We start from the raw sequence: 115,343 nt of genomic DNA, 5'->3' as shown, positions 1-115,343 counted from the left end.
ACTCGGTCGTGCTGTGGGTAGAAAATTTATTTTCGAACCTACCTTAGACGCTTGTCGTCGGGAGTATGACGTGAGGATGGGTTAGATGCCCATAATTTATTTTTAACAGAAACTCTACCTATGGAGTTATAAATATGACTCTATAGGTAGGGTTTTTATTATTGTTACATATAAATAATTAAATGCGGAGGGTTACAATTGAAAAAAGTGAGAAAAGCAATTATACCAGCAGCTGGTCTTGGGACGAGATTTTTACCAGCAACGAAAGCGATGCCGAAAGAAATGTTACCTATTGTTGATAAACCAACAATTCAATACATAATAGAAGAAGCGATAGAATCAGGAATTGAAGATATTATTATTGTGACTGGAAAAGGGAAACGTGCGATTGAAGATCATTTTGATCATTCTTTCGAATTAGAACAAACCCTTTTAGAAAAAGGAAAGTACGAAATGCTTGAAAAAGTACAAGCTTCTTCAAGAATTAACATTCATTACATAAGACAAAAAGAACCAAAGGGCCTAGGCCATGCAGTATGGTGTGCTCGCAAATTTATTGGAAATGAGCCATTTGCAGTATTACTTGGTGACGATATTGTACAAGCTGAAACACCATGCTTACGTCAATTAATGGATCAATACGAAGGAACACAATCATCTGTTATAGGTGTACAAACGGTGCCTGAAAATGAAACACATCGTTACGGTATTATCGATCCAGTTGAACAAAACGATCGTCGTTATCAAGTACGTCAATTTGTTGAAAAGCCAGCAGAAGGTACAGCACCATCGAATTTAGCAATTATGGGGCGCTACGTATTAACACCAGAAATCTTTATGTTTCTTGAAGACCAACAAACAGGTGCTGGTGGAGAAATTCAGTTAACAGATGCGATTCAACGTTTAAATGAAATTCAACGTGTATTTGCTTATGATTTTGAAGGTACTCGTTATGATGTTGGGGAGAAGTTTGGCTTTATTAAGACGACGATTGAAATGGCACTTCAAGATTCAAAATTGAAAGAAGATGTTATAAGATACATGCGAAAGCTATTGTCAGAATGAATTAGAGTTATTTAATTAAGATATTATTATATATAGGAAAGGAACATGTGCTTTGAGTTATCCAAGAAGGCTCGCGTTTTTAGTATTATTAGATTCTATTATTGTATTGACTTCGGTCTACTTAAGTTATTGGTTTATTCATCCCAATTCTCTAGATAATATTCCCACTACACTTATGATTAGTTCAATTGCCTTGCTCTGCAGTCATCATATTTTTGCAGCAATTTATAATTTATACAAAAAGGTTTGGGAGTATGCTAGTATAGGGGAATTGAAAAATATTTTTAAAGCAGTTACGTTATCAATTCTTGTTACTGGTATCGTTCAAGAAATTATTAATCAAGATATTTATGTTCGCATTTTGGCAATTACATGGATGCTACATATGTTATTCATTGGAGGCTCGCGTTTTGTGTGGCGAATCTACCAAGACATGTATATATCACCGAAAAACAGTAAAGTTCGTACGCTAGTAATTGGTGCAGGATCGGCAGGAACAATGGTTGTTCGTCAACTTCAAATAAATCATGATGCACATTTAGAGATAGTGGCCTTTGCAGATGATGATCCGAAAAAACAAAAATTAGAAATGTATGGTGTTCCAATTGTTGGAACATCTAAAGAGATAAAACAAATAGTAGATCAGTACAAAATTGAGCATATTATTATTGCTATACCTTCCCTTAGTCGTAAAGAAATAAATGCAATTTTTGAAAAGTGTAAGGAAACAAAAATGAAAACACAAATCGTACCAATGTTAGAAGATATTCTTGATGGGAAGGTTTCTATTAACGAGTTTCGTGATGTGCAGGTGGAAGACTTATTAGGAAGAGAACCTGTGAAGTTAGATGATGCAGGAATAGGTGGAGAAATTACAGGTAAAAAGATTTTAGTCACTGGAGCAGGAGGATCAATTGGATCGGAAATTTGTCGTCAAGTGATGAAATTTAAACCACGAGAAATTGTGTTATTGGGTCATGGAGAAAACAGTATTTATGCGATTGAAATGGAATTAAGGTCTCTATACAGGGATTCTATTGAAATAGTGACTGAAATTGCAGATGTACAAGATAGAAACAAAATTTTTGAGGTGATCCAACAACATAAGCCATATGTTATTTATCATGCAGCAGCACATAAACATGTACCTCTTATGGAGAGGAATCCAGAAGAGGCTGTGAAAAATAATATTATGGGTACAAAAAATGTGGCTGAAGCAGCAGCTACATTTGGTATTAATACATTTGTTATGGTATCGACGGATAAAGCTGTTAATCCAACAAGTGTAATGGGGGCAACAAAGCGTGTTGCGGAAATGCTTGTTCAGCAAATGGCTACTGAAAGTGATACTCGATTTGTTGCAGTGAGATTTGGAAACGTGCTGGGAAGTAGAGGGAGTGTAATTCCTCTATTTAAAAAACAAATTCAAAAGGGTGGACCAGTCACAGTAACGCATCCTGAGATGGTTCGTTATTTTATGACAATCCCTGAAGCTTCACGATTGGTGATTCAAGCAGGAGCTTTAGCAAAAGGTGGAGAAATCTTTGTTCTAGATATGGGAGAGCCTGTTAAAATCGTTGATTTGGCTAGAAATCTTATTCAACTTTCAGGCTATAGTGTTGAAGAAATCGGAATTGAATTTACTGGAATGAGACCAGGCGAAAAATTATTTGAAGAGCTCTTAAATGAAAACGAGGTTCATAGAGAACAAGTTTTCCCAAAAATTCATGTAGGTAAAGCTGTGAGAATAAATCAAAATAATTTACAGGAATTTTTAGATGAATTTCCAAGTATGGATCAACATAAAATTAGAGAGAAGTTATTGTCAATAGTTAACAATAATAGTGATAAGATATTTGTAAAATAATTGATAAAATTAAATATGTTTTTATTTGAAAATGACTTTAATAGGGGATAGAGATGAAAAAAAAAGTATTATTTTGCGCGACGGTAGATTCTCATTTTAAAGCATTCCACTTGCCATATATGAAATGGTTTCAAGATCAACAATGGGAGGTCCATGTAGCAGCGGGTGGGAACATAGAATTAGCTTATACTGATAAAAAATATGACATCCAGATAAAACGATCACCTTTTGATTTTAAGAATATATCTGCGTATAAAAAACTTAAGAAGATTATAGAAGAAAATAATTATGATATTATTCATTGTCATACTCCTGTAGGTGGAGTAATGGCACGTTTGGCTGCAAAGGATGCAAGAAAAGTAGGCACCAAAGTAATTTACACTGCTCATGGATTTCATTTTTATAAGGGAGCCCCAATATTAAATTGGTGTTTATATTATCCTCTTGAGAAAATACTTTCTAATAGCACGGATTGTTTAATAACAATTAATGAGGAAGATTATGAACTTGCAATTAAATGTAAGTTTGGAGCAAAGAGAATTGAACATGTTCATGGTGTAGGTGTAAACATGGACCGTTTTAAGCCTATAGATGAAATAAAGAAGAATGCTATAAGAGAAAAATTTGGCTACAGTGAAAGTGATTTTTTAATGTTTTATGCAGCGGAGATTAATAAAAATAAAAATCAGAAAATCCTAATCCAGGCTTTAGCTGAAATTAAGCATATAGCCCCTAATGCTAGGTTATTATTGGCGGGCAGAGGACCGCTCATGGAAGAATATAAATCCTTAGCAAAAGAAATAGGAGTAATGGAACAAGTGAAATTCCTTGGATATAGAGAAGATATCGCTGATCTTTTACCTATTTGTGATGTGGCCGTTGCCTCTAGTTTAAGAGAAGGGTTACCAGTAAATATTATGGAGAGCATGGCGTGTGCGTTACCTGTTATAGCCATTGATAATAGAGGACATAGAGAACTTGTCGAGGATGGAATTAATGGTTTTTTGATACAACCTAACTCAGTTAATAGTGTATCAAGTGCTATGCTTCATTTGATTTCTTCACCAAAGGATAGAGACGAAATGGGGCATGCTAGTTTTGAAAAAGTTAAAAACTATAGTATTCCAGTAATCGAAAAAGAACTAAGTAAAATTTATAATAGTTACTTATAAAATTAACTATGAGAGGTAAAATAATGCCAAAAGTATCTATAATTATGGGAGTATATAATACCCCTGATGAAGAAATGTTATCATTAGCAGTAAATTCAATCATAAATCAAACATATTCTAATTGGGAGTTTATTATTTGTGACGATGGTTCTACAGATAATACGTGGGACATTCTTTGTAAGTTAGCTACTCAAGATTCAAGAATTGTGCTTATAAAAAATGAAAAAAATATGGGACTGGCTGCAACGTTGAATAATTGTATCAATGTCTCTAATGGAGAGTATATAGCTAGGCAGGATGCTGATGATTATTCTGAAGTTAATCGTTTTGAAAAACAAGTGGAATTCCTTGAGAGTAATCTAGAGTACAGTATAGTCGGGAGTAGGGCAAACGTATTTGATGATAAAAAAATATGGAGTGTTAGAGGTAAGGAAGGCAGAGTGGAAAATAGAGATTTTCTATTTGGTACCCCTTTTTTACACCCTACAGTAATGATGAGGAAGGCAGATTTAGTGAAGTGCGAAGGCTATAAGGTTTCTAGGGAAACCCTTCGAACAGAGGATTATGATTTGTTTATGCGAATGTATGCAGCTGGGATGAGAGGATATAATTTATCAGAGTGCTTATTTTACTATCGTGAGGATAGAGAAGCATACAACAAGCGTAAATACCGTTATAGGATCGATGAAGCAATTGTTCGATACAAAGGTTTTAAAACTTTAAAGTTGATGCCTATAGGGTTACTTTATGTACTAAAGCCTTTAATAATAGGTTTAATTCCAGCCACTTGTATGCATTATTTAAAAAATAAATGGAATTCGCAGCACTAAATCATTATATGCAGTTGAACACTAAATATAAAAACACAAGCAAATTATCAGTTTATCAATTTGCTTGTGTTTTATTTTAATTAGATGAGGTGAAAGGCAGTTTGAAACCTATAAGAGTATTACAGGTAGCGGGAAAAATGCGTAGTGGTGGTGCAGAAGCGATGATAATGAATATTTATCGGAATATTGATGATAAATATGTACAATTTGATTTCGTTTCCTTCGATGAGGAAGAGGGATATTATGACAAAGAAATAAAAAAATTAGGAGGAAGGATATTTTATATACCTTCTCCAGAAAAAATAGGTGTACTTCAATTCATAAGTAATTTAGTAAGGTTACTAAAAAAAGAAGGACCGTTTGATATAGTACATGCACATACTTTATATAATATTGGGTTAGTTTTATTAGCTGCCAGATTAGCTGGTATAAAAAAAAGGATTGCTCATTCTCATAGTACAAAGGCCTCGGTGAAGCAGAATCTTTTACATAAAATATATCAAGTCATAATGGGAAAATTAATTAATTTGAATGCTACTGAATTTATAGCTTGTGGTACAGAAGCTGGTGAATTCTTATATGGTAAATCAAAATTTAAAAAAAGAGGTAAGGTATTACCTAATGCAATAGATGTATTTCCTTATTTAAATAAGGAAAATTTAGAGAGTGAAAATTTATATAGGGAACATAAGATTAGAGAAAATACTTTTATAATGGGGCAAGTTGGTACATTAAATGAAATCAAAAATCATGATTTTACCATTTCAATATGTAAAAGAATGAAAGAAAAAGGTATAGAGTTTAGAATGCTATTTGTGGGGGATGGAGAACTTAATAATGTATTAAGGAAAAGGGTAGACCAAGAAGGATTACAAAATCAAATTATTTTCTTAGGATTAAGAGCAGATATTCCTAATTTAATGAATTTATTTGATGTACTTATCATGCCATCTATTTTTGAAGGGTTACCAGTGACTCTTATCGAGGCACAAGCAGCGGGGACACCATGCGTGGTTTCTAATGTAATTACAATAGAAGCAGATTTGGGATTAGGACTTATCAAGTATATGGATTTAAATGTTGGAGTGGACAGATGGATCGATGAACTACAAAAAATGAGAAATAACAAACTTAAAAATAGTGATGAAATCATGTTGGCATTTGAGCAAAAAGAATACGATATCAAGAGCAATATTGAAAATTTAATGAGAGTATATCACATTTAGGGAAGATGATAGTGATGTTTAAATTAAGTTCAATTCTTAAGCAAAAAGGGAATTCATTGGCGTTGCACATCTTAATTGTTTGTTGCATCAGTATAGTTGGTATGGTGATGTTAATGTCCCAAGTTAATACAGTTTTAGAGTCGGATATGAAGTTATTTGGATGGATTGGGAATTTATTAATTCTATGGTGTCTTATTTCATGGAAATATCTTTGTGGGAGAATATTTACTCCATATGTAATGTTTTTACTATCCTTTTATGTATATTTATATGGACAGGCTTTTTTAAAGTCTATTGGAGTACCATTTAAGGGATTCAACTTATATTTGGAATTCAATAATAATCAAATGTTGGAAGCTCAAATTTACACATGTATTTGTTTAGGTTTTTTACATTTAGGAGCATTATTATCGTATAAAGAACCTAAAAAAATTACAGGTTTTGTAGAAAATAAACATAATGACGATATGTTGATGAGAATAGTTAAAAGGACATCAATTGTATTAATCTTAATTTCTTTTTATCCGTATTTAAGTAATTTAATAGCTTCGGTGAAAAATTCTTTGCAAAATGGTTATAGCTCCTTATATGAAATTGGAAATAGTAGTGGAGGGGTTTCCAATATCCTTCAGTCAATGTCTATGTTCTTTATTCCAGGTGTATTTTTATTGCTAATTTGCTATCGGGAAAAGAGGATTATTCGTATCTTAATAGGTGTAATTATAATTTTTATTGTCTTAACTGGATTTATAAGTGGGGGACGTGGAGCGGCAATCTCATTACTTGTTGCATTTACATGGTTATGGCACACACAAATAAAACCTTTTAAAGGGTGGAAATTTAATAGTTTGATAGTAATAGGGTTAGTGATTTTCAGTTTCTTCCCTGTTATGTCAGAATTTAGATTGTATGCAGATAGAAGTTTCTCCTCATTTTTTGATCTTTATATAAAAAGTATAATAGAAGGAAACCTTATAGCATCAGGAATTGGTGAGTTAGGCGGTTCTATGTTTCCGCTTGTAAAGGTGATGGATTTGATGCCTGAAGTATATTCCTTTAGATTAGGCGAATCTTATTTCGCTGCAATTATGGCGATAATACCAAGTACATTGTTGGGAGGGTATAGTTTCGCTGATTTAGCGGATTTATCAAATTGGTTAATGAATGCATTGCAGATGGATTATGGTCCTGGCTTTTCTTTAGTGGCAGAATCTTATTATAATTTAGGGTGGTTTGGTCTACTATTCATGCTTATATTAGGATATTTATTTGGTAAACTATTAACACCAAACTCCATAAATACCGCAAAGTTTATAGTTGGAAATACTTTTGTTGCAATAACATTATATATACTAATTAATAATGTTAGGGGATCATTATCGCTTGCTGTAAGGTCAGAGTTTTATATGGTCATAATACCTTACTGCGTAATAATGTTAATTTATAATTCAAATAAAAATAAAAAGAAATTTTTAGGGAATGAATGATAAATAGATTTGAGGGTAAAGAATGAAAAAAAATATATTATTTGTGACAAATGATCTTCAGTGTGATGGGGCCTCTAAAAGTCTTTTAAGTTTGCTTGAGCATATTGATTACGAAAAATATGAGGTTGATTTATTTTTGTTTGCTCATAAAGGAATGTTTATGGAGATGATCCCTGAACAGGTAAATGTACTACCTTTATCGAGCCCATTAAAAGAGTTAACTATGCCAGTTAAAAATTCAGTTAAAAATTTAATTTATAAAGGCTATTGGAAGTTGAGCTATAGAAGGATTAAATATTTAATAAATTATAAATTAGGTATGACTTTAGCAAGTGCAATGCAAAGTGTGTGGCCCTATTATGTAAATCAAATAGACGAACTAGAAAAAGATTATGATGTTGCTATCAGTTATCAGGACCTTTGGGCCAAATATTTTATTGTTGAAAAGACAAAAGCTAATATTAAGATAGCATGGAATCATTGTAATTTATCTAAATTAGGAATGGATGTTAGTTTTGAGAAAAAGTATAACAAGGATATTGATTATTGGATAACAATCTCCGAGGAATGTAAAAAGGTGTTAGATAATATGTTCGCAGAGATGTCCGATAAAACAGTCGTTATAGAAAACATAATATCGCCTTCTATTATTCGTGAAATGAGTACGGGAAAAGCAATGCTTGATAATGAAACTGGACAAAGCTGCATCGTTACAGTCGGCAGACTCTCTTATGAAAAAGGGATAGATTTGGCGCTAGAATCTTGCGGAAAACTTGTGGAAGAAGGCTATAATATTCGTTGGTATGTTGTAGGTGAGGGACAGGAGAGAGGGAATTTAGAAAAGATAATAAAGGATAAAAATCTTCAAGAAAACTTTATGCTAATAGGATTAAGTCCTAATCCATATCCTTTTATAAAGGCTGCAGATATATATGTTCAACCCTCTAGAACAGAGGGGAAATCTATTGCAATTGAAGAAGCGAAAGCGTTAGGGAAACCGTTGGTAGTAACTAATTATGAAACAGTGGCTTCGCAAGTAATAGAAAATAAAACAGGTTTAATTGCTTCGATAGATAGTGATGGATTAGTAACCAGGATTAAAGAATTATTGGGAAATCCGCTTTTAGCCAAGGAGCTTTCTGATAACCTAAAAAATTATAAAGGAAATGAGAAAGAAATAAATAAACTATACAATTTGATGGAGGAAAAATGATTGAGGCCGATAGTAAGTGTAGTTGTACCAATATATAACGTTGAGAAATATTTAGGAAAATGTATAGAATCTTTATTAAATCAAACACTGTGTGAGATAGAGATTATACTTGTGAACGATGGATCAACTGATCAGTGTGGTGCAATTTGTCATGGATATGCAGAAATGGATAAGAGAATACAGGTAATTGATAAAAATAATGGTGGGATTTCTTCCGCTAGGAATGTAGGTCTAGCTGCTGCGAAAGGTGAATATGTATCATTTGTTGATTCTGATGATTGGATTGATAGTGAAATGCTAGAGACTTTAGTTAATAGTGCTAAAGCGAAACAAGCTGATATAACAATTTGTGGATATAAAAATGTTTTTGAAGACGGTAGTGTAATAAGTAAGGTACAAATGAATGAAACAGTATTTAATTTAAGTCAATCAGGTGTGCAAAACTACATTTTGGGTCCCTATCTTACATTTCAGCATGCCTACTCAACTTGGAATAAGCTATATAAAAGGGAATTAATAGAAAATAATAAACTAAAATTCTTCGAAGGTCAAAATTATGCGGAAGATATGTTTTTTAATTTGTATGCTATTTGTCATGCGGAAAAAATTTATGTAATTCCGCATGAATTTTATAATTATATGTACAGAGATAAATCGCTAAGCCGTTCTTTCCCAGAAGATATTTTAGTGAGATTGGTAGATATGACAGAGAGATTCGAAAAGTATTTAGCTAAAATAAATAAAAATTTAGGGAATGTATGCTCTGTAATCTGTTGGATTGAAATTATTGCTGTAATAAGTGAACTGGTAAAATATGAGGAGCATAGATCAATAAATAAGAAATTAATATTAGTTGAGCAAAATAGCTCTTATAGGAATTACTTGAGAAATTGTATAAAGAGTAAGGAATATAATTTATATTTAAGAAATGCTGGTTTTACAAAAAAAGGTGAGCTTTATATGAAATGCATGATGTTATTATGCATACTTGGGAGAAGTTCGTTAGTTACAAAAATTGTATCTAAAAGGGCAAAATGAATATTTAAAGATTAAAATTTTTAATGGAGATAAATCTTATGCGGACACAAAAAGCATTTTATAATTTTTTAGGGGCTATTTTATTACAAGTTATTACGATAGTATTGGGATTTATGTTAGTTCCTATAAGAATTAAAACCTATGGTTCTGAAATGAATGGATTAATTGCTTCGTTAGGACAATTTTTAGCATACTTTAAGCTTGTGGAGGCTGGAATCGGTGTTGCTACAATGCAAGCATTATATAAGCCTTTAGCAAATAAAGATCAATTGAAGATAAATGGAATTTTATCTGCTACAAGGAGCTTTTACCATCGATCTGGTCTGGTTTTCATGGCCATTATTGTAATATTTGCTATGCTATATCCGTTTGTAACAGAGAGTGAAATTCCGAGTTTCACAATTTTTATATTAATTATAGTATTGGCCGGAAGCGGTGTTTTAGAATTTTTAGTTTATAATAAATATGCAGTATTATTAGCGGCAGATCAAAAAGAATACATTGTCAATATTACTCAAGTGATAATCTCTATTTTGAATGCGGTTATTGCAATAGCATTAATGTATTGGAAACAAGATATTATAATTGTTACGATTTGGTCCACTAGTGCTTCCTTTTTAAGGATGTTTATAATAATACGATATTTCAAAAGGAAATATCCAGCAGTTAAATTTAACACTGAGGCAGATTATAAAGCTATAGATAAAAGATGGGATGCCTTTATTCATCAAATTGCATCCTTAATCGTTTTTAATAGTCCAATTGTCATAATTACCATTTTTTTAGGATTAAAAATGGTTAGTGTTTATTCTGTTTATGGTCTGATATTTACAGCTATTGGAAGCATGATAGGTGTATTTTCTACAGGACTGTTGGCTGGTTTTGGCGAAGCGATTGCAATGAATAATAAAGATAATGTAAGGCGAGCGTACAGTAGCTTCGAATGCTTATACTATATGGTTTTAACTTGGGCATATACATGTTGTTTGATTTTGGTTATCCCGTTTATGAAAATGTATACAGAGGGTATTAACGATGCAAATTATATTAATCCAATCTTAGCAATATTATTTGTAGGTGTAGGATTGGCCAATCAGATTCGAATTCCGCAAAATATTATTGTATCCGCCGCAGGACATTTTAAGGAAACTAGAAAAAGGGCAATTATTGAAGCTATTATTAATGTAATAGCATCGTTAGTATTTGTTCAATATTATGGGATTTATGGGGTTTTATTGGGATCAATTTGTTCGTTTTTATATCGCACTATAGATTTTATTATTTACTCAAATGTAAAAATATTAGAACAATCTTCATGGAAATCTATAAGAAGGATATCTGTGAATTTAATAATGGGAAGTATAGTATTTTTAGTATTCAACTTTTTATTCCCAATAAATGTTTCTAGCTGGAAAGCATGGATACTACAAGCAATAGTTGTATCTATATGGACGTTAGTAATTATTTTAAGTGGGAATTTTATATTTGAAAGGGTAATAATATTAGATATTTTTAGTAGGATACGTACGGTTTTAAAAAATATAAAGAACCGTAAAATAATTAATAAAATATAATAGTTATTAAATAAAGAACTGTATAGTGGACAGTTTTTATTTAATTTTAAGTGGAACAATTATATATGTAAGGAGTATGATGATGAGTGAAAAGGTTATTTGATATAGTGATTTCTATAACTTTATTATTGTTATTGTGTATGGTTATGATAATAGTAGCCATTTTAATAAGAATAAAGCTAGGATCTCCTATTCTTTTTAAACAAAGACGTCCAGGTTTATATGGAAGACCTTTTTATGTGTATAAATTTCGGACAATGCTTGATGCAAGGGATAGGGAGGGGAATCTTTTATCAGATGAAATGAGATTAACTAGTTTTGGTAAGATACTTAGAAAATTAAGTCTAGATGAACTTCCACAGCTTATAAATGTATTAAAAGGCGATATAAGTTTAGTAGGACCACGTCCGTTATTAATGGAATATTTACCTCTATATACGAAGGAACAAGCAAGAAGACATGAGGTACAACCTGGAATAACTGGTTGGGCCCAAGTAAATGGTAGGAATGCAATTTCTTGGGAAGAAAAATTTGAGTTAGATGTATGGTATGTAGATAATTATTCTTTTTTATTAGACCTTAAAATTTTATTTTTAACTGTTTTAAAGGTGTTTAAATCAGAAGGTATTAGTCAGCAGGGGCATGCAACAATGCCAAAATTTGAAGGAATTAAAAATGTAAAGGAATGAGAAATAAATGGATGCATTAAATATTTTATTTACTAGCGTAGGAAGAAGAGTTTCATTAGTAAAGCATTTTAAAGATACATTAAAGAGTTTGCATGTAAATGGGAAAATTATAACAACAGATTTACAGAGGAATGCTCCGGCATCCTTTGTCTCGGATATACACGAATTAGTACCACGTGTTACAGATGCTACATATATTGATGAGTTAATTAGTATTTGCGACAAACATAATATTAAGTTATTAGTACCTTTAATAGATACAGAATTAATTTTGTTAGCAGAAAATAGAAAGAGATTTGAGGAAGTGGGAGTTGAATTATTAGTTTCTTCTGTTGAAACTAATAAAATTTGTTTTGATAAAGAAAATACAACAAAATTCTTTTTAGAGAAGGGAATTTCAACTCCTAAAGCATTTGATATAGAAAAAGTATTAATGAATAAGGATACACAATATCCTTTATTGTTAAAGCCTGTGTCTGGAAGTTCTAGTAAAGGTGTAACAATTATAAAAAATTCTCGAGAACTAGAATTTTTCAAGAATTATATTAAAGATCCTATGTTACAAGAATATGTTACAGGTGAAGAGTATACAGTAGATGTTTTAGTAGGATTTGATGGAGAAATTTATTGTACAGTTCCAAGGTTAAGAATTGAAACACGTGCTGGTGAAGTCAGTAAAGGAATGACAGAAAAAAATCAAAGAATCATTGAAGCTTCGAATAATGTTGTAAGTAAACTGCCAGGGGCTGTAGGGTGTATCACTGTACAATGTTTTTTAACTCAGGATAATGAAGTGAAGTTTATTGAAATTAATCCTCGATTTGGTGGAGGACATCCTTTAACAATTGCATCTGGTGCAGATTTCCCTAAGTTCATTCTTAATATGTTATTAGGTGAATCACTTGAAAAGCCATTTATAGGATGGAAAGATCAATTTTTAATGTTGCGATATGATGATGCAATTTATTTAGAAGGTGCTAGAGTAAATGATTAAAGCCGTAGTCTTTGATATGGATGATACTTTATATGCAGAATATGACTTTGTAAAGAGTGGGTTTAAGGCTGTTGATCAATATTTAAATCAAAATTACAGTGTAAGCAATTTTTATAATAAGGCAATGGAGTTATTTGATTCAGGTAGAAGAGGTAAAATTTTTAATGAAGTTTTAGAAGAATTAAACGCCGAATGTAATAATGACATTGTAAAATGTTTACTTGATGTATATAGGAATCATAAGCCGACTATTGAACTCTTTGAAGATGCAAAATGGGCTATTAATTATTATAATGCAAAGTGTGAAACGGGTTTAATTACTGATGGCTATTACAATGTGCAGAAAAATAAAGTAGCTGCACTAGGATTAGAGTCATATCTTAAAACCATTGTATATTCAGATGAATATGGTAGGGAAAATTGGAAACCTAGTATGGTTCCATACAATAAAATTGAAGAGCGTTTTGGATTTGAATCAAACCAGTATGTGTATGTTGCAGATAATTTATCAAAGGATTTTATAACACCAAAAAAATTAGGTTGGTTAACAGTCCACATTGATAGAGATGGGGGGCAGTATTCTAAAGTTTCTGTTTCAGATGAATATTTAGCTCATGTTAGAATTAGCTCTTTGTATGAACTAAAAGATATTTTAAAAGTTCAAGAAATTATTGCAAAATAAGTAACTATTCTCAGGAGGAGAACGAAAATTATGACTTCTAATAAACGAATTTATCTATCACCACCACATATGAGCGGAAATGAACAAAAGTATATTCGTGAAGCTTTTGAGCAGAATTGGATAGCTCCATTAGGACCTAATGTGGATAGATTTGAGCAACAAATTTCTGAATATATTGGAGTAAGTAGCGCTGCGGCTGTGAGTGCTGGTACAGCTGCAATTCATTTGGCGCTGCAATTATTAGGTGTTGGTCAAGGGGACAGTGTCTTTTGTTCTTCTTTTACGTTTGCAGCTAGTGCAAATCCAATTGTATATCAGGGGGCTGAACCAATATTTATAGATTCAGAGCCAGATACATGGAATATATCTCCTATTGCCTTAGAGAAGGCGTTTAAGGAAGAAGAATTGAATGGTAAACTCCCTAAAGCTGTTATTATTGTTCATTTATTTGGACAAAGTGCTAAAATGGATGAAATTATGGCGATTTGTAATAAGTATAATGTTCCAGTTATTGAAGACGCTGCAGAATCTTTGGGTACAACATATAAGGGAAAACAAACAGGATCGTTTGGAAAGTTTGGCATCTTCTCTTTTAATGGTAATAAAATCATAACAACCTCTGGTGGAGGAATGTTGGTTTCAAATGATGAGGCTGCAATTCAAAAAGCAAGGTTTTTATCAACGCAAGCACGAGATCCAGCAGTACATTATGAACATAGTCAAATCGGCTATAATTATCGTATGAGTAATATTGTTGCAGGGGTTGGTCGAGCTCAATTAGAGGTATTAAATGAGCGTATAAAATCTCGACGTGAAATTTTTGGACGATATAAAAAGGCTCTAGGGCATATCGCAGGAATCACATTTATGCCAGAATTTAAAGATGCTGTACCTAACCGTTGGTTATCAACACTACTTATAGATGAAAAGTTAACTGGTATAACCTATTTAGATATTATTGAAGCATTGGCAAGTGAAAATATTGAGGCACGACCACTTTGGAAGCCACTGCATAAACAGCCAGTATTCGAAGGGGCGAAATATTACCGACATAGCGAAGTGGAAAATATTTCGGAAGAGCTATTTAGTCAGGGATTATGTTTACCATCAGGATCAAGTATGACCATCGAAGAACAAAATAGGGTCATTCAAGTAATTAAAACAGTATTAGAAAAGGGTGTTAAAAAATAGGGTAGTTATTTCTGACGAAACGAATGCTTTATTTCATTTCTTTAGAAAAAATATATAATGCTATTATATATTTTTATTTATAATGGTAGGGTCTTGGGGTAATGATGTATAAATAAAGAGCGTTTATAGATAGAGAGTAGGAGATAGAATGCGAAAGAAAATCCTGTTTTGGACATTAGGTATTATTGGAGTACTAATAATAGGCGGAGGTGTATACGTATATAATATATATTCTTCAGTTTCAAAAACACTAGATGAAGTTCATAAACCACTAAAGCGGGATCAAGAATCTAGCAATCAGGAAATGATGAAAGTTAGTAAATCTAAACCTGTTTCTATATTACTATTAGGAGCGGACCAGCAAGGAAATGATAAAGGGCGTTCAGATTCCTTAATGGTTATTACATTAAACCCTAAAAATAATTCCATAAAGACAGTAAGTATCCCTCGTGACACGTATACAGAAATTGTTGGAAAAGGTAAAAGTGATAAGATTAACCATGCATATGCGTATGGTGGGGTTGATATGGCTACTGCAACTGTTGAAAAATTTTTAGATGTTCCTATCGATTTTTATATCGAAGTTAATATGGATGGTTTTAAGGATATTGTTGATGCTGTTGGTGGTGTGGATGTAAATAATGATTTAGAATTCTCTTGGGATGGAATACACTTTCAAAAAGGGAGTATTCATTTAACGGGAGAAGAAGCTTTGACGTATACTCGTATGCGTAAGGAAGATCCACGCGGTGACTTCGGACGTCAAATGCGTCAACGTCAAGTGATGCAAGCTGTTATTAAGAAAGGCGCAAGCTTCTCTTCTTTATCAAGTTATGGTGATGTGTTAACAGCAATTCAAAAGAATGTGAAGACAAACTTAACGCAAGATCAAATGTTTGATATGCAAAAGAATTATAAAGATTGCTTGAAAAATAGTGAGGATATTCAAATCCCAGGTGACGGTCACAAAGCCGCTGATGGTATTTGGTATTACTACGTCCCAGATGCAGCGAAACAAGATATTACGAATAAGTTAAGAGCGCATCTTGAAGTGACTAAGTAATATGTAATAACCCAACTCCTTTGGTAGGAGTTGGGTTTATTTTTGCGTGAATTTATATTAGTATTATATGTTGTGAGAATAATAGATGAGGTGAATCGATGAATAAGAAAGCAGTACTTGTCCTAGTTATTTTTGTATTGTTTGTCGCTTCGGTTGTGAGCGGTAAATTATATTGGAATAAGAAGATTGCGAATGCGACGGGACAGACGAGTGAAGTAACGAAAACGAAGTCTGAAGTGAAAGATAGTGGAACGAAGAAATCAGAGAAGAAACAAGGTGCGAAGTCACCTTTTAATGAAGCATATGCGAAGAATTTACCAGATGAAGTGAAAGAGAAGTTAAAGAAAGCTGCTGAGGATAAAAAGGCAGTAAACCTTGTTATTGTTGGTGATGAAGCTTCTTCATCTGAAAAAGATGCTTGGGCAGCCAAGCTGACAGCTAATTTAGAAAGTGCTTATGGTAAAGGTTTATGGAATGTGACGGTAAAAGAATATAAGGATGAAAGCACAGAAGAGTTAATTGCGAATAAACGTGATAAAGAGATTGCGAAAGAAAAGCCAGATGTGATTTTATTCGAACCACCGTTTATTACTGACAATGGTAAAACTGGTAATGGCAACTCTGTAGCAAGCACGCAAAAATTTGTACAAGCACTTTCTACTAGTGCGAAGGGTGCTACAATTATGATTCAACCATCAAACCCAGTGTATGGTGCGAAGAATTATCCGAAGGCAATTGAGGCGTTAAAGCAATTTGCGACGCAAAATGGTTATACATATGTGGATCATTGGGGAGCATGGCCTGATGCATCAACGAAGGAAATTTTACCTTACTTACAAGAAGAGTTCGGTTTCCCAAATACAAAAGGGCACGAAATTTGGGCTCAATATGTGACGGATTATTTTATAGCTAAATAAAATTTGTGAGAAGGAAATCATTTGTTTTATAAAAGATAAATGATTTTCTTTTTTCTTAATATTTAATAAAACTGGAGGTATATTTATGGTAATACTTGTAACAGGTGGAGCAGGATATATTGGTAGTCATACATGCGTAGAATTATTGAATAATGATTATGAAATTATTGTAGTAGATAATTTGTCAAATAGCTCAATAGAGTCTATCAATCGAGTGAAAGAGTTAACAGGAAAACAATTTAAGTTTTATAAAGAAGATGTTTTAAATCAAGAAGCACTTGACGCGATTTTTGAAGAAAATGCAATCGAAGCAGTTATTCACTTTGCAGGATTTAAAGCTGTAGGGGAATCAGTAGCAATTCCATTAACATATTATCATAACAACATTACGAGCACTTTAGTGCTATGTGAAGTAATGCAGAAACATAATGTAAAGAAGATGATTTTTAGTTCATCCGCAACTGTATATGGTATCCCGGAAACGTCACCGATTACAGAGGAGTTTCCATTAAGTGCAACAAATCCATATGGTCAAACGAAATTAATGATTGAGCAAATTATGCGTGATGTAGCATTTGCAGATAGAGAATGGAGTATCGCATTACTTCGTTATTTCAATCCATTTGGTGCACATGAGAGTGGAAGAATTGGAGAAGATCCAAATGGAATTCCAAATAACTTAATGCCATATGTCACACAAGTGGCAGTAGGTAAGCTAAAGGAATTAAGTGTATTTGGAAATGACTATCCAACGAAAGATGGCACGGGAGTCCGTGATTACATCCATGTTGTAGACTTAGCAAATGGTCATGTAAAGGCACTTGCAAAAGTAATGAATACAACGGGAGTAGATGCTTATAACCTTGGTACAGGCACAGGTTATAGTGTGCTTGAGATGGTTGAAGCATTTGAAAAGGTTTCAGGCAAGAAAGTTCCTTATAAAATTACGGAGCGTCGTCCTGGTGATGTGGCGGTATGTTTTGCAGATGCATCAAAAGCAAAACGTGAATTAGGATGGGAAGCAAAACATGGATTAGAAGAAATGTGTGCAGATTCTTGGAGATGGCAATCAAATAATAAAAATGGTTATATCACAAAATAGCATTAAGGTTTTAGTGTACACACTATAGGTAATTGGGATAGATGTCTATGGTATAATATATTATAAATTAAATAGTTCTAAGCCTGAAAATTTAGCTATGTGGAAAGTGGGTATACAATGAGTTCAATCCTAATCTGCGGCGGAGCCGGCTACATCGGTTCTCACGCTGTGAAAAAATTAGTAGACGAAGGTTTATCTGTAGTAGTAGTAGATAACTTACAAACGGGTCATGAGGATGCAATTACGGAAGGTGCGAAGTTTTATAATGGCGACCTTCGTGATAAAGCATTTTTAAGAGATGTGTTTACACAAGAAAATATTGAGGCGGTTATGCATTTCGCAGCTGATTCTTTAGTTGGAGTTAGTATGGAGAAGCCTCTTCAATATTATAATAATAACGTGTATGGTGCACTTTGTTTATTAGAGGTAATGGATGAGTTTAAGGTAAATAAGTTTATTTTCTCTTCTACTGCGGCGACGTATGGTGAGGTAGATGTAGACCTTATTACTGAGGAAACGATGACAAATCCAACGAATACGTATGGAGAGACGAAGTTAGCAATCGAGAAGATGCTTCATTGGTATAGCCAAGCTTCTAATTTACGTTATAAGATTTTCAGGTACTTTAATGTGGCTGGTGCAACTCCAAATGGTATTATTGGAGAAGATCATCGTCCAGAGACGCATTTAATTCCTCTTGTATTGCAAGTGGCGTTAGGTCAACGTGAGAAGATTATGATGTTTGGTGATGACTATAATACACCAGACGGTACTTGTATCCGTGATTATATTCATGTTGAAGATTTAGTAGCAGCTCACTTCTTAGGTCTTAAAGACTTGCAGAACGGCGGAGAGAGTGATTTCTATAACTTAGGAAATGGTAATGGTTTCAGCGTAAAAGAAATCGTTGATGCAGTTCGTGAGGTTACAAATCATGAAATTCCTGCTGAGGTAGCACCGCGTCGTGCGGGGGATCCAGCGCGTTTAGTTGCTTCTTCTCAGAAAGCGAAAGAGAAGTTAGGATGGGATCCTCAGTATGTAAATGTGAAGACAATCATTGAGCATGCTTGGAATTGGCATCAGAAGAAACCTAATGGGTATGACAAATAGATATAATAAGTGAAAGAGGGGGTATTGTCGTTCAATATATGTTCGACAATACCCCCTCTTTTTTTGTATGATTTTTGCTATACTAAACTGTACTATAATACAGGATGGAAGGAGGAGAATGATGAAAATACTTGTAGTGGATGATGAGTCGAGTATTCGTAATTTGATTCGGATGCAGCTTGAGATGGAAGGGTATGAAGTGTTGACGGCGGCTGACGGAAGAGAAGCTTTAGAGAAATGGAATGAAGGGCCGGATGTATTGATTTTAGATGTTATGCTTCCAGATACAGATGGGTATGAATTACTTCGTCTGTTTCGTGAGAAGGATAGGGATATTCCAGTACTCATGTTAACTGCGAAGAGTCAGATGAATGATAAATTACTTGGCTTGCAGCTTGGTGCAGATGATTATGTGACGAAACCATTTAATTATGCGGAGCTTATTCTTCGGGTTAAGAATATGACGCGCCGCGTGAAGAAGAAAGAGGTAACGGTAAGCCATGAAGTAATTGGGGCGGGAGAGATAACGATTTGTCCTAAGGAAAGAAAAGTGCATGTGAGTGGACAAGAGATTCAGTTAACGTACCGAGAGTTTAATTTATGTCAGTTGTTTGTTTCCAATCCGCAGCGTGTATTTATGAGAGATGAGTTACTTGAGAAAGTATGGGGATTTGAGTATATCGGAAATACGAGAGCGGTTGATATTATGGTGCAAAGATTGCGGAAGAAGCTAGGGAAGAGCGGGGAATATATTAAGACGATTTATGGCGTTGGCTATAAACTGGATTGTTAAGTGGTGATGGTATGTCTTTAAAAAGAAATATGGTGTTTGGAATCGTTGGACTGTTAATCCCGATATTCGTTCTTTTGTACGCAGTTGTTTATATTACGTTAGAAAAGAATATGTATCATAACGCAGCAAATTCTTTGGAAAAGTTAAGTGTAGAAGCACAAATTTATACGATGAATTATTTAGAGAAGGAAGCAGAGGTAGAGACGCTCGGTTCGAATTCACTTTTAATTGCTTCGTATTTAGCGAAGCGCATGGATGTCCGTGTACAGATGATTGGGAAGAATGGAGATGTTGTGGCGGATACGCAAAAGGGAGCGCTTCTTCATCGGAATATTGATATTGAGAGTTCCTTGAAGGGAAAGAAATCGTATGTGTTTGAAGAGGGAGACCCAGCTCCAATTCTTTTGTTTTCAAGCCCGGTTTATTATGGAAACGATGTCATTGGTAGTGTTCGTTTTATAAATGAGTTAACGGGTGAGAAGGAAGTTTTAACAAATGTTGGTTGGACGTTTTTAATGACGTCTCTTTGTCTCGTAGCTGCAGGTATTTTCTTTGCAATTCGTTTGGCAAAGTCTCTTCATAAGCCGATTGATCAGTTAAGACAAATGGCGCACCGGCTTGCGAATGGTGATTATAAAAGTAAGATTGAGTTAAATGAATATGTGGAAATTGCGCAGCTTTCAGCGTCTTTTAATGCGATGGCTGATGGGATTGAACTACATATTAAGCAATTGAAGGAAGAGAAAGAGAAGCAGAAAGATTTCTTAGACCGTATTACGCATGAGCTAAAAACACCGCTAACGGCGATTATTGGCTATGTGGATTTAATTCCGAAGTTAAAGGCGAAGGAAGATGTACAGGAGAGCTTGCGTTATGTAGCTGTAGAAAGTGAGCGTTTATTATCACTTGTAGAGGAATTACTTAAGTCTTCAAAGTACGGGACGAGTACGTTTGAAATATCACCTACAGTTGTGAATATAAAGGAGTTAGCCGAAGAAGCAGTTTCAATCGTGAAACCTCGTCTGCAGAAGTTTGAGATTGAAGTTATCAATGAGTTAACAGATGTATATGTTGTTGCCGATTTCGATAAGACGAAACAGATTTTCTTAAATGTGCTTGATAATGCGATAAAATATAGCGATGCTACGCAAATTCGTATGAATGTCATTGTAAATGAGCGTGAGGCGAAGGTGTTTGTTCATGATGATGGCATTGGTATCGATGAAGGGGTGCTGGCAGAGTGGAATGAATCGCCAGAAGGGAAGGTACTTTCTTCTAGTTACGGGAATGGGTATGGTTTGTATATTTGTCAGGAGATTATGAATAAGCAGGGCGGAAGTATGCGGATTGAGAGTAGTGAAGAGGTTGGTACTACCATATTTATTACATTCTTACTTCCGAGACGGATGGAAGACATAAAAAACTTGAAAGCGGTTAAATGATACATTTATGAAACAATTATGCGGTATTTTCGAAACAACGTTTTTTTATCTTGGAGGTAGGCAGAAATGAAAAGGCTATCATTTCAAATTCTTATGTTTGTCTTTTGTATCATTGTTTCTCTTATTTTGTTTTATGTGATGGAGAAGCAAATATATAATCGGATCACAATTGTGAATGACAAACAAGCTGTTTTACAAAGAGTGAATGAATCCCTGCCTACTGAAATGAAGGTTAGGCATGAAAAGTGGGGAGAAATTGTTATAACGGATGAAGTTCGTTTGCATACGATTGTTTCATTCTTTGACCGAATTCAAATCAATCCGAGTGAAGCTAAGAATCAAGAACAAGTATTTACTGGAGAAGTAACGTACTTGAATGGTCAGAAACGTACTTTTGCAGTAGGTGACTTGTTCCAGTACGGGGCTGATATGTACGGAAAGAATGGTACGGATCCAATGATTTCAGCATTGCAAACGTATTTGTTAAGCCTGTATTACACACCGGAACGTATTCATGATTTTTTTGCGTCAGCACAGGATGTCATAGTACGCCAAGGTGATGTAGAACGTGCGGTGAATGTTACGCACATACTTGATTCGATTCGGTATGCAAAGCAAATTACAGATTACGGAGAAATTCAGAAGTTATTACAATCACAGAATGAACCGATCGCTTATATTACCGCTTATAAAACTGGTAAGCGTATAAAGAATGAGCGTGAAGACATTCTTACTATTTCTGTGTATCCATCGTATTTTGTTGTGCAATATCTCGGTGATAATAATGGGAATGTCATGTATATGAAAAGCTCCCTCGCAAATGTATTTGTAAAGGAGAATGTGTCATGAGAAAGATAGCCTTTTTCTTCTTTTTGCTAGTAATTGGAGGAGCGATGTCTAGTTGCTCTCGAGATACAACCTCTATTAAATATAATAAAAGTGGTCTTCCTATTTTGAATGATCGTCATCTTGTTGCATATGTAGCGGCTCGCGAGGAAGTTGGGGAAGCGTTGCTTTCATCATTTTGTAAACCACGCGGCTGTACGTATGAATTTATTCGTCTTTCGACAGAAGAGCTTCTTCGGAGGGTAGAAGAGGAAGCTGGAAATCCGAAAGCGGATATTATTATTGGCGGTACGGTAGACGCGCATCAAATGATGAAGCAAAAAAACCTATCTATTCCTGTTACGAGCCAGCATGCGAACCGTATTTCAAAAACTGTTAAAGATAAAGACGGCTATTGGTACGGTTATGAAGTAGAGAAGCTGGCAATTGCGATTAATAAAGAGCGGTGGAACGAAGAATTAGCCCCGCTCGGACTTCCTTATCCATCAAGGTGGCAAGATTTATTAAATCCAGTATATAAGGAAAAGATTGTTATGCCAGATCCAAATGTTTCAGGAACAGCTTATACGTTTTTTCAATCACTTATTGATACTGTAGGTGAAGAGAAAGCGAAAGAATATGTTAAGAACTTTGCAGGGCAAGTTGGTGAAGTAACGGTAAATGGTTACATGCCAGTAGAGCTTGTTGCGAGTGGTGAATATATGATAGGCATCAATTTCATGGGAGATCAAAGAATGCTTCAAAAACAAGGCTTTCCAGTTGTAAGTATCGTACCTGAGCAAACGGGGCTATCTGTTAATGCGATTTCGAAACTAAAGCGTGCACCGAATGGTATTATTGCGGATTTATTTATTGATTATTGTTTATCAGAAGAAGCTGGTCACATTTTAGAAAAGGTTTCGTTTGGCGTGCCAACGATGTTTGCGAAGAACGAGAAAGAAATAGAAGGACAGCCGGTTAGAAGAACGAACCAACATATATCAAATAGTGGAATAATCGAGATATGGAACAGACAACGTCTCTCTCAGAAGTGAGAAAAGGAGACGAAAGAATATGTTTAAATGGCTCAAGCCAGCACCTGCAATTGAAAGATTGCCTGCGGATATGATCGACCGTGTATATCGATTACTACGTATTCGTGTGTTAATCGGAATTTCAGTTGGATATGCTGCTTATTATTTAGTTCGTAGTAACTTTACGTTATCAAGTACTTATTTAGTACAAGAATATGGTTTTAGTACAGCTCAAATTGGTCTACTAGGTTCAGTAATGGCAATTGTTTATGGATTTAGTAAGTTCTTTATGGGGAATTTATCAGATAAAGCTTTCGCCCAACGCTTTATCGCAGTCGGTTTATTCTTATCAGGGCTTGTAAATATTTGCTTCGGTTTTGCATCTTCATTTGGGATGATCGTTACATTACTTGTTGTGAATGGTATTGTACAAGGTATGGGTGCACCTCCTTGTAGTATCGTTATGACGAAATGGTTCTCGAAGAAAGAGCGTGGTACGAAAACAGGTCTTTGGAATATTTCACATAACGTTGGTGGAATGCTTGTGCCACCACTTGTCGGAATTGGTGTAGGTATTTTTGGTGAAAACCATTGGCAAGGCGGCGTGTTTATTTTCCCAGCGATTATCGCAATGGTAATTGCAGTTCTTGTTTGGATTAATGCGAAGGATACACCGGAATCAGAAGGTCTTCCTCCAATTGATGAGTATCGTAATGACTATGAAAATCTTGAAAAAGCAGATCATGCTAACAAGATGTCACCAAAAGAAATTTTAATGAAGTATGTAGTGAAAAATAAATTTGTATGGTTCTTATGTATTGCAAATGCATTCGTTTATTTAATTCGTTTCGGCGTTATTAACTGGGTTCCACTTTATTTAACGACAGTTAAAGGTTTCTCAAAAAATGAAGCACATGCGGCGTATGCAATCTTTGAAGGTATGGCAATTCCAAGTTCATTAATCGTTGGTCTTTTAAGTGATAAATTATTTAAAGGAAAACGTATGCCATTATGTATCATTAGTATGGTCGGAGTTGTTATTGGTACGTTTGTATATTGGCAAGCAACTAGCATACTTGTTGTAAGTATTGCAGTTTCTATTATCGGTTGTTTAATTTATGTACCACAATTCTTAATTGGTTTAAGTGCGATGGAATTAGTACCGAAATTTGCAGTAGGTACGACAGTTGGTATGTGTGGTCTGTTCGGTTACGTAGGCGGAAGTCTTGTAGCAAACGCAGCAATTGGTGTTATTGTTGATCGTTCTGGCTGGGATGGTTGCTTCATCTTACTATTAACAGGTGCTATTTTATCAACAATCTTCTTGTTCATTGTTCAACGTGGACATGAAAGCAAAGCGCCTAAAGCAGCGTAATATTTTGTTTGAAAAGCTATCCAATTATTATTTTGGATAGCTTTTCTTATATTAAGATAATCTTTCCTTAAATCTATCTTAAAAGACATAATGTCATATTTCTAATCATTGGAATTTTTGTTACAATATAAATGGATGTGTAAAACTTTGTAAAAAGAATGTAATAATATGTAATTCATTTTCAGAAAGTTTTATACAATTTTATATTAAACTATTAAGTTATAAAAAGGAGAGAGAATATGGTACCAAATACGGTTCGTACTCCAAACAAGAAGAAGAAATGGATTATTATCGGGGTTATTGCACTAATTGTTATTGTAGCAGCAATTAATATTTTTGTAATGCAAGGGAAGAAGAAGGGGGCATCAACATCGGCTGATGCTGTAAGTTTCGAGAAGGTAACAGAGCGAAAGCTGAATAATACGAAGTTAATTTCTGGTCAGGTGAAGCCTGGGAATATTGAAAGTTTTTATGCGGATCCAGCCAAAGGAAAAGTGAAAGATATTGAGGTAAAAGAAGGACAAGAGGTAGAGAAAGGTGCGAAGTTATTCTCTTATGATAATGAAGAGATTAATCTTCAAATGAAGCAAGCTGAGCTTGATCAGAAGATGGCAGATATGCGTTATGATCAAGGGAAGAAGAAAATTGATTCGCTGAAGAAAGAAATTAAGAAAGCGAAAGATAGCGGAGCTGGGAAAGAAGTAACAGATCCGATGGAAGAGCAAGTAAGTGAGTTAGAGATAGCACAAAAGACAACTGATCTTGAGAAAGAAAAAGGGAAGTTGCAGAAAGAAGAATTAAGTAAAAAGCAAAAAGAGCTTACGATTTATAGTAATTTTGCTGGTGTCGTTCAAAAGTTAGATAAGGATGCGGCGCAAAGTTCATCTCAAGCGTTAGGTGGTCAAGGGAAAGCCTTCTTACAAGTGGCTTCTAAAGATCCATTCCAAATTCAAGGTACGTTAACGGAGCTTCAAAAATCACAAATTCAAAAGGATCAAACATTTACTGTAACTGCGAAAGCAAATAATAAGAAGAAGTGGACAGGTAAGATTACAGAAGTAAGTGAATTCCCAACGAGTGCAGAGATGGCGCAAGCTGGCGGTATGGGTGAAGCGACTCAAAATATGTCTCAATATACATATAAAGCAAGTCTTGATAGTCAAGATGGTTTATCTCCAGGTTATCACGTTTCTCTGCAAGTAAATTTAGAGAATAAGAAAATGGTTGCTGTTCCGACTAAGAGTATCGTAGAAAAAGACGATGATGCATTTGTTTATGTTGAGGATAAAGGGAAGCTTCGCAAACAGAATGTGAAAAAAGGTTCTACTGATGGAGACTGGACAGAGATTACTGAAGGCGTAACAGTGGGGCAAAAGGTGGTTAAAAATCCTTCCGACGATGTGTATGACGGAATGGAAGTGAAAGAGAAATGATTACGTTAAATAATATTGCTAAAACGTATTATCAAGGAAAATTGGCAGTGCCGATTTTGCATGGTATTAGTTTAACAATTCAAGGCGGGGAGTTCGTTTCAATTATGGGACCGTCTGGTTCTGGTAAGTCAACGCTTATGAATATTATCGGCTGTTTAGATCGTCCAACAGAAGGCGAATATATGCTCAATGATGTGAATATCTTAACAGCAGACGAGTCAAAGCTTGCTTTAATTCGTAATGAATATATCGGTTTTGTGTTTCAGCACTTTAATTTGCTGCCGCGTCTTTCAGCAGTCGAAAATGTTGAGCTTCCGCTCGTATATGGTGGCATAAAGAAAGCAGAACGTCGCCAGCGTGCTTTAGAGGCGCTTGGTAAAGTTGGATTAGCGGACCGCGTGCATCATTTACCGAACGAATTGTCAGGTGGACAGAAGCAGCGTGTCGCAATTGCAAGAGCGATCGCGAATAATCCAACGTTCATTATGGCCGATGAGCCGACTGGTGCACTTGATACGAAGTCTGGTGAGCAAGTTATGGATATTTTCACGAAGCTTAATGCGGAAGGTACAACAATTGTTATGGTTACGCATGAAGAGGAAGTAGCAGCGTATTCTTCCCGACGCATTGTACTGCGAGATGGGAAAATTACAGAAGATAGAAGGTGTGCGGTATGAGTTTACTAGATAGTATAAAAATTGCCCTCTCTTCTATTTTAGCTCATAAACTGCGTTCAGCCCTTACGATGCTAGGTATTATTATCGGCGTTGGTTCTATTATTACTGTCGTTGCAATTGGGCAAGGCGGGGAAGCAATGCTGAAGTCGAAATTCGCAGGTTCTGGTGGTAATAATCTTATGCCAATTCAATTTCAACCAGATATTAATGATGAGTTTGCTATGGGTGGATTTGAAATGCCAAAGTTAACGGAAGAGGATATTTTGGAAGTAAAACAAGTGAAAGATGTTTCACACGTTATTACGACAAACCGGAATTCAGAGGTGCTTGATGTAAATGATAAAAAGGCAAATCTGAATGTTATTGGTCTTGATAATGAATATTTTGCAGTTAATAAAGTAAAGGTCGTAAAGGGACGTACTTTAAGTGAATCAGATATTACTCATGCAAATAACGTTGTGATGATTAGCACAAAAACAGAAGAAACGTTATTTAAGGACGTAAACCCAGTTGGACAAATTATTGAGATGAAGGGGCAGCCAATGCAAATTGTTGGTGTGTATACATCTGATAATGAGTTTATGGGATTTGAAATGGAAGAAGCGCTAATCCCTCTTACGTTATGGCCTGTTTTATACGGAACAGATGAGATTCAAAACATCGCAATTCAAGCTAAAAATGTAGACGATTTAGAAGCAGCTGGGAAACAGGCTGTTGATGTATTAAATAGTCGTAAGCCAAGTGAAATTCCAGGTAAATATGAACTGGTAAACTTAAAAGAATTCCAAGAAAATGTTTCTAAGGTAACTAATATTATGACGATGATTATCGGTGGTATCGCGGGTATTTCATTAGTCGTTGGTGGTATTGGCGTTATGAACATTATGCTCGTATCTGTAACGGAGCGTACGCGCGAAATTGGGATACGTAAAGCACTTGGGGCAACGCGTAGTAAAATTTTATTACAGTTTTTAATTGAAGCAGTTATGTTAACACTTCTAGGTGGTTTGATCGGAATTGGTCTTGGATATGGCGGAGCATATATCGTTTCCACGTTCGCAAAATGGCCACCACTCGTTTCATGGGAAGTTGTCGTTGGAGGCGTACTGTTCTCTATGACACTTGGTATTATCTTTGGATTAATTCCAGCAAACAAAGCTGCGAAATTAGATCCAATTGAAGCATTACGTTATGAGTAATTACTAGTGTAGTAGAACTATACACTACCGTTCTAGTGGGCGGTTCGTAGCCTCTATATGAGGAAGTGAACCGCCCGTTAGAACGGGTTATATAAAAGAAGGAGGCGTTATAATGGAAACAAATATTAATACGCAAGATGTTGGTTCGAAAAAGCCATCATTATTAGGGATGATTACTTCTCCAGGTGAGCAGTTTGAGAGAATGAAGACGAAAAGTCCGGTTTGGGGGGCATTTTTCCTTTTCATTATATTAACAGCTGTAATTGCAGGGATTGGCATGTATCAAGTAGTAAACCATCCTGGTGTAATGGGTGAGGTACCTGATGCCGAAGCGGCTAAAGTTGTTGGTTACTTCGGCATAGGAGCAGGTATTGTTGGTGGTCTATTCGGTACTGCGATTTGGTTCTTCATTGCGGCAGCTATTTATAAAGTGATTATGATGTTTATGAGTAATGATACTTCATACATGAAATTATTATCTATTTATGTCTACACATATACGATTTCAATTTTAGGTGCAATTGTGAACTTTATCATTAGAATGATTCTTGGTGGAGATATTGAAACTTCTTATACAAGTTTAGCAACTTTATTCGAGCCAGGTACAGTTGCTCATGGGGCTGCTTCATCATTCGAAGTTTTTAATATTTGGGGATTAGTTGTAATGGGATTGGGGTTACATATTACGGCTGGATTAAGTAAAAAACAAGCAACCATTTTAATTGTTATTTTCTTCATCCTTTCAGCTGGATTTAGTAGTTTAAGTGGTCTCGCTCCAAAATTTGATGCATAATTTGTTCTTTTAGAAAAGGTGGCTCTTCCAAGAGTCACCTTTTTTATTTGTACCCATACTTCAAATACCGCCGTTGAAATTTCAAATACAACCTAGTGTAATTTTAAATTTCAGCGATAGTATTTAAAATTACTCACAGTGAATTCTCCTCTTTATTTTTATATTGTGAAGGTACCGCGGAATACGAGAAAGGTATACCTTTTAGAAACGGGTACTGTGTGAAACCAGCGACTTTTAAAGAGGCAGTTGTGTTGTATGAAGGTATGATTGTGAATCAAATAAAGAAGTTAGGGATTTATCAAGATTATGAAGAGTATTATCAATGTGGGTTAATCGGTCTTTGGCATGCGTATGAAAAGTTTGATGCGGAGAAAGGGAGTTTTCCTGCATATGCAGTTGTAACGGTACGTGGTTATATATTAGAGAGGTTGAAAAAAGAATTCACAGTGCAAGAAAAGTGTGTATGTGTAGGAGAGTATGAGGATATCTTTCGTTTTGAAAATATTGAAATGAAAGTGAAGGATTTTATGAGTGTATTAGATGAGAAGGAGAAGTATATTATTTTTGAACGTTTTTTTGTAGGAAAGACGATGGGGGAAATCGCTTTAGAGACGGAGATGACCTATTATCAAGTGAGATGGGTGTATAGGCAAGCGCTTGAGAAAATGCGAAATAGCTTAAGAGGATAAATAGTATCATAAGAATGGAAGGCAAGGGATATTGCTTTCCATTCTACTTATTTTGTTAAGGTAGTAAATGTAATAAGAGGTTTTTAAATTTTAGTGAATCTTGCATGTTCATACGTGATAATACATATCCAGCTTTTAATAATTGTTGTTTTAACTTATGGGGACTGATATGTATAGTTGTAGTTGTGCCATTTGAAAAATGAATGGTAGCTTTTTTACTTTTTTTGAAAAACTCTATGTCATCTATATGGTTATAAAACAGCCATATACAGTTTGGAGAAGAAGGAGACTCTGTTGGGAAAGCACAAATATATTCTCGATGATTAATTGGAATCGGGACATTTTGTTTGAAATGAAAGTTTGTTTGAACTGCTTTCCGTCTGCCTTGATAAGTAGAGTGAACATTGGTTAAACAAGATTTTTTTATGAGCTGGAGAGCGGTTTGACAGGAGTAAAGATGGTTCCCACTACTGTCGATCACTTTTGTGTAATAAGAAGGGTGCTTGCAAGGTTCTAACATCATTGTTGAATTAGAAATAATAATAGCATTTTCGTCATTCATAAATTTGACTCCCCCTTTATAAATAGTGATAATTCTAGATATAATTATATACTAATTAAGTAAATTGATTGTTAATATTCTGTTTCGTATTGTAAACTTTGGTTATTCGTTTACAATCAATAGATGATAGTCTTTCTAATTTGCATCGCTTGTACATATATATGAAAATAGAAAAGAGTAGGCGGTGAGATAGTATGAAGAAAAGGTATATTATTATGGCTCTAGTTGTTGTTCTTCTAGTATATTTAGCAAATAGTAATCCGAGTAAAGGTGAATATACAGATTGGGCAGCAAAGCAGTTTATGAAACGTAATGATGTAAGTAAGAAGCTAGATGAAGTTCAAAAGGAAAATGAAGAGGGTCTCCTTGGCGATTTAGCATCGGCTGGTAAGAAGTTGGCGAAAAAATATGTTGAGCCACAAGTTGGATTATTAATCGATCATTATACGAAGCGAGATGATTATATATTCTTCTCAACATATAAGACGGAATTTGATATCGGCGGAGAACATTATAAATATGTATGCGTCGGTTTTTCAAAAATCTTTATTCCAATTGAAATGCCGAAGAAAAAAGACGAATCTGCAAAATGATGCAGATTCGTCTTTTTGTCTATAAGGTAATAGGAACTTCAGATACAGTCCTTTCTACGAGACGAGCTCCTTTTTTTCGGGTATTTTCATTAATTGATGAAAATACAGATGAGGCAAGGATCGTATCCATTACTTGATTTACGACTTGTGCATCAATAGGTGTGATCGGCTTCTCGATAGAAAAGACAACTGTTTTTCCATCTTCTTTCGCGAAAATTAATTCTAGTACTTGCATACGTTGTTTCCTCCTTTTTATTTATCTTGTAATCAGTGGGGACATCCCCACTGATTACATTGCCACCTTAAAGGTTAGAAAGATCTGATGTGCTAACAAGTTGTACAGCGTGAAGGGGTGATGCTTGTAGAGAAGCTAGAGCACGAGCTACGGTTTGTACTTTCTCTAAGTTTGCGTTTGCTTTTACGCGCTTAAATTGTTTGTTCTTAAAAACTGTTTTTCCATTCTTATCTAATCCATTGTTTAAGACGAGACGTAAAGTTAAATCCATTACGATTGTTTCGACTGCCATGTTTATCACCCCCTTTCACTATATAAATAGGATGCAAATGTCATGTTTTGGCGTGAAATTTATTCTTTTTTTTGGTACTCTTAAAAGAATAAGAGAGGGGTTTCGGAAGAATGAATCGTAAATGGTTATTTTGGATTCCTGTTTTACTATGGATGGGGCTGATTTTCTATTCCTCGGCACAACCGTATAAAAAGCAGGATATGCGTTCGGATATTGAACAATATGTAAATGTGGAGTTTGTGAAAGAGCATTTTTCATGGGTATCTATCGATTACGGCGGTGGTACACCTGTTAGTATTGCAAATAAAGGTGTAGGTGGATTTATTGAGTTTTTCCTTCGTAAAGGTGCTCATTTTATGGTGTTCTTTATGCTCGGTTCATTGACGTATTACGCTTTTCATCGATCAGGTTGTTCGAGAAAAAGGTGTTTTATATACGCTCTCCTTTTCGTTGCGGGATATGCAACATTTGATGAAATTCATCAATGGTTTACGGGCGATCGTACACCGATGTGGCAAGATTCATTACTGGATACGTGCGGCGGATTAACAGGTATTATAATAAGTAATTGGTTTTGGAATAGAAAAAGGAGCTAATCTCGAAAAGATTAGCTCCTTTTGTTTATACACCAAGTAATTCTTTTAGCTCATCTGTAGATAGTTCTGTCATCCAACTATCGCTTGTAATGACGGCGTTGTTTAATGACTGTTTTCTTTCTAACATTTCATCGATTTTCTCTTCAAGTGTCCCCGTTGTAATCAGTTTATGAACGTGAACGAAACGCTTTTGACCAATACGATATGCACGATCTGTTGCTTGGTTTTCTACCGCTGGATTCCACCAACGATCGTAGTGAATGACATGGTTGGCAGCTGTTAAGTTTAACCCTGTACCACCTGCTTTTAACGATAAAATGAAGATGTCATACGTTCCGTTTTGGAACTGTTCGATCATTTTGTCACGTTCTTTCTTCGGTACACTACCGTTTAAGAAGAGGACGCGCTGACCGAAATGTTTTTCTAACACATCTTTTAGCATGTTCCCCATACCGATGTATTGCGTGAAGATTAAACAACTTTCATTTTGATCTTTTATATTTTCAATAAGTTCCATGAGCGTGCTCGTTTTCATGGAACGTTCGATGATGTCTTTCGGTTCTGTTTCTTTTAAATAAAGAGCTGGGTGATTACAAATTTGTTTAAGTTTGTTCAGCATGAGTAATATAAATCCACGTCGTTCAATTCCGCTTAATCCTTCTACATTTTGCAATGTATCTTGAACAAGTTGTTCATATAAGGAAGCTTGTTCACCAGTTAGTGGACAGTAAGCTTTCTGTTCTTGTTTATCTGGTAAGTTTAATGCGACTGTTTGATCTTTCTTCGTACGACGCAGTAAAAACGGCGAGATAAAACGTTGAACTTGTTGGATTTTTCCTTCGTCACGGTCCTTTTCAATCGGTGAGACGAAGCGGCGCTGGAATTGTCCTAAGCTGCCAAGATATCCATGATTAATGAAGTCGAAAATAGACCAAAGCTCGGCAAGGCGGTTTTCCATCGGTGTTCCAGTTAATGCGATTTTGTGATTTGCTTGTAAGTTTCGCACTGCTTTAGACTGTTTCGTGTGTGGGTTTTTAATATTTTGTGCTTCATCCAAAATAACAGCATCCCAGCATAACATACTAAGTTCTTCCTCATCAAGCTGAGCTAATGCATAAGACGTTAATACAACATCTGCTGATTGAAGGAAATCTTTAAAGGATTCCCCTTTAGCTCGGTTACTTCCATAATGTAACTGAACACGTAAATTCGGTGCGAAACGTTCAAATTCTTTTTGCCAATTTCCAAGAACAGATGTCGGTGCCACGATTAAGGCAGGACCTGTTTGGAGATTGTTTTCTTTTATATATAGTAAGTAAGTGATCGTTTGAATACTTTTTCCAAGTCCCATGTCGTCAGCTAATAATGCACCGAATCCAAGCTTTCTTAAATATAATAACCACTCAATGCCATGTTGTTGATACGGACGGAGTGTTGCGTTTAGTGAAGAAGGGACATCTACTTTCGGAATATCTCCAATGTGCAATAGTTTTTGGAATAGCTCTTCATAATATCCATCTAGTTCAATTTCAATATCGTTAAATGGACTATCTTCTTCTACAATTTCTGTTTCAGCAGTGTTTGATAAATGTTGCTGAAGGACATCTTTCATTTCAAGTCCATACTTATCAGCACGATTCATGAGCTTTCGTACTTCTTCAATAAAGGCTGGATCTAGTCGCATCCATTGACCATTTATATTGAATAACCGTTTGTTTTGTTCAACGAGTTCAAAAAATTCGCTTTCTGATAAATCAATGCCGTTCGTTGAAATGCGCCAGTCAAAATTAACGAGTGTATTCATGCCGAAGAAAGATTGCGTTTGCGTAGCATTTTGCTTCAGTTGCACACGTAATTTTGGTTTTGTCGCTTTTAAATTTTGCCACCACGATGGTAATAAGATTGTAATACCTGCGGCGAGTAATTCGTTACTTGCTTCTGTTAAGAAGTTCCACGCTTCTGTTTCAAAGAGTTCACTTCGGAATGTATCCCCTTCTTTTAACCACGGTACGAGCTTACTGAAGCTTTCTTGTGTTTCAAGAATACGTTCTTCATAATCGTGCCATCGTTTTGGTAAAGAATCGATACTTTCATATACATATATGCGATGTGCCCCGCGCTTTGGTGTAACAATTGTTTCAAGCTTCCACATTTCAAATTCTTCTTGCGGCTCTTGTAGTCGTAGTCCGATTGTAAAGGGAAGGTCATCTTCAATGTAACCAATTTTTCGAAGCCAATCTTCTTCATGTAGTGCTGCGTCTAATTGTCTTTTCGTAAAGTCGTAATGTTCATAAAGTCTCTTTGCATCTTCCCATCCGTCATTTGAACGGTTATCTTGTAATATGCTTTCATTTACTGCAGCCGAGAAAAGAGATGCCAATGTTTCATCTTCGATTGGAGTATGTTGAACTTTCCAAGATGGTTGTTTAGGCCAAAGCTCCATATCAGGTACGAAGCTACCGCTTGTGAAGGCATCCCACAATTCGTTCGCATCTTCCGTAAGTGCTGTAATAGGGCCGTTCATTTGAATACGGGCAAAGGAGTTCATCGGTTTATTCGCGATGTATTCAAATGCTTGTGCGTTTGTTAGCATAACACCTTGTCTTCCTTCAAAGCTTGCTTCTTTTAGAAACGTGCCGTAGAAGGAAGTGGAGTGCCATGTAAATGCATTTCGTTTCCAACTTGTTACGGATAATGGAGTACCGCTATCATCTTCTCCCCAAAGGAACCAACCGTGACTAACGTGCTGGAGCCTAATTGTTACTTCAGTTTGATTGATCATCGATTAATTTTCCTTTCCGTAATTCCTCTTGTAGTGCACGCAGACGTGAATGTAAGTTTGCGATGTGAATAATGAAAGCATCCCATTCATCGGTACGCTTTAATCGTTTATATAATGTACGTAATTTCTTTAAGTAACGAACTGCACGTCTATATGATTTGCGATTTCGCTCTTCAATAGCTTCGGTAGCAGCAAGGTGATAAAGAGGAAGGGCTGCTTCTGGTGCTTCCTTCTCAATATCTTTCAGCGGTTCTTTCAAAAGTTCAATTGCTTCAAAACCGTGTAAGAGCTGAAGTTCTGCCCATGTGCGATACTGCTTTTTCGCCAGTACGTATTGTTCATAGTTTGCGAAACTATATGGTAATAGCTCTTGCAAAATCATTTCGAGTCCTGCTTGTTCATTTGTATGGGTTGCATATGTTTCATACATGATGACGAATAAGCGAACGATATCTTTTATGAAAATTGTATTTTCGTGCTCATGTATCGTTTTCTTCACTTGTTTATACGTAAAGGAAAGCCAGTTTTTCGCACGATCCCATTTCATTGCATTTAATAATTCCTCTAACCAATAGAAGTACAGACTTACAACAGAAGCAGGTTGTTTCTTTAGTAAGTCCATCGCTAATCGATCTTCGTCATTTAAAAAGAGTAGATGAGAAGATGCTAATGCTTTGGAAAGTGGATTCATTTTCGTATCGATTCGTTTTTCTTCTTCTTGTAGTTGCTCGTTATTGTGTAACAGTTCACTCCATATGTGACGATAAATAAAGAACCTCTCTTGCGTATAGGCATCGGTGGAGAAAAATACTTCGTGAACGAGACGAGCTGTTTCTTGCAGAATTGATTTAGACTCTGAAGGAATCGATTCTGATTGTAAGTCCCGAACGATGGATTCCACTTTATCTACAAATAGGCGAACGACGTTAACAGGCTGATGATAAGAATACGTTTTATTTGCTTCAAAGTCCTGAATTTCTTCTAATAATTTTTGAAAGCAATAAAGCGCTGCATGTAGCCTGAACAATTCATGTATTACAACGATACGCGGGGCTTTCCGCTCGAGTTTCGTATAGAAGTCCGTAAAAATACTCATAAGAAAATACATTTGTTTATAAGTAAGCCGAGCTTGTTCTTTTTTAAATGATTCATATTCGTTATCAAAATAGGATTGCCAACTTTTATAATCCGTTTCTTCAAAAGCTGATGATTGCAATACTTGTCTTGCAGTTCGAATAGGAGGAAGGGAAGGTTTCGTATTATTTTTGAATAAAGTTAATACATCTCCTACTTGCCCGAAACTAGATGCTGCCGATAGTAACACAGCGAGCATATGCTCACATTGCGTTGGTGCGAAGCAATCGCAATAGCTTTCAGCTACGTTACGAATCGGGATATGGACGCTATATACGCTGCCTTCAGCATCTACAGTTCCTGATAGCGTATAGCCATCAAAGTCAACGTTGTAGACAACACCACTACGATATAGGTGCCGAGCTGTAGCGACATGTTCCTGATCAGCTGTTTGCTGTGGATCTAGTCCTTGAACGAACTCATTCGCAATCATCATAATTTCATCTTTCGTAATTGAGTGTTGCAGCATAATATTCCTCCGTACACATATTTCTTTCCTTTACCATTATAAACAAAAAATGCTCAAAACAGAAAAAATGAAATTTAGATTACATTACTTGAAAATCATGGTAATATATAAAATGTTAATTTTGTATATTACTATATATTTATGGAGGGATTAGGTTTTGTCAGATTTACAATCGAAGTTTGGTAGCGGTATGAACAAATTGCAAGAGGGAATCGAGCAAGGGAAGATGAAATTACAAGTAGCTCAAGAGGTTGCGCAATTAAAGAAAATTACGCAAGAGAAACTACAGGCGAAAACGGAAATTTTGCTGGAACTTGGTCAAATGGCCTATATGCAACTCCGCAATGATGAAGTTCGAGTAGATGTGTTAAAAAATATTATAGAACCAGTACAAGAGCTGGATGTAGCTATTTATAATACGCGTAAGCAAATAGCTAATTTACAGAATCAAGGACAGAAAGGGCAATGTAGCTGTGGCGGTCCCTTATCAGTAAATGATAAGTTTTGTGGACAGTGTGGGAAAGAAAATGAGTTACTCCTTCAATCAAAAAATGATGAAAATGAATCATGTACTTCATGTGGTGAACAAATTGCAACAGAGGCTACATTCTGTCCAGTTTGTGGTATGAAGCAAAGTAAGGAGTGAGGAACATGTATTGTAAAACTTGTGGTTTAGAACAATCGGATGTAGCGAATTATTGTACACATGATGGATCAAGTACAGGTAGTGTAGAAAGTGAAGTTATGTTAGCACCGAAAGACTCAAAGTATTGCCGAACTTGTGGAGTGGAAAGTAAAGGGACCGCTACATATTGTGAGAAATGCGGGGATTCCTTATTAGGTATTATAAAAAAAGAAATGAAAACGAGATTACCAGACGAAGGTTTACAATTGCATGTAAGTCCATCTGGAAGCACTTTGAAAAAGGGTTTACTTGGTGGTGGGCTTGCAATTGCATGTATGTTTATAGCCGGTTGGATTGGTAGCTTAGTTGTCGATGCGGCGATTAACGATCTAGTGAGAACGATGCTCACAAAGATGGACGGTATGCTGAATGAGACTACTGTTAATCAATCTTTCATTGGCATAGCACCATTAATTTTAATGTATCATTTAATAGGCCTTGAAGTTAGTGGGAGCGGAGCGTATACGATGTCATTTATCCTTCATTTCCCATTGTTCATCTTGTTAGCAATTCCGGCACTTATATTAGGTGGAATTGGATTCTTTGTAGAGAAAAGCAACCCTTCTGCTATTTGGCGTGAGAAGTTACTAACATCGAGTGTCATCGGTATCGTATATGGAATTTTCTTGTGTATTGTTAGCTTTATTGCAGGTTCTTCTACGACAATTTCTCAATTCTATAAAACGATGACAATCAGTATTGGTTATTCACATGTTAGTAGTTTATTGTATGGCATTATATTTGGTTTATTATTTACCTTTATTGGTATGTGTATTCAAGCCGGGCCACACCGTCTATTATCTTCTATAAGTCGAAGTATTCCATATGCAACATCTATTTATTATAGTGTGGTAACTGTATTAAAAGGATTGCTTATTACATTTGGTATTATACTTATTACAATTTTATTTAGCAGTTCAAAGTCAGTGGGACCAATTGATTTTCCAGAGAAAACATATAAAACATTCATTTCATTAGAAGCAACACCATACATGTGGAATATGGCTCACTTTGCTCCAACAGCAATTGAATGGGGAGATATGGATAGAGAAATGAGAAGATACGCAATGGAAAAAGGGCCATTGCATTTATCTTATACGTCAGGAATATCAATAAATGGTACGTCATTAAAAGATTTGGAAATTGCTAACGGAGCTAATCTTCAACGAGTAAAAGAAATTGATGACTTTAATTCCTATATGCACTGGTGGGGGTTATTAATTTTATTACCATGTATTTTACTATTTAGAGCTGGAATGAAATTGGCTCAATATCCGATGAAAAATATGTACGTAACTATCGCTGTGTTTAGTGTGGTGTATACTGTGATGATGCTTTGTGTAAATGGATTGGCCAAAATTCATGTTGAGGCCTCAGGGAGTAAAGAAGTGATGAAAGAATTTGCTGGGATTTCCGGTCCATTGTTTTCTATTCAAAGTAGCGCGCTGTATTTAATTGTAGGTAGTTTTCTTCTTTCTTACGCATTAACATTCGCCGGTATGAAGTTAGGGAAAAAATAAGGGGGAGAGCCATTTGAAGTTTTGTGGGAAATGTAATAAACAAGTTGCAGATCATTTGAACTTTTGTTCCGAGTGTGGAAGTAAGGTAGATGTAATTGCTGATCAGGCAACTTCTTCTCGTTCAGAAGTACAACGAGAAATAAAGCCAGTGAAAAGTAAGAAAAATATAATGTTACTTATAGGCTTTGTTGTTATCTTTGCTATATTGTTTGGTGCGTATAAATTTGGAGCAAGCAAGTTTTCGAAAGAAAAGCAGGTCAATGCTATGATTGAAGCATTCCAAAAGAAAGATGCGAATGCAATTGATGAGTTTGTAAAAGTAGATGATCCGAGTTTGAAAGTGAAAGTTGACGATATTAAAGGATATATCCGTTATTTAAAAGAAAATCCTTCTTATAATAAAGAACTGCTATCTTATTTACAAAGAGAGACAGTAGATCAAAAACTAGCAAGTGATAAAGCATCATTTAAAGATGGTCAAATTATAGAAGACGGTAAAGAATGGTTCTTATATCCGAAATATAAATTTAATATGAAATCTTATTATATGAATGTAAGCACAACTGCGAAAAGCGCTGAAATATATGTGAATGATAAGAAAGAGACAGAGTTATCGAGTGATAAAACTTCAAAAGAAGTTGGTCCATATTTCCCTGGTTCTTACGTTGTAAAGGCAAAAGCGAAGACGGAACTAACTGAGTTAGAAACAGAAAAAGAAGTGGACTTGGCAGATGAAAAAGAGGCGAAAGTGGATGTGACATTATCATTAGAAGGAAATTATGTAACCATTTCTTCTGATGAAAATGATGCAACTGTATTTGTGAATGGAAAAAAACGTGGAAAATTAAGCTATGGAAGTTATAAGCTTGGTCCTGTATCCACAGATGAAACAGTAGAAGTACATTTAGAGAAAACTACTGATTTTGGTGTGATGAAATCTGAAAGTGTTAAAATCGGAGACCAGAGCACGTATTACTTAAAATTCCCGAAAGAAACATCAAGTTCGGCTGTCGGCGACTTTGTACGAAATCATCTTTATGATAATGTGCGTGCGATTTCATTAAATGATTTTAGCCTAATTGAAAATAATTATGATAAGAGCGGGAAATCGTACAAGGAAGACCGTGATTATATACAGTATTTACACAAAAAAGGAATTACAGAAGATTTATTAACAATGGAAATTCGTAATGTAGAGCGTCAAAGTGCTACGAAATATAAAGTAACGACATATGAAGAGTATCATATTCGTTACGGTGATGGCTCTGTGAAGTTCAAAAGCTTTAATAATGATCATATCGTTACTGTGAATGGAAATGGAAAGATATTGTACCATTCTCTTGGAGCGAATACTACGTTGAAATCAGAGGAAGTATCTGGTCCAACTCATTAATGCAAAAGACTATCTCATGATTGAGATAGTCTTTTTTCGATTAGAAGCGGGTTTCTTTTAATATCGCTTGTACATACGGATCATGTAATATTTGCTCTATGATTGGTAACATGTTTTGTTCGAATGGAATGTCGATAGGGAATGGCTTTTGTGAGCCGGGTTTGATTCCATATTGGACAAATTTGTAATGTGTATTTTCTTCAGACTTGAGCACAATTAATTTATAGCGATTGTCGTCGCCAGCGAGTGAAAAATCAATAGAAGTAGCGTCATATGTTACTTCATCTTTATATATATACGGTTTTGGTGTACCGATCCAGTCTACTTTCGCTTGTACATTCATGGGTATAACCTCCTTATATGTATTATATAAAAAATAAAAGCCAGCTCTCAACAAAGAGAACTGGCTTTAGCAGTCATTGGTTATTTTAAAATTTTCACTTTAACAGTTTTGCGGCCCCATTTTTGAGCAGCGCTATCTGATCCAAGTAGGATGTCGATACGGTTACCTTTAATTGCACCGCCAGTATCTCCAGCGATAGCTTCTCCGTAACCTTCTACCCATACTTTAGATCCTAATGGGATTACTTTCGGATCAACAGCGATCATTTTCATGTTTGGGTTCGCTGTTAAGTCATGACCCATTGCAGTTAATACACGGCCGCCATATGTGCCACCGTTTTCGCTCGGATGAGCTGTATATGCTGTAGCTACAACTGTTAACTCACGACCACCAGAAGGTGTGCTAGTTTCAGCAGCTTTTACAGCAGGCTTAGCAGCTTGTTTTGCTTGTGCTGCAGGTGCTTTAGCTGGTGCTACAGCTTTAGCAGGAGCAGGTTGTTCTTGTTTCTCAATAACAGGTGCTGTACCTGTTAAGAAAGGAACGTGAACATAAGCTGTTTTTCCGTTATATTCGAATTGTAACCACTCATTTTGTACTTGGTTCGTTGTTTCAATCATATCATCTTTCTTAAGCGTCCCAAGAATTTCTGAGTTTGTGTTCGCTTCAGCACGTACGTTTAATACGTTAGCTGTTACGTAGTAGATGCTTTTAGTGAACTCTGCACTTACGAATGCGTCTTTACCATCTAAAGTGATTTTTGACCATCCGTTCTCTGTATTTTGAACATCTATTTTATTACCGTTTAGTAATTTACCGACAACTTTTGATTCAGTAGTAGGGTTTTCGCGTACATTTAGTACGTCTGTTGTTACAACAGTTTCTGCATTAGCAGATGATGTGAAAATCCCAAGACCAAAAACTGCTGCTGTTGCTATACCAATTAATTTTTTCATGATAGCCTCCATTGCGTTTGTTTTCGTGTCCTCATTATAGCAACAGATTTTTTCGGATTTGGGGAAAACACACAATTACAAACCATTCGTAATAAGTCGTTAACATGCTGTAATATAACAAAAAATATAGGAAAGCGTTTTTCATTCTATATGATTAGTAGGTTTCTACTTATATTCAAAATATTTAATACAACATATTGTTTTCGACGTAAATAAAAATATTACAGGAGTGTTACATGATGTTTACTAAACGATTACATTCCTTGAGTATTTTACCGTTTTATGGGTAATATAGTTATATAAACATAAACATTTCATTTGTGAAATTATAAACACGTGCTATATACTAGCAAAAAAACCGCATAATTGTTACAAAAAGAAAGGGTTGCAAGGAAGAAAAATGCCCTTTTTTACATCTGTAACACACCTTTTTTTGGGGAAATATATTCCCATCCGCATTTTTCTCGCACAATTTGACAGCAGTATTTCGATCTTATAGCTCTTGCAGAGTGAAAAAGGTTATACGGAAGGTAAGGCTGTCCATAAGAATTCGAATTGGTGAAGGTGAAAGTAAGAAAAACACCACAAAAATCATAGTTTTCTATCCGATTTTACATATCGGAATTTATGTTATTTACAAAAGTGAAACCTACGAAGGGGGATTTGATGAGGAAACTGACAAAAACATTCATCGTTTCATTAACATTATGTATTGCATTTACACTTTGGGGGATTATTCCCGAATCTATTATGGGAAAAGGTAGCCTAGGAAATGTAACAACCGCAATTCAAACTGCATTAGTTAGTAAGTTTGGATGGTTCTATATTATTTCTGTTTCTATTATTTTAGGTGTGTCTATCTTTTTAATTGTTTCGAAATACGGTTCTATTCGTTTAGGTAAAGATGATGACGAGCCTGATTATAGTTATATGACATGGTTTGCTATGTTATTTAGTGCTGGTATGGGTATCGGCTTAGTCTTCTGGGGCGTTGCGGAACCATTAAACCATTTGTATGCACCTCCGTTTGGAGAGAGTGCAACTGAGGAAAGTGCACGTCTTGCACTGCGTTTTTCATTTTTCCATTGGGGATTACATCCTTGGGGACTATATGCATTTGTAGCGCTTTGTATTGCTTACTTTACTTTTAGAAAAGGAAAAGCAAGTACAATTAGTGCGACAGTAGGACCGTTATTTAAAGGCGGGGACCATGGACGTATTGCTCATTTATTTGATGTGTTAGCTGTTTTCGCGACTGTGTTTGGTGTGGCAACATCATTAGGTCTTGGTGCAAAACAAATTGCCGGTGGTGTTAGTTATTTAACATCCATCCCGAATTCATTAACGACTCAGTTAGTTATTATCGCAATCGTAACAGTGTTATTTATGTTATCTGCGCAAACAGGTCTTGATAAAGGAATTAAATATTTAAGTAATACGAATATTATTTTGGCATTTGCACTTATGATTATTGTATTATTTGTGGGTCCAACAAACTTTATTATGAATTACTTCACCTCAACAATTGGTGCTTACATTCAGGAATTACCAAGCATGAGTTTCCGATTAAGTCCATTAGATGAAGGTGGAAACCAATGGATTCAATCGTGGACAATTTTCTATTGGGCATGGTGGATTGCATGGTCACCATTCGTAGGTACATTTATTGCTCGTGTTTCACGAGGACGTACCATTCGTGAGTTTGTTATCGGTGTGTTACTCGTACCGACCGTAATTGGTGCCCTTTGGTTCTCTGTTTTCGGCGGAACTGGTATTCATATGGAGCTGTTCGGTGATGCACATATTTTTGAAAAAGTGAAAGAGATGGGAACAGAAGTAGGGTTATTCGCTATGTTTGACCAGATGGGAAGCTTTGGATCGGCTTTATCTGTTCTAGCTATTCTTCTTATTTCTACATTCTTTATTACATCTGCAGATTCAGCGACATTCGTTTTAGGAATGTTAACAACACATGGTAGTTTAAATCCGCCAAACCGCATTAAAATGATCTGGGGTATCGTTTTAGCAGCCTTAGCTTCTATTTTATTATATGTAGGTGGCTTAGAGGCCTTACAAACGGCAGCTATCATTGCAGCATTCCCATTCGTCTTCGTTATTTTCTTTATGATGGCAGCATTATTTAAAGAGTTACAAAAAGAAGGGCGTATGAAGCGTCATAAATAATAGAAGGAAAAAGAGCTGATTATGTATCAGCTCTTTTTTATATAGAAGGAACTTGAACTGCAAGTAAGGGAAATAAAATACTTTACTATATTAGTAGTATGCCTTTTATACGAATGAAAATCGATATATTTCGACAATGTTCGATGTTTTGCAAATTCTATTCGTATTTTTGACAAAAAATTGTCGGAAATGTGTTGTCACGTTTATATATATGTGCTATATTATTTCCTGTAAGCGATTTCAAATAGTTTTAAAGCGTATTCAAGGGGGACATCTAGAATAATGAAACGTTACGAAAGAAAGTGGAAGCATATTTGTTTGAAACGTGTGGCACATCGTAGTGTCCAAGAAAGCACGGAACCTAAGACTGAAACGCGTAAAGAGCAACAAGAGAAGCAATTGGTTCTACAAAAATAGCAATCACTTTTTCGTATATAAATGAAGGTCGATCGTTCGTTGGGGGATGGACGTGAAATTACTTTCAGCTAAGGGGTATTGTCTGATATATATTTTATACGGCAATAAATAAGCACAGAGCATACGGCGCTCTGTGCTTATTTTTATTATTTATCCTTTTTGAATCGAACAGTTTTATCCCAGCCAATGACTTGTTTCTTGCTCTTTGCACGTAAGTATAAAATTAAGCTACGAATGAATAAGTACGTAAAGAGCTGTGCGTACGTAAAGTACATAATCACACTAATAAAAATATTAGTTGGTGTAAAGGTTCGTTCCACACTCTGGGCACTAAATAATTGAGAAACATATGTAATGTATGCGACATACCACATGAATAGTAGCGGAATGCTATATTGAATTTGGAATATCCCGAGTAACCCAATTACAAACCAAACGTTCGAAATGATTAAGAATAACCAAAATACAACATACACTAAAACTTGTTGTAAAGAATGGACGAGCAGTTTTCCTTTAAAGAAACTGAATGAAGAAAACATTTTTTCTAAAATGTACAAGTTCCCTTGAAGCCAACGTGTACGCTGCTTAATAAGGATTTTTAAATGCTCAGGTTCTTGTTCCCATGTAATTGACTCTGGAACGATTGGCAGGAGATAACCTTTTTGTGTAATTCGTAATGTTAATTCAGCATCTTCAGCAATTGCATAAGGGTCATAGCCGCCAAGCTCTTCTAATGCAGCGCGACGAAGAAGCATGTTTGTTCCTGTTAGTGAACCTGTTTGGAATAGTAACCAGCGTCCGGATTGCATAAGGAGCTGGAAGATTTGAAATTCTAACGAAATCATTCGTGTTAGCCAGTTTCTTTTTTCATTTACAGTACGAACATGCCCAACAGCTCCAACAGCATCCTCGGTTGTTTCAGCGTGTTCTACAAGCATTCGCAATGCATGTGGTTCAGGCTGGTTATCTGCATCATAAACACAGAAGTATTCACCATCTGAAATACTAAGGCCATAGTTTAATACACGTGATTTTCCTTTTGGTTCACCAGGGGGAACGCGAATGTGACGAATATGAGCATAAGCTTTGTCAAAATCGTCACCAATTTCAGGTGTCTCATCTTGCGAGTTATCGTTTAATAAATAAACAGTTAGTTTGCCTGGATATTCAATCTTTGCCATCGCCTCTAAAGTATCTTTAATAACGACGCCTTCATTGTGAGCTGGTATTAAAATATCGACGCTTGGGTAATGTTCTAGCGTACGATCTTTTCGTTTCCTACTTCGGTGAACTAAACCTGCGAGTGTTAAGAAAGAATAGTAAACGAGTAAGCCAGAGAATAGAAAGGCTGTAAAAATAAGTACATACTTAATTGAAAATGTGATGCTGATCCAAAAAACGAGTACGCAAAATAGAAGGAATAAAAGAAGTATAACGAGTGTCATCATAATAACTTCGGTCCTTTTGTAGCGATTTGTTTTCGTTTAATCTTGATGTCTTGAATAGCCTCATCTGCAAGCCATTTTTCCATTTTAGGCTGTAGACGGTTCATTACAATATCGGCACCCGCTTCATTTGTATTTTGTAATAAAGTGACTAATGTGTTGTTATCATACTCAGCAACAAGGTCGAAGTCAGCTCTTACCGTTTCAACTAATAAGGAAGCTACACGGTCCATAACACTTTCCTTCGTATATTTACTAAAGGAAGTGAAATCAAAATAAATCATAACGCCTGTTTCATTACGACGATTCATTGCATTGATTAATAATGCTTGTCGTCTCTCAAATTCTTGTCTTGTTAATAATTTCGATTCTCCGATGTATTGTTCTAACGTTCTCACACGTTCGGTTAATTCTTTATTTTCATGAATAACCTTCTTTAATAGATGAGTGGAGATATATACAATGAAGAAATTTGCTGCCATTAGGAAGTGAGTAATAATGTATTCCCATTGTTCTGATGTACTCCATAAGTAAAGCCATGCTTGGTAGAACAGGTAGAATACCGAAATAATGGTTCCTAATATGAAGAAAACAAATGCAGTTTTATCAGGCAAAAATAGAAATAGTACATTAACAATTACATATATAATTGTAAAAATGAGAGCATGCTCATATTGCGTTACATGTACAGTTGTAAAATAAAATAAAATTTGTAAAATCCACATAGAGAGGACTTTATAGAAGTTATCTTTCACAAAACTTTCCTCCTTAAAGATAATTCATACAAGGATACTTGTAGTATGCGCAATTATTAAGAAATAGACCGGATGACTATATTCTTTTTGAGAGGCAACAATAAGTAGTATCCCTCTTTTGTAAGAAAAAATAAACAGACTTGATAATTATTGTATCATAATGTTTTTATATTTCAGCATAAAGTATTTAATATATACTGAGAAAATAAAGCAAGTCCCCTCTTTAGAAAGAGGGGACTTGTTTTATTTTATAGGAACATCATACCTGCAACTGCTGCGTTTAAGAAGTTAGCTAGTGTACCAGCGATAACTGCTTTAATCCCTAATTGTGCAATTTGTTTACGGCGAGTAGGAGCTAATGTTCCTGTTACACCTAATTGAATTGCGATAGAAGAGAAGTTTGCGAATCCACAGATTGCGAATGTTAAAATTAGATTTGTTTTTGCAGAGAACTCTGCCATATGTGGTCCTAAGTTTGCGTATGCAACGAATTCGTTGATTGCAAGTTTTTGACCGATAAAGCTTGCTGCTTGTACGGCTTCACCAGGAGAAACCCCGATTAAAATTGCAAATGGTGATAGTAAGTAACCGAAGATTAAATCAAGGCTAAGTTTAATATCGAACCAAGAGCCAATCCATCCTAATAGGCCATTTAATAAAGCGATTAATGCGATGAAAGCCATTAACATTGCTGCTACGTTAATAACAAGTTGCATACCTTCTGATGCACCACGTGCTGCTGCATCAATAACGTTTGCATCTTCACGCTCTGTAGAAAGTTCAACGTTATTATCTACTTTTTCTGTTTCTGGCATAATTAGTTTTGCAATTAATAGACTTGATGGAGCTGCCATAATTGCTGCTGCTAATAAGTGTTCTAACGGAATACCCATTGCTGCATAGCCGACAAGAACTGATCCAGCAACAGCTGTCATACCGCTTACCATAATAGCGAAGAATTCACTATTTGTTAAACGTGCTAAGTAAGGTTTGATTAAGATTGGAGCTTCAGTTTGTCCTAAAAATACAGTTGTTACTGAGTTTAAACTTTCTGCTTTAGAAGTTCCAAGAAGTTTACTTAACCCGCCACCAACGATACTAACAAATTTCTGCATAATACCGAAATGATATAAGATTGCTACTAATGAACTAATAAATACGATTGGAAGTAGTGCTTGAATAACGAATACAAATCCCCAAGGTCCTTTTGCGTTGACTAAATCCCCAGCAACGAACTTAATTCCCTCGTAAGAAAAATTAATTAATCCTTGAACGCCATCTGCAGCGTGTTTTAAACCTGCTTTTCCGGCATCCCATCGTAATACGATAAATGAAAATGACATTTGTAATGCTAGCGCGATTAAAATCGTGCGCCAATTAATAGCTTTGCGGTTGGAAGATAGTAAGAAAGCGATTGCTAATACTCCAATCACGCCGCCAATTCCCCATAAAAGATTCATGCAGTGTATGCTCCTTCCTCATAGTAAAAAAATGTATAAAACAGTTGTCTATACTTCTGCAAATATAACATCTTAAGTAACTTATCATAATGGACATCAGAGGTCAAACGTCTAACGAAAAGTTTAAATAAAAAGAAAATTCTTCAAAAAAACACATATAAAATGATTAGACATGAAATAGGTTATGTTTTTTATGTGAAAATATACATTATGATAACGTTATGGATCATTATTGTAGAATATAGTGTATGAAATAGGAAAATAGATACATTATTTTTTTAGGGAAATAGGTTATACACATTAAAAAGAGCCTTCTAGTAATCTAGAAGGCTCTAAAAATATAACTTAAGGTGCTTTCGTATAACCTAAGAAGTGCTTACTCCAATAAGAATTGCTTAATGAAGCGATTGCTACACCTTTATCTCCAGCTTGGATAAATGATCCGCCCCCAAGGTAAATACCCATGTGAGAAGGACCCGATTTATAAGTGTTTTGGAAATAAATTAAGTCGCCTGGTTGTGGATTTGAAGTTTGTGGTAGGCTACCCCAATATCCCGCAACACTTTGACGGCTAATGTTATGACCAAATTTCTTAAATACGTGGTAGATGTAGCCACTGCAGTCCACACCGTTAGCAGAAGTTCCGCCCCAAACGTATGGTACGCCTTGCATTCCTTTTGCATATGCAAGTATAGAAGAACTGTTGCCGCTATTATTACCTGTATTGTTGTTATTGTTTTGATTGTTATTTTGATTGTTGTTAGGCTTATTATCTACTGCGCCGCCAACTGGTGTTTTAGAAAGGTAACGTGTTCCGATATAACCAGTTTGACCGTTGTAGTTAATTTTGCTCCATCCAGAGTTTTCAGAGATTACTTGAACCTTCTGTCCTTGTGGAAGTGCGCCTATGATTCTATAATTTGTACCTTCACCACTACGTACATTTAAGGCAGAAGCATTAATGTAGTAGTCACCAATTGCACCTTGATTAGGTTGTTCAGGTTGTTTTGGTTGCTCAGGAGTAGTAGTGCCACCTTTAACGAATTTCATGAATTCGCTACTAACGTAGCCTGTTTTTCCTTGATAGTTAACTTTAAACCAGCTACCTTCAGAGCCAATTACGTTTAATGTCGTACCATTTAATACGCCACCAATTACGCTATGGTAAGTAGCAGGGCCTGTGCGAACGCGTAGAGATGTTGCGTTAACAACGTAAGTACCACCAGTTTGAACAGTTACATTATTGTTTTGGTTATTATTTTGGTTGTTTCCTTGTGTAGCGTTATCGCTAGAACCGCCTTTTGTTACGTAGTCTTTGCTTACGTAAGCTGTTTGGCCTGCATAATTGATTTTGAACCAATCTTGAACTTCGCCAACAACTTGTACGACTTGTCCTTTTGTAACAGAACCTACAGTTGTGTGAGAAGTGCTAGGACCTGTACGAACACGAAGGGAAGATACATTTACTGTATAGTTTCCGCTTGCTGGTTTTACAGATTCTTGGTTGTTATTATTCGTATTGTTGTTTGAAGAACCTGCATTAGAAGAAACACCAGATACGAATTCGCCACTTACATAGCCAACTTGTCCATTATGATTGATTTTTACCCAACCATTTTCTTGACCAATTACGTTTAATGTTTGTCCTTCATATACACGTCCTGAAACAGAACTAGAAGTGTTAGGAGCGGTACGTACACGTAATACATCAGCAGTAACTTTATTCTTTCCACCTGTTGTACTTACATTGGAATTGCTTGCACCATTTTTTGATACAAATTCACCACTAACAAAGCCTGTTTTTCCATTCATGTTAATTTTGTACCAACCATTTTCTTCGCCAATCACGTTTAGTGATTGACCGTTATAAACGCGCGAGATGATGTCGTGAGAAGTACTTGATCCTGCACGAACATGTAATACGTCAGCGTTAACCTTATAAGATGAGCTGTTTGATGCAGAAGCTTGGACAGTTGTAGCAGCTTTTTGTGTATTTTGTTCAGGGGCAGCTTGAACACTATCAAGTGTAGGTGCTGCTCCTCCTGCTACAGACACTGCCGCAAGACCGGCAAGGTATTTTTTCATAATTTGTCGATTCCTTTCTGTCTGTAATGTAGTGAAGAAATATTTACCAACTGTTAAAAATTCTAAAGAGCATGTCGATTACTGTCAAGACTTATGCGGGAATCTGAATATGACAAAAAGATTACAAGAAAAAATCAAGGCATAAATCTATACCTTGATTTCCATTTAAATACATATATTGAATGTAGAAAGGATAGAAATTATTCGTGTTTAAGAAGATGACATATTGGATTGTAACAAACTCTGAGAAAATGATCGTTGCAGCATTTTCGTGATAGGGCCAACTTGACCATCTCGGATTGCGGTTCCATCAAGATGAGTCATCGGCAAAATTTCAATCGTCGTTCCTGTAAAAAAGCATTCATCCGCTTGATAAACATCACGAACGCTGAAAAGCTCTTCTTGTACTGGAATACGAAGGGTTTTCGCTAAAGAAAGAACATATTGACGAATAATGCCATTTAAAATAAGGTGATTAGCTGGATGTGTGTAAAGAGTTCCGTTTTTAATGAGAAAGAAGTTAGAGTGGCTGCCCTCAGTTACAGTACCATTTCGTACGAAAAGGGCCTCTTTACAACCTTTTCGTTCCGCTTTCGTAGTAGCTAATATATTCGGTAATAAGTTTAATGATTTAATATCACAGCGTAGCCAGCGCGTATCCGGTTCTGATATGGCACGTACACCATATTCAATCCATAACGCTGGTCTTTCTTTCTTTGTAATATAGGCATAGATTGTTGGAGGGACGTCATATGAGAACGTATGGGTACGAGCTTGTACACCACGAGATACTTGCAAATAAATCGTTCCATCTTCGTGGAAATTATTATTTTCGATTAGTTTATAAAGTAGGGTAATCAGTTCCGCTTTTGAGAAAGGGAGTGTTAATTCTATTTCTTCCATGGAGCGATATAATCTTGTGATATGCGGATCTAATAAGTGAAAGTTCCCTTTATATAGACGAATAACCTCGTAGACACCATCCCCAAACTGCAAGCCTCTTTCCTCAAGGTCTATGTACGTTTTTTGTTTCGTTGTATCAATAACTGCATCATTCCAAAGTACAAATCTTTCATATGCCAATTTTCGTCCCATCCTTTCGTAAGTGCATAAGTAAAGTGAAGTTTTCATTCATTTGGAATAAAAATCACTACAGTAATTTTTATGTGAGTAATTCTTTACATATGACGTATATGTATTTGTAAATGGTAGAGAAGTGGTAGTGATTTACAGCATTTCGTATATACAAATTCGAAAATAAGAAATAAGAATCCTGCTTTTAAATAAAAAAAAGCAACATTCTTATGGAATGCTGCACAAGGAGGGTAGCTATCTTTCATAGGGACATCGTCTTATTGAATGTTTTGTGTATGGAAACAAAACATATTGAAAGACAATTATAAGAAAGTAGAAATAAACGATTCACATATTTCTTTAAGGGATCTTATTACAGATGAGAGATAAGAAATATATAGAACCTCGTTTACATATTTTATTATAGAGATACTTCATTAATTTTATATGAATATTTGGTAAAGGTTATGTAATGTTAAAGTTAATGAATATAAGTAATTGTATGGAGGAATATAAAAAAAGAGGCTGAGATTACTCAGCGCTCTTCTTTTCTTCTTTAATAGCTGTCTTTACTTCACCAGTTTTGATCTTGTTGCTTTCAGAGAAGCGAAGTAAGTCACCCTCAATGATTTTGTCAGACATGCTCAATTCATTTTGGGCACGATCAATAAGTGGTTGAGATTCTTCTTTTGGTAGTTGTACAACTTCGCCAGTAGCACGGTCGTAGAATGTACTGTTCGTGTACATGTACTTATCTGTAACGAAGCTACCATCACGAAGAACAACGAATCCTTTATTGTCAGGTGAGAATACGTCATGACCGAATCGAACGTCATTCGTAGAATCTACACCAAGTAAGTTTAGAATAGTTGGTTTAATGTCAATTTCACCAGTTGGTTTTGAAATTGTTTTACCTTCTTTTTGACCTGGAACGTGAATAAACATTGGTGTTTTTTGTAAGTTCATATGGTCAAACGCAGTAATTTCTTCTTTTCCTAAGAACTGTGCCATTGCACGGTTATGGTTTTCAGAAATACCGTAGTGGTCACCGTAGAATACGATAACTGAGTTGTCGTAAATACCTTCTGCTTTTAGACGTTCAATAAAGTGTTTCATTGCTTCATCTAAGTAGCGAGCTGTTACCATGTAACGGTCAAATACGCCATCACCAGAATTGTATTCATCAATTAATTTTGTATTGTCATCATAAGTGAATGGGTAATGGTTTGTTAAAGTAAGGAAGCGAGTATAGAACGGTTGCTTCACTTGTTTTAACATATCGATAGATTGATCAAAGTACTCGATATCTTTTAATCCCCAGTTTAATTTCGTTTCTGGCGTAATCTTATAGTCAAGCTCGTTGTAGTAACGATCATAACCAAGTGCCGGATACATAATGTTACGGTTCCAGAATGTTGCGTTGTTTGCGTGGAATACTGCAGTGTAGTATCCTTGCTGACGTAAAATTTCTGGAGTTGCTGTGTATTCGTTGTTACCGTGTGTGAAGAATACAGCACCACGGTCTAGTGGATACATTGAAGTATCTACTAAGAATTCAGCATCAGATGTTTTTCCTTGCCCAGTTTGATGGAAGAAGTTATCAAAGTAATAACTTTCTTTCGTAAATTGGTTTAAGAATGGTGTAACTTCTTGTCCGTTAACTGTTGCACCGATTAAGAATGTTTGTAATGACTCAAGAGAGACAACGATTACGTTCTTCCCTTTTGCAGTACCAAACATATTTGGATCTGGTTTGCTTTGCGTTGTTTTTACGTAGTTCTCTGTTTCCTGTAACTTACTACCGTCAGCAAATGCTTTTTGTGAACTTGATTTTGCTTGTAAGCCAAGATCATATACTTGGTGTACATATAAACCTAAGTTTTTAACAAGCATAACGCGGTCGAATGAACGTGTTAATAGTTCTGGACGCTCAGCTTCTGCCAATCCTAAGTTTGCGAAGAAAATAGCAATTGTTGACACGAAGTATAGGGAACGCATTGGGCGTGCTACACGTTCTGTCGGTGCAAAATTCTTCATCTTCTTCAATAAAATGAAGAATACGATAATATCAGCAAATGCGAGGATAATTTTGTAGTTAAACAATTCTTTTACACTAGAACCTAAACTTCCGAAGTTAGATGTTTGTCCTAGTACTGGTAAAGTAACGAAGTCATTGTAGAATCCGTAGAACATTACGTTACCAACAAGAACGATTGTTAAGACAAAATTAATTCCAAGTGCTATATAGTTACGTTTTTTCCCTTTTGCAAATAATGCAAGACCAACAAGCAGTAATGATGCTGCTAATGGGCTAAGGAATAAAATGAATTCTTGCATGAAAGATTCAAGTTTTAAATCAAAGCTTGTGCGTGTAATAAGATATGTCTTCAACCATAAGGCTAAAGCTACGAATGCAGTGAAACGCACATTTTGAAATTGTGATTTCAAGGTTTCTTTCATTCATTTCCACCCTTTCTCTATCAGGCTTGGTCGATTTTGGAGCGAAAAATGCTAAAATAAAAAATACATAGTTTTCTTGGCCATAATTAGAGGTTCTATATTCACCCATATACGACTATAACTATGCATACCCTTTTAGTTTCTTGTGTTACTCATAAGCATAACGTCATTTCTGTATTATACAACAAAATTCATTTCTGAGAAACACTATAACATTTTACATTTTTTGTATGAGATTTGTCACTACCAGAGAAAACTTTAACATTCGTTTATATGTCCGTCAACTAGAAAATATAACAAAGGTAGAGCAGAATGTTAAGTGAAAGTGAAAATTTTCTTTGTTGAGAAATAAGAAATGACAATGGGTAAGTGGTTATCTAGAAACCTATTATATGAAGGGAAGTATGTAAAAATTAACGAACACTTGTTCTTTTTCGGTTTGTTTGTTACAATGAAAGTTCATTGATAGATTATGTGTAATTTTGATGAACTTTTACTGAAAACATATTGTAGCTTATTTCTTTTAAAAAAATAGGGAGGCTTTTACATGAAACAAAAATTTTCAGTTGAAGCATTTTGGAAGAAAGTAAAACATGTCGCAAAGCAAGCAGGGCAGTCGGTCATTTATGCAAGTTTATTATTGTTTTACGTTTTGCAGAAACCAGATGTTCCAAAGCGAGTGAAAATTATTGTAATTGGAGCACTTGCTTATTTTATTGCACCGATTGATGCGATTCCAGATTTCGTTGCTGGAATTGGTTATACGGATGATTTAGGGGCGTTAATGGCTGCGCTATTACAAGCGTCGTTATACGTTAATGATGATGTGAAAGATAAGGCACGAGTGAAGTTGACAGAATGGTTTGGTTCGGATATAGACACATCCTTTATCGATCAAAAATTAGATCAATAGGTGAGAACTGTCACATGGTGACAGGGCGAACGTAAGCGAGGAAGTGCATTATGCCGTCAGGAAGAACGCATACGAAAATAAACTTAATATCCCTTCCGGTTGTTTTGTTTATGCTCTTTTCGTATGGACTAACAAATTTTGATTTTTTATTAACTTTTGCAATTGGCTTTTTAGTAGGTACTACATTTTTAACACCGGATTTAGATACGTATAGTAATGCGTATAATAAATGGGGATTCCTGCGTATATTTTGGTATCCGTATAAGAAGGTGATGCCGCATCGCTCCTTCTTTACACACACAATTATACTTGGTGATGTGATTCGTATTGCATACATGTTAATTGTGTTTTCTCCGTTTTTATTCCTATTAAATGTAATCGCGCTTGACGGGAATTTAATAGAAATGGCGAAGGAACATGAGGTTGAAATTGTAACGTTCGTAATGGGAATTGTTGTGGCAAGCACGCTTCACATTATAGCGGATAAAGTGAATACGCGCCGTAAGAAAATGATGAGAAAAAAGAAGAAACGCAGAAGATAAAAAAACCGTCCCAAAAAGTATTTTGGGACGGTTTTTTCTTATTAATCAAACGTTTGTTTAAAATTAAGCTTTCAGTACTTTAATACCTTTCACGATGTTCCAAATGAAGTAGTATAAGCTAATGATTCCGCAAATACATAAGACAATCATTGTACCGATGCCCAGTGTTACATCCGGTTGATCAGATCCAAGACCCATAACTCCTAAAACAATCATGCCAATGAATGTAGCAATACTTGGGATAATGTGTGTCCATAGAGCACGTTTTGCATGTGGTTTCGTTTCCGCGTCTCCCACAATCCACACAATAATCGGGAATAAGATAGGGGCAAATAATACACTAAAGTATGATAAAGCTGCTAATATTTTGTTTCCGTTCATATATATCACCTCATAAATAATATCCGTTGTTATACCTTTATTATGCAGGAAAGGTAGCGAGCTTTCTATCGATGAACATGACAAGAACGTGACGATTTTGTAAGATTTTTTCGTTAAATAATAAAATTTTCAAAAAAATCTTTTTAAATGGAAATTGTTATGGTACAGTATAAATGAAAGTTATTGAAAACGTTTTCTTAAACGTTTTTTTATTTTTAGACTTAAAGGTATGATGACCTGATAGTCTATTGATGAGGTTATTCTACTTAAAAGGGGATTCTTTAGGGGGAGAGAACAATGAACACATGGACACAAGTTTATGATCCGTTCGGAAACATTTGGATTTCGGCGGCGGTCGCACTTATTCCGATTATCTTTTTTTTCTTAGCTTTAGCAGTTTTCCGCATGAAGGGGTATGTGGCAGGATTTATTACAGTTGTACTTACAATTTTAGTGGCATTATTCGCTTATAAGATGCCGTTCACGATGGCAATGGCAGCGACTGGATATGGTTTTTTATACGGACTATGGCCAATTGCTTGGATTATCATTATGTCGGTATTTTTATATAAAATATCTGTGAAAACAGGTCAATTCGATGTGATTCGTGCATCTGTATTATCCATTACGAATGACCATCGTTTACTCGTTATTTTAATCGGTTTTTCATTCGGAGCATTTTTAGAAGGGGCAGCGGGATTCGGTGCACCAGTAGCGATTACGGCAGCGCTTCTTGCAGGCCTTGGGCTAAATCCTTTATATGCGGCAGGTCTTTGTTTAATTGCAAACACAGCACCAGTAGCGTTCGGAGCGATGGGTATTCCGATTACAGTTGCTGGACAAGTAACAGGTATTGATCCACATAAAATTGGACAAATGGCTGGACATCAATTACCGTTCTTATCATTATTTGTTCCATTCTTTATCGTATTTTTAATGGACGGGTTGAAAGGAGTAAGACAAACGTGGCCTGCTTTACTTGTAGCAGGTAGCTCATTTGCAATTACGCAGTTCATAACAGCGACATTCTTAGGACCAGAACTTCCGGATATTACGTCGGCACTTGTAAGTTTAGTTAGTTTAGCGCTGTTCTTAAAAGTATGGCAACCAAAAGAAATTTATCAATCAGGGCAAGCAAATAGAGAAGTAGCTGCAACAACAGCGGCATCGATGCCGAAATTAACGTTAGGAAAAGTAGTAAAGGCATGGTCTCCATTTATCGTATTAACGGTTATGGTAGTCATTTGGAGTCAAAGTTTCTTTAAAGCATTATTTGCTCCAGGAGGCGCGTTAGAAAGCCTTGTATTTAAGTTTGAAATTCCAGGCTTGCACAATTTAGTAATGAAAGCAGAGCCTATTGTAAATAAAGCGACGCCTTACGAGGCAATTTTGAAGTTTGATGTATTATCAGCAACGGGAACAGCAATTTTAATTGCTTGTCTCATTTCCATGTTTATTTTGAAAATGAGTGTAAAAGATGCAGTGGTAACATTTAAAGAAACTTTAAGTGAACTTAAAATGCCAATTCTATCTATTGGATTCGTATTAGGATTTGCATTTATCGCAAACTATTCTGGGCTATCTTCTACACTAGCGTTAGCACTAGCAGGAACTGGCGGACTATTCCCGTTCTTCTCACCATTCTTAGGATGGATTGGTGTATTCTTAACAGGGTCTGATACTTCAGCGAATGCATTATTTTCAAATTTACAAGCAATTACAGCGCAGCAAGTCGGTGTATCTGAAGTACTTCTCGTTGCAGCGAATACAACGGGCGGTGTAACCGGAAAAATGATTTCTCCGCAATCGATTGCCATTGCTTGTGCAGCAGTTGGACTTGCTGGAAAAGAATCAGATTTATTCCGGTTTACAGTGAAGCATAGTTTATTCTTCGTAATTATTGTTGGTATTATGACGTATGTACAGGCATATTATTTAACGTGGATGATTCCATAAACAACAAAAGAAATAAACTTTGCATTTTTCAGATTATCGTGTATGATGAGAAAGTATTGAAAATTAAATCAGTGATAAACTAGGGGTGCCTAACGTATGCGTAGGCTGAGAGAGAAGCGCGTGAACTTCTTAACCCTTTGGACCTGATCTGGCTCGTACCAGCGTAGGGAAGTTAACGGCTTTACATAATGATGTCTTTATGAGCCAGGTCCTTATTTTTTTATGGACCTGGCTCTTTTTATTTTGGCATACGCTGGCCATATCTCGTCCTTGTCACGTACAGGGGGGCAACAAAGGTTATGAAACAGTCTGTTTCAGCTGAGCAAATTGAATTGAAATCGAGTTTACCAGGAAGTAAGAAAGTGTATGTGGATGGACCACGAGAAGGTATGAAGGTGCCGATGCGTGAGATTGAACAAAGTGATACAAACGGCGTTCCGAATCCGCCAATTCGCGTATATGATACGAGCGGTCCTTATACGGATCCCGCGTATAAAGTGGAGCTGGAAAAGGGGATTCCAACGCCACGCCACTCTTGGATACTGGAGCGTAATGATGTAGAAGCATACGAAGGGCGCGAAGTGAAACCAGAGGATGACGGTGTGAAGGTGGCTTCGAAACATACACCTGTTTTCCCGCAAATGGATCGTAAACCACTTAGAGCGAAGCAAGGTGCAAATGTTACGCAAATGCATTATGCACGTAATGGCATCATTACGTCTGAGATGGAATATGTTGCGATTCGTGAAGGGGTAGAACCTGAGTTTGTTCGTAAGGAAATTGCGGAAGGTCGCGCTATTTTACCAGCGAATATTAACCATCCCGAAGCAGAGCCGATGATTATTGGACGTAATTTCCACGTGAAGGTGAATGCAAATATCGGAAACTCTGCTGTATCTTCTTCTATTGCAGAAGAAGTAGAGAAGATGACGTGGGCTACTCGCTGGGGTGCAGATACGATTATGGATTTATCTACAGGTAAAAACATTCATACGACGCGTGAGTGGATTATTCGTAATGCGCCTGTACCAGTTGGAACTGTACCGATCTATCAAGCGCTTGAAAAAGTAAACGGAATTGCAGAAGATTTAACGTGGGAAGTGTATCGTGATACGTTAATTGAGCAAGCGGAGCAAGGCGTAGATTACTTTACGATTCACGCTGGCGTATTACTTCGTTACATTCCGATTACTGCAAAGCGTACGACAGGTATCGTTTCGCGCGGTGGTTCAATTATGGCGCAGTGGTGTTTATACCATCATAAAGAAAACTTCCTATACACTCATTTTGAAGAGATTTGTGAAATTATGAAGCAGTATGATGTTTCGTTCTCTCTTGGAGATGGATTACGTCCAGGTTCGATTGCAGATGCAAATGACGAAGCGCAGTTCTCTGAGCTTGAAACACTTGGTGAATTAACGAAGATTGCTTGGAAACATGATGTGCAAGTTATGATTGAAGGGCCTGGGCATGTACCGATGCATTTAATTAAAGAAAATATGGAGAAAGAGCTTGATATTTGCCAGGGCGCACCATTCTATACACTTGGACCGTTAACGACAGATATTGCACCAGGTTATGACCATATTACATCCGCAATTGGAGCTGCGATGATTGGCTGGTTTGGAACAGCGATGCTTTGTTATGTAACGCCGAAAGAACATTTAGGTTTACCGAATAAAGATGATGTACGCGAAGGTGTTATTACGTACAAAATCGCTGCGCATGCAGCTGATCTGGCGAAAGGGCACAAAACGGCTCATCAGCGTGATGATGCACTTTCAAAAGCTCGTTTTGAATTCCGTTGGCGCGATCAATTTAATTTATCTTTAGATCCTGAACGCGCGATGGAGTATCACGATGAAACGTTGCCAGCAGAAGGTGCGAAAACGGCTCATTTCTGTTCCATGTGTGGACCGAAGTTTTGTAGTATGAGAATTTCACATGATATTCGGGAATATGCAAAAGAAAATGATTTAGAAACGACAGAAGCAATTGAAAAAGGAATGAAAGAGAAAGCGAAAGAATTTAAAGAAACAGGTAGTCATTTATACCAATAACACGTTACACCTCTTTACTTGATTGATCACACTGTAGTACCTAACTTAAATATAGAAGAAGCCCGCTTTGCTAAGACGGTAGCAAAGCGGGCTTCTGTTGTTTATTCCGCTATTTGTGGGCAGTAAGACCCCCGCCTCAAAATTCAGCGGAAGCAAAGAAGTTAGGTGGGGGGCAACTGCCCGTAAAAGCCCGATTAGTTAGGGCTGATTAAAGTTTCACTTTATAAGGCGAAGAAGAGATGTACCCAGTAGAATAAGAGGAATAATGTAACGACTGTTGTGAGTGGAATAACGATAAGGGATACACTTAAATAGTCTTTCCATTTTACTTTAATTTTGTTTTGTTTCAGGATATACATCCAAATGAGAGAAGCTAGCGTACCGATTGGTAATAATAGTGAACCGATGTCACTACCAATGATATTTGCGAGATAGATAGTTTTTAATGTGACTGGATCTAATCCCATTTCTGTTAACGTAATGGTCCCAATCATAAGTGCAGGGTGATTATTGAAGACATTGGAGAGGAGAGAAACGAGTCCACCCATTGCAAAGCTAGCATAAAGCAGATGTTGACTTACAACTGGTTCAAGCCATTGGACAAGCGCTGCTGTTAATCCTGCGTTGTGGAGCCCGTAAATAATGACATACATAGAGAAAGCAAAAATCAAAATGTGCCAAGGTGTCTTTTTCAAAATGTCGACAGGGTTCGTTCGTAAGTAGTACCATCTCCAAATGAGAAGAATGAGTGAACCGAGTACGGCAACAATCTCGATTGGGATGGATAAGAAGGATGCAACGAATAGAAGACAGCGCATAAGGAAGACGAAGCCTAATACTTTTAGCATGAACCTTGTCCGTTTTTGTTTCGTATCAACCGAATTTTTTCCTTTTAACGGATGAAAGTTTTTCGTGAAGAATATTTCTTCAATATCATATGAAGAAACAGGCAATTTTTTCGGAAGTTTTTTCTTCAAAACCGTATACATAAGCCATGACATAAACAATAGTCCTAATGTTGCAGGTACAAACATCATAGCAGTATGCATATAAAGAGTCATATTCACGATATTTAATGCGATTAAGTTTACGATATTACTTACACCAATTGGTGCACTAGATGCAGTAGCGATTAAAGCACCGCTTAATAAATAAGGGATTTGTTGATGCGGTTTTAATTGAAGATTTTTTAGGAGAAGAATTAAAATTGGCGTTGTAATTAAAATACTACCGTCGTTATTAAATAAAAGAGTCATAAGAAAACATAATAATTGAATATACCAGTATAATCGGCGCCCGGAGCCTTTTGCTAGGTTTGCAAGTTTTGCTGCGGACCAGTGGAAGAATCCGAAGCTTTCTAATATAACCGCCATAACGATGGTCGCTAATATTGTTATGGAGGCACCGCCAATTTTACTAATAATGTCCATGACGTCTGGTTTTGATACAAGTCCAGTAATCAGGATAATGCCAGCGCCAATTGCTGCCGGCCACGCCTCATTTAAACCACGAGGTCGCCAAAAGATAACAATCATTGTTAAGAAGAATACAATAATAGTAATCCATATTTCAATGCTCATATTTTACCTACCTTTCTACTTTTCCTTAAAGTAATGTAGCTTGTCTTAAGGTTTGTATTGGTAGTATATTCAGCAAAAAATAAGAAGAACTAGACGTATAACGGAGTGCAATAAATATGTGTTTTTCAAGTTATGGGACAAGTATCTCTCTTAGTGAAATAACTATTGTGAGAGGAGTCTAGAAATTAATGGGGCAGTAAGATAGTAAATGAAATTTATATGGGCGATTATGGAGATATATCAGCGCAACTCAAAATATATCAGCGATTATTGAAATATATCGGCGCAACTCAAAATATATCAGCGATTTTTAAATTATATCGACTTATCGACAAAACATGACAAAAGGAGCCCACCCCAAAATACCTTTTGGAACAGGCCCTACAATATTATTTTTCCTTCAAAAAAGTTCGATCCTTCAAGAATAAATTCCAGAAGAAAATAAATCCTGGTAATAAAATTGCAATCCCAATTGCATATAGAATAAGCAATGCATAGAATGTTTCGACCGTTGTAAAGCTTGTAAATACAGTTACATCAGGATAAATAATATACGGTAAATGCGCAACGCCGTAAGCATAACTTGCAAATGCATATTGAGCGACGACTGCTAAAACGGCAATGCGAGGGTATCCTAGTGTGTCATACTTCTTGTTTGTCCACCAAAGAGAAGAGTATCCGATAATGAATAAAACGATAGAAACTGTAAACCATGTGAATTGCTTTATTAGCCCTTGCATAAGCCAGTGTGTTCCCGGATCCATTACAACGAGGGCAATAATCGCCGTAACGAGCGTTGCAGGACCAAGGATAATCGCGTTTCTTCTATAAATTCTATATGCATCTTCTGAACCTTGTTCTCTCGCAAAATCAGCAAGAAAGAGAGAGGAAAGAAATAGTTCCGAAGTTAGTCCGAAGAGCATATAACAATAAATAACAGGACTAGAAAGAAGTTTTCCATATAGGAGTACTTCTTTTCCTTCAGACATTGTAATATAGGCACCTTCTGTAACAGGTAAAACGGTAATTAATAGGGCTGGAATTAAGAGTCCTGTAATACCTGAAATAATACGAAGAAGGTGTTGGTACTTCGGCAGGGAATAAGCAAATACCATAAATGTACTGCGAATTGCCACGAGTACTAGAATTAACATAACGGGTACGAACATTACCGTTGCTAGGGTAAAAGCGGCTTTCGGAAAGAAGCCAAGAAAAGCGACAACGACAAAGACGAGAAATGTATTTGTTACTTCCCAAGTCGGTGATAAGTATCGGTTGGCAAGCTTGGCAGCTAGCGTTGGATGTTTTGCGTATACCATCCCCCAAAAACCTGCTCCAAAATCGATGGACCCTAATATACTGTATACGAAAATAAGAGCCCATAAGATGATGATTGCAATACTTTCCTCATGCACGAGAATCGCCTCCTTCGTGATGTAAATCATTTGTAAGCGGATGTTTCTTAAAGAATGTCCGTAGTACAAAAACTGTTAAAATACCGAGTCCAATATATAAAATGATGAATAGAATAAATAAAGGACCGACAAAATCGGCGCGTGTAGAAGCATCGACTGTACGTTGCATACCGTAAATGGTCCATGGCTGACGACCGCTACAGCTGAAAATCCACCCAAATTCAATGCCGAGCATCATAACTGGTCCACATGCGGCAGCTCCCCAAAGAAGCCACTTCGGTAGCTCTGTTTCTTTTTTTCGGTAAACAAAGTACCAATATAAGAGGGCAATTGCTGCAACTGCAAAGGTAAAGGCAGCAGTGCCAACCATTAAATTGAACAGTGTATGCGTGTAAAATGGTGGCCATGTTTCTTGTGGAAATTCCTTTAGTCCTTTTACGACAGTGTTAGGGTCTAGTCCTACTAGTAGGCTAAGCATGTTCGGAATTTCTAGTGCATAGTTTAGTTCAAGTGTGTTAGGATCTACAACGCCGCCAATTGATAACGGTGCATGTGATGTCGTTTCAAATAAAGCTTCAGCAGATGCCAGTTTTTCAGGGGAATGCTTATGTAAAGCAATTGCCGATTCGTGTCCCGAAAGCCACATCGTAGCGCCTGTAATAAATGTCACGACGAGTCCTAACAGTAGTCCTTTTTTATGATATGCCACTTCACGTTCACTTACATTCTTCTTTAATAATTTAAATCCGGCGATAGAGGCAATGACGGCAGCTCCAGTTGCGTAGGCTGTAATCACAACGTGGAATGCGCTCGTACCAAAACTCGGATTAAAGAAAGCTTTCCACGGATCAACGTTAAAAACTGATCCATCTGGTCCCATTGAAAAGCCCGCGGGTGTATTCATCCATGTATTTGCCGATGTAATAAGCACGGCGGATGCCGTGGCACCAATCATGACGAAGAATAGCGAGATTAATCTCATGAATGGAGGTAGTTTGTCAGCTGCATATACATAAATGGACATGAACAAAGCCTCTAAAAAGAAGGCGAAAATCTCAATTTGAAAGGGAACAGAAATAACCTGCCCAACAATTTTGGCAAAACCCGGCCAAAGCAGTGAGATTTGCACACCAACGATTGTTCCAGTTGGAATTGCTACACCGAGAAGGATGGCAAAAGCCTTTGTCCATCTTTTCGCCATAATGGCGTAGTCGGAATCTTTCTTCCAGTGATAGAGTATTTCACTTATAAAAATCATTAATGAAAGTCCGACACCAAGTGTTGCGAAGATAATGTGGAATGCTAGTGAAGAACCGAAAAATGCTCTTGCTAATGTTACCGTATCCATATGTAAACTCCTCTTCTTTTTTGCCATTATTTTCTGATTGAATTGGAAGATTTATTCAAAAAAACTACCAAAAATATATATGTATTTAAAAAGTGGATATGGTAATATAATATTTGAATATTCTAAATAGAAAGAAGTTAATATTTTGTTTGTTTTTTAGTGAGGAATATTTTATAATCTTTTATGCGAACATAAGTTCTGTTTTTGGAGTGAAGAAGTTTATGTGAAATGGAGAGGATGTTTTATGTATCCTGAAGTCATTAAAAAGATGGCATTTTCAAAAGAGCATAGAGATTTATTATTGAAGCTGTATAATAAAGAGATTACGCGTAGTGAGTATGATCGACTCGTAGAATCGCTATATAGACCTTCTAAAGAGGCTTGTGAGGGATGATAAAGGAACGGGAGACAATCTAATAGATTGTCTTTTTTAAATTTGTGTATGTTCTGGTAAAATTAAGGTTAGCCTTAATAGTGAGGTGAAAGGATTGCGGAAACGTTTATATATAGGGGTTGGGGTTGTTCTCTTAATCGCTTTAGGTGGAATTGTATTTTGGTCAGCTTTGCAAGGAAACCGTACGGAACATTTTATTTTAAGACATATGGTGAATGAAAATGGGACGCTTGCTACATATCGTTTAGAGGATACAAAAGCAGGTACTGGTGAAGCGAAAGGCCGTGAAGCTTTATCGGAATCAGCAGGACTATGGCTGCAATATACACTCGATAAAGACGATCAAGCGTTATTCGATGAACAAGTTAAGGTTATTCAAAATAACTTTGTACATAAGAACCAAATTGTTTTATGGAAAATCTCTGAAAAGGGAGAAATGCAGTCAGCTACAAATGCACTTATTGATGATCTTCGTATTATAGAACAGTTATATCGCGCTTATGAAATGTACAAGGAAGAGCGCTATAAAAACTTGGCAGATCAATTGAGTGATGCTGTAATTCGTTATAATAAGAAAGGTAATTATTATGTTGATTATTATGATGCAGATGCAAGGAAACAAAATGATTTTGCAACAACGTCATATGTAAATCCGCATGCATTCTCCTATATGAAAAAGTATGGAAAAGTTTCTGCTCAGCAATATGAGGAAGTCGTTCAATTTTTAGCAGATTATCCAAGGCATGGATGGGCATTCCCGAAAGAGTATAAAGCAGATGGTACATTTACGTACGACAAAGAAGTGAATCTGATTGACCAATCATACGTTGCATATCATCGTAGTTTAGGTGGTCTTTCATCAGATGCTTATTTGGAATTTATAAAAAAGAAATTCCAGGAGGATGGAAAGCTATACGGTCGTTACAATTTAGAAACGGGAAAACAAACTGTGAATTATGAATCGCCAGCCGCTTACGGATTAACGATTTTGTACGTACTACAAACAGGTGATACAAATTTCGCAAAGGAATTATATGATCATATGGCCACATTCCGAAATGACAACGTATTTAGTAGATACTACGGTGGATATGTAACAGGCGAAAATAACAATACGCATATTTTTGATAATGTTTTGCCGCTTTTAGCTGAAATAGAATTAGAGAAGAGTGAAAAATAAAAGGTGCCACCCTATGGGGATGGCATCTTTTATTGTTTAATATCATTTTAAGTCCTAATATTGGAGAAGTAATCAATTACGAATTCACGGAATTTCTGAGCAGTTTTCGATAAGTAACGTTTTTTTGACCAGCTTAACCCAATCGTTCGCTCACAATTTGGTTCAATAATACGTAACTTATTTAATGCTAAAGTAGAGTTTTTTAATAAAGTTAAACTTGGGACAAAGGCGATGCCGAGGCCTTGCTTAATCAGGTCGCTAATCACGGTTGGTTCATCTACTTCAAAAGCAATATGTGGAGTGAAGCCAGCTTCTTTACAAAATTCATCTGTTAAGTGCCGAAATCCGTAACCAGTGTTCATACTAATGAACGGTTCGTCTTTTACTTCATGCAAATATACACTTTCACGTTCTGATAAACGGTGCCCTGAAGGGACGACTAAGAAAATTTCTTCTGTAATAAGTGGTTCCCAAATAATCTCTTCGCCTTCAATTGGCACAGAAGAAATGCAAAAGTCAATTTCTATATTATCTAGTTGTCGTTTCATAGAAGGAGTAGATGCGAGAAATTGTTGGAATCGAACGTTAGGATGTTCTAGTAAAAAAGAACCAATTAGTTCGGGTAATATTCTTGGAATAGAAACAGCCAACGTAATAGAGCTTTGTTGTAAGTCAGCTAAATCTTTAATTTCTCGTTCGCCTTCACTTAATTCATGAAAAATGCGCTCTACTCGTTTTAAAAATACTTTCCCGAAAGAGTTTAATGTAATTTGTCGCCCTTGGCGGTCAAATAACGGAACGCCTAAGTCCTTTTCTAATCTAGCAATTGTTTTGCTGAGCGAAGGCTGTGCGATATGCAATTCTTCAGCGGCTTTTGTCATATGCTCTAATCGTGCAACTGTTTGAAAGTATTTTAGTTGAAGAAGTTCCATTTTGACTCTCCTTTCTATAGACCAAAAGGAATGGATTGATAATTAAAGATGTATTATACAGTATGGAAATGGACGTGTATAGTAAATCTGTTAAACCATTCTAATGGTGTGAAATTCGGAGAAGGAGTATGTTTCATGAAAGGAATTCAACTTGTATTTAAAGATTGGAAAGCGATGTGGCACCATAAACATGGGCGTATCGCTTTAATTTTTTTGTTAATCGTTCCTTTAATTTATTCAGGGTTCTTTTTAGCTGGATATTGGGATCCATACGGAAAATTAGATAAATTACCTGTTGCGATTGTAAATTTAGATAAGGGTGCTGCAATGGATGAGAAAACAATTCATGCAGGAGACGATTTTGTAAAAAATTTAAAAGAGAATAAGGAACTGGCTTTTCATTTCGTATCAGAAAAAAATGCTGAGGAAGGGCTAAAAGAAGATAAGTACTATATGGTTGTTACGATTCCAGCCGATTTCTCTAAAAAGGTAAGTACACTTATGGATGAAAAACCAGAACCAGCACAATTGCAGTACAAAGTAAATCCGGGTAAAAACTTTGTAGCAGCGCAAATTGGAACGACAGCTGTTGAAAATATGAAAACAAAAATTTCAAATAGTATTACGAAATCTTATACAGAAGGCGTCTTTTCAAAGTTTCAAGACTTAGCACAAGGGTTGAGTGATGCAAGTAATGGTGCTGGGAAGTTACATGAAGGAACGACAGATGCAAGAAATGGGGCAAATCAGCTTGCAGATGGTATTCATCGTTTAAGTGACGGGACATCAAAAGTGAAAGAGGGAAGTGAAAAACTTGCTTCTAGTCAATCAGCTTTAACTGATGGAGCGAATGAGCTGAGTGAAGGGGCAAAATCCCTTCATAGTGGTATGGAGTTATTAGTACAAGGTGAAAAAAACTTACAATCAGGGGTTAGTGAATTAAGTGCTGGTACAAATGAATGGGTGAACGGAAGTGAGAAACTTGCTGACGGGCAAGTGAAAGCGGACAATGCAGCAAATAGTGTAAAACAACAATTAGAAGAGTACGTGAAAAGTCATCCAGAGGTGCAGCAAGACCCTGCTTTTCAAAAGATTATCGCTACTTCTAATGGATTAGCTCAAGCAACAAACACTTTAAATAATAGTCAGAAACAATTGACACAAGGCGCACAGAAGCTTGCAGATGGTCAGCATAAGGTTGAAGAAGGTATGAATACATTCGGAGTTAAGTTAAATGAAGCTACTGCTGGAACGAAAAAGATAGCAGATGGTGCTACAAATTTAGCTAGTGGATTTACGAAATGGGGAACTGGATTTACATCATTACAAGAAGGTGTAAATCAACTTGCGAGCGGGGGAACAGAGCTGAATCATGGTGCTGATCAGTTAACGAACGGACTTGTTAAACTTGACGATGGTGCGAAAGAACTTTCTACGAAATTGGGAGAGGGCGCAGAGAAGATAGCGGATGTTCGCAATGATGATGCACGCAATACGATGTTCTCAGAGCCAGTTCAATTAGTAAAGTCAACAGTTTCTGACGTGCCTAATTACGGTTCAGGTATTGCACCATATTTCTTATCACTTGCATTTTATGTTGGCGGAATTATGGCGTCGAATATTTTACCGCTTGGCCGTAGACAAAATATGAAAGTAAGTGGAACAGTACATTTTATTAACAAATTAGGCTTAGTATATGTAATTGGACTTATTCAAGCATTGCTTGTAGATGTAGTTGTGCTAGGAGTTATGAAATTAGAAGTTGCAAGTGTGCCACTCTTTGTTTTATCAAGTATCGTTATTTCCTTTACGTTCATGACGTTTATTCTTATGTTAGTAACGGTATTTGGTCTTGTTGGAAAGTTCTTAGCGGTAACGCTTCTCGTCTTGCAATTAGCGACGAGCGGTGGGACTTTCCCAGGAGAATTAAATATAGCTGTTCTTAGCAAGATTGGACAATTTCTCCCAATGTCCCATTCTCTTAGAGGATTGCAAGATGTGATTTCTTTAGGAGATTGGTCGCAATTACAAATGCAAATTTTAATATTGTTATGCTATCTCGTTGTTGCTGGCGGAATTGCTTGGATCACGAGCCATATACAACATAGGGAAACGAATGCAGAACAAGTTTCTTAAAATGAAAGAAGCTATCCGACTTTTTCGGATAGCTTCTTTTTTATTTGCGTTCCATTACCGCAAAGTAATTGTTTTCATTATCAGCAAAGTTAAAAGCTCTGCCAGTAGGTAAATCTACAACTTGTCCAACAGTAACGTTTTTCTCAGAAAGATCTTTATATAGTTGATCTAAGTTGTTAGAGAAGAACATAAGTGAAGGAGTACCTAAGTTTAATTCAGGTTGCATCTTTGCAATTAACTCTTTATCGTGAAGGACGATGCTTGTTCCTGCTTCTTTTGACGGTGCAATTTCAATCCAGCGAAAACCTTGTCCGTTATTTTCTTCCGCAATAATTTGGAATCCTACTGTCTCAGTCCAAAATTGCATGGCTTCATCTTGATTATTTACATATAGCATAATTTGTCCAATTTGATTAATCATAGGTGTGTCCTACTTTCTTTTCGTGTATGGAATTCTATTATATCAAAGATATGGTTTGAATACCTTTTCGTGATTTTTCCGAAGTACAATCTTCGCCCATCTCATATTTGTCGTAGGAGAAGGTCCTGTAATCCATGTATGAAATGGTAGTGCACTGCATATGACTATTGCTGAAATCGAGATTGTGGCTGTTATTGTAAATAATAATAGGCTATATAATATTGTGTTTTCTTGCAGTGTGAATAGAGAAAGAAACTTTGTACATAGCTGCAAGAAGAAAAAGTGAGCTAAATAAGCACCATATGTGTAATTCCCGATAAATCGTAAAGCTTTATATAAGAAACTGCGTCGTTGTACGATTGTAATAGAAAGCACGTAAAGTATGATAATTTCGCATACGATATATAAAAACATAGACGGTTTTAAATAAGTCGAAACGGTTAAATGAATAGAGTTTGCTCCGTAAAAACTAAATAACTCATAATTGATGAATAAAAATAAGACGAAAAATAATATTGTGATAAGCGGGATATGTTTCATGACAAATGTACGCCACGCTTTTAGTGCGACAGCAGCGATTCCTCCCATGACGAAATAGAATGAGTAGAAGAAGAAGGAACGGTCTGTATAATGTAAAATGGTTGAGCTAGTCAATTTCTCGCCATTAAAAATGTAGTGCGAAGAATACCACATTAAGAGGAAATATAGGCAAGCAAAGACGGTCATATATTTATATATGTCTTTTTTATTTTCTGTTCGTTTTTGAAACCAATAAAATAGTGTGCACAGTAAAGGGAACAGTAGGTGAATTTGAAACATCATAATCACATACCAAAGATGGGGTGCGGCTGTTCCGAGTAATAAACTTTTTATTCCGCCTTGTAATGTGATCATATCGTTTGTTGTTAATAAGTAAAGAATAGACCAGAAGAGATAAGGAATGAGTAAATGTGCGGCTTTTTCAGAAATATATTCTTTGTATACTAATTGCTTTGTATAGTGACGAATTAAGTGGAAGCCGACGATAAATATGAATGCAGGTGCTGAAAATTTTGCAAGGTTAAATAGCATGCCCATAATGAGGGATTGCTCAAGTAAGACATTTCCTTGATTCATTGTATATAATAACGAACTTTGCAAAACGACAGCAAGAAATGCAATGCTTTGCAGAACTTTAAATTCAGGTGCGCTTTGTGTCATTAGGTCCATCTCCTTTTCCATACATGATTATAGTACGGAGAATAGATAAGAGGTGTGGAATATTTGTGAAGTTTTTAACAAATTTGTGGCGGAATAGATTATATCGACGATTTTTCGGATATATCGTTCATAACTTCAAATATATCAACGATTTTTTCAATATATCGACGTTTCGACAAGGGATATCGACTTATCAACAAATAACGACAAAAAGAGGATGCTCAAAACGAGCATCCTCTTTCTATCTATTAAGCAAATTTGTTTTTGATCCAGTTCTTACCTTCTACAAGGCGAGCTGTCATTACGGCACAAGCGTTATCTGCTGTTACGTTTAACATCGTTGCAGGAGGATCAATGATTGTACTGATTGCTGCGATAATTGGCAATGCTTCTGGCGGGAAGCCATATAAAGAAACGATTAACATTTCACCAATCATACCGCCGCCTGGAATAGCGCCCATTACTGTTCCTACTAATAGAGAAACAACAAGTGCGATTGCTAATGTTTTCGGTCCTTCGAATTCCATGTTGAAAATACCGAATAAGAAAGCAATTTTTAATACGCCGCCTAAAACAGAGCCGTCTTTATGAAGTGTAGATCCAAGAAGGACAACTGTTTCACGAACGTCAGAAGAGATACCCATTTTCTTCGTTGCTTCTAAGTTCGCTGGAATACTTGCGGCACTACTACAAGTTGCAAGAGATGTAACTGTAGGAGAGACCATGTTCTTCCAAAATACTTGTACACCTTGCTTGCGACCTGCAAGGTATGCATAGAACGTAAAGAATACAAAGAAGTAAATAAGAGACGCTGGATAGTATACCATTGCTGCTCGGAAGTAAGTTCCAAGAAGCTGTGGTCCGAATTCACCAACTAATGCTGCGAAGTAAGCAGCAAGTCCGATTGGAGCGTAGTACATAATGAAAGATACGACTTTCATTGAAATTTCTGCACCAGCTTGTAAGAATGTAGCGAATGGTTTTCCTTTTTCACCAACTGCTGAAGTTGCAATCCCCATTAAAATAGAGAAGAAAATAAGAGCTAACATATTTTCACGAGATAGTAACTTCGAGAAGTCAGATACTGTTAGAATACCGACGATTTGATCTGCAACACTAACTGCTTTTTCAGCTTTGTCAGGTTGGGTTAGTTCTAATACAACACCTTGTGCTGGCGGGAATACTTTCACGACAATAATCATAAAAATAGCAGCTAAAATACTTGTAAATAAGAAAGTCCCAGCCATACTAGACATAATTTTACCGAAACGTTTTAATCCATCCATATTAGCAATAGATGACGCGATGCTAAAGAACACTAACGGTACAACAATCGTAAACATTAAGTTTAAGAAAATGTCACCAAGCGGCTTTAAAGCAACTGCATCGGCACCCATGAAATAACCAATGAAACCACCAATTAGGATAGAAGATAATAAAATAAGTGGAAAGCGATATGCCTTCATAAATATATCCTCCTATCAATTAAAAAAATCATACTGAATTATTATAGCGAGTTAAAGCCCTCTTTACTAGGAGAATACGGATAGATGGAATAGCGTGAAAACCGAGAAATTTTTGTTTTTAAGCTCGGCATACAGCAGGAAATCTAGACATATATATTTGTAACCTAGTTGTGGTAAGGGATGCGCCATCATTTAGGTTGAGAAGAAGGGGGAGGGAAGCGAGATGAATATTTTGCTTTGCTGTGCAGCGGGAATGTCTTCCAGTTTGATTGTTACTAAAATGGAGAAAGCAGCAGAGGCAAGAGGAATAGAGGTAAAGATTTGGGCTGTATCAGGTTCTGAAGTAAATAGCCATATTGATAAAGCTGATGTACTTTTACTTGGGCCACAAGTACGTTATTTATTACCGAAAATGAAGGAATTATGTAAGGAGAAAGGGGTACCTGTTGATGTCATTCAATCCGTTCATTACGGACTTTGTAATGGGGAAGCTATCTTGCAAGCAGCTTTGTCAATGAAACCATGAGGAGAGTGGGATAGATGATACGGTTTTTAGAGAAATATGTAATGCCGGTAGCAGGAAAGGTTGCAGAGCAGAGGCATTTGCTAGCAATTCGTGATGGACTTGTATTGACGATGCCGTTCTTAATTATAGGATCATTTTTCCTCATCATTAGTGCTTTACCAATACCAGGTTATAATGATTTTATGGCAGGTTTGTTTGGGGAGAATTGGCAGAGGGCTTTGGGGTATCCAGTTAGTGCAACTTTTAATATAATGGCTTTAATAGCTGTTTTTGGAATCGCTTACAGACTTGGAGAATATTATAAAGTGGACGCTTTAGCATCCGGGGCATTGTCGCTTGTGACGTTTTTACTTGCGACACCATTTCAAGTTGCATATATTATACCAAGTACAAAAGAGAGTGTACTTGTAGAAGGTGCTATCCCAGCTGTATTAATGGGAAGCCAAGGGTTATTTGTAGCAATGATTATTGCACTTATATCTACTGAACTTTATCGGTTTATTGTACAAAAAAAGATAATTATAAAGATGCCAGAGACAGTTCCGCCAGCTGTGACACGTTCATTTGCCGCGCTTGTTCCAGGATTTATTGTTGTAACGGTTATTTGGCTTTTACGCTTAATTATAGAAAATACTTCTTTTGGCAGTATCCATAATATTGTAGGGCAAATTTTACAGGAACCACTTAGTGTACTTGGTGCTAGTCTTTGGGGCGCAATAATAGCTGTTATTCTCGTTCATGTTCTTTGGTCATGTGGAATTCATGGAGCTACTATTGTTGGTGGTGTAATGAGTCCCGTTTGGTTGTCGTTAATGGATCAAAACCGAATTGCTTACCAAGCAGGGCAAGATATACCAAATACGATTACTGCACAGTTTTTTGATTTATGGATTTATATGGGCGGATCTGGTGCAACGCTTGCTTTAGTTGTAGGAATGTTATTATTTGCCCGAAGTCAGCAATTAAAAAGTATAGGTAGATTGTCAATTGCGCCTGGTATATTTAATATTAATGAGATGGTAACTTTTGGGATGCCAATTGTCATGAATCCAATTTTATTAATTCCATTTATATTGGTTCCAGTTGTGTTAACAATTGTTTCTTACTTTGCAATGGAATGGGGATTAGTTGCTCGTCCGAGCGGTGCTGCTGTTCCTTGGACGACACCAATTCTATTTAGTGGATATTTAGGATCAGGTGGGAAAATTTCAGGTGTTGTTTTACAACTTGTTAACTTTGCGCTTGCATTCTTCATTTATTTACCGTTCTTAAAAATATGGGATAAACAAAAAGTGGCGGAAGAAAAGGGGGAGTAAAGAACTAAAATGGATACGATAGAAACGAAGGCCTTTCACTTAATCTTGCATGGGGGAAATGCGAGAAGTTGTTCAATGGAAGCAATTGATTGCGCGAAGCGTGGGGAGTTTACAGAAGCAGAAGCGAAATTACAAGAAGCGTTAGAGGAATTAAAAGAGGCACACCGTGTACAAACGGATCTCATACAGAAAGAAGCCGGTGGTGAAAAGACCGAAGTTACCCTTCTGATGGTGCACGCACAAGATCATTTAATGAATGCAATTACGGTGAAGGAATTAGCGAGTGAATTTGTAGAATTATATAAGAAGATGTCGGTAGCTGAATGAACCTTGCGTATGCAAGGTTTTTTATGTATGTGTCTGTACCATCAGTGGAGTGTTTGTTCCACTGATGGTATTTACAATCCTCCTTTTTACAAATGAGTAAGAGTGATATTTAATCGACAGTAACAATTTCTCCTATACCACGAATCAGTTTTTTTATATGCATCTCATTTGGTTTCAATATACTTACGATATAATCAATCGCTATTTGCGGTTCAACGGTTGTACCGCACGTATAACAATCAATGGCGGCAAAGTTTTTTTCTGGATAAGTGTGAATAGAGAGGTGGCTTTCTGATAGTAAAACTAAAACAGTAACACCATGCGGATTAAATTCTTTTGTACTTACGTTTAAAACGTGGGCACCAGATTGATCAGCAGCGTGAACTAAATGATGTTCTAAAAAGTAAATATCATCTAATAGGGAAAAATCCACTCCCCATAAATCTACTATTATATGCTTACCGAAAGTAGAATATTCCATAAGGTAGCGCTCCTTACTATAATGTTGTTAAAATTCCATTTCCTGTTTGTAACATTGATGCAAGATAAGATTCGATTCTGAGTTTAAAAGAGCGAGATTACGTTGTTCTAAATGTTCTTCTCTAAATTGAAATAAAGGAGAAAGAAGGGAAGGTAATGTTCGAGGCGTTGGCACTACATATAATTGCTCAATTTGATCGAGTACATAGGCAGAATTAGCGGCAATATGAAATCCCCAGTCAGTTCCGAAAGAAGGAACGATTGTATGATAACTTTTCACAGTTAATCCCGCATGTTCAATTGTATTACCGATACTCCAATATACTAGAGGTGCATCAGCAGGTGAATTAGATTGGCAGACGAATGCCCCATCTTCTGTTAAGAATGTAGCTATCCGAGCAAAAAGTTCGCTTGTATATAAAGTACTTAAAATTTCTGTTGCTGGATCAGGAAAATCAATAATAATTACATCGTATAAGGATGAAGGAGAATTTAGAAATTCTTTCGCATCACATACGTGCACATTCACGCGACTATCCAAAAATGCATTGTTGTTTAAAGATACTATTTCTGGAACATTACGTGCCATATTAATCATTGCCTCATCTAAATCAACAAGGTCTACATGTAGCACAGTTTCATATTTCAAAACTTCTCGCAGGGCAAGGCCATCGCCACCACCTAATATGAGAACACGTTTTGGATCAATTACTTTTGACATAATTGGATGTACAAGTGCTTCATGATAAATTTGCTCATCGACGGAACTGAATTGTAGTTGCTTGTCCAAATATAAACGGATATCGCTTACTTGTAGCAAATGAATATTTTGATAATTGCTTTTTTCATTCAATAAACTTGTATGTTCACCAGCTTGTATTTCTTTTAAAGAAATTTCATCCCATATATCTAGGTTGTGTGAATCCATGGGTACTATGACTACATTTTCCGTTTGTGCTTGCTTGTCCTGTTTATCCTGTTTATCCTGCTTATCCTGTTTATCCTGTTTATCCTGCTTATCCTGTTTATCCTGTTTGTCCTGTTTGTCCTGTTTGTCCTGTTTATCCTGTTTGTCTTGTTTGTCTTGTTTGTCTTGTTTGTCTTGTTTGCCTTGTTTACCGTGCTTGTCCTGCTTATTTTCTATTTCCTGCTGTTCTAGTTCAAATTTGTTAGAGTCTAATTCAGAACGTTTGTCTTTTTTATAGCTTGTTATTCTATAAATCTTTATTTTGCTTTGTTTTCTATGTTTTGGCATAGGAATCCCCTTTCGAATTGTGTTACTTTACTCTATTCTATGTGATTTAGTAGAGTTTGCTTGGACAATAGATAGAGGAGTTTTTTTAATAGATTTTCACGCTAAAAAAATTTTTTAGTGTTTTTTTTGTTTTAAACACAACTAGACAACTAAACACTAATCTATTTTCATACAGTTATGTGTTAAAAGCGTGTTGTTTTATAACACACTGTGTGTTTTTTAATCGACACACTAATTGAAAGCGTTAACACACAAAGAAAATAGTCGAAAAAGTGCTGATTTTAGTGGTTTTAAAAAGTTGGCACGCTAATTGCATTGATAAATAGCGTAAAGAAAAATAAATAAAATATAAATTTTTTATACTACACAAGGGGGATTTTCAAATGAATATTTTATTATGTTGCTCAGCAGGGATGTCTACAAGTTTACTAGTTACAAAAATGGAAGCGGCTGCAAAAGCTCGCGGTCTAGAAGGAAAGATTTGGGCTGTATCTGGGGATGCAGTAAAAACAAATATCGATCAAGCAGATGTATTATTACTAGGACCACAAGTTCGTTACATGCTGTCTTCAATGAAAACGCTTGCTGATGAGAAAAACGTTGGAATCGACGTTATCAATCCAATGCACTACGGCATGATGAATGGAGAAGCAGTTTTAGATCACGCATTAACACTTAAAAAATAATTAGGGGGGAAGCAAAATGCAAAAGTTTATTGCATTTATGGAGAAATATATTGTTCCTGTCGCTGGTAAAATCGGATCGCAACGTCACTTAGCTGCGATCCGTGATGGATTTATTGCAGTTATGCCACTTATTTTAGTTGGTGCACTGGCATCACTAATTAATGGTTTTCCATCTGAAGCTTTCCAAGATTTCATGAAAGGTTTGTTTGGTGAAACGTGGAAACAAGTTGGCGGTGGAATGTGGACTGGTTCTTTCGCGATTCTAGCACTAATCATAGCATTTACAACAAGTTATAACTTAGCAAAATCTTACGGCGTTGATGGTTTGTCAGCAGGTATTATTTCATTTGGTGCGTTAATTATTCTTACGCCAACAACACCGAAAGAAGGCGGATTGAACTTAGTTTGGACAGGTGCACAAGGGTTATTCGTAGCAATTATTGTGGCACTCCTTGTTACTGAAGTATTCCGTTTCTTCGTACAAAGAAACATTACTTTTAAAATGCCTGATGGAGTACCACCAGCAGTTTTAAGATCTTTTGCAGCTATAGTTCCAGCATTTGTTATTTTAACAGTAGTTGCAGGTATTCAATTAGCAGTGAAATTAGCTGGTACAAGTGTTCATGAATTTATCTTTAATACGATTCAATCACCACTGCAAAGTTTAGCAGGGACATTACCAAGTGCAATTGTCATTGTACTCCTTGTTCATCTTCTTTGGTTCTTCGGTTTACATGGTCCGAATATCGTTGGTGGTATTATTGAGCCATTATACTTACCGGCATTAGAGAAAAACATGAAGTTATTCCAAGGTGGTACATCTGCATTTGATGTTCCAAACATTGTTACAAAACCATTCTTTGATACTTTCGTATATCTTGGTGGTTCTGGTGCAACATTAGCGTTCTTAGTAGTTGTATTACTTGTAGCAAAAAGTGCACAATTACGCGGTGTATCTCGCTTATCAATTGGTCCAGGTGCATTCAACATTAACGAACCAGTAATCTTTGGTACACCAATTATTTTAAATCCAGTTTTATTCTTGCCGTTTATCATAACACCAATCGTATTAGTAATTACTTCTTATACAGCTATATCTATTGGTTGGGTACCAAAGACAGTTGCGATGATTCCATGGGCAACACCACCAATTATTAGTGGTTATCTTGTAACAGGTGGGCATCTTTCAGGCGCAATTCTACAGTTATTCAACTTTGTAATTGCGATGGTAATCTATTATCCATTCGTTGTATTATGCGATCGTTCTGTTGTTCGTACTGAAAAAGCAGCAGCACAAGGAAATAACAACTCTGTACCTATGTAACACAGTAATTGTTCTCACAGATAACACTATCTGTGAGAACAATTACTTTTATATCATGTTCAAAAAGATGAGATCCATCTACAAGAACACCAAACTATCATTCATAAATTAATATTTTAATAGAAATGTTCAAACTGAAGGGGTATGTAAGTCGGTTGAACGATAATAGAGAGGGCGGTAATTATGATGACTACAGCAGAACAAATTCCATTCCAATTGATTTTAAATAGTGGTAATGCACGAAGCTTTGCGATGGAGGCACTTCAATTTGCCAAACAGGGGAAAATGGCAGAGGCTGATGAAGCGATGGTAAAGGCGAAAGAAGCGATTAATGAAGCGCATCATTTCCAAACAGAGCTCATACAATCAGAAGCAAGAGGAGAAAAAACAGAGGTTAGTGTTCTTTTAATTCACGCACAAGATCATTTAATGAATGCGATTACAGTAAAAGAATTAGCAGCAGAGTTTATTGACCTTTATAAAAAGTTAGAAGCGAAAGGGGAATAAAGCATGACTGGAATTAAAATTGCTACAATCGGCGGTGGATCTAGTTATACACCAGAGTTAATTGAAGGATTTATTAAACGTTATGATGAGCTTCCTGTTCGTGAAATTTGGTTAGTAGATATTGAGGCAGGAAAAGAAAAGTTAGAAATCGTTGGTAACTTAGCGAAACGTATGGTAAAAAAATCTGGTTTACCAATTGAGGTACATTTAACGCTTGATCGTCGCGAAGCATTAAAAGATGCTGACTTCGTAACGACGCAGCTTCGCGTAGGTTTATTAGAAGCTCGCGCAAAAGATGAAGCAATCCCGTTAAAATATGATGTAATCGGTCAGGAAACGAATGGTCCTGGTGGTTTATTCAAAGCATTGAGAACGATTCCTGTTATTTTAGATATTTGTAAGGATATGGAGGAGCTTTGTCCGAATGCATGGTTAATTAACTTTGCAAATCCAGCTGGTATGGTAACAGAAGCTGTTCTTCGTTATACAAATATTCAAAGAGTAGTTGGTCTATGTAACGTTCCAATCGGAATCCGCATGGGTCTTGCAAAATTGCTTGAAGTAGATGCAAGTCGTGTTCACGTTGATTTTGCAGGTTTAAATCACATGGTATATGGATTAGACGTATACTTAGATGGCGTAAGTGTAATGGATCGTGTGTTAGAACTTGTAACAGATCCAGAAAAGCAAATTACGATGGAAAATATCGCTGCGCTTAACTGGGAGCCAGACTTTATTCGCGGCCTTCGTGCAATTCCATGTCCATACCATCGTTACTACTACAAAACACGTGAAATGCTAGAAGAAGAGAAAGAAGCTTCTGTTGAAAAAGGTACACGTGCAGAAGTAGTAAAACAATTAGAAGATGATTTATTCGAGTTATATAAAGACCCGAATTTAGATATTAAACCACCACAATTAGAAAAACGTGGAGGCGCTTATTATAGTGACGCAGCATGTAGCTTAATTACGTCTATTTATAATAATAAAGGTGATATCCAGCCTGTTAATACACGAAACAACGGAACAATTGCAAGCTTGCCACATGATTCGGCTGTTGAAGTGAACTGTATTATTACGAAAGAAGGTCCAAAACCAATTGCAGTTGGAGATCTTCCGGTACCAGTTCGCGGTTTAGTACAACAAATTAAATCATTCGAGCGCACAACAATTGAAGCTGCTGTTACAGGGGATTATCATAAAGCGCTGCTTGCTATGACAATTAACCCACTTGTACCATCAGATAAAGTGGCAAAACAAATTTTAGATGAAATGTTGGAAGCGCATAAAGAATATCTTCCGCAGTTCTTCAAAAAGGTAGAGAAATAAAAGCGGCGCTATTTAGCCCGCTTTTTTTATTCTATTAGGAGGTATTATGATGATTAAATTAATTGTAAATGCAGATGATTTCGGTCTTACAGAAGGTACAAATTACGGCATTATTGATGGACATATAAATGGACTTGTAAATTCAACGACGATGATGATGAATATGCCAGGAACAGAGCATGCGGTACGCTTAGCAAAAGAGTATAAAACGTTAGGGGTAGGCGTACATCTCGTATTAACGGCAGGGAAACCGCTTCTTGGAGATGTACCGTCACTTGTAAGTAGCGATGGATTGTTTCATAAACAAAGTGTCGTATGGGAAGGGAAAGTAAATCCAGAGGAAGTTGAGAGAGAGTGGACTGCTCAAATTGAGAAATTCCTATCTTACGGATTAAAACCAACTCATTTAGATAGTCATCATCACGTGCATGGATTGCCAATTTTGCACGATGTTCTTGAAAGGTTAGCTGTTAAATATAATGTTCCAATTCGTCGTTGTGAAGAAGAGCGAGCAGTACGCCCATTTTCTGACGTATTTTACAGTGATTTTTACGCAGATGGTGTGACGGAAGATTACTTCGTGAAGTTAAAAGAAAGAGTACAAGGTGAACAAACGGTAGAAATTATGGTTCATCCAGCTTATATTGACCCAGAGCTTGTGAAGCGTTCTTCTTACGTAATGGATCGCGTGAAAGAATTGCGTATTTTAACAGAGAGTGAGTTGCCTGAAGGAATAGAGCTTATAAAGTTTTAATAGAAAAAAGACGGCTACATTATGCCGTCTTTTTTTATTTACAAAATGGATAGAATATATCCGCCAAAGGCTCCAAGTATAACGATAACCCAAGGTGGTGTTTTCCAAAAAGCGAGCAAGCAAAATAGAAGAGATGCAAAAACAAAATCTACAGCGTTCATAATCGTGCTTGTCCAAATCGGATCATAAAAAGCGGCAATTAAAATACCGACAACGGCCGCATTGACTCCAAGTAGTGCGCCTTGTATGAAAGATATTTTTCTCACACTGTTCCAAAAGGGTAAAACACCAATAACGAGTAAGAAAGCAGGAAGAAAGATCGCAATTGTTGCAAGTATGGCACCAAGCGTCCCGTTTAACACTGCTCCTATATAAGAGGCGAATGTAAATAGTGGTCCTGGCATTGCTTGTGTTAATCCGTATCCAGCTAGGAATTGTTCTTTCGTCATCATTCCGTTTTGTACGAACTCACCTTCAAGAAGGGGGAGGACGACGTGGCCGCCTCCAAATACAAGTGCGCCAGAGCGATAGAAACTATCAAATAAAGCGATGTAATAAGAGAACGGTCTTAATATTGGTAGCAGTAGTAATAGTCCGAAGAATAAGACGAGACAAGAAACTGCTATCTTTTTTGAAATAGGTACTTTTATATGTTGAGATTGACTAATTGGTTCGTTGCGATATAAAAGCCAGCCGATAAAGCCAGATATGATAATGAGAGTGACTTGTGTCCAGCTACTTGGCCATAATAGGGCGATTGAGGCAGTTGCAATTGCAATCGTCGCACGATTTCGGTCTGGCGTTAATTTTTGCGCCATTCCCCATATGGCATGAGCGACAATAGCGACTGCTACAAGTTTTAGTCCATGAATCCAGCCAGTACTTCCAAGGTCGAACTGATTAAGGAATGAGGCGAAGAAAACTAAAACAAGCACAGACGGTAAAGTGAATCCAATCCATGAAATAATAGCTCCTAATAGTCCGCCCCTTAATAATCCAACGCCCATACCGACTTGGCTACTAGCAGGACCAGGGAGGAATTGACATAGTGCTACTAAATCTCCATAGATTCGTTCATCCATCCATTTTCTTTTTTGTACATATTCGTGGTGGAAATACCCAAGATGGGCGACGGGGCCACCAAACGAAGTAAGTCCTAATTTAAATGAGACGAGAAAAATCTCTAATAATGTGTGAAAAGTGTATTTGTTATTTTCCAAAACGACCTCCTAGAATGTTTTTCTAAGTGCATTATACAAGAGGTAGTAAAGCAAAAGGAACGATTCTAATGTAAAGATTATGTGAATCTTTTCTTCGTAATTAACACTTGAAAAAGTCATAAATGATTATGTATAAACCATAAAGTAGTAGAAGTAGTGCTGGGAAATTTATATAAGGAGAATGCCCGTATGACAACACATTTCTTTGCGAGGTTAACAGGTAAGAGGGAAATACCTCCTGTAAATACAGAAGCTTATGGCGTAGCAGAGTTTATATTTAGTGAGGATTTAAAGAAGTTGCAATATCGGGTCATATTGAAAAACATCGAAAAAGTTACATCATGCCAAATTCATTTAGGGAAAGCAAATCAAATTGGTCCAATTGTTTTAAGTTTATTTGGTCCATTAAAGCAAGGTATTAGTGTTAATGAAGGAGTCGTCACTGGTGTAGTTAATGTGGGGGATTTTGAAGGGCCTTTACAGGGGCGAGCGTTTGATAGCTTACTGCAAGAAATCATTCAGGCGAATGTATATGTAAATGTTTATACGAAGTCCCATAAGAAGGGTGAAATAAGGGGGAGAATTAGGAAAGTAAAGAAGTAGCAAAAAGGCTGTTCATATTGAACAGCCTTTTCTGTTATAAGGTGCGAATTTTAGCGATTATTGACGGTAAATCGATATATTAGAAAAATCGCTGATAAAACTCGAGTTGCGCTGATATATTTTGAAAATCGCCGATAAAACCTGAGTTGCGCTGATATATTTTGAAAATCGCCGATAAAATCTGAGTTAAGATGGATATACTAAAAAACTGCCACGATTAATTTTTTAGAGGCTGATTTTTAATGAAGAAGTCCATAACATAAAACACTTCGTCATCAGGTATTTGTATTTCAAATGTATTTTCAATTGGCTGCAATGCTTTTTTTACTTTCATATACATCCAGTATTCATCTTGTCTTCGTTTCTCTTTATCTGGATGAGGGAGAAGGCTTTCTCCCTTTTGAAGACGGTCAACCATACAGCTCATATGCAGAATAACACCCATTAAACTGTCAGGAGTTAGCTGTAAGGAAATTAATTCTTGAATTGTATTTAATGCGTAACGAATTGTTTTGATAAGTAATGCTCCGTCGTTACGCTGCATTTGTTGTTCAAGAATATCAGCCATTTTTGCATATGTTTCTTCGTACGTAATTAATTCTTGAATTGGCTGAATCGCTGTGTAGTTTACAATGTCTTGGAAATGATACGTTAAGCATGGCACTTGCACATCAAAATTCGTAACAATACAAATGATATTCCGCTCTTTTTTTATGTTCTCAATCATTTTCGTTAAATCTTTTTCATGGACGATACTAATCGGAATGATTTCAATTAAGTCTTTGTCAAATCGTAAATAGTTCTCCAACATTTTTTGAATAGCTAAAGCACTGCCTTCCCCAGTTAAACAAGCTGTCAAAATAACAGATTTCATTGGTGATAGTGGTTTTTTCTTTTCTTCTTGTACGTTTAAGTAAAACGGTGTTAAGTTCTTCACCGTTTCATATAATGCATCTAACGAGTAGCCAAGCTGAGCTTTTCGAGCCGCTTCTAGTGCATGTGGAGTGCTTGTCATGGAAAGAACACGCACTGGAATTTTGAACTCAGTTTCTAATATATCACCAATATAAGCGAGAGATCCCATATCAACGAGTAAGAGAAGCCCGTTTACATTTTGGAGTGTTTTCATATACACTTTCACACGCTCTAAGAAATCTTTCGGCGATTCATGTAACGGCATATCGATACCGGTTACTTCGTCAATGCCGAGCAGTTCATTTGCGACGTTTGCCATTTCTGTTGCTATGCCGTTGCCGTGCGCTAATATTAATACTTTTACTTCTGTTTGTGAGGCAGGAATTGGATCAACAACGAAGAACATTGTTAAAAAGCCTGCTTCATCGATAGGCATTGTTATTTGTAATTCGTCTTCCAGTAGTTGAATGCATTGCATAGCTACGGAAAAAGCTTCTTTATATTTCGTACGAATTTGATTTAATTGCGGGTGATGAATTTGTTTTCCGGCCTGTAAACGTTGTAGAGTTGTCTGTACATGTAAACTTAAAGCGAGAAATACTTTTTCATCGAACGTTTTGGATAAATGTTTTTCAGCAAGTTCAGCAATTTTTTCACAAACGGAAACGATATTACGATCTACAATTTTAAAAACATTTTCATGACTTGTCTTTTTTGACATTTGGTTAAAATATTGTACGAAAAAGCTTTGAATATCATTTTCTATTAGTAATTCTAATTCTTCCTCTTCAATACCACGAGCTTGAAGTTCTTCATATTTATAGTCAATATAATCGTAAATAGAAGACTGTTTTTCATTTTCTATTTTATGATTACTCCAACCTTCATCACCTGTAAATATAAATGTTTCATTCGGTATTTGGTATAGATGACGGCTCTTTCTTTCAATGAATAGTCCTTCTTTCATATACCAAGGTAAGTCTGTGCTTGAAACATAGACAGAATCACGTTTCTTTGTCACGAAGTCAGAATAGGCTTTCGCACAGGCAATTTGTACATCCGTTTTTAATTGGCCGATGTTATTGGGACAATTGTAAAAGACGAAAGCACGCATTGCATTTGGGCTAACGTGAATTTCTTTTCGCAAGCGAATTGCTTCATTTGTGAAAAATAGTTGCAGTAAAGCAAAACGTTCTTTATGTGTACGCTCACGAAGTGGTGGCAGCGTGACAGTCATTGGTATACGTCTTGTAAATGTTTTTAATAAAAATGAATTTGGTTCTTCTGTTGTTGCAGTAATGATCAATACTTGTGCTTTACGTTCGTTTTCTGTTTCTCCAAGGCGGCGATATACTCCGCGGTCAATAAAGGTGAAAAGCATTTCTTGTCCCTCTGGAGGAAGGCGATGTACCTCATCTAAGAAAAGGATCCCTTCATGTGCTTTTTCAATTAACCCTTTTTGATCACTTGCCCCTGTATACGCTCCTTTTTTAATTCCAAATAATTGCCCGAGTAGTAGCTGTGGGTTATTTGCATAATCAGCACAGTTAAAGACGATAAATGGTGCATTTTTAGGAAGCTGTTCAACTTCAATTGCATATTCGTGCATTAAAGAAGCAAACATGGATTTTCCGACGCCTGTTTCTCCGAGCAGTAAAGTATGCATACCGTTTGGAGGATAGAGAATAGAAGCTTTCGCTTTTTCGATTGCGATTTTAAGGCTCGTATTTTCAACTGCAAATGTATCTAATGAAGTTGCTTCTTTTGAATGCGTTTCCAACGAAGTGTTCGTTTCTATATAAAAACGAACAGGACGCGTATTTGTTTTTAATAAACGTTTATCTTTTACGAGTTTGTTTAAGTCGCTACTTACATTGGCTCGATCTAGCTGCAACAGGGTAGCGAGTTCTGATGCAGTTACACCTTCTGTATAATTGCTTTTTTGTATTGCGTTAAAAATGAGATCTATTCGTTTCATTTCTATTCACCTCGAAACTTCATCACTATTTAAAATTTTACACAAAAATGGGAAGGGTGGGAAGAGAAAAATAAAACAGCCTTAGCACATAGGCACTAAAGCTGTTACAATCTTGTGTCTTTCCAAAAGTTTACTTCGAGATGAGAAGATGGATTATAGGGAAGAAGCTTGTATCCTTGTGACTGTAAGTAATCAATTACTTGTGGCAGTATTTGTACGGTTACACTCGAATCATGCATTAAAATTACTTCGACTTGTTCATCGCTCTGATTACGTACCCTTTCTAGTATGGCAGAAGGGTTATCATAGCTTTTCCAGTCGTATGTATCGATTGTCCAATCCCACATTTTATACTGGGCTGATACAAGTGCATCACGGTAATTTTTTTTTAAATAAGGCATGCTACCATACGGGACACGAACGAGATGTGAATTTAATTTTGTAACTTGCTGAACGATGCTTTGTGTTTGTTCCATCTCTGTAATTAAGGCAGATGGATCACCGGTGTAAAGGCGTTTTACATCATGTGACATACTGTGAAGCCCGATATAATGTCCGTCTTTAATTAATCGTTGCATTGTCTTTTTATAATGTGGCACTTTTCCACCAATAACAAAGAAAGTTGCTTTTCCGTTCTTTTCTTTTAAGATGTTTAAAATTTGCGTAGTATATTTGTTTGGTCCGTCATCAAATGTTAAGTACGCGATTTTTTTGGTAGAAGAGGTAGTTTCGGTATTTGGATGATGTTCAGCAGGGGGAATGGTAGTCGCTCCTGCATGAGATGACGCGTACATAGTAATCGTTAAAAATAAAATAATGTATTGAAATACTCGCTTGATCATAACATTCACCCTCAGTTTGACAATCAAGATGTAAAAAAGAAAATATAATCCTTTTCTTATTATGTATATCTTTCTCCAATAGTGGAACTCTCAAACAAGCTATATTTTGGAAATGTAAAATAATGAATAAAAAATAGCATCCTCTTATAAGAAAGAGGATGCTATTTGAATATTCCATAATAGTAAAGGCTATACTACAATTAGTCTTCGCGTTTTTTCACTTTTTTATAAAAGGAAATAAGTGGTTTGTAACGTTCATGTACAAGTCCAATTACTTCAGCAATAATTTCTGTAAAGAAGATTAAAACGAAAAGAAGAATAATGGATAACCATAATGTTGCACTAGTAAAAATAATAGCATTTACGCTAAAGAAGATACCAAACGCGTATATAATTAGTACCGTTTTGCGATGTGAGAAGCCCATTGCAAGTAAACGGTGATGTAAATGCGATTTATCTGGTGCTGAAATAGGTTTTTTATTTACGATACGACGGATAATTGCAAATGCCGTATCAAATACAGGTACGCCTAAAATGATAACTGGAACGATAAAGCTGAATAACGTTACACTTTTGTATAATCCAAGTAACGATATAACAGAAATACAGTATCCTAAAAATAGTGCTCCTGTATCTCCCATGAAAATTTTTGCTGGATGGAAATTGTAGAATAAAAATCCAATTGTACTTGCAAGTGCAATTAGTGCTAGCGGTAAAATGATAGCCGTTCCAGTACCCCATGGGCTAGTGAAGGCCATGTATGCTAGCGTTGCCAGTACGATAGATGAAATACCAGCGGATAATCCATCTAAGCCGTCAATTAAGTTGATTGCATTTGTAATACCTACAATCCAAAATACTGTAATTGGGTAAGCAAGCCATCCAAGTTCAGTATCCCCGAGGATTGGAATATATAATACTTGCACTAATAATCCACTTTTTACAATCATAATGGCAACTAATAGTTGTCCACCGAATTTTACCTTCGCAGATAACTCGTACATATCATCTAAAATACCGATGATTACAATGATAATCGCACCTAGCGTTATCGATAACATTCTTTGTTCATATAAGCCACCGACAACAAATCCAACAGCCACACCAATAAATATTGCTAACCCGCCAAGACGAGGCATAATCTTTTGGTGCACTTTACGCGCGTTTGGCTTATCTGTTGCTCCTATTTTAAAAGCTAACTTAATAACTAAAGGAGTAACGACGAGTACAGTGATGAAAGATGCCAAAATGGCATAAATCACTTGTGAGTCCATTAATACCCCACCCTTTTATAGTCTAACGTAATTTTTTTTAATATATTTATCTGAAAATTATGATGTTTATTTACAGGCTCATAACATATGGTATCACAAAAAGATTAGAATTCAATCTTTTTTTCGTTTTATGGTAAATGGAAGCAGATAGAATATATGACAATGGTATACAGAATGTTGAATCGTTTGAGAAGGTTAATCGTATTGGGCTTTGGAATATGACATTTTCTCTTTCTCTTTAATAGCGAATAATTTTATTTCAATATTATAAGTGTTACACGTAGAAATGAGTAAGTTCCGTGTTAAAATGTGGGAATTTTTCAAGCCTGAATGTGCAACTTTAATCTCGGTAAAATTTCTATTTGTTTTATGGACAATATTTAATTTTACAAAAACTTAAAAAAGAATGAAGAAAGCAATTCATATAATAAAGAAGTAAAAAAGTTTTCTCATTTTTAATGTGAGAGGGGGAAGCACAGGGGAAATTCTATGTATTCGTATATTTTCTATTGTATATTCCTGTGCGAAAAGGAAATGAAAATTACGATAATAGGTACCGGATACGTTGGATTGATTACAGGAGTAGGATTGGCAGTATTGGGACATTCGGTTACATGTTTTGATATAAATGATGAGAAAATTGAACGGATAAAACAAGGGGATCTGCCTATTTATGAAGCTGGCTTATATGAATTAATATATGATGCGTGTGAGAATAATCGTTTAACTTTTACAACAAGTAAAGAAGAAGCATTTCATGATGCAGAATTTATATTTATTGCAGTTGGAACGCCATCGTTATTAGATGGGACAGCAGATTTAACATATATTCAAAATGCATGTTTTGATATTGGAGCATATGCGACTAAAGACATTATTGTTGTTACAAAAAGTACTGTTCCTGTAGGGACGAATGGTGCTATGAGGGGATGGATTGAGGAGACATTACAAAATAGGCATGAATTACATATTGTATCGAATCCCGAATTTTTACGGGAGGGTTCAGGGATTTACGATTTTTTTCAGGGAGATCGTATTGTAATTGGAGCTGATAATGAGGAAGCGGCGCGAAAAGTTGAGAATTTATATAGTAAATTACATTTGCAAACGTATGTTACAGATATAAAAAGTGCAGAGATGATTAAATACGCATCGAATGCCTTTTTAGCGACAAAAATTAGTTTTATCAATGAAATTTCAAATATATGTGAGAAGGTAGGAGCTAATGTATTAGATGTTGCAAAAGGAATGGGAATGGATAAGAGAATTGGGTCGTCTTTTTTAAATGCGGGCATTGGTTACGGGGGATCGTGTTTTCCGAAAGATACGAAAGCGCTTGTGCAAATTGCAGGGAATGTGGCACATGATTTTCGTTTGTTAAAAGCCGTCATTGAAGTAAATAATAAACAACAGCTATTATTGATTGAGAAAGCGAAGAAAGTAATAAATATGAACAAGAAGCGAATTGCAGTGCTGGGAGCAGCATTTAAACCGAATACAGATGATATAAGAGACGCACCGTCCCTTATTATGATACAAGAATTAATGAATATAGGTGCAGACATAGTGCTATATGACCCGAAGGCGATTCAAAATATGAAAAATATCTTTGGAGAGGCTATACAATATAGCGAATGTATAGATGAATCGATTAGAGGAGCGAGTGCGGCTTTTATCGTGACAGAATGGGAGGCTATCCGAACGTATCCGTTAGGAAAGTACGTACAACTTATGAGAGAACCTATTTTATTTGATGGAAGAAATTGTTATACTAATGAGGATGTTAAGAAACAAGGAATAGATTATTATTCTGTTGGAAGAGAAAGTATTCATAAGAGGGATTTTTCCGTTATTCGTTAAAAAGGTATGTATTCATGTATATTCTTATATGTCATAATAGGATTTGTAACTAGTGAAAGAAAAGAGGCAATGAAATGACTGAACGTTTAAAAGTAATGACAATTTTCGGGACACGTCCAGAAGCAATTAAAATGGCACCTCTTGTATTAGAGTTGCAAAAGCATCCAGAGAAAATTGAATCGATTGTGACTGTAACAGCACAACATCGTCAAATGTTAGACCAAGTATTAAGTATCTTTGGAATTACACCAGATTTCGATTTGAATATTATGAAGGATCGCCAAACTTTAATCGATATTACAACGCGTGGTTTAGAAGGTTTGGATAAAGTAATGAAAGAAGCAAAGCCGGATATCGTACTTGTACATGGTGATACGACGACAACGTTTATCGCAAGCTTAGCTGCTTTCTATAATCAAATTCCAGTAGGTCATGTCGAGGCAGGACTTCGTACATGGGATAAATATTCTCCATACCCAGAAGAGATGAATCGTCAATTAACAGGTGTAATGGCAGATCTTCATTTCTCACCTACAGCAAAATCAGCAACGAACTTACAGAAAGAAAATAAAGATGAATCACGTATTTTCATAACAGGAAATACAGCGATTGACGCACTAAAAACGACTGTAAAAGAAACATATAGTCATCCTGTACTAGAGAAACTTGGAAGTGATCGTCTTGTACTTATGACAGCTCACCGTCGTGAAAACCTAGGAGAGCCAATGCGTAATATGTTCCGTGCAATTAAGCGTCTTGTTGATAAGCATGAAGACGTACAAGTTGTGTATCCGGTTCATATGAACCCTGTTGTTCGTGAAACTGCAAATGATATTTTAGGCGATCATGGCCGCATTCATTTAATTGAGCCGCTAGATGTAATTGATTTCCACAATGTTGCAGCTCGTTCATACTTAATGCTAACTGATTCTGGTGGTGTACAAGAGGAAGCTCCGTCATTAGGTGTACCGGTTCTTGTTCTTCGTGATACAACAGAGCGTCCAGAAGGTATTGAAGCAGGTACGTTGAAATTAGCGGGAACAGACGAAGAGACAATCTTTAGTCTTGCTGATGAGTTGTTATCAGACAAAGAAGCTCATGATAAGATGTCAAAAGCATCTAATCCGTACGGTGATGGCCGCGCATCAGAGCGTATTGTAGAAGCAATCTTAAAACATTTTAATAAATAAAAAAACAGCCAAATCGCATGCGATTTGGCTGTTTTATTGCTGATTTCTCATAATCCACTCTGCATGAGCATTCGTAGAAGGAGGGGGATCAGTTGGTGTTTTGTTCTGATTATGATTCGTTTCTTTCTTCGCTTTCTCGTTAGAGTTCGAATTTGAAGAAGGAGTGGATTCCGTTTTTGTTGTTGAATTTTCTTGCGTGGTTACCTTTTCTCCTAGTTCTTTTTTAATTTCGTTACGTACTGCCTCAACACCGTTTGGATCTGGAAGGAAGTAATAAATACCACCTATTTTTTTGTCTTCTCCTTCAAGTTTGAGTGTTTGTATTGTGGAAGGATCAAACCCAGAAAGTTTCTTGTAAAGAGCAAGGCCATCTGAAATAGGAATGTCAGTTTTTATATATTTTCCAACGACTGCTGTCAAATCTTTAATTTTAAATACGGTAGAGGTGGAATTTAGTTTTTGAGCAACAGCAGCTAGTAATTGTCTCTGTCTAGCAGCCCGGCCATAGTCACCATTCGGATCTTGCTTTCGCATACGAACGTAAGCGAGTGCTTCTTCACCATTTAATTCTTGTTGTCCTTGCTTAAATTCGATTTTTTTGTAGTAATCCACGTCTGAACGCTCCCAAAAATCGAAGGGGACATCAACAGTAACACCGCCAACAGCATCAACAATACCTTTAAAGCCTTGGAAATCAATTTTAAGATAATGGTCGACAGGCACTTTTAGAAAATCTTCGACAGTTTTGATTGCCATTTCTTCTCCGCCGTAAGCATGCGCAGCGTTAATTTTGTCCTCTTTATTCTTTCCGACAATTGGAACGCGACTATCCCGAGGAATACTCATAAGCGAAATCTTTTGCGTTTTCGGATTGACTGTCGCAAACATTAATGAATCTGTACGACCATTTTGGCCGTCTGTTGCATAATCTTCTATACCCATAATAAGGAGTGTAAAAGGCTCCTTTGTAATTTCTACATCTTCGGTTCTCAAATCCGATTTTTCACGAGTAAAACCACTATACATCCCCATGAGAGAAGAGTAGGAATTTAATATATAAAGTCCTACACTACCAAATAAAAATAAGAAAATAAGGAAGTAGAAAAACTTTCTTCTTCGTTTCTTTTTTATTCTGCTATTTTGGAGATGATAATAACGCTCTTCCATATATAATCTCCTTAGTTCATTTGTAGGAAAGTAATTCACTACATTAATCTTTAAAGGCGATACAGTATTTATTCTTAGATAACATCTTGTTCTAAGTACAACATATCTCCTTCTGTAATTGTACATTTCCCATTTGTTAATTCAATCATCCAATCCGTGAATGGTTGTTTTCCATCTTCTTCTACATACGTATCAAATGTGACATTTTCGAGGTAATGTATATCTTTAATAGCATATTTTGAATTGCGTAATTCATTTTCAATTTTACCAAGTAATGTGTAATCAATTTCGGTCTGCATAACACGCATTAATTTTCGCTCGACAACACCGACATGATTAATGCCTTCGCTTGTACATTTTCCATATGCGCGAATTAATCCACCAGCGCCCAGTTTGATGCCACCAAAATAGCGGGTAACGACAACGACGGTATCTTTTAAACCGCGTTTTTTTAGTACCTCTAACATAGGTACGCCAGCTGTACCGCTAGGTTCACCATCATCATTTGCTTTTTGAATTTGATCTTGTTCGCCAATTAAATAAGCAGAACAATTATGTGTTGCATTCCAGTTTTGTTTTTTGATTTTTTGTATGAATTCTTGAGCCTCTTCTTCGGTTGTAGCACGACTAACATAACAGATGAATCTTGATTTTTGAATAACAATTTCGTGTTCACCGTAGTCTTTTATTGTTAAATATTGTAATAACACTTGTATACGCTCCTATCCATCAAAATGACTAGTACTTTACATTTTAAAAGCGGGCGTTTTTATATTCAAACATTTTTTATAAATAAGCTGAAATTTTTGGTGAGTGTTTTACCTTTTTGTTGTAATTTGTCGAGATGATGAGTATAATTTCAAACCCGCATTTTCATGTATGGATGCACCATTTTTAGTTTTCGTGTAAAATTAGGAAATAAAAACTTTTTTATAAGGCAGGTACGAAAATGAAAACAGCTATTGTTACTGATAGTACAGCATATATACCGAAGCATATTCGTGATGAACTCAATATATATATGATTCCATTAAACGTTGTGTTTGGAACGGAATCTTATCAAGAAGAAGCTGAAATTTCAGCAGATGATTTTTATGTAAAAGTACGTGAGCAAGAAGAACTTCCAAAAACTTCTCAACCAGCAATCGGAAAGTTTGTTGAGCTATATGAAGAATTATCTAAGGATTATGATGCAGTTATTAGCATTCATCTTTCAAGTGGGATTAGTGGTACATATCAAACTTCAACGACAGCTGGTCAAATGGTAGAGGGTATTGATGTATATACGTACGACTCTGAAATTAGTTGTGAAGTACAAGGATTCTACGTGCGTGAAGGTGCAAAGCTAGCAAGCGAAGGGAAGGATCCAAAAGAGATTATCGCCCGTTTTGATGAAATGAAGAAAACGATGGACGCTTATTTTGTAGTAGATGATTTACACCATTTACAACGTGGAGGCCGATTAAATAGTGCGCAAGCTTTCATCGGTAGTCTGTTACAAGTAAAGCCGGTTTTATATTTTAGAGACAAAATCATTATCCCGTTTGAAAAGATTCGTACGCGTAAAAAAGCGTTAAAACGTATCATTGAAATTTTTGATGAGCAAGCAAGTAAAGGTGTACCTATGGAAGCAGTTATCATTCATGCACAACGTGAAGAGGAAGCGAATGAATGGAAGGCAGAATTAGAAGCAAAATATCCTCATGTTACAATCCGCACAGGTTATTTCGGTGCTGTAATTGGAACGCATTTAGGTGAAGGTGCATTAGGTCTTGGATGGTATACGAAGTAATAAAGATATAAAAAGCTCTCTTTCGGAAGAGGGTTTTTTTACGGATATTTTACGTGAAGTTGACAAGTTAATATTTGGAAATGGTAAAATGTACGTAAAATAAAATAATGAGGAAAGTTTTATAACTTACTTTTTACAAGAAACTATATTATAATAGAAGAGAGGTGAAACATATGGAGCATAATTCTTGTTTATGTCCAAAGTTTGAGTCAGCTTTTACTTTGCTTAGTAAGAAATGGACTGGCTTAATTATTAAATCTTTGCTGGAAGAGTCAAAACGTTTTAGAGAAATCGCAGATATTATACCGAATATGAGCGATCGTATGTTATCAGAGCGTTTAAAGGAATTGGAAAGCGAAGGCATTGTAGTTCGTAATGTTTATCCAGAAGTACCAGTTCGAATCGAGTACGGCTTAACGGACAAGGGAAAAGCGTTAGAAAGTGTTATGGATGAAGTCCAAAATTGGGCTGAGAAATGGATGAAATAACGTTTTGATTTCATCCGTATTAGTATATTTAATAAAACGTAAGGGAAACCTTGCGTTTTTTTCTTTGCTTATAAAAACCTTTTAAAACTCTACACATATATACAAAAATATGCATATTTTGCGATGGTGTTACATATAATATTACATTTGTTTTACAAAAGCGTAACATTAGCAAAAAAAATCCCGAATTATGGTATAAATTTTATAGGTTATATACGGAAAAAGAAAAAAGAAAGCGGTGTAAAAAATAAAATGAAAAAGCTAAAAATGGCATCTTGCGCATTAGTGGCAGGGTTAATGTTTTCAGGACTAACACCAAATGTATTTGCTGAAGATAAAATTTCTGACGTGAAATCACAAATTAATACACAAAATGACACTTTACATAAACAACAACAAGAACGTGATGAATTACAAAAACAAATGAATGACTTAAACAAAACAATTCAAGGTTTAGATAAGTCTGTTCAAGAGAATGCTGCAAAGCTTGATGAAACAACGAAAAAAGTTGCGGACACTGAGCAATTAATCGAAAAGAAAAATAAAGATATTGCAGAATTACAAACGAAAATTGCAAAACGTGAGGAGTTATTAAGAAAACGTTTAGTTGCACTTCAAGAGCAACCAAACACAAACGTTGTAACAGAAGTTCTTGTAAACTCTAAAAATCTTGCAGATTTAGTTGATCGTTTAAATTCAGTTTCTAAAATTCTTGAGTCTGACGAAGACATCATGAAAACACAACAAGAAGATCAAGCGAACGTGAAAAAAGATGTTGAAACGGTAAAAACAAAGCAAAAAGAATTAAAAGAAGCACAAGCTCAAATTGAAACTGCTAAAAAAGAACTTGATGTTGAAAAAGCGAAAAAAGCAGCGGCAGTAAACGATTTAAGCGGTAAAATGGATACAGTTGTAACTTCAATGACAAGTACGGAAGAACAATTGAAGGAGCTTGAACAACAGGCATTAAAATTACAGCAAATTGCTGAAAAAGAAGCACAAGAAAAAGCAGCACAAGAAGTTGCTGCTCAAAAACAAGCAGAACAAGCTGCACAACAAGCACAAGCGCAAGCTCCAGCACAACCGTCACAGGCTCCAGCTCAGCCAGCACAAACACAAGCAGAGCCAGCAGCTCCAGCAAACAATGACGGACAAGATAAAAAAGAAGAGCCTAAGAAAAAAGAAGAGAAAAAAGCAACACCAGCCCCAGTAGTACCAGCTGACAATGGTGGCGGAAGACAAGATGTTGTTGAAAAAGCTAAAGGCTTAGTAGGTTTAAAATACGTATGGGGTAGTGCGTCAATTTCAAATGGTGGATTTGACTGCAGTGGTTTAATCTCTTATGTTTACGGTTTAGGTCGTCAAGATACTAGAGGTTTATGGAACTCTGTACAAAAGATTAGCGCATCTGAAGCAAAACCAGGAGATCTTATCTTCTTACAAGGTACTTACAGAACAGGCGTATCTCACGTTGGTATTTATATTGGTGGCGGTCAAATGATTCATGCTGCTGATGAATCAACAGGTGTTACTTACGGTAGCGTAAATAGCTCTTACAACCAAAAACATTTCTTAGGTTACGGTAGATTATAGGATTATAATTGAATAAAAAACGTGTATAAAGTCGATAGCTTACTATTTTATAAGTAGGTTATCGGCTTTTTTGCGTTTTTACGAGATTATAAGAAAGGCTTATAGTAGTGCTGGAGGTGATTGCTAATACTTGCTGGAAAACAGTTGCTATTAGAAGAACTCTCTTCAGATTTACGGAGAGAATTAAGTGATTTGAAAAAGAGGGGAGAGGTTGTATGTGTACAAGGTATAACGAAGAATACTTCTAAATATATATGTCAGCGCTGCGGAAATATAGAGCAGCGGCTATTTGCATCATTTTTATGTAAAAGGTGCGGTAAAGCATGCGCGTATTGCCGGAAGTGTATCACGATGGGGAGAGTTAGTGAATGTGCTGTACTTGTTCGCGGGATTCATGAAAGAAACGGAGACAGGGAGCTAAATCCATTACAGTGGAATGGGGCTTTATCGATTGGTCAGGAGTTGGCGGCGCAAGGAGTTATAGAAGCGATTAAGCAGAAAGAATCTTTTTTTATTTGGGCTGTGTGCGGGGCTGGAAAAACAGAAATGTTATTTTACGGTATAGAAGAGGCGCTCCAAAAAGGAGAAAGAGTTTGTATCGCAACGCCAAGGACTGACGTTGTACTGGAATTAGCGCCGAGATTACAAGAAGTGTTTCCAAGTATAACTGTAGCTGCTTTATACGGAGGGAGTGTAGATCATAAAAAAGATGCAGCGTTAGTCGTTGCAACGACTCACCAACTGTTACGTTACTATAGAGCGTTTCATGTGATGATTGTAGATGAGATTGATGCCTTCCCGTATCATGCAGATCAAATGTTACAGTATGCAGTTAGGCAAGCAATGAAAGAGAAAGCAGCGCGTATTTATTTAACTGCAACCCCTGATGAAAAGTGGAAGCGTAATTTCAGAAGAGGGAAACAAAAAGGTATCATTGTTTCGGGAAGATACCATCGTCACCCGTTACCAGTTCCTCTATTTAGTTGGTGCGGAAATTGGAAGAAAAGCCTCCATCATAAAAAAATTCCTCGTGTGTTACTACAATGGTTAAAAATGAACTTAAACAAAAAGTATCCTATTTTTTTATTTGTTCCTCATGTGCGATATATAGAAGAAATAAGTCAGTTGTTGAAAGGGTTGGATAATAGAATCGATGGCGTGCATGCAGAAGATTCGATGAGAAAAGAAAAAGTAGCATCTTTCAGAAAGGGAGACATTCCGTTATTAGTTACAACGACAATTTTAGAAAGAGGAGTAACTGTGAAGAACTTACAAGTGGCTGTGTTAGGAGCTGAAGAAGAAATTTTTTCAGAGAGTGCGCTCGTACAAATTGCAGGCCGAGCGGGGCGTAGTTTTGAAGAGCCATATGGTGAGGTTATGTATTTTCATTACGGTAAGACAGAGGCAATGGTACGCGCGAAAAAACATATTCAAAGTATGAACAAAAATGCGAAAGAACAAGGATTGATCGGTTAATGCATTGTTTACTTTGTGATGAATATATGGTGGAAACAGTTAGTTGGTACACCTTTTTTGTAAAGTCCCCAAAAAAATATGTATGTGATAGATGTGAGCAAAAACTTTCCTATATTATAGGAGGAATTTGCATGGATTGTGGTCGTCCTTTAGATGACTTACCTACTCGATATAAAGAAAATGACATTTGCATGGACTGTGTAAGATGGAGGAATGAGGAAGGATATCGTCCTTTTAAAAATCGTTCGTTGTACGTGTACAATGATGATATGAAAGGTATACTAGCGCAATTTAAGTTTCGAGGTGATGCGGAGTTAGTTCGTATTTTTTATCAATCTTTTCGGGAGTTATTTCAAAAGTATTTTACGGACGTTTCAACTGTTATTGCTGTTCCGCTTAGTAGGGAACGGGAATATGAACGAGGTTTTAATCAAGCAGAGTTATTAGCAGCTTGTTTGCCTGTCAAAAATTTTTATTCATCATTAAGAAGGAAGGAAACAGAAAAGCAAAGTAAGAAGTCGCGTAAAGAAAGGCTTTCGGGAAGTAATCCTTTTTATTTTCAGAGAGAAGAGATGTTTCATGGTCAACATATTTTACTTGTTGATGATGTATATACGACAGGAATTACAGTGAGACAAATTGGAAGTCTTTTCTATGATAAAGGAGCAAGCGAAGTTTCTAGTTTGACGCTCTGTAGAAGTTGATCTGTAACTGTCGAAAGAGATAATAAAAAGACGATAAGTCTTCTTTGACTTCGTAAGTTGTCATTCGTTATAGTGAAATTATGGGGCAAATGCCCTGATTTTTAGAGTGAAGGGAATGGAATGAACATGCAAGGAAGAGTAAAATGGTTCAATGCAGAAAAGGGATTTGGGTTTATTGAGCGTGAAGACGGTGATGATGTGTTTGTTCATTTTTCTGCTATTCAACAAGATGGATATAAGTCATTGGAAGAAGGGCAACAAGTTGAGTTTGATATTGTAGAGGGAGCACGTGGACCGCAAGCAGCTAATGTTGTAAAACTGTAGGTATATTGTTTTTGGGAAGAGAAAGCTGCGCTTGTGGCAACGTTATATATATGGTAGAACCTCTTGTTTTTTTGCAAGGGGTTTTTGTTATAAAATGAGTTGTCAAAAAGTTGTTTCTTTTCTGTAACGAATTGTCCACAGTTATATTCGTTATTCACGATGTTAATAGGATAAAATAAAGATAGAAACGATGCATCTTTTCATTTCAACAAAAAACGATAAAAAAATCGCAATTCCACTAATTTTTTTAAAAAAGTTAGAAGGAGTTTTTAAGCCGGTGTCGAAATTATAGTACATAGGCTTGAAAGGAGGAATTCATCTATGAAATTCAACATTCGTGGTGAAAATATTGAAGTAACTCCAGCATTAAAGGAATATGTAGAGAAAAAACTAAGTAAGTTAGAGCGTTATTTTGATACATTCCCAGAGATTAAAGTTAATTTAAAAGTATACTCTGACAAGCAACGTGTCGAGGTAACAATTCCATTTACTGATTTATTACTTCGTGCAGAAGAAACTAATAGCGATATGTACGCTGCTATCGATTTAGTAGTTGATAAACTTGAGCGACAAATTCGTAAACATAAAACAAAAGTAAATCGTAAGTTACGTGAGAAAGGTTCTATGAAAACGAACTTTATCCTTCCAGAAGCAGTAGCTGTTCTGGATGAGGTAGAAGAGGATGAACTAGAACTTGTACGTACAAAACGATTCGATTTAAAACCGATGGACGTTGAAGAGGCAATCCTACAAATGGATATGCTAGGACATAATTTCTTCGTCTTCACAAATGCTGATACAAATGAAACTAACGTTGTATATGGCCGTAAAGATGGGAAATATGGTTTAATTGAAACTAAATAATAATTCAAAAGCGCAGCCGAAATGGCTGCGCTTTTTTGCTGAAAATAGATTTTTTAAAAAAGTTTTCTCAATTTAGAACGAGACATTCGGCCGATTGTTGTCATAGTTATAAGACAAGTGTTACAATTATCATTAGGTATATACATTTTAGTTTTTTTAATTAGGAGAAAAATTGGCATAACATACATTTGATTTTTATAACGACTGATTGTAATAGAGAAAAAGAAAAAACAATCGGAAGTTTTATTTTAATAAAAAGAGGAGCGTATTTCCTATGATCGGTATTTTAAAAAAGGTGTTTGATGTAAATCAACGCCAAATTAAACGTATGCAGAAAACAGTTGAGCAAATTGATGCATTAGAGTCATCTATTAAGCCATTAACTGATGAACAATTAAAAGGGAAGACGCTTGAATTTAAAGAACGTCTAACAAAAGGTGAAACAGTAGATGATTTACTACCTGAAGCTTTTGCGGTTGTTCGTGAAGCTGCGACTCGTGTTCTTGGAATGCGTCCGTATGGTGTACAGTTAATGGGTGGTATTGCCTTACATGAAGGGAATATCTCTGAAATGAAAACGGGTGAAGGTAAAACGTTAACATCTACATTACCTGTATATTTAAATGCTTTAACAGGAAAAGGTGTTCACGTTGTTACAGTCAATGAATATTTAGCACAACGTGATGCGAGCGAAATGGGACAACTTCATGAGTTCCTTGGCTTAACGGTAGGAATTAACTTAAATAGTATGTCACGCGAAGAGAAACAAGAGGCTTATGCTGCTGATATTACGTATAGCACAAATAATGAGCTTGGATTCGATTACTTACGTGACAACATGGTTTTATATAAAGAGCAGTGCGTTCAACGCCCACTTCACTTTGCTATTATCGATGAAGTAGATTCTATCTTAGTCGATGAAGCGCGTACGCCACTTATTATTTCTGGACAAGCTCAAAAATCAACAGAGCTGTACATGTTTGCAAATGCATTCGTTCGTACGTTAGAAAATGAAAAAGATTATTCATTTGATGTGAAGACGAAAAATGTAATGTTAACAGAAGATGGTATTACGAAAGCGGAGAAAGCTTTCCATATTGAAAACTTATTTGATTTAAAACATGTAGCGCTTCTTCACCATATTAATCAGGCACTTCGTGCGCACGTTGTTATGCATCGTGATACAGATTATGTTGTACAAGAAGGCGAAATCGTAATTGTAGACCAATTTACTGGTCGTCTTATGAAAGGTCGTCGTTATAGCGAAGGGTTACACCAAGCTATCGAGGCAAAAGAAGGCGTAGAAATTCAAAATGAAAGTATGACGCTTGCGACAATTACATTCCAGAACTACTTCCGTATGTACGAAAAGTTATCTGGTATGACTGGTACAGCGAAAACAGAGGAAGAGGAATTCCGTAACATTTACAATATGAACGTTATCGTAATTCCAACGAACAAACCGATTATTCGTGATGACCGTGCAGATTTAATCTTTAAATCAATGGAAGGTAAATTTAATGCTGTTGTTGAGGATATTGTAAATCGTCATAAACAAGGGCAACCAGTTCTTGTCGGTACAGTTGCGATCGAAACGTCAGAACTTATTTCAAAAATGTTAACGCGTAAAGGTGTACGTCATAACATCTTAAATGCAAAAAACCATGCGCGTGAAGCGGATATCATTGCAGAAGCAGGTATAAAAGGCGCTGTAACGATTGCGACGAACATGGCAGGTCGTGGTACAGATATTAAGCTTGGAGACGATGTGAAAAACGTTGGTTTAGCCGTTATCGGTACAGAGCGTCACGAAAGTCGTCGTATTGATAATCAGTTACGTGGTCGTGCTGGTCGTCAAGGGGACCCAGGTGTTACGCAGTTCTACTTATCAATGGAAGATGAACTAATGCGTCGCTTCGGTTCTGATAATATGAAAGCGATGATGGATCGCCTTGGTATGGATGATTCTCAGCCAATCGAAAGTAAAATGGTTTCTCGTGCAGTAGAATCTGCGCAAAAACGTGTAGAAGGAAATAACTATGATGCACGTAAGCAGTTACTACAATATGATGATGTACTTCGTCAGCAACGTGAAGTTATTTACAAACAGCGTCAAGAGGTAATGGAGTCTGAGAACTTACGCGGTATTATTGAAGGTATGATGAAATCTACAGTAGAGCGTGCGGTTGCACTTCATACACAAGAGGAAATTGAAGAAGATTGGAACATTAAAGGTCTTGTTGACTACTTAAATACAAACCTTCTGCAAGAAGGAGATGTGAAAGAAGAAGAATTACGTCGCCTTGCTCCAGAGGAAATGAGCGAGCCAATTATCGCGAAATTAATAGAGCGTTACAACGAAAAAGAGAAGCTTATGCCAGAAGAGCAAATGCGTGAGTTCGAAAAAGTTGTTGTATTCCGTGTTGTAGATACGAAATGGACAGAGCATATCGATGCGATGGATCACCTTCGTGAAGGTATTCATTTACGTGCTTACGGTCAAATTGATCCACTTCGTGAGTATCAAATGGAAGGGTTCGCAATGTTCGAGTCAATGATTGCTTCTATTGAAGAGGAAATTTCTCGTTACATTATGAAAGCTGAAATTGAACAAAACTTAGAGCGTCAAGAAGTTGTTCAAGGTGAAGCTGTTCACCCATCTAGCGATGGCGAAGAGGCGAAGAAAAAACCAGTTGTAAAAGGTGACCAAGTGGGCCGCAACGATTTATGTAAATGTGGTAGCGGTAAAAAATATAAAAACTGCTGTGGCATTGGGAAGTAATATAGGGCGGTAGCCCAGGCTGCTTTGCAAACTTTTACATCAAAAATGTATAATTAAGAAGGATTAAACTCTCTCCGTCATAAGTGGAGAGAGTTTCCCTTGTTTTCATACGAAAGTAACAGCAATTACATAGAGGTGAAGGAAATGGAATTAGTAGAAATTAGACAGGAATTAGAGAAAATGGCTAAGAGATTAGCGGCTTTTAGGGGGTCTCTTTGACCTCCCTACTAAGGAGAAACAAATTGCAGAATTAGAAGAGAAAATGATGGGCGCAGGATTTTGGGATGACCAACAAGGCGCACAAGCTGTAATTAACGAAGCAAATGCACTGAAAGATATGGTTGGAAAGTTCCGTCAGCTAGATGAGACGTTCGAAAACCTAGAAATTACGCATGAGCTTTTAAAAGAAGAGTATGATGAAGATTTACATGAGGAACTTGAATCAGAAGTAAAAGGCTTAATTCAAGAAATGAATGAGTATGAGCTGCAGTTACTACTTAGCGATCCTTATGATAAAAATAACGCCATTTTAGAATTACACCCAGGTGCTGGTGGAACAGAGTCACAAGATTGGGGCTCTATGTTACTACGTATGTACACACGTTGGGCTGAAAAACGTGGGTTTAAAGTAGAAACTGTTGACTACTTACCAGGTGATGAAGCTGGTATTAAGAGTGTTACTTTATTAATTAAAGGTCATAACGCTTACGGTTACTTAAAAGCTGAGAAAGGTGTACATCGTCTTGTACGTATTTCACCATTCGATTCTTCAGGCCGTCGTCATACATCGTTCGTATCTTGTGAAGTTGTACCTGAGTTCAATGACGAAGTTGAAATTGAAGTGCGTACAGAAGACTTGAAAATTGATACGTATCGTGCAAGTGGAGCGGGTGGACAGCACGTTAATACGACAGATTCAGCAGTTCGTATTACGCATACACCGACAAATACGGTTGTAACGTGTCAGTCAGAGCGTTCTCAAATTAAAAACCGTGAGCATGCGATGAAGATGTTAAAAGCGAAATTATATCAAAAGAAATTAGAAGAGCAACAAGCGGAGTTAGATGAAATTCGCGGAGAACAAAAAGAAATCGGATGGGGTAGCCAAATCCGTTCTTACGTATTCCACCCATATTCTCTTGTGAAAGACCACCGTACAAATACTGAGGTCGGTAATGTGCAAGCAGTTATGGATGGAGAAATTGATCCGTTTATTGATGCTTACTTACGTTCTCGCATCTAATAAGCTAAGTGAAAAAAAGCCAACAAAATTGTTGGCGCACGTTGAGGATATAGAGGACATAAAGAGTGCTATTTTATTTATATGGATGAAGTACAGAGGAAGAGAAGTTGGAAACGACAACTTCTCTTTTTGATGGGATTATATGTAGCATACAATGTTGTATATTGTTTTGTAAAAAGTAGAAAATAGTAAAACAGATTGGCAATAGAGTAAGGCTTTCTACAGAATTTTTCTAAATTCCCGTTCAAAAAGAATCCTTTATAGAAGTTTATAAGTTGTTCACAGAATTGAAACAACTTATAAAAGCTTTATATCATTAGGGTTCTCACTTTATTTTTGAAGAATATGAAATACACCTTAGTTTTTCTATATAAAGATAATGCTTATAATGAAAATGAGTGTGTTAGGAATGAAAAGAATATCAACAATGGGGAGCGATAGAAGTGAAAAAGAAATTATTGGCTATTGCGCTAGGAACATCAGTCGTTTTTGCTTTAGGAGCGTGTGGAAATAAAGAAGAGAGTAAGTCTTCGAACCAGTCTGCAAGTACAGACAGTGCAGAACAAATTTTCCAAAGAAGTTGTGCTGGGTGTCACGCAACAGATTTATCAGGAGCAACTGGACCTGATTTAAGAAAAGTAGGCGGGAAGTACGACGCTGCAGATATCGAAGAAATTATTAAAAAAGGTCGCGGTTCAATGTCGCCAGGACTTATTCAAGGTGAAGATGCGAAAAAAGTAGCTGAGTGGTTAGCTGAACATAAATAAAAAGGGGTAAAATGGACGAGTTGATTCATATAATCAACTCGTTTCCCTTTTTTTGGAATGTAACATAACTGTAACAAAAATGTATCCAAACTGGAAACCGTTTGATGTTACAATGAGGTTTGTAGAATTTTGCTGAAATATATTACATAGAGTAGTATTGCTTAGAAAAAGAGTATAAGTAGACTACCTTCAACAAGAGTGGTTTAAAAGAGAATAAAGGTTTAGCTTTTATTTTCAAATGTACAGAAAAGTATTTCGAAAAAAATCATTAAGTATTGGGTGATAAATAATGATAAAAATGACGAATGTTTATAAGGAGTACCCGAATGGTATGAAAGCCATTGCTGGTCTCACAGTTAACATTAAACAAGGCGAGTTTGTATACGTAGTTGGACCGAGTGGAGCCGGAAAATCTACATTTATTAAAATGATGTATCGTGAAGAGAAGCCATCTACAGGATCAATTAATGTAAATGGTCTTACTATCGAGTCATTAGCAGAAAGAGACGTTCCATATTTCCGTCGTCAATTAGGCGTGATTTTCCAAGACTTTAAATTACTACCTAAATTAACGGTATATGAGAATGTTGCGTTTGCCTTAGAAGTAATTGAAGAAGAGCCAGATGCAATTCGTGAGCGTGTAACAGAAGTGTTAGGTCTTGTAGGTCTTGAAGATCGTGCAGACGCACTTCCAAGCGAACTTTCAGGCGGGGAGCAGCAACGTGTTGCGATTGCGAGAGCAATTGTTAATAGACCAAAAGTTGTAATTGCCGATGAGCCAACAGGTAACTTAGATATTGAAACAGCTCTTGATATTATGAAGATTTTCACGCGCATTAATGAGCGTGGTACAACGATCGTTATGGCGACACATAACGCAGATATCGTAAATACAATCCGTCATCGTGTAATCGCGATTGAAGGCGGAAAAATTGTTCGAGATGAGATGGAGGGAGGATACGGATATGAAGGCTAAGACCCTTAGTCGACATTTGCGAGAAGGTGTAAAGAATCTATCACGTAACGGATGGATGACGTTTGCTTCTGTTAGTGCAGTAACAGTTACATTATTACTTGTAGGTGTCTTTTTAACAGCGATTATGAATATGAACCATTTTGCGACGAAAGTAGAGCAAGATGTAGAAATTCGTGTACACATTGATCCAGCAGCAAAAGAAGCTGATCAAAAGAAATTAGAAGATGATATGAGTAAGATTGCAAAAGTAGACTCTATTAAATATTCTTCTAAAGAAGAAGAGTTAAAACGTTTAATTAAAAGCTTAGGCGATAGCGGAAAGACATTTGAGTTATTTGAACAAGATAACCCACTTAAAAACGTATTCGTTGTAAAAGCAAAAGAACCAACAGATACAGCAACAATTGCGAAAAAGATTGAAAAAATGCAGTTTGTAAGTAATGTTCAGTACGGAAAAGGGCAAGTTGAACGATTATTTGATACTGTAAAAACTGGTCGTAACATCGGGATTGTGTTAATTGCTGGTCTTTTATTCACAGCGATGTTCTTAATCTCTAATACAATTAAAATTACAATTTATGCTCGTAGTACAGAAATCGAAATTATGAAACTTGTAGGTGCAACAAACTGGTTTATTCGTTGGCCGTTCTTATTAGAGGGATTATTCCTAGGAGTATTAGGATCAATTATTCCAATTGGCTTAATTCTAGTTACGTATAATTCGTTGCAAGGTGTGTTTAACGAAAAACTTGGCGGAACAATTTTCGAACTTCTACCATACAGCCCATTCGTATTCCAATTAGCTGGTTTACTAGTGTTAATCGGGGCTTTAATCGGTATGTGGGGAAGTGTAATGTCAATTCGTCGCTTCTTAAAAGTATAAAAAGTTGCAAACATAATTCGTACAAGCTTATCATATAGTAGAAATAGGTAAAGGCATCACACACTGTGTGATGCCTTTTGCTACACCACCTGTGTGTTTTGGAAAGGGGAATTCCGCATTGAAACGTAGAGTTGCAATTATTGGAATGGTTGTTGCATTTTTAATTGGTGCTGGCGGAATGTTTGCGGGTATGTCTTTATTTGGGGTTAACCCAGCAGAAGTAACGCAAACAATTTCGAATGGAAACGCTAGCACTGCGCAAGGGAATTTGGCAAAAATTAATGAGGCGTATGCACTAATTGATTCACGTTATGTGGAAGACGTGAAAGATGAAAAATTAGTCGAAGGTGCAATACAAGGCATGTTGTCTACGCTGAAGGACCCTTATTCCACGTATATGGATAAAGAAACGGCTAAACAGTTTAGTGAATCGCTTGATCCCGAGTTAGAAGGGATTGGGGCTGAGGTGAACAAAACGGACGGTAAGCTTATTATCGTATCTCCAATTAAAGGCTCACCAGCAGAAAAGATTGGAATTAAACCGAATGACCAAATTTTATCTGTAGATGGAAATAGTGTGAAAGATTTATCACGTGAAGAAGCAGTATTAAAGATTCGTGGTAAAAAAGGAACGACTGTTGCGATTGAAATTAAGCGTGCAGGAGTAGCTGATCCGATTGTATTTAAAATTAAGCGTGAAAAAATTCCAATCTTCACAGTGTTTAGCTCTGTGAAACAAGAGAGTGGAAAAGATATCGGTTATATGCAAATCACTTCTTTTGCTGAAAATACAGCGAAAGAATTTAAGGATCAGTTAAAAGAGTTAGAGAAGAAAAACATAAAAGGCTTAGTTATTGACGTACGTGGTAATCCAGGTGGCTACTTAAATAGTGTAGAAGAGATACTAGGAGAAATTATGACGGATAAAAAGCCGATGCTACAAGTAGAGCAAAGAAATGGTGAGAAGAAGAAATTCTCTACGGAACTAAAAGAGAGAAAGCCATATCCGATTTCAGTACTAATTGATAACGGAAGTGCTTCTGCTTCAGAGATTTTAGCGGGTGCGCTAAAAGAGGGAGAAGGATACGATTTAATTGGTGAAAAAACGTTTGGCAAAGGTACTGTTCAGCAAGCTGTTCCATTTAAAGATGGCAGCAACATCAAATTAACGATGTTCAAATGGTTAACACCGGATGGAAACTGGATTCATAAAAAAGGAATCAAGCCAACTGTAGAAGTGAAACAACCAGATTATTATCATGCGACACCAATTCAAATTGAAAAGACACTTTCATACAATGCAAATGATGTACAAGTAAAACATGCCCAAGAAATGCTTAAGAGTTTAGGGTATGTACCAGGACGTGAAGATGGCTACTTTAGTAAAGAGACAGAATCAGCACTGAAAGCATTCCAAAATGCGAATAAGATGGAAGCGACAGGACAGCTCGATAAAAAGACAGCTGAGGCGATTCAAACGAAAATTATTGAAAAAATCCGTTCTGGAGAAAATGATCTACAATTACAGTCAGCATTAAAATTAATGGCGAAATAAAAAGAAATACAGGCAGTTTGCTGCCTGTATTTTTTTGTGTTAAACAAACGTTTGTCCAGTTATGATAATATAAAAAGAAAGAATGATATAAATGGTGGTGAATGGGTTCGTGGAGGCATGGATTTTTGAAATAATGCGGGCAGTTGGACGTTTTTTCTTACACCCTGCTGTCTATGTATTTTTTATAAGTAGTATCTTCGTTGGATACTTACGTATGTTACGAGAACGAAAAGATTTTTCTTTTAAAGTTTATGATATTTGGTTTGAACTGCGAACATCTTTATTGGCGGGAGTTAAATATGGATTAATCGTATCTATCATTACGATTGGGCTCGGACTTGTTGTTTCTAAGGCGAGCTTATGGGCCATTTTACTTTGGACGTTACTATTTGGATTAACTGCTATGTATCGATATTTATCAGCGGCTTATACGTTTAGTATCGCGATTGTATGTGTTCTATTATCTTCTAAGCTACCAGTTTCTTTCTTACAGCTTGGAGAAGGTGAAGAGAATACAATCGTATCCCTTGCTATTTTGCTAGGCATCATGCTCGTTGTAGAGGGCTTGTTGATTTCTAAAAATGCAGTAGGATATTCGACGCCGAAGATTAGGAAGGGTAAGCGCGGATTAAAGATTGGTTTACACGAATCAAAGCGTTTATGGATCATTCCTATTTTTATTCTTGTGCCAGGTGACGCAGTAACGCAGTTTATTTCATGGTGGCCTGTCGTTTCAATCGGTTCACATACATATTCTCTATTCCTCGTTCCATTTTTAATTGGATTTATGAGAAGGATTAGAAGTTATGAGCCGACGGAAGCTTTATTATTTACAGGAAGACGTGTGTACGGATTAGCAGGACTTGTGCTTGTTTTAGGAATCGCAAGTTATTGGTGGCACGTACTTGCCATTATTGCAATGGGCGTTGCAATGCTTGGACGTTTTACAATTTCCATGCAAGAGAAAATTGCGGATGAAACAAGACCAGCGTACTTCGCTGCACGTAATGATGGACTCGTTGTACTAGATACAATTCCAAATACAATTGGAGCAGAGCTGAATTTACTGCCTGGAGAAATGATTACGAAAGTAAATGGAGTCATTCCAAGAAGTGCTGAGGAATTTTATGATGCGCTTCAAACGAAGACGACAGGAGCATTTTGTAAGTTAGAAGTTTTAGATACAAATGGAGAACTTCGCCTTGCTCAAACGGCATTATACGCTGGTGGACATCACGAATTAGGTATTGTGTTTGTTCAGCAGGAGCATGAGTGGGATTCGGAAGCGATGTAATAGAAGAAAAGGTATCACCTTGTGGTGATGCCTTTTTTTGTGTAAGCAGGGCGGTAGTTATAGTACATGAAATTTATATCGGCGATTTTGCAAATATATCAGCGCAACTTGAAATATATCGGCGATTTTGCAAATATATCAGCGCAACTCGAAATATATCGGCGATTATTCGAATATATCGACTTTCCGGCCAAAAACGACAACTATCGCAAAGCTTATTTTCAGTTTCATAGACGGATAACTTGAATAATTATTTGATAATGGTTATCATTTAGGGAGTCTTTTTAATTTTGGAAAATGGAGGGAAGATATGCTACGTAAATTTTTTTCTTACTATAAACCGTATAAAGGTTTATTTATACTCGACTTTTCTTGTGCGGTCGTCGCAGGATTATTAGAACTCGGCTTCCCGCTTATCGTAAATCAATTTATTGATAAGTTATTGCCAGGGCAAAACTGGACGCTTATTTTATGGGCTTGTTTCGGTTTACTCGCAGTTTATATGTTAAATGCAGGCTTACAATATGTCGTTACATATTGGGGACATATGCTTGGTGTTAACATTGAAACAGATATGAGGCAGAAATTATTTGATCATATTCAAAAGCTATCATTTAGATTTTTTGATAATAATAAAACAGGTCATTTAATTTCACGCCTTACAAACGATTTAATGGAAATTGGGGAAATTGCTCATCATGGACCAGAAGATTTATTTATCGCCGTAATGACTTTAGTTGGGGCATTTTCATTTATGATGATGATCAACTGGAAGTTAGCGCTATTAACGTTCTTCGTTATTCCATTCTTATTATGGTTGGCACTTTACTTCAATAAAAAAATGACAGGTACATTTAGACGTTTATTCTCAGATGTTGCTGATTTCAATGCATGTATTGAGAACAACGTTGGTGGTATTCGCGTTGTACAAGCATTCGGAAATGAAAAGTTTGAGAAAGAGCAATTTGCTGTTAACAACGCTCGTTTCCGTACAACGAAATTAATGGCGTATAAAATTATGGCGCTAAATTCGTCAATTAGTTATATGCTTATGCGTCTCGTAACGCTCTTCGTCTTAATATGCGGTACGTGGTTTGTTCTGCAAGGAGAATTAACGTACGGTGGATTTATCGGATTCGTTCTATTAACGAATATTTTCTTCCGTCCAATTGAAAAAATTAATGCGGTAATCGAAAGCTATCCGAAAGGAATCGCCGGTTTTAAAAGGTATGTAGAGCTTCTTGAAACAGAGCCAGATATTGTGGACTCTAAAGATGCAATGGAAGTAAAACATGTACACGGTGATATTCAATATAACAACATTACATTCGGATATGAAAACAAAGAACCGATTTTAAATGACATTAGTTTAAAAATACATGCAGGTGAAACAGTTGCGTTCGTTGGGCCATCTGGAGCTGGGAAAACGACGTTATGTAGCCTATTACCACGCTTTTATGAGCAATCATCTGGATCGATTCAAATTGATGGTATTGATACGAAAGACATGACGTTATCTTCACTCCGTAAGCAAATTGGAATCGTGCAGCAAGATGTGTTCTTATTCTCAGGAACGATTCGTGAAAACATTGCTTACGGAAATTTAAAAGCATCAGAGGCTGAAATTTGGCAGGCAGTAAAACGTGCGCAATTAGAAGACTTAATTTACTCACAACCAGACGGTTTAGATACTGTTATCGGTGAGCGCGGCGTGAAACTTTCAGGCGGACAGAAGCAACGTCTAGCTATTGCTCGTATGTTCTTGAAAAACCCGCCAATTTTAATATTAGATGAAGCGACTTCCGCATTAGATACAGAGACGGAACTTGCGATTCAAAAATCACTTGCTGAACTATCTGTCGGCCGTACGACGTTAGTTATCGCTCATAGACTGGCAACGATTAAAAATGCAGATCGCATCGTCGTTGTAAATAAAGATGGGATTGCAGAACAAGGTTCACATGATGAATTAATTGAGCAAGGCGGAGGATACAGCAGGTTATACGAAGCGCAGTTTAGTTCGTAAATATAATTTTTGCCGAATTAGCGCACCATAAGTAAGTGGAAATCTTATATGGGAGGCTATACTGTATGATTGTAACAACAACTTCTACAATTCAAGGGAAAGAAATTATTGATTATGTCGATATCGTGAATGGAGAAGCGATTATGGGGGCGAATATCGTTCGTGACCTTTTTGCTTCTGTCCGTGACGTTGTCGGTGGTCGCTCAGGCGCTTACGAAAGCAAATTGAAAGAAGCACGTGACATCGCAATGGAAGAGATGAAAACTCTCGCAAGACAAAAAAATGCGAATGCCATCGTTGGTATCGATGTGGATTACGAAGTAGTTCGCGAAGGGATGCTAATGGTTGCTGTGAGCGGGACTGCTGTCCGTATATAAAGTAAAAGGCCGTGCTGATGAACTGCACGGCTTTTTGTATGCTATGTCGAAGATTCAATATTTCTTGGGAAATGCGGCAGGTCCCGTCGATATATAGGGAAGACATTAGAGCGCTTCTTTACATTTCCGGATTTGAACTAATAATGTTTCGTATTCTTGTTCGAGAGATGTGATGTCATCGTGATGATTTTGTATGGAAATTCGGCCGATGATTTCTGTTAATTTTGTTTGTAATCGTAACAATTCTTGTTCAGTAACATTTACAGAATCCTCGGTTGTTCTCTTGGTGTATTGCTCGTAATTGCCGTGGAATACTCTAGGTTCACTCTCGTCTACTTTTAGAATATGGTCTGCCACAGAGCGAATAAAGGCACGGTCATGGCTAATGAAAAGTATAGTGCCAGGATATTCTTGTAACATGCTTTCTAATTCTTCTTGCGTCGCTAAGTCTAAATAGTTTGTCGGTTCATCGAGCAGAAGCATATTATAGTTTCCTAAAAATACTTTTGCGAGTGCAACCTTCATTCGCTCACCCCCGCTTAGAACGTGCACAGGCTTATGAACATCTTCACGGCGGAATAGAAGCCTTGCAAGTATTGTGCGAACGAACGATTCTGTATAATTTGTTTCTTCTAGAACATTTTCTAAAATGGTTTTATCTGTTTTTAAAATGGATAGTGTTTGTTCGAAGTATCCAATTTTACAACTCTTTGAGAGCTGAATGCCACGCTCGTTTGCGAGAAGCATGTTGAACAAAGTCGTTTTTCCACTTCCGTTTGCGCCTAAAATAGCAAGCTTTGCACCTGGAGCAATAGTTCCATTCAGATTTTTAAATAGTGTACGATTACCTATTTTCTTTGTGGCTTTATTGAACTGTACTGCCACTTTACTATGAATAGGTGTATGGTATTGTACGTCAAACTGAGCTTGAGAAAGATCCTTTGGCTTTTCCTTCTTTTCTAGTTTTTCGAGACGTGTTTCTAATGCTTTCGCTACTTTACTAACCTGTTCTTGGCCATGAGCCCCACTTAATTTATAAAGTTTAGATTCAGATGAACTGAACCGTGTTGGGATTTTTGTCATGCTAGAAGCACGTTGCTTTTTTTGTAAAATGGACTGCTCTAAACGATTTTTTTCTTGTACATATTGCTCATATTCTGCTTGTTTTTGTATTCGCTCACGTTCTTTTTGCTTGCGATAGTTTGAATAATTACCTTTATACTCTTGAATCGTACCATCTTCGATTTCGATGATTTTTGTACATATCGCATCTAAAAAGTCACGATCATGTGATATTAAAACAAGTGCCCCTTTATAAGATAAAAGTGCCTCTTCTAATTGTTCTGTACCGGCCATATCTAAGTGGCTTGTTGGTTCATCAGCGAATAAAATGCCTGCATTCTGTTCAAGAGCGTGGGCAATCTTTAGACGCATTCGTTCACCGCCGCTCATTGAATTTGAAACGTTTGAAATGCTCCATTTTCCTTTTGCGAGAGAAGAAGTGGTTTCCGGTACTTCCTCGCTAAGCTGAGGAATGATGCTGATAGAACTATGATGAGTTACTATGCCTTTGTCAGCTTCTATTTCTTTACTTAATATTTGTAATAACGTAGATTTACCAGCACCGTTGACTCCGACAATTCCTATGCGATCCTGTGATTGAATTTCCAGTGATGGTAACGTAAATAGTGTACGATCACCAAAGCTTTTTTCAATATTACGTGCGAATAAAATAGTCATAAAAAAACCTCCCTAGTTTCACTAGAGAGGATAAACGTCGCCCTTGCATGTAAAAATCGTACATAAATAAACGATTTTTCACATGATCGTTTCGAAAGAAAGTATCGACAAATGGACAGACTAATCCTCTGCTAGTTTTCATCATTTTTGTTCACTATTTGTGATGGATGAAATAAATAAGAGAATTAGAACTTCATTGGTCAAAGTACCTTCCTTTCATAATATTACTTTTATTGTATGCGCATACAAATAAGTTTGTCAAACTTATTTCAGCTTGTGATTTTTGAATTCGTTATTATAAACTTGTGCCTTAGCTATAGCCTCAGCATCATTTTGGATTTCATCTAATCCATTCGCATCCCCAATAATATAACCTTCAAATGATGAACCAACAAAATCAAAGATGTGTTGGAACTGGGAGATAAGCGGTAATGCTTTTAGTTTCGGATTATCGCCGCCAACGATAACAACGTACATTTTTTTACCTTTCATTTTTTCTTTGAAATGAAGAGATGTATCACGCAAGCTTTGTGACCAGCGATCGATGAAGTTTTTCATATGACCACTCATCCCGTACCAATATAATGGTGTAGCAAAGATAATTGTGTCGTGCTCTAACATGCGTTTCGTTAACTGCTCGTAGTCATCATCTACAGGTTGGAATCCTTCTGCATCATGACGCTGATCTGTAATAGGATAGACTGTATGATCACGTAAATAAATTTGTTCTGTTTCAATTCCATCAATCATCATATGTGTTAAAGCTTCCGTATTTCCATTTTGTCTTGAACTGCCGTGTATAACAAACATGTAATCATTCCTTTTCTTTTTCTTTTTTTAGGAGTGAAACGTGTTTTTGCAAATTCGTTTGAATATGGGAAAGCAATGAGATTTGCTTTGTTACTTCATTAAGTTTATCTTCATAAAGCGTAAGGATGCTGCTGCACGGATTGTCGTATAAGTGCGGTTCAATTTCAAGGCAGCGCAGCATCCTTGCCGTCTCTTCTAAATTCAAGCCAATTTGTAAGTACATTTGAATAAGCTCCACTTTTTCGATGGCACTTTCGTCAAAATCACGATAGCCATTTGCGAGGCGCTTCGAAGGAAGTAATCCCTTTTCTTCGTAATGTCTTAGTGATCTTTCGCTAACGCCAGTTTCTTTTGATAACTCCCCGATTCGCAATGCGTTTCACTCCTTCTACATGTATTGTAAACCTTCACACTAATGTGAAGGTCAATGCTGTTTTTTCGCAAAAGAATTTACATGATTTAAAAACACTTGAATAGCTTTAGACGGAATAAAATATTTGCCGCGCACGATGGAGAATGGACGGATGAGTTGTTCATCTGGAACTTCGACGTGGAATAGTTCTTTTGCCAGTAGCTCTTTCCGTACAGTCCAATCAGAAAGGATAGCGATGCCAAGCCCAGCACTCACCGCTTCCTTCACGCTTTGAATACTGCTGAATGTAAAGGAACGCTTTAGTTTTAAATGGTGTTGATGAATAAAACGGTCACTATAAGCACGTGTACCAGAACCACTTTCTCTTAATACCCATACTTGATCTTGGAGTGTCCTTTCATTTATTTCATTTGTGTGGAGTAGTGGATGGTTTGGCGGGACGACGAGTTTCATTTCATCTTGCATAAACGTTTCAACGTCAACGTCGGCGTATACAACTTGACCTTCTACTAAGCCGATATCAATTTGATTAGAGCGAAGGCTTTGCAAAACGTCTTCTGTATTTGAAATAAGGGTATGAACTTCGACGCGTGGATTTTCATTGGCATAATTAGCGAGTATTTTTGGAAGTAAGTATTCGCCAATTGTAAAACTAGCACCGATGCGAAGCGTTCCTGTTACAACGTTATGTAGTTCATTAATTTCTTGTTTGGCATCTTCATAAAGAGAGAGCATTTGCTTTGCGTGTATGTATAGAATATTTCCAGCTTCCGTAACTTGGACATGTTTGGGGGATCGCTGAATAAGCGTAGTTCCAAATTCGTTTTCTAAGTTGCGAATGTGCATACTTACGCCAGGCTGTGAAAGGTTTAATAATTCTGCTGCACGAGAGAAGTGTTTCTGTTCAACAACCGTAACAAAAATTTTTAAAATGTCTACGTTCATATCATCTGCTCCTTTCTTTTTCTATCATCTTATCATAAGTATTTCTGATGATAGAGATTTGGTATTGATATTAAACTTATTATAGAAACTCTCTTATAATGTAAGTAGAAAGAACATGCATGTTCCAATATGATTATTGGAGTGGTTCAAAGTGGAACAAACACTTGTTATACAAAAGAAGAAGCGTTTTGGATTTTCGCAAGGGATTGGGATTACATTATTAATCGCAATTGTGGCGAAATATTTAGCGGAGCTTCCATTTTTAAATATTATGGGACAATTAGTAATTGCTATTCTAATTGGGATGGTTTGGCGTGCGGCAATTGGAGTTCCTCATGATGCGATTGCGGGGACGAACTTTGCGAGTAAGAAGTTGCTGCGCTTTGGGATCATCTTACTTGGAATGCGATTAAATCTTGTTGATATTGCGAAGGCGGGACCGAAAGTATTGGTCATCGCAGCGGTTGTTATTACATTTACGATTTTCGTTGTATACGGACTAACGAAAGTATTTAAAGTAGAGAAGAAGCTTGGAATTTTAACAGCATGCGGAACAGCGATTTGTGGCGCGGCAGCGGTCGTGGCAATTGCGCCGCAAGTGAAAGCAAAAGATGATGAAACGGCAGTTGGGGCTGCAATCATTGCTATTTTAGGTACGATATTTACGCTTATTTATACGTTATTATATCCAGTGCTTGGCTTTTCTCCGTACGGCTACGGTGTATTCTCGGGTGCGACGCTGCATGAAATCGCTCATGTCATAGCAGCTGCGGCGCCAGGAGGAAGTACGGCTGTAGACATCGCAGTTATCGTGAAGTTAACGCGCGTTGCAATGCTTGTACCAGTAGCGATTTTAATTGGATTATGGTTTGGTAAGAGTGAGGGAAGCAAGGAAAAAAGATCATGGCGCGACCTTCCAATTCCGTGGTTCATTTTCGGATTTTTAGCGATGAGTGCGGTGCATTCTCTTGGCGTGATTCCAGAAGTTGTTGCGGGATATATTGTAGTCATCGCTTATATGCTTATCGCAATGGCGATGGCGGGGCTTGGCTTAAATGTAGAGTTTAAAACGTTCCGGAAGTTAGGAAGCAAAGCATTCGTGGCAGGGCTAATTGGCTCGGTTTGCTTATCGGTGCTTGGATATGTTCTTGTATATGCGTTAGGATTTATGTAGTAGGAAGAAGCTGTTCCAAAAGATATTTTGGGACAGCTTCTTTCTTATGTTTATAGTGCTACAGATGTCGGTATTTGTCGGTAAGTCGATATATTGAAAAAATCGCCGATATAAATGGAGTTGCGCTGATATATTTGGGGAATCGCCGATATAATTTCAGTTGCGCTGATATATTTAGGAAATCGCTGATATAAATTTAATTCCCTCTGTACTTTGTTAGAAAAGATGTTCAGTGAAATATTTTTCTAAAATTTGTAAAGATACCTTTACTTACAACTGGAAAATATTTATAATTTAAGTAAAGATATCTTTACTTTTGAAGGTGGAGCCTATGGGTGTAAAAAATAAAATTAAAGAATTAAGAAAGCAACATCATATAACACAAGTTGAAATGGCAAAGGCGATGCAGGTGACGCGGCAGACAATCGTGGCGATTGAAAACCATCATTACAATCCGAGTCTAGAGTTATCCTTAAAAATTGCCAAATATTTTGGAGTGAAGGTGGAAGAAATATTTACGCTAGAGTAAGGGGAGAGAAAAATGCAGGATGAGTTTGAGAGATTTCAGTCAGATAAAGCGTTTAAATATTTAGGGTTGTTTTTAGCGATTAGTTTAGCCATATGGAGTTTGTACAATTTAATTGTTTACGGAAGTGCTGGTATGCCATTTGTTTTATTTGTACTAGGACAGTGGGTGTATTTTCTTGTGAACTATTGGCTGAAGTGGAAGTATAGAAATCAAAAAGAGGCGGATCATGTATGA

105 protein-coding genes and 1 riboswitch (1 of these 106 only partly in view) are annotated in these 115,343 nt (G+C 36.5%); of the genes, 72 read left to right on the top strand and 33 right to left on the bottom strand.

The window, feature by feature from the left end:
- Nucleotides 1–198 precede the first annotated feature (198 nt).
- The 27 genes from bpsC (at nt 199) to NST14_RS26680 (ending at nt 29,480) form a co-directional block, all read left to right on the top strand.
- Complete coding sequence (gene bpsC / locus NST14_RS26810; protein ID WP_229143185.1) at nt 199–1,065, top strand: UTP--glucose-1-phosphate uridylyltransferase BpsC; 867 nt, start codon at nt 199–201, stop codon at nt 1,063–1,065.
- Nucleotides 1,066–1,117: 52 nt separating this feature from the next.
- Complete coding sequence (locus NST14_RS26805; protein WP_229143183.1) at nt 1,118–2,932, top strand: polysaccharide biosynthesis protein; 1,815 nt, start codon at nt 1,118–1,120, stop codon at nt 2,930–2,932.
- Nucleotides 2,933–2,985: 53 nt separating this feature from the next.
- On the top strand, nt 2,986–4,104 hold the full coding sequence (locus NST14_RS26800) for a glycosyltransferase family 4 protein (protein ID WP_229143182.1): 1,119 nt from the start codon (nt 2,986–2,988) through the stop codon (nt 4,102–4,104).
- A gap of 23 nt (nt 4,105–4,127) precedes the next feature.
- Nucleotides 4,128–4,934 (top strand): glycosyltransferase family 2 protein, encoded by an 807-nt coding sequence (locus tag NST14_RS26795; RefSeq protein WP_229143180.1) that lies wholly within the window; start codon nt 4,128–4,130, stop codon nt 4,932–4,934.
- Nucleotides 4,935–5,035: 101 nt separating this feature from the next.
- Nucleotides 5,036–6,160, top strand: coding sequence for a glycosyltransferase family 1 protein (locus NST14_RS26790; RefSeq protein ID WP_229143178.1), 1,125 nt, complete (start codon nt 5,036–5,038; stop codon nt 6,158–6,160).
- A gap of 14 nt (nt 6,161–6,174) precedes the next feature.
- A complete protein-coding gene (gene wzy / locus NST14_RS26785) occupies nt 6,175–7,647 on the top strand; it encodes an O-antigen polysaccharide polymerase Wzy (protein ID WP_229143176.1) in 1,473 nt (490 codons plus the stop codon).
- Between the two features lie 22 nt (nt 7,648–7,669).
- The gene (locus NST14_RS26780; protein WP_229143174.1) at nt 7,670–8,860 is read left to right on the top strand and encodes a glycosyltransferase; all 1,191 of its coding nucleotides are present in this window, start codon (nt 7,670–7,672) and stop codon (nt 8,858–8,860) included.
- Nucleotides 8,861–9,898, top strand: coding sequence for a glycosyltransferase family 2 protein (locus tag NST14_RS26775; RefSeq protein WP_229143173.1), 1,038 nt, complete (start codon nt 8,861–8,863; stop codon nt 9,896–9,898).
- Between the two features lie 38 nt (nt 9,899–9,936).
- On the top strand, nt 9,937–11,472 hold the full coding sequence (locus NST14_RS26770; RefSeq protein WP_229143171.1) for a lipopolysaccharide biosynthesis protein: 1,536 nt from the start codon (nt 9,937–9,939) through the stop codon (nt 11,470–11,472).
- Between the two features lie 86 nt (nt 11,473–11,558).
- Nucleotides 11,559–12,161 carry a sugar transferase gene (locus NST14_RS26765; protein WP_270729968.1) on the top strand — a complete coding sequence of 201 codons (603 nt, stop codon included), beginning with the start codon at nt 11,559–11,561 and terminating at the stop codon, nt 12,159–12,161.
- 7 nt (nt 12,162–12,168) lie between these two features.
- The gene (locus NST14_RS26760; protein ID WP_229143170.1) at nt 12,169–13,155 is read left to right on the top strand and encodes an ATP-grasp domain-containing protein; all 987 of its coding nucleotides are present in this window, start codon (nt 12,169–12,171) and stop codon (nt 13,153–13,155) included.
- Nucleotides 13,148–13,837, top strand: coding sequence for an HAD family hydrolase (locus NST14_RS26755; RefSeq protein ID WP_229143169.1), 690 nt, complete (start codon nt 13,148–13,150; stop codon nt 13,835–13,837). Before NST14_RS26760 ends, NST14_RS26755 begins: the two co-directional genes overlap by 8 nt.
- 30 nt (nt 13,838–13,867) lie before the next feature.
- Nucleotides 13,868–15,028 carry an aminotransferase class I/II-fold pyridoxal phosphate-dependent enzyme gene (locus tag NST14_RS26750; protein ID WP_229143168.1) on the top strand — a complete coding sequence of 387 codons (1,161 nt, stop codon included), beginning with the start codon at nt 13,868–13,870 and terminating at the stop codon, nt 15,026–15,028.
- A 148-nt stretch (nt 15,029–15,176) separates the two neighbouring features.
- A complete protein-coding gene (gene tagU / locus NST14_RS26745) occupies nt 15,177–16,091 on the top strand; it encodes a polyisoprenyl-teichoic acid--peptidoglycan teichoic acid transferase TagU (RefSeq protein ID WP_229143167.1) in 915 nt (304 codons plus the stop codon).
- Between the two features lie 98 nt (nt 16,092–16,189).
- Nucleotides 16,190–17,008 carry an SGNH/GDSL hydrolase family protein gene (locus NST14_RS26740; RefSeq protein WP_229143166.1) on the top strand — a complete coding sequence of 273 codons (819 nt, stop codon included), beginning with the start codon at nt 16,190–16,192 and terminating at the stop codon, nt 17,006–17,008.
- Nucleotides 17,009–17,093: 85 nt separating this feature from the next.
- Nucleotides 17,094–18,110: a UDP-glucose 4-epimerase GalE gene (galE, locus tag NST14_RS26735; protein WP_229143165.1), complete on the top strand. Its 1,017-nt coding sequence runs from the start codon at nt 17,094–17,096 to the stop codon at nt 18,108–18,110.
- Between the two features lie 117 nt (nt 18,111–18,227).
- Nucleotides 18,228–19,220, top strand: a complete 993-nt coding sequence (gene galE, locus NST14_RS26730; RefSeq protein WP_229143164.1) for a UDP-glucose 4-epimerase GalE — start codon at nt 18,228–18,230, stop codon at nt 19,218–19,220.
- Nucleotides 19,221–19,341: 121 nt separating this feature from the next.
- Nucleotides 19,342–20,013, top strand: a complete 672-nt coding sequence (locus NST14_RS26725; RefSeq protein ID WP_229143163.1) for a response regulator transcription factor — start codon at nt 19,342–19,344, stop codon at nt 20,011–20,013.
- An 11-nt stretch (nt 20,014–20,024) separates the two neighbouring features.
- A complete protein-coding gene (locus NST14_RS26720; protein WP_000054061.1) occupies nt 20,025–21,455 on the top strand; it encodes a HAMP domain-containing sensor histidine kinase in 1,431 nt (476 codons plus the stop codon).
- Between the two features lie 66 nt (nt 21,456–21,521).
- Nucleotides 21,522–22,304, top strand: a complete 783-nt coding sequence (locus NST14_RS26715) for a DUF3919 family protein (protein ID WP_000826595.1) — start codon at nt 21,522–21,524, stop codon at nt 22,302–22,304.
- Nucleotides 22,301–23,335: an ABC transporter substrate-binding protein gene (locus NST14_RS26710; RefSeq protein WP_193635236.1), complete on the top strand. Its 1,035-nt coding sequence runs from the start codon at nt 22,301–22,303 to the stop codon at nt 23,333–23,335. Before NST14_RS26715 ends, NST14_RS26710 begins: the two co-directional genes overlap by 4 nt.
- A gap of 19 nt (nt 23,336–23,354) precedes the next feature.
- Entirely contained in the window at nt 23,355–24,689 is a 1,335-nt protein-coding gene (locus NST14_RS26705; protein ID WP_000477605.1) for an MFS transporter, read from the top strand.
- 239 nt (nt 24,690–24,928) lie between these two features.
- On the top strand, nt 24,929–26,122 hold the full coding sequence (locus tag NST14_RS26700; protein ID WP_000249028.1) for an efflux RND transporter periplasmic adaptor subunit: 1,194 nt from the start codon (nt 24,929–24,931) through the stop codon (nt 26,120–26,122).
- Entirely contained in the window at nt 26,119–26,799 is a 681-nt protein-coding gene (locus NST14_RS26695; RefSeq protein ID WP_000631616.1) for an ABC transporter ATP-binding protein, read from the top strand. Before NST14_RS26700 ends, NST14_RS26695 begins: the two co-directional genes overlap by 4 nt.
- Entirely contained in the window at nt 26,796–27,998 is a 1,203-nt protein-coding gene (locus tag NST14_RS26690; protein ID WP_000054372.1) for an ABC transporter permease, read from the top strand. Before NST14_RS26695 ends, NST14_RS26690 begins: the two co-directional genes overlap by 4 nt.
- Nucleotides 27,999–28,110: 112 nt before the next feature.
- Nucleotides 28,111–28,791 carry a Yip1 family protein gene (locus NST14_RS26685; RefSeq protein WP_229143162.1) on the top strand — a complete coding sequence of 227 codons (681 nt, stop codon included), beginning with the start codon at nt 28,111–28,113 and terminating at the stop codon, nt 28,789–28,791.
- 218 nt (nt 28,792–29,009) lie between these two features.
- A complete protein-coding gene (locus tag NST14_RS26680) occupies nt 29,010–29,480 on the top strand; it encodes a sigma-70 family RNA polymerase sigma factor (RefSeq protein WP_000801290.1) in 471 nt (156 codons plus the stop codon).
- 55 nt (nt 29,481–29,535) lie between these two features.
- Here NST14_RS26680 and NST14_RS26675 read toward each other — a convergent pair whose 3' ends face one another.
- The gene (locus tag NST14_RS26675; protein WP_000997431.1) at nt 29,536–30,042 is read right to left on the bottom strand and encodes a competence protein ComK; all 507 of its coding nucleotides are present in this window, start codon (nt 30,040–30,042) and stop codon (nt 29,536–29,538) included.
- A gap of 194 nt (nt 30,043–30,236) precedes the next feature.
- Between NST14_RS26675 and NST14_RS26670 the strand changes: the two genes are divergently transcribed.
- Nucleotides 30,237–30,635, top strand: coding sequence for a DUF4359 domain-containing protein (locus NST14_RS26670; protein ID WP_000747726.1), 399 nt, complete (start codon nt 30,237–30,239; stop codon nt 30,633–30,635).
- A gap of 19 nt (nt 30,636–30,654) precedes the next feature.
- On the opposite strand, the gene NST14_RS26665 is transcribed toward NST14_RS26670, so the two are convergent.
- Complete coding sequence (locus NST14_RS26665; RefSeq protein ID WP_001197597.1) at nt 30,655–30,870, bottom strand: DUF2922 domain-containing protein; 216 nt, start codon at nt 30,868–30,870, stop codon at nt 30,655–30,657.
- Nucleotides 30,871–30,937: 67 nt separating this feature from the next.
- Nucleotides 30,938–31,162, bottom strand: a complete 225-nt coding sequence (locus NST14_RS26660) for a DUF1659 domain-containing protein (protein ID WP_000257699.1) — start codon at nt 31,160–31,162, stop codon at nt 30,938–30,940.
- A gap of 110 nt (nt 31,163–31,272) precedes the next feature.
- On the opposite strand from NST14_RS26660, the gene NST14_RS26655 reads away from it, so the two are divergent.
- Nucleotides 31,273–31,758, top strand: a complete 486-nt coding sequence (locus NST14_RS26655; RefSeq protein WP_001080713.1) for a VanZ family protein — start codon at nt 31,273–31,275, stop codon at nt 31,756–31,758.
- A 25-nt stretch (nt 31,759–31,783) separates the two neighbouring features.
- Here the strand turns inward: NST14_RS26655 and NST14_RS26650 are convergent, their stop codons facing one another.
- On the bottom strand, nt 31,784–34,540 hold the full coding sequence (locus NST14_RS26650; RefSeq protein WP_229143161.1) for a DEAD/DEAH box helicase: 2,757 nt from the start codon (nt 34,538–34,540) through the stop codon (nt 31,784–31,786).
- Nucleotides 34,524–36,143: an SWIM zinc finger family protein gene (locus NST14_RS26645; RefSeq protein ID WP_000939167.1), complete on the bottom strand. Its 1,620-nt coding sequence runs from the start codon at nt 36,141–36,143 to the stop codon at nt 34,524–34,526. Before NST14_RS26645 ends, NST14_RS26650 begins: the two co-directional genes overlap by 17 nt.
- A gap of 157 nt (nt 36,144–36,300) precedes the next feature.
- Here NST14_RS26645 and NST14_RS26640 point away from each other — a divergent pair, with 157 nt between their 5' ends.
- Genes NST14_RS26640 through NST14_RS26630 form a run of 3 tightly spaced genes read left to right on the top strand, consistent with a single transcriptional unit; the run spans nt 36,301 to nt 39,741 of the window.
- A complete protein-coding gene (locus tag NST14_RS26640; RefSeq protein WP_001281743.1) occupies nt 36,301–36,789 on the top strand; it encodes a zinc ribbon domain-containing protein in 489 nt (162 codons plus the stop codon).
- A gap of 5 nt (nt 36,790–36,794) precedes the next feature.
- Nucleotides 36,795–38,348, top strand: coding sequence for a hypothetical protein (locus tag NST14_RS26635; RefSeq protein WP_000271593.1), 1,554 nt, complete (start codon nt 36,795–36,797; stop codon nt 38,346–38,348).
- A gap of 13 nt (nt 38,349–38,361) precedes the next feature.
- A complete protein-coding gene (locus NST14_RS26630) occupies nt 38,362–39,741 on the top strand; it encodes a zinc ribbon domain-containing protein (protein ID WP_229143160.1) in 1,380 nt (459 codons plus the stop codon).
- Between the two features lie 40 nt (nt 39,742–39,781).
- Here NST14_RS26630 and NST14_RS26625 read toward each other — a convergent pair whose 3' ends face one another.
- On the bottom strand, nt 39,782–40,084 hold the full coding sequence (locus NST14_RS26625) for a DUF3910 family protein (RefSeq protein WP_001102521.1): 303 nt from the start codon (nt 40,082–40,084) through the stop codon (nt 39,782–39,784).
- 80 nt (nt 40,085–40,164) lie between these two features.
- On the bottom strand, nt 40,165–41,037 hold the full coding sequence (locus NST14_RS26620) for a cell wall-binding protein EntA (protein ID WP_046198041.1): 873 nt from the start codon (nt 41,035–41,037) through the stop codon (nt 40,165–40,167).
- Between the two features lie 666 nt (nt 41,038–41,703).
- Between NST14_RS26620 and opuD the strand changes: the two genes are divergently transcribed.
- Both opuD and NST14_RS26610 read left to right on the top strand, forming a co-directional pair.
- A complete protein-coding gene (gene opuD / locus NST14_RS26615) occupies nt 41,704–43,221 on the top strand; it encodes a glycine betaine transporter OpuD (protein ID WP_098946382.1) in 1,518 nt (505 codons plus the stop codon).
- Between the two features lie 282 nt (nt 43,222–43,503).
- Entirely contained in the window at nt 43,504–43,638 is a 135-nt protein-coding gene (locus NST14_RS26610; RefSeq protein ID WP_000833067.1) for a hypothetical protein, read from the top strand.
- A 146-nt stretch (nt 43,639–43,784) separates the two neighbouring features.
- Here NST14_RS26610 and NST14_RS26605 read toward each other — a convergent pair whose 3' ends face one another.
- From NST14_RS26605 to NST14_RS26580, 6 genes are all read right to left on the bottom strand, one after another.
- Nucleotides 43,785–45,086: a glycosyltransferase family 2 protein gene (locus NST14_RS26605; protein WP_229143159.1), complete on the bottom strand. Its 1,302-nt coding sequence runs from the start codon at nt 45,084–45,086 to the stop codon at nt 43,785–43,787.
- A complete protein-coding gene (locus tag NST14_RS26600; protein ID WP_229143158.1) occupies nt 45,083–45,838 on the bottom strand; it encodes a dGTP triphosphohydrolase in 756 nt (251 codons plus the stop codon). The genes NST14_RS26605 and NST14_RS26600 overlap by 4 nt, the downstream gene beginning before the upstream one ends.
- A gap of 248 nt (nt 45,839–46,086) precedes the next feature.
- A complete protein-coding gene (locus tag NST14_RS26595; protein WP_074532556.1) occupies nt 46,087–47,298 on the bottom strand; it encodes a NupC/NupG family nucleoside CNT transporter in 1,212 nt (403 codons plus the stop codon).
- Between the two features lie 345 nt (nt 47,299–47,643).
- Nucleotides 47,644–49,383, bottom strand: a complete 1,740-nt coding sequence (locus tag NST14_RS26590) for a C40 family peptidase (protein WP_229143157.1) — start codon at nt 49,381–49,383, stop codon at nt 47,644–47,646.
- 210 nt (nt 49,384–49,593) lie between these two features.
- Nucleotides 49,594–50,478 (bottom strand): D-amino-acid transaminase, encoded by an 885-nt coding sequence (locus tag NST14_RS26585; RefSeq protein ID WP_001998631.1) that lies wholly within the window; start codon nt 50,476–50,478, stop codon nt 49,594–49,596.
- Between the two features lie 510 nt (nt 50,479–50,988).
- A complete protein-coding gene (locus tag NST14_RS26580) occupies nt 50,989–52,917 on the bottom strand; it encodes an LTA synthase family protein (protein WP_000665331.1) in 1,929 nt (642 codons plus the stop codon).
- A gap of 547 nt (nt 52,918–53,464) precedes the next feature.
- Between NST14_RS26580 and NST14_RS26575 the strand changes: the two genes are divergently transcribed.
- Entirely contained in the window at nt 53,465–53,830 is a 366-nt protein-coding gene (locus NST14_RS26575) for a YkvA family protein (protein ID WP_000810368.1), read from the top strand.
- A gap of 50 nt (nt 53,831–53,880) precedes the next feature.
- The gene (locus NST14_RS26570) at nt 53,881–54,372 is read left to right on the top strand and encodes a metal-binding protein (protein ID WP_001139083.1); all 492 of its coding nucleotides are present in this window, start codon (nt 53,881–53,883) and stop codon (nt 54,370–54,372) included.
- 63 nt (nt 54,373–54,435) lie between these two features.
- Here NST14_RS26570 and NST14_RS26565 read toward each other — a convergent pair whose 3' ends face one another.
- Complete coding sequence (locus NST14_RS26565; RefSeq protein WP_074532549.1) at nt 54,436–54,753, bottom strand: DUF4870 domain-containing protein; 318 nt, start codon at nt 54,751–54,753, stop codon at nt 54,436–54,438.
- Nucleotides 54,754–55,050: 297 nt separating this feature from the next.
- On the opposite strand from NST14_RS26565, the gene lldP reads away from it, so the two are divergent.
- Nucleotides 55,051–56,709: an L-lactate permease gene (lldP, locus tag NST14_RS26560; protein ID WP_001099319.1), complete on the top strand. Its 1,659-nt coding sequence runs from the start codon at nt 55,051–55,053 to the stop codon at nt 56,707–56,709.
- Nucleotides 56,710–56,780: 71 nt separating this feature from the next.
- A riboswitch (TPP riboswitch) is annotated at nt 56,781–56,896 on the top strand.
- 112 nt (nt 56,897–57,008) lie between these two features.
- A complete protein-coding gene (thiC, locus tag NST14_RS26555) occupies nt 57,009–58,769 on the top strand; it encodes a phosphomethylpyrimidine synthase ThiC (RefSeq protein WP_000814470.1) in 1,761 nt (586 codons plus the stop codon).
- A gap of 221 nt (nt 58,770–58,990) precedes the next feature.
- On the opposite strand, the gene NST14_RS26550 is transcribed toward thiC, so the two are convergent.
- The 3 genes from NST14_RS26550 to cydA form a co-directional block, all read right to left on the bottom strand.
- Nucleotides 58,991–60,349, bottom strand: a complete 1,359-nt coding sequence (locus tag NST14_RS26550; protein ID WP_048557370.1) for an arsenic transporter — start codon at nt 60,347–60,349, stop codon at nt 58,991–58,993.
- A 389-nt stretch (nt 60,350–60,738) separates the two neighbouring features.
- Nucleotides 60,739–61,764 carry a cytochrome d ubiquinol oxidase subunit II gene (locus tag NST14_RS26545; protein WP_229143156.1) on the bottom strand — a complete coding sequence of 342 codons (1,026 nt, stop codon included), beginning with the start codon at nt 61,762–61,764 and terminating at the stop codon, nt 60,739–60,741.
- Nucleotides 61,757–63,112: a cytochrome ubiquinol oxidase subunit I gene (gene cydA, locus NST14_RS26540; protein ID WP_000381959.1), complete on the bottom strand. Its 1,356-nt coding sequence runs from the start codon at nt 63,110–63,112 to the stop codon at nt 61,757–61,759. The genes NST14_RS26545 and cydA overlap by 8 nt, the downstream gene beginning before the upstream one ends.
- Nucleotides 63,113–63,356: 244 nt before the next feature.
- Between cydA and NST14_RS26535 the strand changes: the two genes are divergently transcribed.
- On the top strand, nt 63,357–63,506 hold the full coding sequence (locus NST14_RS26535) for a hypothetical protein (RefSeq protein ID WP_000283184.1): 150 nt from the start codon (nt 63,357–63,359) through the stop codon (nt 63,504–63,506).
- Nucleotides 63,507–63,600: 94 nt separating this feature from the next.
- Nucleotides 63,601–64,686: a transcriptional regulator gene (locus NST14_RS26530; RefSeq protein WP_140158757.1), complete on the top strand. Its 1,086-nt coding sequence runs from the start codon at nt 63,601–63,603 to the stop codon at nt 64,684–64,686.
- Nucleotides 64,687–64,733: 47 nt separating this feature from the next.
- Here NST14_RS26530 and NST14_RS26525 read toward each other — a convergent pair whose 3' ends face one another.
- Nucleotides 64,734–65,618 (bottom strand): LysR family transcriptional regulator, encoded by an 885-nt coding sequence (locus NST14_RS26525; protein ID WP_000421916.1) that lies wholly within the window; start codon nt 65,616–65,618, stop codon nt 64,734–64,736.
- Nucleotides 65,619–65,753: 135 nt separating this feature from the next.
- On the opposite strand from NST14_RS26525, the gene NST14_RS26520 reads away from it, so the two are divergent.
- Nucleotides 65,754–67,754: a YhgE/Pip domain-containing protein gene (locus NST14_RS26520; protein ID WP_101218658.1), complete on the top strand. Its 2,001-nt coding sequence runs from the start codon at nt 65,754–65,756 to the stop codon at nt 67,752–67,754.
- Between the two features lie 40 nt (nt 67,755–67,794).
- Here the strand turns inward: NST14_RS26520 and NST14_RS26515 are convergent, their stop codons facing one another.
- The 3 genes from NST14_RS26515 to NST14_RS26505 all read right to left on the bottom strand — a co-directional run bounded on the left by NST14_RS26515 (nt 67,795) and on the right by NST14_RS26505 (nt 70,841).
- Nucleotides 67,795–68,175, bottom strand: a complete 381-nt coding sequence (locus NST14_RS26515; protein WP_000609839.1) for a VOC family protein — start codon at nt 68,173–68,175, stop codon at nt 67,795–67,797.
- A 42-nt stretch (nt 68,176–68,217) separates the two neighbouring features.
- A complete protein-coding gene (locus NST14_RS26510) occupies nt 68,218–69,375 on the bottom strand; it encodes an acyltransferase (protein WP_229143155.1) in 1,158 nt (385 codons plus the stop codon).
- Nucleotides 69,376–69,623: 248 nt separating this feature from the next.
- Nucleotides 69,624–70,841, bottom strand: a complete 1,218-nt coding sequence (locus NST14_RS26505; RefSeq protein ID WP_000649370.1) for a dicarboxylate/amino acid:cation symporter — start codon at nt 70,839–70,841, stop codon at nt 69,624–69,626.
- 223 nt (nt 70,842–71,064) lie between these two features.
- Between NST14_RS26505 and NST14_RS26500 the strand changes: the two genes are divergently transcribed.
- Genes NST14_RS26500 through NST14_RS26490 form a run of 3 tightly spaced genes read left to right on the top strand, consistent with a single transcriptional unit; the run spans nt 71,065 to nt 73,010 of the window.
- Entirely contained in the window at nt 71,065–71,367 is a 303-nt protein-coding gene (locus NST14_RS26500; RefSeq protein WP_001023546.1) for a PTS sugar transporter subunit IIB, read from the top strand.
- 14 nt (nt 71,368–71,381) lie between these two features.
- Nucleotides 71,382–72,683, top strand: a complete 1,302-nt coding sequence (gene celB, locus NST14_RS26495; RefSeq protein ID WP_000617774.1) for a PTS cellobiose transporter subunit IIC — start codon at nt 71,382–71,384, stop codon at nt 72,681–72,683.
- Nucleotides 72,684–72,692: 9 nt separating this feature from the next.
- Complete coding sequence (locus tag NST14_RS26490; RefSeq protein WP_000379634.1) at nt 72,693–73,010, top strand: PTS lactose/cellobiose transporter subunit IIA; 318 nt, start codon at nt 72,693–72,695, stop codon at nt 73,008–73,010.
- A 109-nt stretch (nt 73,011–73,119) separates the two neighbouring features.
- Here the strand turns inward: NST14_RS26490 and speD are convergent, their stop codons facing one another.
- Entirely contained in the window at nt 73,120–73,491 is a 372-nt protein-coding gene (speD, locus tag NST14_RS26485) for an adenosylmethionine decarboxylase (RefSeq protein WP_000456819.1), read from the bottom strand.
- A 27-nt stretch (nt 73,492–73,518) separates the two neighbouring features.
- Complete coding sequence (locus NST14_RS26480) at nt 73,519–74,745, bottom strand: polyamine aminopropyltransferase (RefSeq protein WP_229143154.1); 1,227 nt, start codon at nt 74,743–74,745, stop codon at nt 73,519–73,521.
- 383 nt (nt 74,746–75,128) lie between these two features.
- Here NST14_RS26480 and NST14_RS26475 point away from each other — a divergent pair, with 383 nt between their 5' ends.
- The 5 genes from NST14_RS26475 (at nt 75,129) to chbG (ending at nt 79,345) form a co-directional block, all read left to right on the top strand.
- On the top strand, nt 75,129–75,431 hold the full coding sequence (locus NST14_RS26475; RefSeq protein WP_001023567.1) for a PTS sugar transporter subunit IIB: 303 nt from the start codon (nt 75,129–75,131) through the stop codon (nt 75,429–75,431).
- A gap of 16 nt (nt 75,432–75,447) precedes the next feature.
- Nucleotides 75,448–76,755, top strand: a complete 1,308-nt coding sequence (gene celB / locus NST14_RS26470) for a PTS cellobiose transporter subunit IIC (RefSeq protein WP_001168828.1) — start codon at nt 75,448–75,450, stop codon at nt 76,753–76,755.
- Nucleotides 76,756–76,938: 183 nt separating this feature from the next.
- The gene (locus tag NST14_RS26465; protein WP_000989055.1) at nt 76,939–77,262 is read left to right on the top strand and encodes a PTS lactose/cellobiose transporter subunit IIA; all 324 of its coding nucleotides are present in this window, start codon (nt 76,939–76,941) and stop codon (nt 77,260–77,262) included.
- A gap of 3 nt (nt 77,263–77,265) precedes the next feature.
- Nucleotides 77,266–78,591, top strand: a complete 1,326-nt coding sequence (gene celF / locus NST14_RS26460) for a 6-phospho-beta-glucosidase (protein WP_000145749.1) — start codon at nt 77,266–77,268, stop codon at nt 78,589–78,591.
- A gap of 49 nt (nt 78,592–78,640) precedes the next feature.
- Nucleotides 78,641–79,345 carry a chitin disaccharide deacetylase gene (chbG, locus tag NST14_RS26455; RefSeq protein WP_163257848.1) on the top strand — a complete coding sequence of 235 codons (705 nt, stop codon included), beginning with the start codon at nt 78,641–78,643 and terminating at the stop codon, nt 79,343–79,345.
- Between the two features lie 38 nt (nt 79,346–79,383).
- Here chbG and NST14_RS26450 read toward each other — a convergent pair whose 3' ends face one another.
- Nucleotides 79,384–80,565: a chromate transporter gene (locus tag NST14_RS26450; RefSeq protein WP_000429771.1), complete on the bottom strand. Its 1,182-nt coding sequence runs from the start codon at nt 80,563–80,565 to the stop codon at nt 79,384–79,386.
- Between the two features lie 189 nt (nt 80,566–80,754).
- Here NST14_RS26450 and exsM point away from each other — a divergent pair, with 189 nt between their 5' ends.
- Nucleotides 80,755–81,168, top strand: a complete 414-nt coding sequence (exsM, locus tag NST14_RS26445) for an exosporium regulatory protein ExsM (RefSeq protein ID WP_000207029.1) — start codon at nt 80,755–80,757, stop codon at nt 81,166–81,168.
- Nucleotides 81,169–81,385: 217 nt separating this feature from the next.
- On the opposite strand, the gene NST14_RS26440 is transcribed toward exsM, so the two are convergent.
- The 3 genes from NST14_RS26440 to NST14_RS26430 all read right to left on the bottom strand — a co-directional run bounded on the left by NST14_RS26440 (nt 81,386) and on the right by NST14_RS26430 (nt 86,177).
- Complete coding sequence (locus NST14_RS26440) at nt 81,386–84,061, bottom strand: PRD domain-containing protein (RefSeq protein WP_046198054.1); 2,676 nt, start codon at nt 84,059–84,061, stop codon at nt 81,386–81,388.
- 104 nt (nt 84,062–84,165) lie between these two features.
- A complete protein-coding gene (locus tag NST14_RS26435; protein ID WP_000597163.1) occupies nt 84,166–84,903 on the bottom strand; it encodes a polysaccharide deacetylase family protein in 738 nt (245 codons plus the stop codon).
- A 200-nt stretch (nt 84,904–85,103) separates the two neighbouring features.
- A complete protein-coding gene (locus NST14_RS26430; RefSeq protein WP_000378309.1) occupies nt 85,104–86,177 on the bottom strand; it encodes a glycosyltransferase family 4 protein in 1,074 nt (357 codons plus the stop codon).
- Between the two features lie 489 nt (nt 86,178–86,666).
- Here NST14_RS26430 and NST14_RS26425 point away from each other — a divergent pair, with 489 nt between their 5' ends.
- Together NST14_RS26425 and wecB are read left to right on the top strand one after the other, a co-directional pair.
- Nucleotides 86,667–88,037: a UDP-glucose dehydrogenase family protein gene (locus NST14_RS26425; protein WP_000287648.1), complete on the top strand. Its 1,371-nt coding sequence runs from the start codon at nt 86,667–86,669 to the stop codon at nt 88,035–88,037.
- Nucleotides 88,038–88,111: 74 nt separating this feature from the next.
- A complete protein-coding gene (wecB, locus tag NST14_RS26420) occupies nt 88,112–89,227 on the top strand; it encodes a non-hydrolyzing UDP-N-acetylglucosamine 2-epimerase (RefSeq protein WP_000140134.1) in 1,116 nt (371 codons plus the stop codon).
- A 33-nt stretch (nt 89,228–89,260) separates the two neighbouring features.
- On the opposite strand, the gene NST14_RS26415 is transcribed toward wecB, so the two are convergent.
- Complete coding sequence (locus NST14_RS26415; protein ID WP_341119253.1) at nt 89,261–90,394, bottom strand: LCP family protein; 1,134 nt, start codon at nt 90,392–90,394, stop codon at nt 89,261–89,263.
- A 74-nt stretch (nt 90,395–90,468) separates the two neighbouring features.
- The gene (locus NST14_RS26410) at nt 90,469–91,104 is read right to left on the bottom strand and encodes a YigZ family protein (protein ID WP_000926683.1); all 636 of its coding nucleotides are present in this window, start codon (nt 91,102–91,104) and stop codon (nt 90,469–90,471) included.
- 239 nt (nt 91,105–91,343) lie between these two features.
- Here NST14_RS26410 and NST14_RS26405 point away from each other — a divergent pair, with 239 nt between their 5' ends.
- From NST14_RS26405 to NST14_RS26330, 16 genes are all read left to right on the top strand, one after another.
- A complete protein-coding gene (locus NST14_RS26405) occupies nt 91,344–92,186 on the top strand; it encodes a DegV family protein (RefSeq protein ID WP_000844764.1) in 843 nt (280 codons plus the stop codon).
- Between the two features lie 173 nt (nt 92,187–92,359).
- Complete coding sequence (locus NST14_RS26400) at nt 92,360–92,674, top strand: winged helix-turn-helix transcriptional regulator (RefSeq protein WP_000400857.1); 315 nt, start codon at nt 92,360–92,362, stop codon at nt 92,672–92,674.
- A 147-nt stretch (nt 92,675–92,821) separates the two neighbouring features.
- Nucleotides 92,822–94,267 carry a C40 family peptidase gene (locus NST14_RS26395; protein ID WP_000499501.1) on the top strand — a complete coding sequence of 482 codons (1,446 nt, stop codon included), beginning with the start codon at nt 92,822–92,824 and terminating at the stop codon, nt 94,265–94,267.
- A gap of 126 nt (nt 94,268–94,393) precedes the next feature.
- Nucleotides 94,394–95,743 carry an ATP-dependent helicase ComFA gene (gene comFA / locus NST14_RS26390; protein WP_229143202.1) on the top strand — a complete coding sequence of 450 codons (1,350 nt, stop codon included), beginning with the start codon at nt 94,394–94,396 and terminating at the stop codon, nt 95,741–95,743.
- On the top strand, nt 95,743–96,447 hold the full coding sequence (locus tag NST14_RS26385; protein WP_001998620.1) for a ComF family protein: 705 nt from the start codon (nt 95,743–95,745) through the stop codon (nt 96,445–96,447). Before comFA ends, NST14_RS26385 begins: the two co-directional genes overlap by 1 nt.
- 126 nt (nt 96,448–96,573) lie before the next feature.
- Complete coding sequence (gene cspC / locus NST14_RS26380; RefSeq protein WP_001162041.1) at nt 96,574–96,771, top strand: cold shock protein CspC; 198 nt, start codon at nt 96,574–96,576, stop codon at nt 96,769–96,771.
- 321 nt (nt 96,772–97,092) lie between these two features.
- On the top strand, nt 97,093–97,635 hold the full coding sequence (gene hpf, locus NST14_RS26375) for a ribosome hibernation-promoting factor, HPF/YfiA family (RefSeq protein ID WP_000671190.1): 543 nt from the start codon (nt 97,093–97,095) through the stop codon (nt 97,633–97,635).
- Nucleotides 97,636–97,909: 274 nt separating this feature from the next.
- Complete coding sequence (gene secA / locus NST14_RS26370; protein WP_000579382.1) at nt 97,910–100,417, top strand: preprotein translocase subunit SecA; 2,508 nt, start codon at nt 97,910–97,912, stop codon at nt 100,415–100,417.
- Between the two features lie 144 nt (nt 100,418–100,561).
- A protein-coding gene (gene prfB / locus NST14_RS26365) for a peptide chain release factor 2 (RefSeq protein WP_096001716.1) occupies nt 100,562–101,660 on the top strand; the annotation gives its coding sequence in 2 pieces (ribosomal slippage) (nt 100,562–100,633 and nt 100,635–101,660; 1,098 coding nt in all).
- Between the two features lie 443 nt (nt 101,661–102,103).
- Nucleotides 102,104–102,427 (top strand): cytochrome c551, encoded by a 324-nt coding sequence (gene cccB / locus NST14_RS26360; RefSeq protein ID WP_000727972.1) that lies wholly within the window; start codon nt 102,104–102,106, stop codon nt 102,425–102,427.
- Between the two features lie 289 nt (nt 102,428–102,716).
- The gene (ftsE, locus tag NST14_RS26355) at nt 102,717–103,403 is read left to right on the top strand and encodes a cell division ATP-binding protein FtsE (protein WP_000594318.1); all 687 of its coding nucleotides are present in this window, start codon (nt 102,717–102,719) and stop codon (nt 103,401–103,403) included.
- Nucleotides 103,393–104,286 (top strand): permease-like cell division protein FtsX, encoded by an 894-nt coding sequence (gene ftsX, locus NST14_RS26350; protein ID WP_000645019.1) that lies wholly within the window; start codon nt 103,393–103,395, stop codon nt 104,284–104,286. Before ftsE ends, ftsX begins: the two co-directional genes overlap by 11 nt.
- A 118-nt stretch (nt 104,287–104,404) precedes the next feature.
- Entirely contained in the window at nt 104,405–105,841 is a 1,437-nt protein-coding gene (locus tag NST14_RS26345) for a S41 family peptidase (RefSeq protein WP_000830290.1), read from the top strand.
- A gap of 91 nt (nt 105,842–105,932) precedes the next feature.
- Nucleotides 105,933–107,135, top strand: coding sequence for a PDZ domain-containing protein (locus NST14_RS26340; protein WP_033688294.1), 1,203 nt, complete (start codon nt 105,933–105,935; stop codon nt 107,133–107,135).
- A gap of 310 nt (nt 107,136–107,445) precedes the next feature.
- Nucleotides 107,446–109,161, top strand: coding sequence for an ABC transporter ATP-binding protein (locus NST14_RS26335; RefSeq protein ID WP_000944619.1), 1,716 nt, complete (start codon nt 107,446–107,448; stop codon nt 109,159–109,161).
- Nucleotides 109,162–109,226: 65 nt separating this feature from the next.
- Nucleotides 109,227–109,538 (top strand): YbjQ family protein, encoded by a 312-nt coding sequence (locus tag NST14_RS26330; RefSeq protein WP_000637521.1) that lies wholly within the window; start codon nt 109,227–109,229, stop codon nt 109,536–109,538.
- A gap of 105 nt (nt 109,539–109,643) precedes the next feature.
- Here the strand turns inward: NST14_RS26330 and abc-f are convergent, their stop codons facing one another.
- The 4 genes from abc-f to NST14_RS26310 all read right to left on the bottom strand — a co-directional run bounded on the left by abc-f (nt 109,644) and on the right by NST14_RS26310 (nt 113,406).
- On the bottom strand, nt 109,644–111,278 hold the full coding sequence (abc-f, locus tag NST14_RS26325) for a ribosomal protection-like ABC-F family protein (protein ID WP_229143153.1): 1,635 nt from the start codon (nt 111,276–111,278) through the stop codon (nt 109,644–109,646).
- A gap of 264 nt (nt 111,279–111,542) precedes the next feature.
- Nucleotides 111,543–112,088 (bottom strand): flavodoxin family protein, encoded by a 546-nt coding sequence (locus NST14_RS26320; protein WP_229143152.1) that lies wholly within the window; start codon nt 112,086–112,088, stop codon nt 111,543–111,545.
- A gap of 4 nt (nt 112,089–112,092) precedes the next feature.
- Entirely contained in the window at nt 112,093–112,461 is a 369-nt protein-coding gene (locus NST14_RS26315; protein ID WP_001219197.1) for a MerR family transcriptional regulator, read from the bottom strand.
- Nucleotides 112,462–112,512: 51 nt separating this feature from the next.
- Nucleotides 112,513–113,406 (bottom strand): LysR family transcriptional regulator, encoded by an 894-nt coding sequence (locus NST14_RS26310; RefSeq protein WP_229143151.1) that lies wholly within the window; start codon nt 113,404–113,406, stop codon nt 112,513–112,515.
- Nucleotides 113,407–113,557: 151 nt separating this feature from the next.
- Here NST14_RS26310 and NST14_RS26305 point away from each other — a divergent pair, with 151 nt between their 5' ends.
- Nucleotides 113,558–114,580, top strand: a complete 1,023-nt coding sequence (locus NST14_RS26305) for a YeiH family protein (RefSeq protein WP_046198069.1) — start codon at nt 113,558–113,560, stop codon at nt 114,578–114,580.
- 331 nt (nt 114,581–114,911) lie between these two features.
- Nucleotides 114,912–115,109: a helix-turn-helix transcriptional regulator gene (locus NST14_RS26300; protein WP_000538359.1), complete on the top strand. Its 198-nt coding sequence runs from the start codon at nt 114,912–114,914 to the stop codon at nt 115,107–115,109.
- A gap of 12 nt (nt 115,110–115,121) precedes the next feature.
- The gene (locus NST14_RS26295; protein WP_229143150.1) at nt 115,122–115,343 is read left to right on the top strand and encodes a hypothetical protein; all 222 of its coding nucleotides are present in this window, start codon (nt 115,122–115,124) and stop codon (nt 115,341–115,343) included.
- Nucleotides 115,340–115,343 carry the beginning of an ATPase gene (locus tag NST14_RS26290; protein WP_229143149.1) on the top strand. 389 nt of this gene lie beyond the right edge of the window, so only the first 4 of its 393 coding nucleotides appear in the window; its start codon is at nt 115,340–115,342; the stop codon falls past the right edge of the window. Before NST14_RS26295 ends, NST14_RS26290 begins: the two co-directional genes overlap by 4 nt.

This window comes from Bacillus sp. FSL W8-0519 (assembly GCF_038005585.1).
Taxonomy (GTDB): domain Bacteria; phylum Bacillota; class Bacilli; order Bacillales; family Bacillaceae_G; genus Bacillus_A; species Bacillus_A paranthracis.
The sequence above is the reverse complement of the archived record's forward strand: the minus strand, read 5'-3'. Positions and strand labels throughout refer to the sequence as shown.

Excerpts from the sequence above, each read along its gene's own strand:
- NST14_RS26800 (WP_229143182.1), top strand. The coding sequence starts at position 2,986 with ATGAAAAAAAAAGTATTATTTTGCGCGACGGTAGATTCTCATTTTAAA.
- NST14_RS26795 (WP_229143180.1), top strand. The coding sequence starts at position 4,128 with ATGCCAAAAGTATCTATAATTATGGGAGTATATAATACCCCTGATGAA.
- wzy (WP_229143176.1), top strand. The coding sequence starts at position 6,175 with ATGTTTAAATTAAGTTCAATTCTTAAGCAAAAAGGGAATTCATTGGCG.
- NST14_RS26780 (WP_229143174.1), top strand. The coding sequence starts at position 7,670 with ATGAAAAAAAATATATTATTTGTGACAAATGATCTTCAGTGTGATGGG.
- NST14_RS26770 (WP_229143171.1), top strand. The coding sequence starts at position 9,937 with ATGCGGACACAAAAAGCATTTTATAATTTTTTAGGGGCTATTTTATTA.
- NST14_RS26760 (WP_229143170.1), top strand. The coding sequence starts at position 12,169 with ATGGATGCATTAAATATTTTATTTACTAGCGTAGGAAGAAGAGTTTCA.
- NST14_RS26755 (WP_229143169.1), top strand. The coding sequence starts at position 13,148 with ATGATTAAAGCCGTAGTCTTTGATATGGATGATACTTTATATGCAGAA.
- NST14_RS26750 (WP_229143168.1), top strand. The coding sequence starts at position 13,868 with ATGACTTCTAATAAACGAATTTATCTATCACCACCACATATGAGCGGA.
- tagU (WP_229143167.1), top strand. The coding sequence starts at position 15,177 with ATGCGAAAGAAAATCCTGTTTTGGACATTAGGTATTATTGGAGTACTA.
- NST14_RS26740 (WP_229143166.1), top strand. The coding sequence starts at position 16,190 with ATGAATAAGAAAGCAGTACTTGTCCTAGTTATTTTTGTATTGTTTGTC.
- galE (WP_229143165.1), top strand. The coding sequence starts at position 17,094 with ATGGTAATACTTGTAACAGGTGGAGCAGGATATATTGGTAGTCATACA.
- galE (WP_229143164.1), top strand. The coding sequence starts at position 18,228 with ATGAGTTCAATCCTAATCTGCGGCGGAGCCGGCTACATCGGTTCTCAC.
- NST14_RS26725 (WP_229143163.1), top strand. The coding sequence starts at position 19,342 with ATGAAAATACTTGTAGTGGATGATGAGTCGAGTATTCGTAATTTGATT.
- NST14_RS26720 (WP_000054061.1), top strand. The coding sequence starts at position 20,025 with ATGTCTTTAAAAAGAAATATGGTGTTTGGAATCGTTGGACTGTTAATC.
- NST14_RS26715 (WP_000826595.1), top strand. The coding sequence starts at position 21,522 with ATGAAAAGGCTATCATTTCAAATTCTTATGTTTGTCTTTTGTATCATT.
- NST14_RS26710 (WP_193635236.1), top strand. The coding sequence starts at position 22,301 with ATGAGAAAGATAGCCTTTTTCTTCTTTTTGCTAGTAATTGGAGGAGCG.
- NST14_RS26705 (WP_000477605.1), top strand. The coding sequence starts at position 23,355 with ATGTTTAAATGGCTCAAGCCAGCACCTGCAATTGAAAGATTGCCTGCG.
- NST14_RS26700 (WP_000249028.1), top strand. The coding sequence starts at position 24,929 with ATGGTACCAAATACGGTTCGTACTCCAAACAAGAAGAAGAAATGGATT.
- NST14_RS26695 (WP_000631616.1), top strand. The coding sequence starts at position 26,119 with ATGATTACGTTAAATAATATTGCTAAAACGTATTATCAAGGAAAATTG.
- NST14_RS26690 (WP_000054372.1), top strand. The coding sequence starts at position 26,796 with ATGAGTTTACTAGATAGTATAAAAATTGCCCTCTCTTCTATTTTAGCT.
- NST14_RS26685 (WP_229143162.1), top strand. The coding sequence starts at position 28,111 with ATGGAAACAAATATTAATACGCAAGATGTTGGTTCGAAAAAGCCATCA.
- NST14_RS26675 (WP_000997431.1), bottom strand. The coding sequence starts at position 30,042 with ATGAATGACGAAAATGCTATTATTATTTCTAATTCAACAATGATGTTA.
- NST14_RS26670 (WP_000747726.1), top strand. The coding sequence starts at position 30,237 with ATGAAGAAAAGGTATATTATTATGGCTCTAGTTGTTGTTCTTCTAGTA.
- NST14_RS26665 (WP_001197597.1), bottom strand. The coding sequence starts at position 30,870 with ATGCAAGTACTAGAATTAATTTTCGCGAAAGAAGATGGAAAAACAGTT.
- NST14_RS26660 (WP_000257699.1), bottom strand. The coding sequence starts at position 31,162 with ATGGCAGTCGAAACAATCGTAATGGATTTAACTTTACGTCTCGTCTTA.
- NST14_RS26655 (WP_001080713.1), top strand. The coding sequence starts at position 31,273 with ATGAATCGTAAATGGTTATTTTGGATTCCTGTTTTACTATGGATGGGG.
- NST14_RS26650 (WP_229143161.1), bottom strand. The coding sequence starts at position 34,540 with ATGATCAATCAAACTGAAGTAACAATTAGGCTCCAGCACGTTAGTCAC.
- NST14_RS26645 (WP_000939167.1), bottom strand. The coding sequence starts at position 36,143 with ATGCTGCAACACTCAATTACGAAAGATGAAATTATGATGATTGCGAAT.
- NST14_RS26635 (WP_000271593.1), top strand. The coding sequence starts at position 36,795 with ATGTATTGTAAAACTTGTGGTTTAGAACAATCGGATGTAGCGAATTAT.
- NST14_RS26625 (WP_001102521.1), bottom strand. The coding sequence starts at position 40,084 with ATGAATGTACAAGCGAAAGTAGACTGGATCGGTACACCAAAACCGTAT.
- NST14_RS26620 (WP_046198041.1), bottom strand. The coding sequence starts at position 41,037 with ATGAAAAAATTAATTGGTATAGCAACAGCAGCAGTTTTTGGTCTTGGG.
- opuD (WP_098946382.1), top strand. The coding sequence starts at position 41,704 with ATGAGGAAACTGACAAAAACATTCATCGTTTCATTAACATTATGTATT.
- NST14_RS26610 (WP_000833067.1), top strand. The coding sequence starts at position 43,504 with ATGAAACGTTACGAAAGAAAGTGGAAGCATATTTGTTTGAAACGTGTG.
- NST14_RS26605 (WP_229143159.1), bottom strand. The coding sequence starts at position 45,086 with ATGATGACACTCGTTATACTTCTTTTATTCCTTCTATTTTGCGTACTC.
- NST14_RS26595 (WP_074532556.1), bottom strand. The coding sequence starts at position 47,298 with ATGAATCTTTTATGGGGAATTGGCGGCGTGATTGGAGTATTAGCAATC.
- NST14_RS26590 (WP_229143157.1), bottom strand. The coding sequence starts at position 49,383 with ATGAAAAAATACCTTGCCGGTCTTGCGGCAGTGTCTGTAGCAGGAGGA.
- NST14_RS26585 (WP_001998631.1), bottom strand. The coding sequence starts at position 50,478 with ATGGGACGAAAATTGGCATATGAAAGATTTGTACTTTGGAATGATGCA.
- NST14_RS26580 (WP_000665331.1), bottom strand. The coding sequence starts at position 52,917 with ATGAAAGAAACCTTGAAATCACAATTTCAAAATGTGCGTTTCACTGCA.
- NST14_RS26575 (WP_000810368.1), top strand. The coding sequence starts at position 53,465 with ATGAAACAAAAATTTTCAGTTGAAGCATTTTGGAAGAAAGTAAAACAT.
- NST14_RS26570 (WP_001139083.1), top strand. The coding sequence starts at position 53,881 with ATGCCGTCAGGAAGAACGCATACGAAAATAAACTTAATATCCCTTCCG.
- NST14_RS26565 (WP_074532549.1), bottom strand. The coding sequence starts at position 54,753 with ATGAACGGAAACAAAATATTAGCAGCTTTATCATACTTTAGTGTATTA.
- lldP (WP_001099319.1), top strand. The coding sequence starts at position 55,051 with ATGAACACATGGACACAAGTTTATGATCCGTTCGGAAACATTTGGATT.
- thiC (WP_000814470.1), top strand. The coding sequence starts at position 57,009 with ATGAAACAGTCTGTTTCAGCTGAGCAAATTGAATTGAAATCGAGTTTA.
- NST14_RS26550 (WP_048557370.1), bottom strand. The coding sequence starts at position 60,349 with ATGAGCATTGAAATATGGATTACTATTATTGTATTCTTCTTAACAATG.
- cydA (WP_000381959.1), bottom strand. The coding sequence starts at position 63,112 with ATGGATACGGTAACATTAGCAAGAGCATTTTTCGGTTCTTCACTAGCA.
- NST14_RS26535 (WP_000283184.1), top strand. The coding sequence starts at position 63,357 with ATGTATCCTGAAGTCATTAAAAAGATGGCATTTTCAAAAGAGCATAGA.
- NST14_RS26525 (WP_000421916.1), bottom strand. The coding sequence starts at position 65,618 with ATGGAACTTCTTCAACTAAAATACTTTCAAACAGTTGCACGATTAGAG.
- NST14_RS26520 (WP_101218658.1), top strand. The coding sequence starts at position 65,754 with ATGAAAGGAATTCAACTTGTATTTAAAGATTGGAAAGCGATGTGGCAC.
- NST14_RS26515 (WP_000609839.1), bottom strand. The coding sequence starts at position 68,175 with ATGATTAATCAAATTGGACAAATTATGCTATATGTAAATAATCAAGAT.
- NST14_RS26510 (WP_229143155.1), bottom strand. The coding sequence starts at position 69,375 with ATGACACAAAGCGCACCTGAATTTAAAGTTCTGCAAAGCATTGCATTT.
- NST14_RS26505 (WP_000649370.1), bottom strand. The coding sequence starts at position 70,841 with ATGAAGGCATATCGCTTTCCACTTATTTTATTATCTTCTATCCTAATT.
- NST14_RS26500 (WP_001023546.1), top strand. The coding sequence starts at position 71,065 with ATGAATATTTTGCTTTGCTGTGCAGCGGGAATGTCTTCCAGTTTGATT.
- celB (WP_000617774.1), top strand. The coding sequence starts at position 71,382 with ATGATACGGTTTTTAGAGAAATATGTAATGCCGGTAGCAGGAAAGGTT.
- NST14_RS26490 (WP_000379634.1), top strand. The coding sequence starts at position 72,693 with ATGGATACGATAGAAACGAAGGCCTTTCACTTAATCTTGCATGGGGGA.
- speD (WP_000456819.1), bottom strand. The coding sequence starts at position 73,491 with ATGGAATATTCTACTTTCGGTAAGCATATAATAGTAGATTTATGGGGA.
- NST14_RS26480 (WP_229143154.1), bottom strand. The coding sequence starts at position 74,745 with ATGCCAAAACATAGAAAACAAAGCAAAATAAAGATTTATAGAATAACA.
- NST14_RS26475 (WP_001023567.1), top strand. The coding sequence starts at position 75,129 with ATGAATATTTTATTATGTTGCTCAGCAGGGATGTCTACAAGTTTACTA.
- celB (WP_001168828.1), top strand. The coding sequence starts at position 75,448 with ATGCAAAAGTTTATTGCATTTATGGAGAAATATATTGTTCCTGTCGCT.
- NST14_RS26465 (WP_000989055.1), top strand. The coding sequence starts at position 76,939 with ATGATGACTACAGCAGAACAAATTCCATTCCAATTGATTTTAAATAGT.
- celF (WP_000145749.1), top strand. The coding sequence starts at position 77,266 with ATGACTGGAATTAAAATTGCTACAATCGGCGGTGGATCTAGTTATACA.
- chbG (WP_163257848.1), top strand. The coding sequence starts at position 78,641 with ATGATTAAATTAATTGTAAATGCAGATGATTTCGGTCTTACAGAAGGT.
- exsM (WP_000207029.1), top strand. The coding sequence starts at position 80,755 with ATGACAACACATTTCTTTGCGAGGTTAACAGGTAAGAGGGAAATACCT.
- NST14_RS26440 (WP_046198054.1), bottom strand. The coding sequence starts at position 84,061 with ATGAAACGAATAGATCTCATTTTTAACGCAATACAAAAAAGCAATTAT.
- NST14_RS26435 (WP_000597163.1), bottom strand. The coding sequence starts at position 84,903 with ATGATCAAGCGAGTATTTCAATACATTATTTTATTTTTAACGATTACT.
- NST14_RS26430 (WP_000378309.1), bottom strand. The coding sequence starts at position 86,177 with ATGGACTCACAAGTGATTTATGCCATTTTGGCATCTTTCATCACTGTA.
- NST14_RS26425 (WP_000287648.1), top strand. The coding sequence starts at position 86,667 with ATGTATTCGTATATTTTCTATTGTATATTCCTGTGCGAAAAGGAAATG.
- wecB (WP_000140134.1), top strand. The coding sequence starts at position 88,112 with ATGACTGAACGTTTAAAAGTAATGACAATTTTCGGGACACGTCCAGAA.
- NST14_RS26415 (WP_341119253.1), bottom strand. The coding sequence starts at position 90,394 with ATGGAAGAGCGTTATTATCATCTCCAAAATAGCAGAATAAAAAAGAAA.
- NST14_RS26405 (WP_000844764.1), top strand. The coding sequence starts at position 91,344 with ATGAAAACAGCTATTGTTACTGATAGTACAGCATATATACCGAAGCAT.
- NST14_RS26400 (WP_000400857.1), top strand. The coding sequence starts at position 92,360 with ATGGAGCATAATTCTTGTTTATGTCCAAAGTTTGAGTCAGCTTTTACT.
- NST14_RS26385 (WP_001998620.1), top strand. The coding sequence starts at position 95,743 with ATGCATTGTTTACTTTGTGATGAATATATGGTGGAAACAGTTAGTTGG.
- cspC (WP_001162041.1), top strand. The coding sequence starts at position 96,574 with ATGCAAGGAAGAGTAAAATGGTTCAATGCAGAAAAGGGATTTGGGTTT.
- hpf (WP_000671190.1), top strand. The coding sequence starts at position 97,093 with ATGAAATTCAACATTCGTGGTGAAAATATTGAAGTAACTCCAGCATTA.
- secA (WP_000579382.1), top strand. The coding sequence starts at position 97,910 with ATGATCGGTATTTTAAAAAAGGTGTTTGATGTAAATCAACGCCAAATT.
- ftsE (WP_000594318.1), top strand. The coding sequence starts at position 102,717 with ATGATAAAAATGACGAATGTTTATAAGGAGTACCCGAATGGTATGAAA.
- ftsX (WP_000645019.1), top strand. The coding sequence starts at position 103,393 with ATGAAGGCTAAGACCCTTAGTCGACATTTGCGAGAAGGTGTAAAGAAT.
- NST14_RS26340 (WP_033688294.1), top strand. The coding sequence starts at position 105,933 with ATGGTGGTGAATGGGTTCGTGGAGGCATGGATTTTTGAAATAATGCGG.
- NST14_RS26335 (WP_000944619.1), top strand. The coding sequence starts at position 107,446 with ATGCTACGTAAATTTTTTTCTTACTATAAACCGTATAAAGGTTTATTT.
- NST14_RS26330 (WP_000637521.1), top strand. The coding sequence starts at position 109,227 with ATGATTGTAACAACAACTTCTACAATTCAAGGGAAAGAAATTATTGAT.
- abc-f (WP_229143153.1), bottom strand. The coding sequence starts at position 111,278 with ATGACTATTTTATTCGCACGTAATATTGAAAAAAGCTTTGGTGATCGT.
- NST14_RS26320 (WP_229143152.1), bottom strand. The coding sequence starts at position 112,088 with ATGTTTGTTATACACGGCAGTTCAAGACAAAATGGAAATACGGAAGCT.
- NST14_RS26310 (WP_229143151.1), bottom strand. The coding sequence starts at position 113,406 with ATGAACGTAGACATTTTAAAAATTTTTGTTACGGTTGTTGAACAGAAA.
- NST14_RS26300 (WP_000538359.1), top strand. The coding sequence starts at position 114,912 with ATGGGTGTAAAAAATAAAATTAAAGAATTAAGAAAGCAACATCATATA.
- NST14_RS26295 (WP_229143150.1), top strand. The coding sequence starts at position 115,122 with ATGCAGGATGAGTTTGAGAGATTTCAGTCAGATAAAGCGTTTAAATAT.